103 protein-coding genes, 7 tRNA genes, 3 rRNA genes and 1 pseudogene (2 of these 114 only partly in view) are annotated in these 115343 nt (G+C 52.7%); 69 read left to right on the top strand and 45 right to left on the bottom strand.

Annotated elements, in window-relative coordinates; genetic code table 11:
- The 9 genes from yidC to ACO7SM_RS21920 form a co-directional block, all read left to right on the top strand.
- A protein-coding gene (yidC, locus tag ACO7SM_RS21960) for a membrane protein insertase YidC (protein ID WP_203359510.1) crosses the window boundary here: on the top strand, positions 1-376 show its 3' end. The gene continues 1271 nt to the left of window position 1, outside the view; 376 of the gene's 1647 nt are visible here — the last part of the coding sequence; the start codon falls outside the window, past its left edge; it ends in the stop codon at positions 374-376.
- A gap of 70 nt (positions 377-446) precedes the next feature.
- Positions 447-1811 carry a tRNA uridine-5-carboxymethylaminomethyl(34) synthesis GTPase MnmE gene (gene mnmE / locus ACO7SM_RS21955; protein ID WP_490469207.1) on the top strand — a complete coding sequence of 455 codons (1365 nt, stop codon included), beginning with the start codon at positions 447-449 and terminating at the stop codon, positions 1809-1811.
- 213 nt (positions 1812-2024) lie between these two features.
- Positions 2025-2099: a tryptophanase leader peptide gene (gene tnaC, locus ACO7SM_RS21950; protein ID WP_192614432.1), complete on the top strand. Its 75-nt coding sequence runs from the start codon at positions 2025-2027 to the stop codon at positions 2097-2099.
- Positions 2100-2361: 262 nt separating this feature from the next.
- Entirely contained in the window at positions 2362-3777 is a 1416-nt protein-coding gene (gene tnaA, locus ACO7SM_RS21945) for a tryptophanase (RefSeq protein WP_490469206.1), read from the top strand.
- A 69-nt stretch (positions 3778-3846) separates the two neighbouring features.
- A complete protein-coding gene (gene tnaB, locus ACO7SM_RS21940; RefSeq protein ID WP_490469205.1) occupies positions 3847-5097 on the top strand; it encodes a low affinity tryptophan permease TnaB in 1251 nt (416 codons plus the stop codon).
- Positions 5098-5266: 169 nt separating this feature from the next.
- Positions 5267-6448 carry an MFS transporter gene (locus ACO7SM_RS21935; RefSeq protein WP_490469204.1) on the top strand — a complete coding sequence of 394 codons (1182 nt, stop codon included), beginning with the start codon at positions 5267-5269 and terminating at the stop codon, positions 6446-6448.
- Complete coding sequence (yidZ, locus tag ACO7SM_RS21930) at positions 6417-7376, top strand: HTH-type transcriptional regulator YidZ (RefSeq protein ID WP_490469203.1); 960 nt, start codon at positions 6417-6419, stop codon at positions 7374-7376. The genes ACO7SM_RS21935 and yidZ overlap by 32 nt, the downstream gene beginning before the upstream one ends.
- A gap of 147 nt (positions 7377-7523) precedes the next feature.
- A complete protein-coding gene (locus ACO7SM_RS21925) occupies positions 7524-8273 on the top strand; it encodes a 4'-phosphopantetheinyl transferase family protein (RefSeq protein ID WP_490469202.1) in 750 nt (249 codons plus the stop codon).
- A 41-nt stretch (positions 8274-8314) separates the two neighbouring features.
- Positions 8315-8881 (top strand): NADPH-dependent FMN reductase, encoded by a 567-nt coding sequence (locus tag ACO7SM_RS21920; protein ID WP_490469201.1) that lies wholly within the window; start codon positions 8315-8317, stop codon positions 8879-8881.
- A 151-nt stretch (positions 8882-9032) separates the two neighbouring features.
- On the opposite strand, the gene adeP is transcribed toward ACO7SM_RS21920, so the two are convergent.
- Positions 9033-10370, bottom strand: coding sequence for an adenine permease AdeP (adeP, locus tag ACO7SM_RS21915; protein WP_203359504.1), 1338 nt, complete (start codon positions 10368-10370; stop codon positions 9033-9035).
- Positions 10371-10536: 166 nt separating this feature from the next.
- On the opposite strand from adeP, the gene yieH reads away from it, so the two are divergent.
- Positions 10537-11202 (top strand): 6-phosphogluconate phosphatase, encoded by a 666-nt coding sequence (yieH, locus tag ACO7SM_RS21910; protein ID WP_490469200.1) that lies wholly within the window; start codon positions 10537-10539, stop codon positions 11200-11202.
- Positions 11203-11291: 89 nt separating this feature from the next.
- Here yieH and phoU read toward each other — a convergent pair whose 3' ends face one another.
- From phoU to asnC, 20 genes are all read right to left on the bottom strand, one after another.
- Entirely contained in the window at positions 11292-12017 is a 726-nt protein-coding gene (gene phoU / locus ACO7SM_RS21905) for a phosphate signaling complex protein PhoU (protein WP_162382308.1), read from the bottom strand.
- A gap of 14 nt (positions 12018-12031) precedes the next feature.
- A complete protein-coding gene (gene pstB, locus ACO7SM_RS21900; RefSeq protein ID WP_490469199.1) occupies positions 12032-12805 on the bottom strand; it encodes a phosphate ABC transporter ATP-binding protein PstB in 774 nt (257 codons plus the stop codon).
- 97 nt (positions 12806-12902) lie between these two features.
- Positions 12903-13793 carry a phosphate ABC transporter permease PstA gene (gene pstA / locus ACO7SM_RS21895; protein ID WP_192614023.1) on the bottom strand — a complete coding sequence of 297 codons (891 nt, stop codon included), beginning with the start codon at positions 13791-13793 and terminating at the stop codon, positions 12903-12905.
- Positions 13793-14752 (bottom strand): phosphate ABC transporter permease PstC, encoded by a 960-nt coding sequence (gene pstC / locus ACO7SM_RS21890; protein WP_490469198.1) that lies wholly within the window; start codon positions 14750-14752, stop codon positions 13793-13795. The genes pstA and pstC overlap by 1 nt, the downstream gene beginning before the upstream one ends.
- Before the next feature lie 144 nt (positions 14753-14896).
- Positions 14897-15937, bottom strand: a complete 1041-nt coding sequence (pstS, locus tag ACO7SM_RS21885; RefSeq protein WP_490469197.1) for a phosphate ABC transporter substrate-binding protein PstS — start codon at positions 15935-15937, stop codon at positions 14897-14899.
- A gap of 312 nt (positions 15938-16249) precedes the next feature.
- Complete coding sequence (glmS, locus tag ACO7SM_RS21880) at positions 16250-18079, bottom strand: glutamine--fructose-6-phosphate transaminase (isomerizing) (RefSeq protein ID WP_490469196.1); 1830 nt, start codon at positions 18077-18079, stop codon at positions 16250-16252.
- Between the two features lie 199 nt (positions 18080-18278).
- Positions 18279-19649: a bifunctional UDP-N-acetylglucosamine diphosphorylase/glucosamine-1-phosphate N-acetyltransferase GlmU gene (gene glmU, locus ACO7SM_RS21875; RefSeq protein WP_490469195.1), complete on the bottom strand. Its 1371-nt coding sequence runs from the start codon at positions 19647-19649 to the stop codon at positions 18279-18281.
- A 325-nt stretch (positions 19650-19974) separates the two neighbouring features.
- On the bottom strand, positions 19975-20394 hold the full coding sequence (locus ACO7SM_RS21870) for a F0F1 ATP synthase subunit epsilon (protein WP_162382301.1): 420 nt from the start codon (positions 20392-20394) through the stop codon (positions 19975-19977).
- Between the two features lie 20 nt (positions 20395-20414).
- A complete protein-coding gene (gene atpD / locus ACO7SM_RS21865; protein ID WP_162382300.1) occupies positions 20415-21797 on the bottom strand; it encodes a F0F1 ATP synthase subunit beta in 1383 nt (460 codons plus the stop codon).
- A 26-nt stretch (positions 21798-21823) separates the two neighbouring features.
- Positions 21824-22687, bottom strand: coding sequence for a F0F1 ATP synthase subunit gamma (gene atpG / locus ACO7SM_RS21860; protein WP_490469194.1), 864 nt, complete (start codon positions 22685-22687; stop codon positions 21824-21826).
- Between the two features lie 50 nt (positions 22688-22737).
- Complete coding sequence (atpA, locus tag ACO7SM_RS21855) at positions 22738-24279, bottom strand: F0F1 ATP synthase subunit alpha (RefSeq protein ID WP_192614016.1); 1542 nt, start codon at positions 24277-24279, stop codon at positions 22738-22740.
- A 12-nt stretch (positions 24280-24291) separates the two neighbouring features.
- The gene (gene atpH / locus ACO7SM_RS21850) at positions 24292-24825 is read right to left on the bottom strand and encodes a F0F1 ATP synthase subunit delta (RefSeq protein WP_162382297.1); all 534 of its coding nucleotides are present in this window, start codon (positions 24823-24825) and stop codon (positions 24292-24294) included.
- Between the two features lie 14 nt (positions 24826-24839).
- On the bottom strand, positions 24840-25310 hold the full coding sequence (gene atpF, locus ACO7SM_RS21845; protein ID WP_073511767.1) for a F0F1 ATP synthase subunit B: 471 nt from the start codon (positions 25308-25310) through the stop codon (positions 24840-24842).
- A 59-nt stretch (positions 25311-25369) separates the two neighbouring features.
- The gene (gene atpE, locus ACO7SM_RS21840) at positions 25370-25609 is read right to left on the bottom strand and encodes a F0F1 ATP synthase subunit C (protein WP_003023794.1); all 240 of its coding nucleotides are present in this window, start codon (positions 25607-25609) and stop codon (positions 25370-25372) included.
- A 46-nt stretch (positions 25610-25655) separates the two neighbouring features.
- On the bottom strand, positions 25656-26471 hold the full coding sequence (gene atpB / locus ACO7SM_RS21835) for a F0F1 ATP synthase subunit A (RefSeq protein WP_490469193.1): 816 nt from the start codon (positions 26469-26471) through the stop codon (positions 25656-25658).
- 8 nt (positions 26472-26479) lie between these two features.
- Positions 26480-26860: a F0F1 ATP synthase subunit I gene (atpI, locus tag ACO7SM_RS21830; RefSeq protein ID WP_192614013.1), complete on the bottom strand. Its 381-nt coding sequence runs from the start codon at positions 26858-26860 to the stop codon at positions 26480-26482.
- 615 nt (positions 26861-27475) lie between these two features.
- Positions 27476-28099 carry a 16S rRNA (guanine(527)-N(7))-methyltransferase RsmG gene (gene rsmG / locus ACO7SM_RS21825; protein WP_490469192.1) on the bottom strand — a complete coding sequence of 208 codons (624 nt, stop codon included), beginning with the start codon at positions 28097-28099 and terminating at the stop codon, positions 27476-27478.
- A 96-nt stretch (positions 28100-28195) separates the two neighbouring features.
- A complete protein-coding gene (mnmG, locus tag ACO7SM_RS21820) occupies positions 28196-30085 on the bottom strand; it encodes a tRNA uridine-5-carboxymethylaminomethyl(34) synthesis enzyme MnmG (RefSeq protein ID WP_490469191.1) in 1890 nt (629 codons plus the stop codon).
- Positions 30086-30459: 374 nt separating this feature from the next.
- Positions 30460-30909, bottom strand: coding sequence for an FMN-binding protein MioC (gene mioC, locus ACO7SM_RS21815; RefSeq protein WP_490469190.1), 450 nt, complete (start codon positions 30907-30909; stop codon positions 30460-30462).
- A gap of 88 nt (positions 30910-30997) precedes the next feature.
- A complete protein-coding gene (gene asnC, locus ACO7SM_RS21810) occupies positions 30998-31456 on the bottom strand; it encodes a transcriptional regulator AsnC (protein ID WP_013368348.1) in 459 nt (152 codons plus the stop codon).
- 151 nt (positions 31457-31607) lie between these two features.
- Here asnC and asnA point away from each other — a divergent pair, with 151 nt between their 5' ends.
- Entirely contained in the window at positions 31608-32600 is a 993-nt protein-coding gene (gene asnA / locus ACO7SM_RS21805) for an aspartate--ammonia ligase (RefSeq protein ID WP_192614009.1), read from the top strand.
- Positions 32601-32604: 4 nt separating this feature from the next.
- Here asnA and viaA read toward each other — a convergent pair whose 3' ends face one another.
- Complete coding sequence (gene viaA, locus ACO7SM_RS21800; protein ID WP_490469189.1) at positions 32605-34056, bottom strand: ATPase RavA stimulator ViaA; 1452 nt, start codon at positions 34054-34056, stop codon at positions 32605-32607.
- On the bottom strand, positions 34050-35546 hold the full coding sequence (gene ravA, locus ACO7SM_RS21795) for an ATPase RavA (RefSeq protein WP_490469188.1): 1497 nt from the start codon (positions 35544-35546) through the stop codon (positions 34050-34052). Before ravA ends, viaA begins: the two co-directional genes overlap by 7 nt.
- A 221-nt stretch (positions 35547-35767) precedes the next feature.
- On the opposite strand from ravA, the gene kup reads away from it, so the two are divergent.
- The 7 genes from kup to rbsR all read left to right on the top strand — a co-directional run bounded on the left by kup (position 35768) and on the right by rbsR (position 43726).
- Complete coding sequence (gene kup / locus ACO7SM_RS21790) at positions 35768-37636, top strand: low affinity potassium transporter Kup (RefSeq protein WP_192614006.1); 1869 nt, start codon at positions 35768-35770, stop codon at positions 37634-37636.
- A gap of 192 nt (positions 37637-37828) precedes the next feature.
- A complete protein-coding gene (gene rbsD, locus ACO7SM_RS21785) occupies positions 37829-38248 on the top strand; it encodes a D-ribose pyranase (protein ID WP_192614005.1) in 420 nt (139 codons plus the stop codon).
- Positions 38249-38255: 7 nt separating this feature from the next.
- A complete protein-coding gene (gene rbsA, locus ACO7SM_RS21780) occupies positions 38256-39761 on the top strand; it encodes a ribose ABC transporter ATP-binding protein RbsA (RefSeq protein WP_490471002.1) in 1506 nt (501 codons plus the stop codon).
- 5 nt (positions 39762-39766) lie between these two features.
- Positions 39767-40732 (top strand): ribose ABC transporter permease, encoded by a 966-nt coding sequence (gene rbsC, locus ACO7SM_RS21775; RefSeq protein WP_192614003.1) that lies wholly within the window; start codon positions 39767-39769, stop codon positions 40730-40732.
- A 24-nt stretch (positions 40733-40756) separates the two neighbouring features.
- Positions 40757-41647, top strand: a complete 891-nt coding sequence (gene rbsB / locus ACO7SM_RS21770) for a ribose ABC transporter substrate-binding protein RbsB (RefSeq protein ID WP_192614002.1) — start codon at positions 40757-40759, stop codon at positions 41645-41647.
- A gap of 147 nt (positions 41648-41794) precedes the next feature.
- On the top strand, positions 41795-42724 hold the full coding sequence (gene rbsK, locus ACO7SM_RS21765) for a ribokinase (protein WP_490469187.1): 930 nt from the start codon (positions 41795-41797) through the stop codon (positions 42722-42724).
- Positions 42725-42727: 3 nt separating this feature from the next.
- Positions 42728-43726 (top strand): ribose operon transcriptional repressor RbsR, encoded by a 999-nt coding sequence (rbsR, locus tag ACO7SM_RS21760; RefSeq protein ID WP_490469186.1) that lies wholly within the window; start codon positions 42728-42730, stop codon positions 43724-43726.
- Here rbsR and mdtD read toward each other — a convergent pair.
- Together mdtD and ACO7SM_RS21750 are read right to left on the bottom strand one after the other, a co-directional pair.
- Positions 43692-45119 carry a multidrug transporter subunit MdtD gene (mdtD, locus tag ACO7SM_RS21755; protein ID WP_490469185.1) on the bottom strand — a complete coding sequence of 476 codons (1428 nt, stop codon included), beginning with the start codon at positions 45117-45119 and terminating at the stop codon, positions 43692-43694. The genes rbsR and mdtD overlap by 35 nt on opposite strands.
- 11 nt (positions 45120-45130) lie before the next feature.
- A complete protein-coding gene (locus ACO7SM_RS21750; protein WP_490469184.1) occupies positions 45131-45835 on the bottom strand; it encodes a FadR/GntR family transcriptional regulator in 705 nt (234 codons plus the stop codon).
- Positions 45836-46314: 479 nt separating this feature from the next.
- Between ACO7SM_RS21750 and ACO7SM_RS21745 the strand changes: the two genes are divergently transcribed.
- From ACO7SM_RS21745 to ACO7SM_RS21720, 6 genes are all read left to right on the top strand, one after another.
- Positions 46315-47856: ribosomal RNA gene (locus ACO7SM_RS21745) — 16S ribosomal RNA — on the top strand.
- 85 nt (positions 47857-47941) lie between these two features.
- Positions 47942-48017: transfer RNA gene (locus ACO7SM_RS21740), tRNA-Glu, on the top strand.
- Between the two features lie 216 nt (positions 48018-48233).
- A 23S ribosomal RNA gene (locus tag ACO7SM_RS21735) occupies positions 48234-51141 on the top strand.
- A gap of 96 nt (positions 51142-51237) precedes the next feature.
- Positions 51238-51353 (top strand): 5S ribosomal RNA (rrf, locus tag ACO7SM_RS21730).
- The 16S, 23S and 5S rRNA genes sit together here with 3 tRNA genes alongside, the layout of an rRNA operon.
- 50 nt (positions 51354-51403) lie before the next feature.
- Positions 51404-51480: transfer RNA gene (locus ACO7SM_RS21725), tRNA-Asp, on the top strand.
- A gap of 53 nt (positions 51481-51533) precedes the next feature.
- A tRNA-Trp gene (locus tag ACO7SM_RS21720) sits at positions 51534-51609 on the top strand.
- 116 nt (positions 51610-51725) lie between these two features.
- On the opposite strand, the gene hdfR is transcribed toward ACO7SM_RS21720, so the two are convergent.
- On the bottom strand, positions 51726-52571 hold the full coding sequence (gene hdfR, locus ACO7SM_RS21715) for an HTH-type transcriptional regulator HdfR (protein WP_490469183.1): 846 nt from the start codon (positions 52569-52571) through the stop codon (positions 51726-51728).
- Positions 52572-52677: 106 nt separating this feature from the next.
- Here hdfR and maoP point away from each other — a divergent pair, with 106 nt between their 5' ends.
- Positions 52678-53016, top strand: a complete 339-nt coding sequence (gene maoP, locus ACO7SM_RS21710; protein ID WP_042326051.1) for a macrodomain Ori organization protein MaoP — start codon at positions 52678-52680, stop codon at positions 53014-53016.
- A 25-nt stretch (positions 53017-53041) separates the two neighbouring features.
- On the opposite strand, the gene ACO7SM_RS21705 is transcribed toward maoP, so the two are convergent.
- Complete coding sequence (locus ACO7SM_RS21705; RefSeq protein WP_490469182.1) at positions 53042-54562, bottom strand: YifB family Mg chelatase-like AAA ATPase; 1521 nt, start codon at positions 54560-54562, stop codon at positions 53042-53044.
- Positions 54563-54912: 350 nt separating this feature from the next.
- Here ACO7SM_RS21705 and ilvL point away from each other — a divergent pair, with 350 nt between their 5' ends.
- The 8 genes and pseudogenes from ilvL to ACO7SM_RS21665 form a co-directional block, all read left to right on the top strand.
- The gene (gene ilvL, locus ACO7SM_RS21700) at positions 54913-55011 is read left to right on the top strand and encodes an ilv operon leader peptide (RefSeq protein WP_001311244.1); all 99 of its coding nucleotides are present in this window, start codon (positions 54913-54915) and stop codon (positions 55009-55011) included.
- Positions 55012-55097: 86 nt separating this feature from the next.
- Positions 55098-55148, top strand: a complete 51-nt coding sequence (ilvX, locus tag ACO7SM_RS21695; RefSeq protein WP_203361354.1) for a peptide IlvX — start codon at positions 55098-55100, stop codon at positions 55146-55148.
- Positions 55149-55150: 2 nt separating this feature from the next.
- On the top strand, positions 55151-56797 hold the full coding sequence (ilvG, locus tag ACO7SM_RS21690) for an acetolactate synthase 2 catalytic subunit (RefSeq protein ID WP_490469181.1): 1647 nt from the start codon (positions 55151-55153) through the stop codon (positions 56795-56797).
- On the top strand, positions 56794-57057 hold the full coding sequence (ilvM, locus tag ACO7SM_RS21685; RefSeq protein WP_192613994.1) for an acetolactate synthase 2 small subunit: 264 nt from the start codon (positions 56794-56796) through the stop codon (positions 57055-57057). The genes ilvG and ilvM overlap by 4 nt, the downstream gene beginning before the upstream one ends.
- A 17-nt stretch (positions 57058-57074) precedes the next feature.
- On the top strand, positions 57075-58004 hold the full coding sequence (locus ACO7SM_RS21680; RefSeq protein WP_490469180.1) for a branched-chain amino acid transaminase: 930 nt from the start codon (positions 57075-57077) through the stop codon (positions 58002-58004).
- A 60-nt stretch (positions 58005-58064) separates the two neighbouring features.
- Positions 58065-59915, top strand: a complete 1851-nt coding sequence (gene ilvD / locus ACO7SM_RS21675; protein ID WP_490469179.1) for a dihydroxy-acid dehydratase — start codon at positions 58065-58067, stop codon at positions 59913-59915.
- Between the two features lie 2 nt (positions 59916-59917).
- Positions 59918-61462, top strand: a complete 1545-nt coding sequence (ilvA, locus tag ACO7SM_RS21670) for a threonine ammonia-lyase, biosynthetic (protein ID WP_490471001.1) — start codon at positions 59918-59920, stop codon at positions 61460-61462.
- A gap of 9 nt (positions 61463-61471) precedes the next feature.
- A pseudogene (locus tag ACO7SM_RS21665) lies at positions 61472-61597 on the top strand (hypothetical protein); the annotation flags it as partial.
- A gap of 296 nt (positions 61598-61893) precedes the next feature.
- On the opposite strand, the gene ilvY reads toward ACO7SM_RS21665, so the two are convergent.
- A complete protein-coding gene (gene ilvY / locus ACO7SM_RS21660; RefSeq protein ID WP_192613991.1) occupies positions 61894-62784 on the bottom strand; it encodes an HTH-type transcriptional activator IlvY in 891 nt (296 codons plus the stop codon).
- Between the two features lie 155 nt (positions 62785-62939).
- Between ilvY and ilvC the strand changes: the two genes are divergently transcribed.
- Entirely contained in the window at positions 62940-64415 is a 1476-nt protein-coding gene (gene ilvC / locus ACO7SM_RS21655; RefSeq protein WP_192613990.1) for a ketol-acid reductoisomerase, read from the top strand.
- 138 nt (positions 64416-64553) lie between these two features.
- On the opposite strand, the gene ppiC (ACO7SM_RS21650) is transcribed toward ilvC, so the two are convergent.
- A complete protein-coding gene (gene ppiC / locus ACO7SM_RS21650) occupies positions 64554-64835 on the bottom strand; it encodes a peptidylprolyl isomerase PpiC (RefSeq protein WP_015960967.1) in 282 nt (93 codons plus the stop codon).
- A 49-nt stretch (positions 64836-64884) separates the two neighbouring features.
- The gene (gene ppiC / locus ACO7SM_RS21645; RefSeq protein ID WP_192613989.1) at positions 64885-65166 is read right to left on the bottom strand and encodes a peptidylprolyl isomerase PpiC; all 282 of its coding nucleotides are present in this window, start codon (positions 65164-65166) and stop codon (positions 64885-64887) included.
- 112 nt (positions 65167-65278) lie between these two features.
- Here ppiC (ACO7SM_RS21645) and rep point away from each other — a divergent pair, with 112 nt between their 5' ends.
- Complete coding sequence (gene rep, locus ACO7SM_RS21640) at positions 65279-67300, top strand: DNA helicase Rep (protein ID WP_490469178.1); 2022 nt, start codon at positions 65279-65281, stop codon at positions 67298-67300.
- 40 nt (positions 67301-67340) lie between these two features.
- Here rep and gppA read toward each other — a convergent pair whose 3' ends face one another.
- Both gppA and rhlB read right to left on the bottom strand, forming a co-directional pair.
- On the bottom strand, positions 67341-68828 hold the full coding sequence (gene gppA, locus ACO7SM_RS21635; RefSeq protein WP_490469177.1) for a guanosine-5'-triphosphate,3'-diphosphate diphosphatase: 1488 nt from the start codon (positions 68826-68828) through the stop codon (positions 67341-67343).
- A 6-nt stretch (positions 68829-68834) separates the two neighbouring features.
- On the bottom strand, positions 68835-70100 hold the full coding sequence (gene rhlB, locus ACO7SM_RS21630; protein ID WP_490469176.1) for an ATP-dependent RNA helicase RhlB: 1266 nt from the start codon (positions 70098-70100) through the stop codon (positions 68835-68837).
- 193 nt (positions 70101-70293) lie between these two features.
- On the opposite strand from rhlB, the gene trxA reads away from it, so the two are divergent.
- The 13 genes from trxA (at position 70294) to wecG (ending at position 83296) form a co-directional block, all read left to right on the top strand.
- Entirely contained in the window at positions 70294-70623 is a 330-nt protein-coding gene (trxA, locus tag ACO7SM_RS21625; RefSeq protein WP_001280776.1) for a thioredoxin TrxA, read from the top strand.
- Between the two features lie 130 nt (positions 70624-70753).
- Entirely contained in the window at positions 70754-70873 is a 120-nt protein-coding gene (locus ACO7SM_RS21620; RefSeq protein WP_162380372.1) for a rho operon leader peptide, read from the top strand.
- Between the two features lie 87 nt (positions 70874-70960).
- Positions 70961-72220 carry a transcription termination factor Rho gene (gene rho / locus ACO7SM_RS21615; protein ID WP_002437993.1) on the top strand — a complete coding sequence of 420 codons (1260 nt, stop codon included), beginning with the start codon at positions 70961-70963 and terminating at the stop codon, positions 72218-72220.
- Between the two features lie 239 nt (positions 72221-72459).
- Entirely contained in the window at positions 72460-73563 is a 1104-nt protein-coding gene (wecA, locus tag ACO7SM_RS21610; protein WP_490469175.1) for a UDP-N-acetylglucosamine--undecaprenyl-phosphate N-acetylglucosaminephosphotransferase, read from the top strand.
- Positions 73564-73575: 12 nt separating this feature from the next.
- The gene (wzzE, locus tag ACO7SM_RS21605; RefSeq protein ID WP_490469174.1) at positions 73576-74622 is read left to right on the top strand and encodes an ECA polysaccharide chain length modulation protein; all 1047 of its coding nucleotides are present in this window, start codon (positions 73576-73578) and stop codon (positions 74620-74622) included.
- 55 nt (positions 74623-74677) lie between these two features.
- The gene (wecB, locus tag ACO7SM_RS21600) at positions 74678-75808 is read left to right on the top strand and encodes a non-hydrolyzing UDP-N-acetylglucosamine 2-epimerase (RefSeq protein ID WP_490469173.1); all 1131 of its coding nucleotides are present in this window, start codon (positions 74678-74680) and stop codon (positions 75806-75808) included.
- Positions 75805-77067, top strand: coding sequence for a UDP-N-acetyl-D-mannosamine dehydrogenase (wecC, locus tag ACO7SM_RS21595; protein ID WP_490469172.1), 1263 nt, complete (start codon positions 75805-75807; stop codon positions 77065-77067). Before wecB ends, wecC begins: the two co-directional genes overlap by 4 nt.
- Entirely contained in the window at positions 77064-77741 is a 678-nt protein-coding gene (gene rffC, locus ACO7SM_RS21590) for a dTDP-4-amino-4,6-dideoxy-D-galactose acyltransferase (RefSeq protein WP_490469171.1), read from the top strand. Before wecC ends, rffC begins: the two co-directional genes overlap by 4 nt.
- A gap of 4 nt (positions 77742-77745) precedes the next feature.
- The gene (gene rffA, locus ACO7SM_RS21585) at positions 77746-78876 is read left to right on the top strand and encodes a dTDP-4-amino-4,6-dideoxygalactose transaminase (RefSeq protein ID WP_490469170.1); all 1131 of its coding nucleotides are present in this window, start codon (positions 77746-77748) and stop codon (positions 78874-78876) included.
- A 1-nt stretch (position 78877) separates the two neighbouring features.
- Positions 78878-80128 (top strand): lipid III flippase WzxE, encoded by a 1251-nt coding sequence (wzxE, locus tag ACO7SM_RS21580; RefSeq protein WP_490469169.1) that lies wholly within the window; start codon positions 78878-78880, stop codon positions 80126-80128.
- Entirely contained in the window at positions 80125-81204 is a 1080-nt protein-coding gene (locus ACO7SM_RS21575; protein ID WP_490469168.1) for a TDP-N-acetylfucosamine:lipid II N-acetylfucosaminyltransferase, read from the top strand. Before wzxE ends, ACO7SM_RS21575 begins: the two co-directional genes overlap by 4 nt.
- Positions 81201-82553, top strand: a complete 1353-nt coding sequence (gene wzyE / locus ACO7SM_RS21570) for an ECA oligosaccharide polymerase (protein ID WP_490469167.1) — start codon at positions 81201-81203, stop codon at positions 82551-82553. The genes ACO7SM_RS21575 and wzyE overlap by 4 nt, the downstream gene beginning before the upstream one ends.
- Before the next feature lie 2 nt (positions 82554-82555).
- Complete coding sequence (wecG, locus tag ACO7SM_RS21565; protein WP_490469166.1) at positions 82556-83296, top strand: lipopolysaccharide N-acetylmannosaminouronosyltransferase; 741 nt, start codon at positions 82556-82558, stop codon at positions 83294-83296.
- 86 nt (positions 83297-83382) lie between these two features.
- Here the strand turns inward: wecG and ACO7SM_RS21560 are convergent, their stop codons facing one another.
- Positions 83383-83523, bottom strand: coding sequence for a hypothetical protein (locus tag ACO7SM_RS21560; RefSeq protein ID WP_490469165.1), 141 nt, complete (start codon positions 83521-83523; stop codon positions 83383-83385).
- Between the two features lie 49 nt (positions 83524-83572).
- Here ACO7SM_RS21560 and thrP point away from each other — a divergent pair, with 49 nt between their 5' ends.
- From thrP to ACO7SM_RS21535, 5 genes are all read left to right on the top strand, one after another.
- Positions 83573-84958, top strand: coding sequence for a bifunctional threonine/serine APC transporter ThrP (thrP, locus tag ACO7SM_RS21555; protein WP_490469164.1), 1386 nt, complete (start codon positions 83573-83575; stop codon positions 84956-84958).
- Between the two features lie 102 nt (positions 84959-85060).
- Positions 85061-85137: transfer RNA gene (locus ACO7SM_RS21550), tRNA-Arg, on the top strand.
- A 56-nt stretch (positions 85138-85193) separates the two neighbouring features.
- Positions 85194-85269, top strand: a tRNA-His gene (locus ACO7SM_RS21545).
- Positions 85270-85291: 22 nt separating this feature from the next.
- Positions 85292-85378, top strand: a tRNA-Leu gene (locus ACO7SM_RS21540).
- A 42-nt stretch (positions 85379-85420) separates the two neighbouring features.
- A tRNA-Pro gene (locus tag ACO7SM_RS21535) sits at positions 85421-85497 on the top strand.
- 595 nt (positions 85498-86092) lie between these two features.
- Here ACO7SM_RS21535 and hemY read toward each other — a convergent pair.
- Genes hemY through hemC form a run of 4 tightly spaced genes read right to left on the bottom strand, consistent with a single transcriptional unit; the run spans position 86093 to position 90239 of the window.
- Positions 86093-87289, bottom strand: coding sequence for a protoheme IX biogenesis protein HemY (gene hemY / locus ACO7SM_RS21530; protein WP_490471000.1), 1197 nt, complete (start codon positions 87287-87289; stop codon positions 86093-86095).
- A 2-nt stretch (positions 87290-87291) separates the two neighbouring features.
- Complete coding sequence (gene hemX, locus ACO7SM_RS21525) at positions 87292-88539, bottom strand: uroporphyrinogen-III C-methyltransferase (RefSeq protein ID WP_490469163.1); 1248 nt, start codon at positions 88537-88539, stop codon at positions 87292-87294.
- 21 nt (positions 88540-88560) lie between these two features.
- The gene (gene hemD / locus ACO7SM_RS21520) at positions 88561-89301 is read right to left on the bottom strand and encodes a uroporphyrinogen-III synthase (protein ID WP_490469162.1); all 741 of its coding nucleotides are present in this window, start codon (positions 89299-89301) and stop codon (positions 88561-88563) included.
- A complete protein-coding gene (gene hemC / locus ACO7SM_RS21515; protein WP_490469161.1) occupies positions 89298-90239 on the bottom strand; it encodes a hydroxymethylbilane synthase in 942 nt (313 codons plus the stop codon). Before hemC ends, hemD begins: the two co-directional genes overlap by 4 nt.
- A 388-nt stretch (positions 90240-90627) precedes the next feature.
- Between hemC and cyaA the strand changes: the two genes are divergently transcribed.
- Positions 90628-93174 (top strand): class I adenylate cyclase, encoded by a 2547-nt coding sequence (cyaA, locus tag ACO7SM_RS21510; RefSeq protein WP_490469160.1) that lies wholly within the window; start codon positions 90628-90630, stop codon positions 93172-93174.
- 41 nt (positions 93175-93215) lie between these two features.
- Here the strand turns inward: cyaA and cyaY are convergent, their stop codons facing one another.
- Complete coding sequence (gene cyaY, locus ACO7SM_RS21505) at positions 93216-93536, bottom strand: iron donor protein CyaY (protein WP_192613967.1); 321 nt, start codon at positions 93534-93536, stop codon at positions 93216-93218.
- Positions 93537-93673: 137 nt separating this feature from the next.
- On the opposite strand from cyaY, the gene lptM reads away from it, so the two are divergent.
- From lptM to corA, 8 genes are all read left to right on the top strand, one after another.
- The gene (gene lptM, locus ACO7SM_RS21500) at positions 93674-93877 is read left to right on the top strand and encodes an LPS translocon maturation chaperone LptM (RefSeq protein ID WP_490469159.1); all 204 of its coding nucleotides are present in this window, start codon (positions 93674-93676) and stop codon (positions 93875-93877) included.
- Positions 93878-93913: 36 nt separating this feature from the next.
- On the top strand, positions 93914-94738 hold the full coding sequence (dapF, locus tag ACO7SM_RS21495) for a diaminopimelate epimerase (protein ID WP_490470999.1): 825 nt from the start codon (positions 93914-93916) through the stop codon (positions 94736-94738).
- The gene (locus tag ACO7SM_RS21490; protein WP_490469158.1) at positions 94735-95442 is read left to right on the top strand and encodes a DUF484 domain-containing protein; all 708 of its coding nucleotides are present in this window, start codon (positions 94735-94737) and stop codon (positions 95440-95442) included. Before dapF ends, ACO7SM_RS21490 begins: the two co-directional genes overlap by 4 nt.
- Complete coding sequence (gene xerC / locus ACO7SM_RS21485) at positions 95439-96341, top strand: tyrosine recombinase XerC (protein ID WP_490469157.1); 903 nt, start codon at positions 95439-95441, stop codon at positions 96339-96341. Before ACO7SM_RS21490 ends, xerC begins: the two co-directional genes overlap by 4 nt.
- Positions 96341-97057, top strand: coding sequence for a 5-amino-6-(5-phospho-D-ribitylamino)uracil phosphatase YigB (gene yigB, locus ACO7SM_RS21480; protein ID WP_490469156.1), 717 nt, complete (start codon positions 96341-96343; stop codon positions 97055-97057). Before xerC ends, yigB begins: the two co-directional genes overlap by 1 nt.
- Positions 97058-97206: 149 nt before the next feature.
- Complete coding sequence (gene uvrD, locus ACO7SM_RS21475) at positions 97207-99369, top strand: DNA helicase II (RefSeq protein WP_192613962.1); 2163 nt, start codon at positions 97207-97209, stop codon at positions 99367-99369.
- Between the two features lie 213 nt (positions 99370-99582).
- A complete protein-coding gene (gene ysgD, locus ACO7SM_RS21470; RefSeq protein WP_238340021.1) occupies positions 99583-99639 on the top strand; it encodes a YsgD/CorL family protein in 57 nt (18 codons plus the stop codon).
- Positions 99640-99792: 153 nt separating this feature from the next.
- Positions 99793-100743, top strand: a complete 951-nt coding sequence (gene corA, locus ACO7SM_RS21465; RefSeq protein WP_192613961.1) for a magnesium/cobalt transporter CorA — start codon at positions 99793-99795, stop codon at positions 100741-100743.
- A 32-nt stretch (positions 100744-100775) separates the two neighbouring features.
- Here the strand turns inward: corA and ACO7SM_RS21460 are convergent, their stop codons facing one another.
- The 3 genes from ACO7SM_RS21460 to yigI all read right to left on the bottom strand — a co-directional run bounded on the left by ACO7SM_RS21460 (position 100776) and on the right by yigI (position 102708).
- Complete coding sequence (locus ACO7SM_RS21460) at positions 100776-101156, bottom strand: DUF2628 domain-containing protein (protein ID WP_490469155.1); 381 nt, start codon at positions 101154-101156, stop codon at positions 100776-100778.
- A 139-nt stretch (positions 101157-101295) separates the two neighbouring features.
- The gene (gene rarD / locus ACO7SM_RS21455) at positions 101296-102189 is read right to left on the bottom strand and encodes an EamA family transporter RarD (protein WP_490469154.1); all 894 of its coding nucleotides are present in this window, start codon (positions 102187-102189) and stop codon (positions 101296-101298) included.
- Positions 102190-102240: 51 nt separating this feature from the next.
- Positions 102241-102708 carry an acyl-CoA thioesterase YigI gene (gene yigI / locus ACO7SM_RS21450; protein WP_490469153.1) on the bottom strand — a complete coding sequence of 156 codons (468 nt, stop codon included), beginning with the start codon at positions 102706-102708 and terminating at the stop codon, positions 102241-102243.
- 162 nt (positions 102709-102870) lie between these two features.
- Between yigI and pldA the strand changes: the two genes are divergently transcribed.
- From pldA to rhtC, 3 genes are all read left to right on the top strand, one after another.
- On the top strand, positions 102871-103740 hold the full coding sequence (gene pldA / locus ACO7SM_RS21445) for a phospholipase A (protein WP_490469152.1): 870 nt from the start codon (positions 102871-102873) through the stop codon (positions 103738-103740).
- A 77-nt stretch (positions 103741-103817) separates the two neighbouring features.
- Positions 103818-105647, top strand: a complete 1830-nt coding sequence (gene recQ, locus ACO7SM_RS21440) for an ATP-dependent DNA helicase RecQ (protein WP_490470998.1) — start codon at positions 103818-103820, stop codon at positions 105645-105647.
- Between the two features lie 64 nt (positions 105648-105711).
- Entirely contained in the window at positions 105712-106332 is a 621-nt protein-coding gene (gene rhtC / locus ACO7SM_RS21435) for a threonine export protein RhtC (RefSeq protein WP_490469151.1), read from the top strand.
- A 40-nt stretch (positions 106333-106372) separates the two neighbouring features.
- On the opposite strand, the gene rhtB is transcribed toward rhtC, so the two are convergent.
- Positions 106373-106993 (bottom strand): homoserine/homoserine lactone efflux protein, encoded by a 621-nt coding sequence (gene rhtB, locus ACO7SM_RS21430; protein ID WP_490469150.1) that lies wholly within the window; start codon positions 106991-106993, stop codon positions 106373-106375.
- 110 nt (positions 106994-107103) lie between these two features.
- Between rhtB and pldB the strand changes: the two genes are divergently transcribed.
- From pldB to ACO7SM_RS21415, 3 genes are all read left to right on the top strand, one after another.
- Positions 107104-108120 carry a lysophospholipase L2 gene (gene pldB / locus ACO7SM_RS21425; RefSeq protein WP_490469149.1) on the top strand — a complete coding sequence of 339 codons (1017 nt, stop codon included), beginning with the start codon at positions 107104-107106 and terminating at the stop codon, positions 108118-108120.
- Positions 108121-108135: 15 nt separating this feature from the next.
- Positions 108136-108936 carry a sugar/pyridoxal phosphate phosphatase YigL gene (gene yigL, locus ACO7SM_RS21420; RefSeq protein ID WP_490469148.1) on the top strand — a complete coding sequence of 267 codons (801 nt, stop codon included), beginning with the start codon at positions 108136-108138 and terminating at the stop codon, positions 108934-108936.
- Between the two features lie 80 nt (positions 108937-109016).
- Positions 109017-109916, top strand: coding sequence for a carboxylate/amino acid/amine transporter (locus tag ACO7SM_RS21415; protein WP_490470997.1), 900 nt, complete (start codon positions 109017-109019; stop codon positions 109914-109916).
- Here the strand turns inward: ACO7SM_RS21415 and metR are convergent.
- Complete coding sequence (gene metR / locus ACO7SM_RS21410) at positions 109804-110757, bottom strand: HTH-type transcriptional regulator MetR (RefSeq protein ID WP_490469147.1); 954 nt, start codon at positions 110755-110757, stop codon at positions 109804-109806. The genes ACO7SM_RS21415 and metR overlap by 113 nt on opposite strands.
- A 249-nt stretch (positions 110758-111006) precedes the next feature.
- Here metR and metE point away from each other — a divergent pair, with 249 nt between their 5' ends.
- A complete protein-coding gene (metE, locus tag ACO7SM_RS21405; RefSeq protein WP_490469146.1) occupies positions 111007-113268 on the top strand; it encodes a 5-methyltetrahydropteroyltriglutamate--homocysteine S-methyltransferase in 2262 nt (753 codons plus the stop codon).
- A 119-nt stretch (positions 113269-113387) separates the two neighbouring features.
- Here metE and ACO7SM_RS21400 read toward each other — a convergent pair whose 3' ends face one another.
- Together ACO7SM_RS21400 and ACO7SM_RS21395 are read right to left on the bottom strand one after the other, a co-directional pair.
- The gene (locus ACO7SM_RS21400; protein ID WP_490469145.1) at positions 113388-114293 is read right to left on the bottom strand and encodes a LysR substrate-binding domain-containing protein; all 906 of its coding nucleotides are present in this window, start codon (positions 114291-114293) and stop codon (positions 113388-113390) included.
- Between the two features lie 77 nt (positions 114294-114370).
- Positions 114371-115343, bottom strand: partial view of a cytosine permease gene (locus tag ACO7SM_RS21395; protein ID WP_490469144.1) — the 3' portion only. Its footprint extends 251 nt past the window's final position; 973 of the gene's 1224 nt are visible here — the last part of the coding sequence; its start codon lies off the right edge, out of view — the gene reads right to left on this strand; its stop codon occupies positions 114371-114373.

Raw genomic sequence — 115343 nt, 5'->3', positions numbered from 1 at the left:
CCCGCTGATCATCCAGATGCCAATCTTCCTTGCGCTGTACTACATGCTGATGGGCTCCATTGAACTGCGTCATGCGCCGTTCGCCCTGTGGATCCACGACTTGTCTGCACAAGACCCGTACTACATTCTGCCGATCCTGATGGGCGTGACGATGTTCTTCATCCAGAAGATGTCGCCGACCACGGTGACCGACCCGATGCAGCAGAAGATCATGACCTTTATGCCGGTCATCTTCACGGTGTTCTTCCTGTGGTTCCCGTCAGGTCTGGTGCTGTACTATATCGTCAGCAACCTGGTGACCATTATCCAGCAGCAACTGATTTACCGTGGTCTGGAGAAACGTGGCCTGCATAGCCGCGAGAAGAAAAGCTCCTGACAGTAAGTCATAGCTCTATGGAAGGCGGTCAAATGACCGCCTTTTTTATTTGTATTCAACGAGACATATCATGAGCCACAACGACACTATCGTCGCCCAGGCTACCCCACCGGGACGCGGTGGCGTCGGCATCCTGCGTATCTCCGGCCTCAAGGCGCGTGAGGTTGCCGAAGTTGTACTGGGCAAACTGCCAAAACCGCGTTATGCCGACTACCTGCCGTTTAAAGATGCCGATGGCACCGCACTCGACCAGGGGATCGCGCTGTGGTTCCCCGGCCCGAACTCGTTCACGGGCGAAGACGTACTGGAACTGCAAGGACACGGCGGCCCGGTGATTCTCGACCTGCTGTTAAAACGCATTTTGACGATCCCGGGTCTGCGCATTGCAAAACCCGGTGAATTCTCCGAGCGGGCGTTCCTCAACGATAAGCTCGATCTGGCCCAGGCAGAAGCGATTGCTGACCTGATTGACGCCAGTTCAGAGCAAGCGGCGCGTTCAGCGCTGAACTCGCTGCAAGGGGCGTTTTCCGCGCGCGTAAATCATCTTGTGGAAGCACTCACTCACCTGCGCATCTACGTGGAAGCGGCGATTGACTTCCCCGATGAGGAGATCGACTTCCTGTCGGACGGCAAAATTGAAGCGCAGCTAAATGGCGTTATCGCCGATCTCGACGCCGTGCGTGCTGAAGCGCGTCAGGGAAGCCTGCTGCGTGAAGGAATGAAGGTGGTCATTGCGGGTCGCCCCAACGCGGGTAAATCGAGCCTGTTGAATGCGCTGGCGGGGCGTGAAGCCGCGATAGTGACCGATATTGCCGGGACAACGCGCGACGTACTGCGCGAGCATATTCACATTGACGGTATGCCGTTGCACATCATCGACACCGCCGGTCTGCGCGATGCTAATGATGAGGTAGAACGTATCGGCATTGAGCGCGCGTGGCAGGAGATTGAACAAGCCGACCGCGTGCTGTTTATGGTGGACGGCACGACGACTGACGCGACCGACCCGGCAGAGATCTGGCCGGACTTTATCGCTCGTCTGCCTGCTAAGCTGCCGATCACTGTCGTGCGCAACAAAGCCGATATTACCGGCGAGACGCTGGGGATCAGCGAAGTGAACGATCACTCACTGGTTCGCCTCTCCGCCCGTACTGGCGAAGGTGTGGACGAGCTACGTGACCATCTTAAGCAAAGCATGGGCTTTGAAACCAATATGGAAGGCGGCTTCCTGGCGCGTCGTCGTCACTTGCAGGCGCTGGCAGAAGCCGCTGAGCATCTCCAGCAAGGGAAAGCACAACTGCTGGGTGCATGGGCTGGCGAACTGCTGGCAGAAGAACTGCGCCTGGCGCAGCAAAGCTTGAGCGAGATAACCGGGGAGTTTACCTCCGACGATCTGCTGGGGCGGATCTTCTCCAGTTTCTGTATCGGTAAGTAACCTCAAATAATAACCCTGCCTCTTCCGCATTAACGTTTTGTTAATGCGGAGCCTCCTTTAATTATTCGTGATTAATATCTCATATTAACAATTATGTTATATATTCTGGTTTTTAATTTACTGTGATTACAATCACAAGTGTTTAAGGTAACGGTAGACAAATAATTTTATTGCAATAATGTATCATGGTATCTAAATGAGGATAAGCATATCATGATTATCTTAAATTCATACATCACCTCAAAATGGTTTAACATCGATAATAAGATTGTCGATGACCGTCCTTAACGCATTTCATTTCTCTCTCTATATAATCAAAAATTAGATTCCGTATGATCTGATTTTTTGGTATGCCTTAAATAATTCAAGCTTCATGACTGACTGCAAAAGCAACCCGGTATTCTTGTGTCTATTCGGAATATGGGTAAATGAACGTCGCCTGTAGGCATGTAACCTGAAGCAGAACAGGTATACCGGTTAAACAAGAATGGCTGTTTTCAATAAACAGTCACAGGGAACGTTGTACCTAAATTAATTGAAGGGTTATATCATGGAAAATTTCAAACATTTACCCGAGCCATTTCGCATCAGAGTTATTGAACCCGTAAAACGTACGACCAGAGAACACCGTGAGAAAGCGATTATTGCCTCCGGAATGAACCCATTTCTTCTGGATAGTGAAGATGTCTTTATTGATTTACTGACAGACAGCGGCACCGGAGCTGTCACTCAGAATATGCAAGCAGCAATGTTGCGTGGCGATGAAGCCTATAGCGGTAGCCGTAGTTATTATGCTTTAGCCGATGCAGTAAAAAATATATTTGGTTATCAACACACAATCCCTACCCACCAGGGGCGCGGTGCAGAGCAAATTTATATCCCTGTATTAATAAAAAAACGCGAACAAGAAAAAGGGTTAGATAAAACCAGGATGGTCGCGTTCTCAAACTATTTCTTTGATACTACCCAGGGCCATAGCCAGATAAATGGCTGTACGGTTCGTAACGTCTATATCAAAGAAGCGTTTGATACCGGCGTGCGTTACGACTTCAAAGGCAATTTTGATCTGCAAGGGCTGAAAAGTGGTATTGAAGAGGTCGGCGCCAATAATGTGCCATACATTGTCGCAACCATTACCAGTAACTCAGCAGGTGGGCAGCCTGTCTCACTGGCAAACTTAAAAGCCATGTACCGCATTGCTAAAAAGTACGATATTCCCGTCGTTATGGACTCCGCACGCTTTGCTGAGAATGCCTATTTTATCAAGCAGCGCGAAGCTGAGTATAAAGACTGGAGTGTTGAAGAGATCACCCGCGAAACTTACAAATACGCAGATATGTTAGCCATGTCAGCGAAAAAAGATGCCATGGTTCCGATGGGGGGATTACTGTGTATCAAGGATGATACCTATTTCGATGTTTATACCGAGTGCCGTACCATTTGTGTCGTTCAGGAAGGTTTCCCCACCTATGGCGGCCTGGAAGGCGGTGCCATGGAGCGACTGGCGGTTGGCCTCTATGACGGTATGAACAATGACTGGCTGGCATACCGTATTGCGCAGGTTCAATACTTAGTTGATGGACTGGAAGAAATCGGCGTTGTGTGTCAGCAAGCGGGCGGCCACGCGGCGTTTGTTGATGCAGGTAAATTATTGCCGCACATTCCGGCAGAGCAGTTCCCGGCGCAGGCACTCGCATGTGAGTTATATAAAGTCGCGGGGATCAGAGCGGTTGAAATTGGTTCGTTTTTATTAGGTCGGGATCCAAAAACAGGCAAACAAATGCCTTGTCCTGCCGAGTTACTTCGGTTAACCATCCCTCGTGCAACCTACACCCAATCCCATATGGACTTTATTATTGAAGCATTTAAGCATGTTAAAGAAAATGCTGTAAACATAAAAGGATTAACATTCACATACGAACCTAAAGTGTTACGCCACTTTACGGCAAAACTCAAAGAAATCTAATAACATAATTAGAATGGCTATGGAAACATAGCCATTTCATTAATTGGCCTCCTGGTTTAAGGATGCATAATGGACGACAACTCAAACGCGAAACATTCTTCCTTTTGGGGAATAATGGTCATTGCAGGTACAGTAATTGGTGGAGGGATGTTTGCTTTACCTGTAGATCTCGCTGGCTCCTGGTTTTTCTGGGGGGCTTTTATATTAATAATCGCCTGGTTTTCAATGTTGCACTCCGGATTATTATTGTTAGAAGCTAACTTAAACTACCCAGTAGGTTCCAGTTTCAACACCATTACAAAAGATTTGATTGGCAATAAATGGAACATCGTAAGCGGTATCACGGTAGCATTTGTTCTCTATATTCTTACGTATGCTTACATCTCAGCAAATGGGGCAATAATAAGCGAAACCATTGCAATGAACTCAGGGCACCATGTTAACCCGCGTATCATTGGGATTAGTACCGCAGTTTTTGTGGCGTGTGTTTTATGGTTTAGTTCGTTAGCGGCCAGCAGGATCACATCATTATTCTTAGGTTTAAAAATAATTGCCTTCGTGGTTGTTTTTGGCTCTTTATTCTTCCAGGTTGATTACTCTATATTACGCGACATCAGTGTTACAACGAACAATGAGGTGTCGTATTACCCCTATGTATTAATGGCAATGCCTGTCTGTCTGGCTTCTTTTGGTTTTCATGGCAACATTCCCAGCCTTATCATTTGCTACGGAAAAAGAAAAGATAAGCTAATCAAAAGCATTGTTTTTGGTTCTCTGCTGGCCCTCTTTGTTTATCTGTTCTGGCTGTATTGCACGATGGGGAACATCCCACGCGAGAGCTTTAAAGAGATTATTTCGTCAGGTGGGAACGTTGACTCGCTGGTAAAATCCTTTCTCGGCACAAAACAGCATGGCGTCATTGAGTTTTGTCTTCTCGTTTTTTCGAACTTAGCCGTTGCCAGCTCTTTCTTCGGTGTCACCTTAGGGCTTTTTGATTATCTTGCCGATCTTTTTAAAATTGATAATTCACACTCAGGTCGTTTTAAAACGGTACTATTAACCTTTATACCTCCTGCGGTTCTGTACTTAATCTTTCCTAATGGGTTCATTTACGGGATTGGCGGCGCGGGGCTTTGTGCCACAATCTGGGCGGTTATCATTCCTGCCGTTCTGGCCATGAAATCCAGAAAGAAGTTTCCAAACCAAATGCTGACAGTCTGGGGTGGTCTCGCGATCCCTTCGGTCGTCATTATTTTTGGTGTCGTGGTTATTTTTTGCTGGTTTGGAAACGTATTTAATATCTTGCCCAAATTTGGTTGAGTACGTTTAGTTTGTCGTGAAGCATACGCTAACAGAGAGATCGAAAACGCTGTTGGCGTATGTTTTCCTTTTTCATTTTCCTTACAGGAAATCACTGTTGTCCAAATGGCAACTCGTCTCACAGAACACCTCCCCGTATGCTTAGCGCCACGCTTATCGTGAGGACGCTATGACCCGCTTTCTACTCTGCAGTTTTGCCCTTGTTTTACTCTATCCCGCCGGTATTGATATGTATCTGGTGGGTTTACCGCGAATTGCCGCCGATCTGAAGGCCAGTGAAGCGCAGTTGCATATTGCGTTCTCTGTCTATCTGGCCGGGATGGCAACCGCCATGTTATTCGCCGGAAAAGTGGCCGACCGCTCCGGGCGTAAACCTGTTGCCGTCGTCGGTGCGGTGATATTCATCTTTGCCTCTACGCTCTGTTCGCTCGCGCAGGACGGTTCGATGTTTTTAACCGGACGCTTTATTCAGGGCATTGGCGCGGGGTGCTGCTACGTGGTGGCCTTTGCCATCTTGCGCGATACGCTGGACGATCGCCGCCGGGCGAAAGTACTGTCACTGCTTAACGGAATAACCTGTATTGTCCCGGTGCTGGCGCCGGTTCTGGGGCATCTGATCATGCTTCGATTCCCGTGGCAAAGCCTGTTTTACACCATGATTGCGATGGGCATCGCAGTGTGCCTGCTGTCATTGTTCATCCTGCGGGAAACACGCCCAACCACCCCTTCATCGTCTTCATGCTCGCCACAAAGTGCAGAGTCGCTGATCAATCGTTTTTTCCTCAGCCGTCTGGCAATCACCACGCTGAGCGTCTCGGTTATCCTCACCTTTGTGAATACCTCACCGGTACTGCTGATGGAAGTGATGGGTTTTGATCGCGGTGAATATGCCACCACCATGGCACTGACCGCTGGCATCAGCATGGCCGTTTCGTTCTCTACGCCATTTGCGTTAGGCGTGTTTAAGCCACGTACATTAATGGTTACCTCACAGGGGCTGTTTCTGGCGGCAGGCGTGGTGCTCAGCCTCGCCACCAGCAACGCGGTGACACTGTTTGGCCTGACGCTTATCTGCGCGGGTTTCTCGGTCGGCTTTGGCGTGGCAATGAGTCAGGCGCTGGGTCCCTTTTCTTTGCGGGCTGGCGTCGCCAGTTCAGCGCTGGGGATTGCACAGGTTTGCGGTTCGTCGCTGTGGATTTGGCTGGCCGCCATTGTTGGCATCAACGCGCTGAATATGCTGATCGGGATTCTGATTGGTTGTAGCATAGTCAGCCTCTTGCTGATTATGCTCGTCGCACCCAACAGGTCTGCACCCGACCATGAAGAAATCCATCACCAGTCTCGATCTTAATTTGTTGTTATGCCTGCAGCTTCTGATGCAGGAGCGCAGCGTAACCAAAGCGGCGAAACGGATGAGCGTTACCCCTTCGGCAGTGAGCAAATCGCTGTCGAAGTTGCGGGCATGGTTCGACGACCCGCTGTTCGTGAATACGCCGCTCGGACTGACGCCAACGCCGCTGATGCTGAGTATGGAGCAGAATCTGGCGGACTGGATGCAGATGGGTAATCAACTGCTGGATAAGCCGCATAACGAGACGCCACGAGGGCTGAAGTTCGATCTGGTCGCCGAGACGCCGCTGATGATGATCATGTTCAATTCTCTGTCGCAACAGATCTATCAGCGCTATCCGCAGGCCTCCATTAAAGTCCGCAACTGGGATTACGACTCGCTGGACGCCATCACGCGTGGCGAGGTCGATATTGGTTTTACCGGCCGTGAGAGCCATCCACGTTCGCGAGAGTTGCTGAGCCTGCTGCCTTTATCGATCGATTTTGAAGTGCTGTTCACCGACTTACCGTGGGTATGGCTGCGGGAAGATCATCCGGCGCTGCGGGAAGAGTGGAATCTTGAAACCTTCCTGCGCTATCCGCATATCAGCATCTGCTGGGAGCAAAGCGATACCTGGGCGCTCGATGACGTGCTGCAGGAGATGGGGCGTAAACGCAACATCGCCTTAAGTCTACCTGGGTTTGAACAATCGCTGTTTATGGCGGCGCAACCCGATCACTCGCTTCTGGCGACCGCGCCGCTTTATTGTCAGCGTTATAACCAACTCCACCAACTCCCGTTAGTTGCGCGCCCCTTGCCTTTTGACGCCGCACAGCGGGAAAAGCTCATGGTGCCGTTCACCCTCCTCTGGCATAAACGCAACAGCCATAACCCGAAAATTGTCTGGTTAAGGGAGACACTTAAAGCCCTCTACAGCCCCCTTTCCTGACGCTGAATTAGCCATTTAGGTAAGGGAAATGTAAATGTCACGTAAGGTACCCTGATTCAGTCGAATTTTTGCGCGGTTAAGTCTGTCCATAATTCATGTAAATGTTACTCTCATAATAATCACGGACCATTAATCACGGAGCGAAAAATGGCGACACATTTTGCCAGAGGGATTCTGACGGAGGGACATTTAGTTTCAGTCCGGCTCCCTTCTCAATGCCATATTGAGGCCAATAATCTTCCCACTCATCGCCGCACGCGGTTCCTTGCCTCCCGGGCCTTACTCGCTGAACTGATGTTTATGCTTTATGGCATCAGCGAACTACCAGAGATAGCTGTCCAGGCGAAAGGCAAACCCACGTTTCGCGATCGCAACCTGCCCGATTTCTCCATCGCATACGCCGGAAATATGGTCGGCATTGCGCTGACAACCGAAGGCGAATGCGGTCTGGATATGGAGTTGCAACGTGCAACCCGTGGCTTTCACAGCCCACATTCAGCAGGAAACCCGGTGTTCTCCAGCAATGAAACCCTGTGGATCAACAATCAAAACGACCCTAATGAAGCACGTGCGCAGCTCATCACCTTGCGCCAGAGCGTACTGAAACTCACTGGCGATGTCCTCAACGATGACCCACGAGAGCTCCAGTTGATCCCCGTTGCTGGTCGTCTGAAGTGCGCTCATGTTGCACAAATCGAAGCCCTCTGCGATGCGGAAGATGTGCTGGTATGGTCGGTTGCCGTCTCGCCCGCCATTGAAAAGCTGAAGGTTTGGGAGTTTGATAGTCAACAGGGGTGGAAAAGCCTGCCCGATATCCAGACTCGCGCCAACGCATCCACCGGTCGCCTGATGCGATTCGCCCAATTATCCACCGTTAAATCGTGTACACATAACTGACCCGGCCACATCCCGGCCATCATGATGAAAAAGGAGTAATCATGTCTGAAACGTTGAAGGTTGTTACGTTACTGGGGAGCCTGCGCAAAGGCTCATTTAATGGGATGGTTGCCCGTACCCTGCCAAAAATTGCCCCGACAGGCATGGAAATCAACGCATTGCCGTCCATTGGCGACATCCCATTGTATGACGCCGATCTGCAACAAGAAGAGGGTTTTCCGCAGAGCGTAGAAGCGCTGGCGGATCAAATTCGTCAAGCGGATGGGGTGGTCATTGTGACGCCGGAATATAACTACTCCGTACCGGGTGGCCTGAAAAATGCCATCGACTGGCTGTCCCGCCTGCCCGACCAGCCACTGTCTGGAAAACCGGTGCTGATCCAGACCAGTTCAATGGGCGCTATCGGCGGCGCGCGCTGTCAGTATCATCTGCGTCAGATTCTGGTTTTCCTCGACGCCATGGTAATGAATAAGCCTGAATTTATGGGTGGCGTGATTCAAAACAAAGTGGATCCGCAAAATGGCGAAGTGATTGACCAAAGCACGCTGGATCATCTGACGGGTCAACTGACCGCGTTTGGCGAGTATATTCAGCGGGTTAAAGCATAAAAAAAGCCCGGCGACAGTGCCGGGCTTTGATTTGAAATGATTTATGTGGTTATGCCTGATGGCGCTTCGCTTATCAGGCCCACGAACCCACGTGGCCTTGTAGGTCGGGTAAGCGCAGCGCCACCCGACAAAAATACAGAGCTATCGCCAATCAGTGCGCGTCGATAAACACAATCTTCAGTATGAACAGCAACGCCACTACAACCACGCAAGGGCTGAGATCGCGCAAGCGACCGGTGCCGATTTTCATCACACAGTAAGAGATAAAGCCCAGCGCGATACCTTCAGTGATAGAGAAACTGAACGGCATCATCACGGCGGTGATAAAGGCCGGTACGGACTCGGTTAAATCGTCCCACTTCACGCGCGCAAGGCTGGAGGTCATCAGTACACCGACATAAATCAGCGCACCCGCGGCCGCATAACCCGGCACCATTCCCGCCAGTGGCGACAGGAAGATAACCAGCAGGAACAGCAAGCCCACGACAACCGCCGTCAGACCGGTACGTCCACCAACTGAAACACCGGAAGAGGATTCAATATACGCCGTCACGGAAGAGGTGCCGATAAACGAACCCGCCACCGAGGATACGCTGTCGACAAACAGCGCCTGTTTCATACGTGGGAACTTCCCTTTCTCATCGGCCAGACCCGCTTTGTCGGTCACGCCAATCAGCGTACCGGAGGAGTCAAACAGGTTAACCAACATGAAAGAGAAAATGACGCCAGCCAGACCCAGATTCAGTGAACCGGCCAGATCCACATGGCCAATCACAGTCGTGACGCTTGGCGGCGCAGAGACGATACCGTTGTAGTGCACATCACCCAACATCCAGCCCAGCAGCGTTGTGACCACGATAGACACCAGCACCGCCGCGTGAATGTTGCGCGATGCCAGAATAGCGATGATAAAGAAACCCAGCACGCCCAGCAGAACGCTGTGCGACGTCAGATTTCCAATCGCCACCAGCGTGTCTTTATTGGCGACAATGACACCGGCATTTTTCAGCCCCATCATGCCAATGAACAAGCCGATACCGCTGGTGATGCCTACGCGCAGACTGACCGGAATATTGGCAATCATCCAGTAACGTACGCGGAAGATGGTCAACAACAGCAGACCAACAGCGCCCCAGAAAATGGCGCCCATCCCGACCTGCCACGGCAGGCCCATTGCCTGAACCACAACAAACGCGAAAAAGGCGTTCAGACCCATTGCAGGTGCCAGCGCGACCGGCAGGTTGGCAAACAGGCCCATCAGGATGCTACCAAATGCAGCAATCAAACAGGTGGTGACGAAGACAGCGCTGGTATCCATGCCAGCAACGCCAAGAATTTGTGGGTTAACAAAAACGATATAGACCATCGTCAGGAAGGTCGTGAAACCGGCGATCACTTCGGTGCGTGCCGTCGTGCCGTGTTCGCGCAGTTTAAACACGCGTTCCAGCATACCCTGACCAGAAGCCTGGGTTGTGTGTTGTTGACTCATTATCAATTTCCGAACAAGGAGGGAAAATTCGTCGCTATCCTATACCAAAATGCGACAATAGGGGCGGTTGCGAGATACTTTTTTTCATTGATTTTGCTTATACGGCAACGATTGCGTCTCTCAATTCTGCATTACGTAAACGTTAAACTTGCAAAAAAGGAAAGGCATGTCCCAGATTGAAGCGGTATTTTTTGACTGCGACGGTACGCTGGTCGACAGCGAAGTGATCTGTTCCCGTGCGTATGTCGCCATGTTCCAGGAATTTGGCATAAAGCTCGATCTCGAAGAGGTGTTTAAACGCTTTAAGGGTGTAAAACTCTACGAGATTATCGACATCATCAACGAAGAGCATCATATTGCGTTGGCGAAAACTGAGCTGGAACGCGTCTTCCGCGCCGAGGTCGCACGCCTGTTCGACACGGAACTTGAAGTGATCGCGGGTGCAAACGCCTTGCTGGACAGCATGACGGTGCCAATCTGCGTCGTCTCTAACGGCCCGGTCAGTAAAATGCAGCATTCCCTGGGAAAACTGGGCATGTTGCACCACTTCCCGGAAAAACTGTTCAGCGGCTACGACATTCAACGCTGGAAGCCAGACCCGGCGCTGATGTTCCACGCAGCAAAAGCGATGAACGTCAATGTGGAGAACTGCATTTTGGTGGATGACTCTTCCGCTGGCGCACAGTCAGGAATTGATGCGGGTATGGAGGTGTTTTACTTCTGCGCCGATCCGCACAACAAACCGATCGATCATCCCAACGTAACGACCTTTACGGATTTGGCGCAGTTGCCGGAATTGTGGAAGGCGCGCGGGTGGGATATTACGCGTTAATAAAAAGCCGGATGGCGGCTGCGCTTATCCGGCCTACAGGATCTGTGGTTTTTTAGGGCGGGTTAGCGAAGCGCCACCCGCCAATAAAATCACTCTTTAGGGTCTTTTCCCGCCAGCAGTTTATCCAGCTCATCGCCGCCGACGTGACGGAAATCCTGCCCTTTCACGAAGTAGAAGATGTATTCACAAATGTTCTGGCAGCGGTCGCCGATTCGTTCAATCGAACGTGCGCAGAACAGCGCTGTCAGTACGCTCGGAATGGTTCGCGGATCTTCCATCATGTACGTCATCAACTGACGCACGATGCCTTCATATTCCTGGTCGACTTTTTTGTCTTCCCGGTAGATACGTACCGCTTCATCCAGATCCATGCGCGCAAACGCATCCAGAACGTCATGCAGCATCTGTACAGTGTGGCGACCCAACGATTCCAGACTCACCAACAGCGGCTGATGCTGAGAAGAGAACTTCTCCAGCGCGGTACGACAGATTTTATCGGCAACGTCGCCAATACGTTCCAGCTCCGCGATAGTTTTGATGATCGCCATCACCAGACGCAGGTCACTGGCCGTTGGCTGACGTTTGGCGATGATGCGCACGCAGGCTTCATCAATCGCAACTTCCATCATGTTGACCTGTTTGTCGCCTTCAATCACGCGCTTTGCCAGTTCACCGTCCTGGTTGTGCATGGCGGTAATGGCGTCAGACAGTTGCTGTTCCACCATCCCGCCCATGGTCATCACCTGAGTGCGAATGCTCTCCAGTTCAGCGTTGAACTGGCCGGAAATGTGTTTATTAAGATTGAGGTTATCCATGTTGCACTCCTGAATCAGCCGTAGCGACCGGTGATGTAGTCTTCTGTTTGCTTTTTAGCGGGCTTGGTGAACAGATCGTCCGTGTTACTGAACTCAATCAACTCGCCCAAATACATAAACGCCGTGTGGTCGGAACAACGCGCCGCCTGCTGCATGTTGTGCGTTACGATAACCACGGTGTAATCCTGCTTCAGCTCGGTGATCAGCTCTTCAATACGCCCTGTGGAAATGGGGTCCAGCGCTGAACATGGCTCATCCAGCAGCAACACTTCCGGACGAATAGCGATACCGCGCGCGATGCACAGACGCTGTTGCTGGCCACCGGAGAGAGAGTACCCGCTCTGGTGCAATTTATCTTTGGTTTCGTTCCACAATGCGGCCTTGGTCAAAGCCCACTGAACACGCTCATCCATGTCGGCGCGGGAGAGCTTCTCAAACAGACGCACGCCAAACGCGATATTGTCGTAAATGGACATCGGGAACGGTGTCGGCTTCTGAAACACCATGCCCACTTTAGCGCGCAGCAGCGCGATATCCTGGGTATTGGTGAGAATATTGTCGCCATCCAGCAGAATTTCGCCTTCCGCGCGTTGATCGGGGTAGAGCGAATACATTTTGTTAAAGGTGCGCAGCAACGTGGATTTACCACAGCCAGATGGGCCGATGAATGCCGTCACCTGGTTCTTCGCGATATCCAGGTTGATGTTCTTCAGGGCATGGAATTTGCCATAGTAGAAGTTCAAATCACGAACCTGAATCTTACCTTGGGCTGTCTCAACCATACTCATTTCAATCTCTTCCTCATTCGACGCCGCCTTCGCCGCGCCGCAAAATTGTGCCTGATGACGCTACGCTTATCAGGCCTACCAATATGTGCGTAAAAAATTAACCGTGTTTATTCTTGGCAAAAATGACGCGCGCGAGAATATTCAGCAGCAGAACGCACAGGGTGATAATCAACACACCAGCCCAGGCCAGTTGCTGCCATTCAGCAAACGGACTCATCGCAAATTTAAAGATGGTCACCGGCAAGTTGGCGATCGGCTGCATCATGTCGGTGCTCCAGAACTGGTTCGAGAGCGCGGTAAACAGCAGCGGGGCGGTTTCACCCGCGATACGCGCAATCGCCAGCAGAATACCGGTCATGATGCCGGAGACTGACGCCTTCAGGGTAATCGCAGAGATCATCTTCCACTTTGGCGTACCCAGCGCATAAGCCGCTTCACGCAGGCTATCCGGCACCAGTTTCAACATGTTCTCTGTGGTTCGAATGACGATAGGCACCTGCAGCAACGCCAGCGCAATCACACCTGCCCAGCCGGAGAATTGTTCCATCTGCGCGACCACAATGGTGTAGACGAACAGACCGACCACAATCGACGGAGCAGAAAGCAGAATGTCGTTGATGAAGCGAATGACTTCAGACAGCCAGGATTTGCGGCCATATTCCGCCAGATAAATCCCCGCCATAATGCCCAGTGGCGTACCCAATACGGTCGCCCACAGAATGAGTAAACCACTACCGGCCAGGGCGTTTGCCAGACCGCCGCCCGCCGTATTAGGCGGTGGCGTCATTTCGGTGAACAGCGCCAGCGACATGCCGTCGATACCGCGTACAACGGTAGAGAACAGGATCCAAATGAGCCAGAACAGCCCGAACGCCATAGTCGCCATGGAGAGCGTCAGCGCGATGCGGTTTTTCATGCGACGACGCGCCTGCATTTTGCGGCGGGATTCCGCCAGCGCGGCAGTAGATTGCATCTCGATCGTAGCCATTAGCGTGCCCCCTCGTTCTTAGCAAGGCGCATGATCATAAATTTAGACGCTGCCAGGACGATAAAGGTGATGACGAACAGGATCAGGCCCAGTTCCATCAGCGCGGCAACGTGCAGCCCCGATTCTGCTTCGGCAAACTCATTCGCCAGCGCAGAGGTAATACTGTTGCCCGGCATATACAGCGAGGCGCTGTCGAGCTGGTAGGTGTTACCGATGATAAAGGTTACCGCCATGGTTTCGCCAAGCGCACGACCTAACCCCAGCATAATGCCGCCAATCACCCCATTTTTGGTGTAAGGCAGAACAATACGCCAGATAACTTCCCAGGTGGTGCAGCCAATGCCGTAGGCCGACTCTTTCATCATCACCGGGGTCTGTTCGAATACATCACGCATTACCGCCGCAATGTAGGGGATTATCATGATAGCGAGGATCACACCAGCGGCTAAGATACCGATACCAAAAGCCGGGCCTGAGAACAGTGCGCCAACAAACGGAATGTTGGAAAGGACGTTCCCTACCGGCTCCTGGAACCAGGTCGCAAACAGCGGGGCGAAAATAAACAAGCCCCACATGCCGTACACGATACTCGGAATAGCGGCCAGCAGTTCAATCGCGATCCCCAGCGGACGTCTCAGCCAGTTTGGCGCCAGTTCCGTTAAAAATAAGGCAATGCCGAAACTCACCGGAACGGCGATCAGCAAGGCGATAAATGAGGTTACCAGCGTGCCATAAATGGGAACCAGCGCACCGTAGATATCGTTTGGCGCGTCCCACTCTTTGGTCCACAGGAACGAAAAGCCAAACTTCTGGATACTTGGCCAGGAGGAGATGATCAGAGAGACAATAATGCCGCCCAGCATCAATAGCACAAGCAGCGCAGCCAGTTTTACCAGCGCGCTGAATATCATGTCACCCTTTTTACCCGGTGGGTTAAAAGCAGGCTTAGTTGCAGCCATAAATTACTCTTTCCGTTGAACGCGTTTACGAAGTTGCCCAAGCCGGATGGCGCTACGCTTATCCGGCTTATCTATCGGGCCTACAGTCTGAACCGTAGGGCGGACAAGCGTAGCGCCATCCGCCAATTCGTCAAAGATATTCTGTTAATACAGCGCTTTACCGCTGCTGTCTTTCACGTTGGTTTTCCACGCAGCGCGAACCTGCTCAACCACGCTGTCTGGCAGGCTGGCATAATCCAGGTCGTTAGCCTGCTTGCCGCCATTTTTGTATGCCCAATCGAAGAATTTCAGCACTTCAGCGCCCTGCTCAGGTTTTTTCTGCACTTTGTGCACGAGGATGAAGGTCGTGGAGGTAATTGGCCACGCGTCTTCACCTTTCTGGTTCGTCAGATCCTGAGCGAATGATTTGCTCCAGTCAGCGCCTTTTGCCGCGTTGGCGAAGTTCTCTTCAGTCGGGCTTACCGGCTTACCATCGGCGGAGATCAGTTTGGTGTAGGCCAGGCTGTTCTGTTTGGCATACGCGTATTCAACGTAGCCAATGGAACCCGGCAGACGCTGTACGAACGCGGCGATACCGTCGTTACCTTTACCACCCAGACCGGTCGGCCAGTTTACTGTCGAGCCGGAACCGACTTTCGATTTCCACTCTTCGTTCACTTTCGCCAGATAGCTGGTAAAGACGAAGGAAGTACCGGAGCCATCAGCACGACGCACAACGGCAATATTCTGAGAAGGCAGTTTCAGACCAGGGTTCAGTTTGGTGATGGCTTCATCGTCCCACTTTTTGATTTTGCCGAGGTAGATGTCACCCAGTGTTTTACCGTCCAGCACCAGCTCACCAGACTTCAGACCTGGGATATTCACCGCCAGCACCACACCACCGATCACCGTCGGGAACTGGAACAGATCTTCCTGAGCCAGCTTTTCATCAGACAACGGGGCATCAGATGCGCCGAAATCAACCGTATTTGCAGTAATTTGTTTAACACCACCGGAGGAGCCGATACCCTGGTAATTGACTTTATTACCGGTCTCTTTCTGATAGGTATCTGCCCATTTGGCATACACTGGCGCAGGAAAAGTTGCACCTGCACCTGTCAGGCTTGCCGCTGCGTTTACAGCGAAAGCGCTCATGGATAAGGTCGCGGCGACAACAGTTGCGACAGTGGTACGCATAACTTTCATAATGTCTCCTGCAAGATTCGTAAATCATTGTTAAGTGGCTACGATAAGCAAAATAGGACAAACAGGTGACAGTTAAATGTACGAAATATGACAGTTTTATGACAACAAAAGAAGTGGTGCTCATTTTCTAAAAAACATCATAAAGAAACAATGCGTTACGTGTTTTTATGGCACTAATATTTCGCAGAAATTTTCTTTTTATGACACTGAAACAGTAGCTGAATATGACGCTTTGTGACATGAAAAAGAGGGGGGATGCTTCAAAAAAAACGGGGATAAAAAATGCCCCGCTTTCGCAGGGCATTTCACAGATTATTCAACCGTAACCGATTTTGCCAGGTTACGCGGCTGATCCACGTCGGTGCCTTTGATCAGCGCCACGTGATACGCCAGCAATTGCAGCGGTACCGTATAGAAGATCGGCGCAATGGCCTCTTCCACATGCGGCATTTCAATAATGTGCATATTATCGCTGCTGGTGAATCCGGCATCCTGATCGGCGAAGACATACAACTGACCGCCGCGCGCGCGAACTTCTTCAATGTTGGATTTCAGTTTTTCCAACAGTTCGTTGTTCGGAGCCACTACAATAACCGGCATGTCTGCATCAATCAGCGCCAGCGGGCCATGCTTCAGTTCACCTGCGGCATAGGCTTCTGCGTGAATATAAGAGATCTCTTTCAGTTTCAGTGCGCCTTCCAGCGCAATCGGATACTGATCGCCACGACCCAGGAACAGCGCGTGGTGTTTGTCAGAGAAATCTTCAGCCAGCGCTTCAATGCGTTTATCCTGAGACAGCATCTGCTCAATGCGGCTCGGCAGTGCCTGCAGGCCGTGAACGATGTCGTGCTCAATAGAGGCATCCAGGCCTTTCAGACGCGCCAGTTTCGCCACCAGCATCAGCAGAACGGTCAACTGAGTGGTAAATGCTTTCGTGGAGGCAACACCGATTTCGGTACCGGCATTGGTCATCATCGCCAGGTCAGATTCACGAACCAGGGAAGAGCCCGGAACGTTACAAATCGCCAGGGAACCCAGATAACCCAGCTCTTTCGATAAGCGCAGACCGGCCAGCGTATCGGCCGTTTCGCCAGACTGCGAAAGGGTGATCATCAGGCTATTGCGACGCACGGCGGATTTGCGATAGCGGAATTCAGACGCGATTTCCACGTCACACGGGATCCCTGCCAGAGATTCAAACCAATAGCGGGATACCATACCGGAGTTGTAGGAAGTCCCGCAGGCGATAATCTGAATGTGCTCGACCTGAGCCAACAGTTCGTTCGCCTTCGGCCCCAGCTCGCTCAAGTCCACTTCACCGTGAGTAATACGTCCGGTCAGGGTATTTTTGATAGCGTTAGGCTGTTCGTAGATCTCTTTCTGCATGTAGTGGCGATAAATACCTTTATCACCGGCGTCGTACTGCAGATTGGATTCGATATCCTGACGTTTCACTGCCGCGCCCGTTTTATCGAAAATAGAGACGGAACGACGGGTCACTTCCGCAATATCGCCTTCTTCCAGGAAGATGAAGCGACGGGTGACAGGCAGCAGCGCCAGCTGATCGGAAGCGATAAAGTTCTCACCCATACCCAGACCAATGACCAGCGGGCTACCAGAGCGAGCCGCCAGCAGCGTATCCGGTTTACGGGTATCCATGATAACAGTACCGTACGCGCCGCGCAGTTGCGGGATAGTACGCAGCACGGCTTCACGCAGAGTGCCGCCTTGTTCCAGTTCCCAATGCACCAGGTGAGCAATCACTTCGGTGTCAGTTTCAGAAACAAACGTATAACCACGCGCCTTCAGTTCTTCGCGCAGCGGTTCATGGTTTTCGATGATGCCGTTATGCACCACCACAATGTGCTCAGAAACATGCGGATGCGCATTCGCTTCTGAAGGTTCGCCGTGGGTTGCCCAACGGGTATGAGCAATACCTGTACCGCCGTGCAACGGGTGTTCTTCTGCGGCCTGTGCCAGCATCTGAACTTTACCGAGGCGACGCAGACGGGTCATGTGCCCTTCGTTGTCGACCACAGCCAGGCCCGCAGAGTCATAGCCGCGGTATTCCAGACGACGTAAACCTTCGAGAAGGATTTCTGCTACATCACGTTGCGCGATAGCGCCAACAATTCCACACATAGTTTTTAATTCCGATTTTGGCAGTATGCCAGTCGTTGTCGGTCAACCTGTATGCCCGTATTTTCGGGCGCCCCGAGCCTTGTAGAGAGTGGGGTTATTTTTATAAGTACTGCTTTTTGGGCGGGGGATTATGTTATCCCCTCAACCCTGTTTGCCGGAGGGCAGCGTAAACGCGTTGCCCGGCCTACAAAATTTGAATTTACTTCTTCTTCACCGGACGCTTCCAGCCCTGCTTATGGACTTGCGGTACACGGCTTATCACCAGTTCGTTATCAGCGACGTCACGAGTAACGGTAGTACCCGCCGCGATCGTCACCCCTTTGCCCACTTTTACTGGCGCTACCAGTTGGGTATCAGATCCGACAAACACATCATCGCCAATAATGGTTTTAAACTTGTTCGCGCCATCGTAGTTACAGGTGATCGTACCTGCACCAATGTTCACGTTATCGCCAATTTCAGCATCACCCAGGTAGCTCAGATGACCGGCTTTCGAGCCTTTACCCAGACGCGCTTTTTTCATCTCGACAAAGTTACCGACGTGCGCGCCTTCCAGCAGTTCAGCACCTGGGCGCAGACGCGCGAACGGGCCAATAGTACACGCCGTTGCCAGATGTGCATCTTCCACTACGCTGTATGGGCTGATTTCACAATCGTCGCCAATCACACTGTTTTTGATAACGCAGCCCGCGCCAATCTTCACGCGATGACCGAGCGTAACGTTGCCTTCGATGATAACGTTAGTATCAATTTCAACATCCCGCCCGTGCGATAACGTACCGCGCAGGTCAAAACGCGAAGGATCACGCAGCATAACGCCCGCCAGCAGCAGCTTTTCAGCCTGCTCAGACTGGTAAACGCGTTCCAGACGGGAGAGTTGCAGACGGTTGTTCACGCCTTCCACTTCGCTGAGTCTGTCAGGGTGAACGGCGGCGATTTCGCGGCCTTCCTGGTACGCCAGCGCAATAATGTCGGTGATGTAATACTCGCCCTGAGCATTGTTATTCGTCAGTTTTGACAACCAACGTTTCATATCTGCGCCGTTGGCAATCAGGATACCGGTATTAATTTCCTGGATCTGACGTTGCTCGTCGCTTGCATCTTTGTGCTCAACGATACCGGTGACCTTACCGTTTTCACGCGTAATACGGCCATAGCCGGTGGGATCATCCAGCTTCACCGTCAGCAAACCAATGCCGCCCTGCGGTTTTGCATCACGCAGGCGCTGCAATGTGTCGATTGAAATCAGCGGTACGTCGCCATAGAGCATTAAAATGTCTTCGTCGTCGCCAAAGAATGGCGCAGCCTGCTGCATCGCATGACCTGTACCCAACTGCTCGGCCTGCAAAACCCAATTCAGGTTGTCTTCTTTCAGTGTCTGCTTAAGCAGATCGCCACCGTGGCCATAGACCAGATGAACGTGAGATGCGCCAACTTCATTAGCTGCATCAATGACATGCTGAACCATCGCTTTTCCCGCGAGGGTATGGAGCACTTTAGGAAGATCGGAATACATGCGTGTGCCTTTACCTGCGGCAAGGATCACTACGCTCATAGCACTGTTCAACATACGCATCCTGACTGTGATAAGAGAACGAATTTATACCGTTTCACATTGAAAATACTACATTTTTTTCGCCGTGAAATGGGGTGTAGATAAAATGCTCATCAGGGGTCTTTCCCCACAAGATAATGAGACATTTTCGTCCATCGTCGCGCCTTTTGTCTTCTGAAAAGTAAGACATACCTCTCATTAAGTCCTTAGGCTAATGTTTTTGCTCTTTTTTTGATCCATGAATAAAGGATAAGAAAGGGCTTAAAAAGCGGGAAACCGAAGAAAAGGCAAAAAAAAACCAGCCTGAATTCAGACTGGTTTTTATGCTTTCAAGCCGGTGTTACATCGCTTTTTTGGTCAACTCGATAACGCGCAGTTTGGCGATCGCTTTGGCCAGTTCCGCAGATGCCTGAGCGTAATCCACGTCACCATGAGAGCTCTTAATGTGCTCTTCAGCCTTACGTTTCGCTTCCAGGGCTCTCGCTTCATCGAGATCCTGCCCGCGAATCGCGGTATCAGCCAGTACGGTCACGTTGCCAGGCTGCACTTCAAGAATGCCGCCGGACAGGTAGATAAACTCTTCATGACCGAACTGTTTAACGATGCGGATCATACCAGGCTTAATGGCGGTGAGCAGCGGGGCGTGGCCCGGGTAAATACCCAGTTCACCTTCACTACCCGTTACCTGGATTTTTTCGACCAGACCAGAGAACATTTGTTGCTCTGCGCTGACGACGTCCAGGTGGTAAGTCATTGCCATATCACCCTCCGATTAAGGCGTTAAAGTTTTTTGGCTTTCTCGACAGCTTCTTCGATGGTGCCAACCATATAGAACGCCTGCTCTGGCAGGTGATCGTATTCGCCATCCATGATGCCTTTAAAGCCACGGATAGTATCTTTCAGCGATACGAATTTACCTGGAGAACCGGTAAAGACTTCAGCAACGAAGAATGGCTGGGACAGGAAGCGCTGAATTTTACGCGCACGTGCTACCACCAGTTTGTCTTCTTCGGACAGTTCGTCCATACCCAGGATCGCGATGATGTCTTTCAGTTCCTGGTAACGCTGCAGGATGGACTGAACGCCACGCGCGGTGTCGTAGTGTTCCTGACCAACGACCAGCGGGTCCAACTGACGGCTGGTGGAGTCCAGCGGGTCAACGGCCGGGTAGATACCCAGAGAGGCTATCTGACGGCTCAGTACCACGGTTGCATCCAGGTGAGCAAAGGTGGTGGCTGGTGATGGGTCAGTCAAGTCATCCGCAGGTACGTATACCGCCTGAACGGAGGTGATAGAACCGGTTTTGGTAGAGGTGATACGTTCTTGCAGAACACCCATCTCTTCCGCCAGCGTCGGCTGATAACCTACCGCTGAAGGCATACGGCCCAGCAGTGCGGATACTTCAGTACCGGCCAGGGTATAACGATAGATGTTATCAACGAACAGCAGAACGTCACGACCTTCGTCACGGAACTTCTCAGCCATGGTCAGGCCGGTCAGCGCAACGCGCAGACGGTTTCCCGGTGGCTCGTTCATCTGGCCATAAACCAGGGATACTTTATCCAGAACGTTAGAGTCGGTCATTTCGTGGTAGAAGTCGTTACCCTCACGAGTACGTTCACCCACGCCTGCAAACACGGAATAACCGGAGTGCTCGATCGCGATGTTACGGATCAGCTCCATCATGTTTACGGTTTTACCTACACCCGCACCACCGAACAGACCGACTTTACCGCCTTTCGCAAACGGGCAGATCAGGTCCATTACTTTGATACCGGTTTCCAGCAATTCCTGAGAGCTGGACAGCTCTTCATAAGAAGGTGCTGCGCGGTGAATCGCCCAACGTTCTTCTTCGCCGATGTCGCCTTTCATGTCGATCGGCTGACCCAGGACGTTCATGATACGACCCAGAGTTGCTTTACCTACCGGGACTTCGATCGGGTGCTCGAGGTCTTTAACTTCCAGACCACGACGCAGACCGTCGGAAGAACCCATGGCGATAGTACGTACGATACCACCACCGAGCTGCTGCTGAACTTCCAGCACCAGGCTTTCATTACCATTCATAACCTCAAGAGCATCGTACACGCGCGGTACGGCATCCTGAGGGAATTCGACGTCAACCACGGCGCCGATTACCTGGACAATTTTTCCAGTAGCCATCTTGAATCCTCTACGAATTAACCTGGTTATACCGCGGATGCACCACCGACGATCTCGGTGAGTTCCTGAGTAATGCTGGCCTGACGAGCTTTGTTGTATACCAACTGCAGCTCTTTAATCAGGCTGCCGCCATTGTCGGTCGCGGCTTTCATCGCCACCATACGTGCGGCCTGCTCGCTGGCCAGGTTTTCTACCACACCCTGATAAACCTGAGATTCAACGTAACGACGCAGCAGGGTATCCAGCAGCGGTTTCGGGTCGGGTTCATACAGGTAATCCCAGGCTTTTTGTTTTAACTCTTCATCTTCCGATGCCGGTAATGGCAGCAGTTGAGTGAGAGTTGGCACCTGAGACATGGTGTTAATAAATTTGTTGCTGACAACGTACAGTCTGTCCAGACGGCCTTCATCATAGGCCTGCAGCATCACTTTAACCGGACCGATCAGTTCGGACAGGGAAGGGTTATCCCCCATACCGGTTACCTGAGCAACCACATTACCGCCAACGGAGCTAAAGAAAGACACGCCCTTAGAGCCGATCATTGCGAGTTCGCTCTGAACGCCTTTTTCGGACCATGCTTTCATATCTGCCAGCAGTTTTTTGAACAGGTTAGTGTTCAAGCCGCCACACAGACCACGATCGGTCGACACCACCAGGTAGCCCACGCGTTTAACGTCGCGTTCTTCCAGGTAAGGGTGCTTATATTCCAGATTACCATTCGCAAGGTGACCAATCACTTTGCGCATGGTCTCTGCATAAGGACGGCTGGCCGCCATGCGCTCCTGCGATTTACGCATTTTGGAAGCGGCGACCATCTCCATCGCTTTAGTGATCTTCTGCGTGTTCTGGACGCTTGCGATCTTACTACGTATCTCTTTTGCGCCGGCCATGAGCTTCTCCTCAATGCCTTGCGGTCTGCCCTAAGACAGACCGCCAGACGTTACCAGGACTGGGTTGCTTTGAAGGAATCGAGGATAGCTTTCAGCTTGCCTTCGATTTCATCGTTATAGCTACCGGACTGGTTAATCTCTTGCATCAGCGGAGCGTGGTCACGGTCGACATAAGCCAGCAGAGCAGCTTCGAAACTACCGATTTTCGCCAGTTCCACATCTTCGAGGTAACCGCGTTCAGCCGCAAACAGCACCACACCCTGTTGTGCAACAGACATTGGGGCATACTGTTTCTGCTTCAGCAGTTCAGTGACTTTCTGACCGTGGCTCAGCTGCTTACGCGTAGCGTCATCCAGGTCGGAAGCGAACTGAGAAAACGCGGCCAGTTCACGATACTGTGCCAGTGCGGTACGAATACCACCGGACAGTTTCTTGATGATCTTGGTCTGCGCTGCGCCACCTACACGAGATACGGAGATACCCGGGTTAACCGCCGGACGAATACCGGAGTTAAACAGGTTGGTTTCCAGGAAGATCTGACCATCGGTAATGGAAATTACGTTGGTCGGAACGAACGCAGAAACGTCACCCGCCTGGGTTTCGATAATCGGCAGAGCGGTCAGGGAGCCGGTTTTACCTTTAACTTCACCGTTGGTGAATTTCTCAACGTATTCCGCGTTAACGCGGGATGCGCGCTCCAGCAGACGGGAGTGGAGGTAAAATACGTCGCCCGGGAATGCTTCACGTCCTGGCGGACGACGGAGCAGCAGGGAAACCTGACGATAAGCAACAGCCTGTTTGGACAGGTCATCGTAAACGATCAGTGCATCTTCACCGCGGTCACGGAAGTATTCGCCCATTGCGCAACCGGCATATGGCGCCAGGTATTGCAGTGCAGCGGATTCAGACGCGGTCGCCACAACAACGATGGTGTTGGACAGAGCATTATGCTCTTCCAGTTTACGCACCACGTTAGAAATGGTGGACGCTTTCTGGCCGATAGCCACGTACACACATTTGATGCCGGAATCGCGCTGGTTGATGATCGCATCGACTGCCATTGCGGTTTTACCGGTCTGACGGTCACCGATGATCAATTCACGCTGACCACGACCGATTGGGATCATGGCATCAACGGATTTATAACCGGTCTGAACCGGCTGATCGACGGACTGACGTTCGATTACGCCCGGTGCGATAACTTCGATTGGCGAGAAGCCATCGTTATCAACCGGACCTTTACCGTCGATAGGGGAACCCAGAGTGTTCACCACACGCCCCAGCAGGCCACGGCCAACCGGAACTTCCAGAATACGACCAGTACACTTAACTTTCATGCCTTCGGCAAGGTCAGCATACGGCCCCATCACAACGGCACCTACGGAGTCGCGCTCCAGGTTCAGTGCGATAGCGTAACGGTTACCCGGTAGGGAAATCATCTCACCCTGCATACAGTCGGCAAGGCCGTGAATGCGGATAACACCGTCACTTACAGAAACAATAGTACCTTCGTTGTGAGCTTCGCTCACAACACTGAACTGAGCAATGCGCTGCTTGATCAGTTCGCTGATTTCGGTGGAATTCAGTTGCATGCTCCAGTCCCCTTAAGACTGCAAGACGTCTGCAAGGCGTTCAAGACGGCCGCGTACGCTACCGTCAATGACCATATCACCCGCTCGGATGATAACGCCTGCCATTACAGACTTATCGATTTTGCAATTCAGCTTAACTTTGCGTGACAGACGTTTTTCCATCGCAGCGCTGATCTTCGCAAGCTGTGCTTCACTCAGCGTGGTCGCAGACGTGACTTCTACCTCAGAGGTAGACTCACTGGCTGCACGCAGATGAATATACTGCTCCAGAACATCCGGGAGCGCGTTCAGACGATTATTTTCAGCCATCACCTTAATCAGGTTCTGGCCGTTTTCGTCCAACTGCTCACCGCAGACTGCGATAAACGACTCAGCGAGCGTTTCCGGCGCCAGTGCGCCAGAGAGAAGCTCTGCCATTTGTTCGTTCTTGGTTACCTCGGCTGCAAACGCCAGCATGTCCTGCCAACGTTCTACACTTTGGTGTTCGACGGCAAAGTCAAAAGCTGCTTTGGCGTAGGGGCGAGCTACCGTAATAAATTCAGACATCAGCCCCTCCCTCCTTACAGTTCAGCGACAAGTTTATCCACGATGTCGCTGTTAGCAGCTTCATCCACGGAACGTTCGATGATCTTCTCGGCGCCAGCAACAGCCAGGATAGCAACTTGCTTACGCAGCTCTTCACGGGCACGTTTACGCTCGGCTTCAATTTCCGCCTGCGCCTGCGCCACGATTTTAGTACGTTCCTGCTCTGCTTCAGTTTTGGCTTCGTCCAGGATCTGAGAGCGACGTTTGTTCGCCTGCTCAATGATAACCTGAGCTTCCGCCTTCGCTTTTTTCAGCTGGTCGGTCGCGCTGGCCTTTGCAAGGTCAAGGTCCTTATGTGCTCGTTCTGCGGAAGCAAGACCGTCAGCAATTTCTTTTTGACGTTTTTCGATGGCAGCCATTAACGGCGGCCATACGTACTTCATGCAGAACAGAACGAACAGGACAAACGCGATGGCCTGGCCGAGGATTGTTGCGTTAAGATTCACAGCACAATGCCTCTATCTAGTTAACGTTCTGATATTGCTCTTAATTCAAGCAACGCTTACTACGCGACAGCGAACATCACGTACAGACCCAGACCTACAGCGATCATCGGGATAGCATCCACCAGACCCATAACGATAAAGAACTGAGTACGCAGCAGAGGAATCAGATCAGGCTGACGCGCTGCGCCTTCCAGGAATTTACCCCCGAGGATGCCGATACCGATCGCAGCACCGATCGCCGCCAGACCCATCATCACAGCGGCAGCGATGTACAGCAGATCCATATTCAGGTTTTCCATGACAGTCTCCAGTTTGTTTCAGTTAAAACGTAGTAGTGTTGGTAAATTAATGCTCTTCAGACGCCATCGACAGATAGACAATCGTCAGAACCATGAAGATGAAGGCTTGCAACGTAATGATCAGTATGTGGAAAATGGCCCAGGGCACATTCAGAATCCACTGTGACCACCACGGCAACAGGCCAGCAATCAGAATGAAAATCAGCTCACCGGCATACATGTTGCCGAACAGTCGCAGACCGAGAGAAATCGGTTTGGACAGCAGGCTTACCCCTTCAAGGATTAAGTTGATAGGGATGAATGCCCAGTGATTGAACGGCTGCAGCGTCAACTCTTTCGCGAAGCCGCCGAGGCCTTTCATTTTGATGCTGTAGAACAGAATGAGGATAAATACGCCCAGAGCCATAGACAGGGTGATGTTCACGTCAGCAGACGGAACCACACGCAGTGCAGGCAAGCCGAGAACATGCTCACCGATGTACGGCAGCAGGTCGATAGGCAGTAAGTCCATCAGGTTCATCAGGAACACCCAGACGAAAATCGTCAGGGCCAGCGGTGCGATCAGCTTGCTTTTACCATGGTACATTTCTTTCACGCTACCATGCACAAAGCCGATCACCAGCTCAATCGCGGTCTGAAATTTACCTGGTACGCCGCTGGTTGCCTTTTTCGCAACGCTACGGAACATAAGCAGGAACAACAGACCCAGCACCACCGAGAAGAACATGGAGTCAATATTGAGCGTCCAGAAGGTGGCTGGGGGGTTATGCGGATCCACCAGCGAGAATGTACGCAGGTCCAACTGAAGGTTATTCAGATGGTGTCCTATGTAATCCTGCGGCGTCATATTTTCAGAAGCCATGATGCCTTTTACCCTTTGTTGTTAATTACAGCCGGCGCCAGTATCTGAACCACCAGCACCAAAACCCACGTAACGATCAGCGGTAAAAATACCGCCTTCAAAACCGCCAACGCCACCACCAGTAAAACCAGCATCGCTAACACCTTAAACGCTTCGCCGAAGGCGAACGACCAGGCCACTCGGCCTTTTGCTGGTATCTGCGCCTGGTGACGCCAGGCAAATATCATAAACAACATATTAGGCAGAAACACTGCCATCCCTCCACATATCGCGGAGATGCCCCAGAAGGGGTCTTTGAAGCTAAACAGCAATCCACTTGCCATTACAGCCAGTAGCTGAATGAACAGAAGCTTACGAGCAACGTTTCGACTCAAGAGCGACACAGACATCACGTTTTTACTCCTGCTACCATCGAGGTATGCCGCGTGTCGTATAAAACGTTCTTTAAGACCCGGAGTCAAGCATCAAAAAGCGGTCAAATTATACGGTGCGTCCCCGTGATTTCAAACAATAAGTAGCTAAAAGGTGAATAAATGTTTAAATATTTCTCTCTGCCCCGCATTTTTAACTTTTAGTCAAACTGTGAACGATCGTGCAAAACTGCAAACAGCGCGAAAACACTGGCGATAAAGCGTGCTTCAGATCACATATTGAGCATATTCGCCCTGGCAGTATTTATTTACTTGGCAAATGGTGCCTTTTCAACTTTTTGATATTTAAGAGTAAAGTCACTCACCATTTTAAAAACATCGAACTACAACATAAAAACAACCCATTGACATTCATAATAAATATTTAACATCAAAGAGTGATTTGCAAACCCTATTTTTAGCAGACTGATATTTTCAATGTTGACTACTTTTATCATTAACAAAAAAAGGGTCTTTGTCGAAATGAAAACAAATAGTGACGCTATCGTTAAGTGTAACCAGTTATAACGGCACGATACCCCACTATTTTTAACACCTGAGGTACCGTTTTTTTTCTATTTTTTTTGACAAATATTAAATTTTGTTTGCCTTAACGACGACCAGGTGACGTTCACCTTCCAGTTGTGGAACCCGCAGTTTAACGACCGATTCCACACTAAATTCAGCAGGCAACGAGGCGATTTCATCCTCTGGTAACACCCCTTTCAGCGCGTAAAAGCGACCGTTTTCGCCCGGCAGATGATGGCACCAACTGACCATATCATTGAGTGAAGCGAACGCACGGCTGATCACACCATCAAACGGCGGCTCGGAAGGAAACTCCTCAACCCGGCTCTGAACAGGCGTGATGTTATCCAGTTTAAGCTCATGTTGAACCTGGCGCAGAAAACGCACGCGTTTACCCAAACTGTCCAGCAGGGTGAAATGCGACTCAGGGCGTACAATCGACAAAGGAATTCCAGGCAGACCCGGGCCTGTACCAACATCGATAAAACGCTGCCCTTGCAGATGCGGTGCGACAACAATACTGTCCAGAATATGGCGAACCAGCATCTCACCGGGATCTCTGACAGAGGTCAGGTTATAGGCCTTGTTCCACTTATTCAGCATATCAACATACGCGACCAACTGATTTTTCTGGTGATCGGTGAGCGAAATACCTGCTTGATCCAGCAGACGAGAGAGTTTGTTGATCACGGTAGTTACCTGTATTCGGCGGGTGGCGCGATGCTTACCCGCCCTACGATGTACTGTAGGCCCGATAAGCAAGCGCTATCGGGCAATAAAAAATGATTACGCGCTACGGCGCAACATGCCTTGTTTTTTCAGCCAGACCAGCAGAATAGAAATTGCCGCAGGCGTAACGCCGGAGATGCGCGATGCCTGGCCAATGGAGACCGGTTTATGATCGTTCAACTTGGCGATAACTTCATTCGACAAACCAGAAACCTGACGGTAATCCAGCGTCGCGGGCAAAATGGTATTCTCGTTGCGCTGCTGTTTTTCGATCTCATCCTGTTGACGGGCGATGTACCCTTCGTACTTCACCTGAATCTCAACCTGCTCAGCAGCCTGAACATCGTCCAGAGACGGAGCAAACGGCGTCAGCGCGGTCAGTTGTTCATAGGTCATTTCAGGGCGGCGCAGCAGATCTTCACCACTCGCTTCACGCGAGAGCGGCGCGCTTAGGTGAGCATTCACTTCGCCCGCAGATTCGGAGGATGGAGCCACCCAGGTCGATTTCAGACGCTGACGTTCACGCTCAATGTTTTCCAGCTTCTCATTGAAGCGAGCCCAACGCTCATCATCCACCAGGCCCAGTTCACGGCCCATTTCGGTCAGGCGGAGATCGGCGTTATCTTCACGCAGCATCAAACGGTATTCCGCGCGGGAGGTAAACATGCGGTACGGTTCTTTGGTACCCAGGGTGCACAAATCGTCCACCAGTACCCCCAGATACGCCTGGGAACGCGCTGGCGCCCAGCCCTCTTTGTCCGCAGACAGACGGGCAGCATTCAGACCAGCCAGCAGACCCTGCGCAGCAGCTTCTTCGTAACCGGTCGTACCGTTGATTTGCCCGGCGAAGAACAGGCCGTGGATATATTTGCTTTCCAGCGTTGGTTTCAGGTCACGCGGATCGAAGAAGTCATACTCGATAGCATAACCCGGACGAACGATCTTCGCGTTTTCCATCCCTTGCATGGAGCGGACGATCTGCATCTGCACATCGAAGGGCAGGCTGGTGGAAATCCCGTTCGGGTAAATTTCGTTAGACGTCAGCCCTTCCGGTTCCAGGAAGATCTGGTGCTGGTTCCTGTCGGCAAAGCGCATCACTTTGTCTTCGATCGACGGGCAGTAACGTGGGCCGATCCCTTCGATCACACCGGCATACATCGGGCTACGATCGAGGTTATTACGGATCACGTCATGGGTTTTCTCGTTGGTGTGGGTGACGTAGCACGGCATCTGGCGTGGATGCTGAGACGCGTTGCCCAGGAACGAGAAGACCGGCAGCGGATTGTCGCTATTTTGCTGACCCAACACGCTGAAATCGATGGTGCGCGCATCGATACGTGGCGGTGTACCGGTTTTAAGACGGCTCACACGTAAAGGTAATTCACGCAGACGTCGGGAGAGCGGGATCGACGGCGGATCGCCAGCACGGCCACCGCTGTAGTTGTCCAGCCCAATATGAATTTTGCCATCCAGAAAGGTTCCGACGGTCAGTACGACGGCTTTCGCGCGGAATTTCAGACCCATTTGAGTCACTGCGCCAACAACACGATCGTTTTCGACAATCAGATCCTCAACCGCCTGTTGGAAGATCATCAGGTTCGGTTGGTTCTCCAGTGCGGTGCGTACCGCCTGGCGATAGAGCACGCGATCCGCTTGTGCCCGGGTTGCACGAACGGCAGGGCCTTTGCTTGCGTTTAGTATCCTAAACTGAATACCTGCATGGTCGATTGCTTTGGCCATCAGCCCACCGAGCGCATCCACCTCTTTTACCAGATGTCCCTTCCCAATACCGCCAATAGCGGGGTTGCAGCTCATTTGCCCCAACGTGTCGATATTGTGTGTCAAAAGCAGGGTTTGTTGACCCATACGCGCTGCGGCCATAGCGGCCTCAGTGCCTGCATGACCCCCGCCAATGATGATGACGTCAAAAGGATCCGGATAAAACATGGTAATTGCCTCGCATTACGGCGGTGTGAAAATGGATTGAAGCCCGGGCCGTGGATTCTACTCAACTTTGTCGGCTTGAGAAAGACCCCGGGATCCTGGGTATTAAAAAGAAGATCTATTTATTTAGAGATCTGTTTTATTGTGATCTCTTATTAGGATCGCCACTCTCTGTGGATAACAAGGATCCGGCTATTAAGATCAACGCGTTGCAGAGGATCATTAGCTGTGAATGATCGGTGATCCTGGCCCGTATAAGCTGGGATCAAAATGAAGGGTTATACACAACTCAAAATATGAACACGCGTTATTCTTTGGATAACTACCGGTTGATCCAAGCTTTTCACCAGAGTTACCCACAGTTGATCGCACGATCTTTACACAATTTTGAGTAAATTAATCCAGGATCCCAACCAAACCTCTGCCGGATCTTCCGGAATATCGTGTTCAAGGATGTTGATCTTGAGTGTCTCGCCTATCTGTTTTGCTCCAGAACGCTTCAGTTCTGCTTCTATTTTATCGATAGCACCACAGAAGGTGTCGTATTCACGACTACCGATGCCAATGGCGCCGAAACGCACCTGGGACAGATCGGTTTTTTGAGACTGGAGATCTTCATAGAAAGGAAGAAGGTTGTCTGGAATGTCTCCCGCACCGTGCGTAGAGCTTATTACCAGCCAGATCCCTGACGTGGAGAGATCCTCTACCAACGGCCCGTGTAGGGTTTCTGTTGAAAAACCCGCATCTTCCAGCTTTTCAGCCAGATGTTCTGCAACGTATTCGGCACCGCCAAGGGTGCTGCCGCTAATAAGAGTTATGTCCGCCATACGAGCCCATCCTGATGAAGATGGGCTATTGTACGCTGTGAGCGAGCTGGGATCTACCTGTGGAAAAGCAGGGGATTTAAAAAAATGATTATGGGCGGATAGTCCGCATGATCGGGTTCTGCAAAGAGATCAGCGTTTCAGTGGACTGAATTTCATCAATTGTTTGGATCTTGTTGATAAGTACCTGCTGCAGCGCGTCGATCGAGCGACACATGACCTTAATAAAGATACTGTAGTGGCCGGTGGTGTAATACGCCTCCGTCACTTCATCCAGACTTTCCAGTTTGGCTAAAGCCGACGGATAGTCTTTTGCACTTTTTAAAATAATGCCGATAAAACAGCAGACGTCGTATCCCAACTGTTTCGGGCTGACGTCAATACGTGCTCCGGTAATGATCCCTGCTTGTTTCATTTTCTCTACGCGAACGTGAATGGTGCCAGGGCTGACGCCAAATTGTTTGGCCAGTTCAGCGTATGCCGTACGCGCATTTGCCATTAATGCCTCAAGGATGCCGCGGTCCAGATTGTCGATCTGATAATTTTCCATTGGTTTTTCTTATGTAGATTAGAGATTCACTCTATTTTAGCCTCTAATATTAATGAATCAAAAGCTAAGCGGCCTTTTTGTTTGATGATTATTGAAAATCACCTGCATTCTGTTGCTTAATCATAACCAACAGGACGCAGGAGTATAAAAAATGAAAACCGCTTACATTGCCAAACAACGTCAAATTAGCTTCGTGAAATCTCACTTTTCTCGCCAACTGGAGGAGCGTCTGGGTCTGATTGAAGTTCAGGCACCGATCCTCAGCCGTGTTGGGGATGGCACGCAAGATAACTTGTCGGGCTGTGAAAAAGCGGTACAGGTGAAAGTGAAAGCATTGCCAGATGCCCAGTTTGAAGTGGTGCATTCTCTGGCAAAGTGGAAACGACAAACCCTGGGACAACACGACTTCAGCGCGGGCGAAGGGCTGTACACGCACATGAAAGCGCTTCGCCCCGATGAAGACCGTCTTTCTCCGCTTCATTCGGTCTACGTTGACCAGTGGGACTGGGAACGCGTAATGGGCGACGGTGAGCGTCAATTTTCTACCCTGAAAAGCACAGTAGAGGCGATCTGGGCAGGAATTAAAGCCACTGAAGCTGCAGTAAGCAAAGAATTTGGCCTGGCACCGTTCCTGCCGGATCAGATCCACTTTGTTCATAGCCAGGATCTGCTTTCCCGTTATCCTGAGCTGGATGCGAAAGGCCGTGAACGTGCAATCGCTAAAGAGTTGGGCGCTGTTTTCCTGGTGGGGATCGGCGGCAAGTTGAGCGATGGACACCGTCATGACGTTCGTGCGCCGGATTATGATGACTGGAGTTCCGCCTCCGAGCTGGGTTATGCCGGTCTGAACGGCGATATCCTGGTCTGGAACCCAGTACTGGAAGATGCGTTTGAACTTTCTTCAATGGGGATTCGTGTCGACGCCGATGCGCTGAAACACCAACTGGCGCTGACCGGTGACGAAGACCGATTGAGTCTGGAGTGGCATCAGGCATTGCTGCGTGGTGAGATGCCACAAACGATCGGCGGTGGTATCGGTCAGTCTCGCCTGACTATGCTACTGCTGCAACTGCCGCACATTGGTCAGGTACAATGCGGCGTATGGCCAGCGCAGGTGCGTGAAAGCGTCTCTTCTCTGCTCTAAGAATTTAACGCCGCCAGCGTCGCAGCAGGCGGCTACGCATCCCGGTATCAAAGCGCCAGATATGATCGAAAATGCGCATGATTCCGGGTTTGCCATGTTCTGACATCGCCACCGCATGAAAGCGATGTTGATGCACCCGTTGTAACTCTCCCACTTTATTCACCACATCGTCCGGCAGTCGCTGTGCGATAAAATCGGAAATCACCACCGCATCTGCGTCAAACCATTCCCTGCCTTGCATGCGTTCGATAATGGCGCGAAAACAACTGGCTATATCCGTACCGCCACGAAAACTCTGGCTCAAAAAACGAATAGCCTGCTCAATACCTTCCCGGCCAGACAACTCGTAGCGCACCACTTCGGTGGAAAACAACATGATGAAGCAGCGACGGTTATCGGCGAGCGCAATACGCATTAGCGCCAGACAGAATGCCTTGGCGCACTGTTCATTAAACCCGCCCATTGAACCGGAGGTATCCACACAGACGATAAACGGGCCGCGGGGTTGTTCGTCGAAATCCTGATGCACCACCGGACGTTCAGTGATTTTCTCGCGCCATGCTTCACCGTGCAGTCGATAGGTGAGCAACTGTTTTTCCACCAGCCGCCGGTAGAACTCATATTCCAGTTCGGTGATGCCGAGCGTTGCCAGCTCTGGCGGGAGTAAGCGCAGAATGTCGTCGCTTTGCTGAATGCCGTCTACCTGCTCTGGCACCGTGGCGGGTTCGCGAACCAGTGTGCGGAACGTTTCCATCGGCGCATCTTTGCGCGGCACGGATTTGGCCTCCCGTGAGCGGCCTAATTGTTCCGCCAGTTTTTTGAGCTCGGGCTGTTCGGTCAGAAAATCGCCATACTTAACAATTAACTGATAATCCCCACGTTTGAGCTGACCTGCGCTCATGTCCCACAGGCGACCCGCTGCGGTGTCGTTTTCCGCCAGTACCGGTTCCAGTTGTCCGCTCAGCGTCAAACGTTCCTGAACTTCACTCAGCAATTGTTCGCGTTCTTCCTCCAGCATCTGCTGATTTAGGGTGGTGGCCTGAACCACGAGACTCAAACGCCAGCGTTGCAGGAAAAGGGTGTGTAACGAAGGGGTAAAGACGCTATTACTGTCCACCAATTGTTGCGCCTGCCCGGCGTAGGGCGAGTGCAACCGGTGCAGCAGCGCTAATATTTGCGGGAGCTGTACAATAAATTGCGGTGTAGAGAGAAGCTGGCTTTGTTGATAGCTCATCACCTCTTCCGTCAATTCAGGGGGAACAAGCGTATCCTTGATTCGGCTGCGTAGCGCTTCACGCCAGCGCGGCAAATCATCGGTAATCGCATTTTTTAACCGGGGGTATCGTTCAAAAAATACCGCCAGTTTTGGCGATGCAAGCAGCGCGAGGATCATCTCTTCGATGATCCACTCTTCGCTGACAGCCAGCATGATATTCAGCATATCAAGGGTTAACATTGCAGTGCCTGACGAATTTGTGTGCCTACATCCTGCAGACTGGCTTCGATACGACCTAACCAGTCGCTATGGATAAAGAGGCATTTTTGTTGTTCGCTAAACAGGTTGTGCTGCTGATGCCAGTCATTGTCCAGCGCTTCCAGTTGTTGTTTGATTTCGCTGGGCATATTGTCTTCAGATGAGCCAGGAAGCGCCAGGCGAGTGCCCTGCAAGCTGACATCGCGAACAACCAAATGCTGGGCGCTGTCGACTTCCATATTCAGCGTTTGGGCAAAACCGATCCCATTCAGTTTGCCCCGGATCTCCCCGCCTTTCGATAGCCACAGCTCCAGGGCGCCACGATCAAACGTAATATGTATCACTTCCATATCGTGCAGCTTCAACGGTTTTTGCAGTAACAGTGTCAGGGTGGTGGCACTGACGTCTGGCGGCAAATCGTAATGCGGACGCCGACTGAACATACCCCCCAGACGCACAACGGTGAATGCGGTTTGGTCGCTTTTCTGCTGTTGAATCTGAATACGGCGTTGAGTGATGCCCCCCAGTCGCGTCAGCATCGCCTGCTGCTGCCAGGCGTGACTGGTCATCAATATTTCCAACTGTTGCTGCATCAGATTCAGGCTTTGTACGTCGTACCACAGGCAATCCTTCAGCAGAATCAGGTCGATAGGCGCGACGGCTTCGCGACCACTGAAGAAGGCGCTGGCTTGTAACAGGCGAATGGCTTTTTTCCAGCGTCGATCCGAGACATAGGGCGCATTTGGCAGCGCATCAAGCTGTTGGCGCAGGGTAAAAATCAGTTCAAATACGTGATCGGGCAACGAAATAGTGCCAATGGTTTTTTGCCATTGGTGATATTCGTCATCGGTGACCTGTAGCGAGGCCGGAACGGGATTTTCACTTTCATCCAGTTGGCTTATCAGCATTGAGCGGAAATTGGCTTTGTCCTGCACTTTATCCAGCCACAGGCGGATCAGCATACGGTCATACAGCGCTTCAAGACTGCTGTCTGCTTCCGGCAGTTCGTTTGATGCCGCCACCAGCAGACGCATAGGGATTTTTTCTTCGTAGGCGCCGTTGCGAAAATGACGTTCGTTGATGGCGGTCAGCAATGTATTGAGGATTGCCGGGCCGGCTTTCCATATTTCGTCCAGAAAGACGATTTCAGCTTCGGGCAGATATCCGGCGGTTAATCGCTCATAGCGCCCTTCATCTTTTAATGCCTGAATGGAAAGTGGGCCAAAGACTTCTTCAGGCGTGGAAAAACGGGTCATCAGATATTCAAAAGCTCTGGCGTGCTGAAAAGCATATTTGAGTCGACGGGCAATCAGGCTTTTGGCAATACCAGGGGGGCCGAGTAAAAAAACGCTCTCTCCGCTCAACGCGGCTAAAAGACACAAGCGTACGGCATGGCTGCGTTCATAAAGTCCCTTTTCCAAAGCACTGCTCAGACGGGAAATTCTTTCCGCTAATAAATGTGGGTGAGCCATAATAGAGTGGCGTCCTTTCATCAGTTGTACCATGTAAACAGCGAGTATAGACGTTTCGCTCCAGGGGTATTAATAGACTGAAGCGCTGTTTCATATTCTTTGCGCCAGATTAATCTGCCGCAATTTAGGGGTACGATTTTGCGATTAATCGTGCATACTTGCGCTTTTTTGTGGGCCAAGGGACTACGCACACATTTCATATATAAACGAAAGACTAGTCTATGAGCACTGATAATAAGCAATCATTGTCTGCGATTACTCTCGCGGCGATTGGGGTGGTCTACGGTGATATCGGCACCAGCCCGCTATATACGCTTCGCGAATGTTTGTCCGGTCAGTTCGGTTTTGGCGTTGAGCGCGACGCTGTGTTTGGTTTTCTGTCGCTGATTTTTTGGCTGTTGATTTTTGTTGTCTCCATCAAGTATTTGACGTTTGTCATGCGTGCAGATAACGCTGGTGAAGGCGGGATCCTGACACTCATGTCGCTAGCCGGGCGGAATACATCGGCAAGAACAACTTCCGCATTGGTCATTATCGGACTGATCGGGGGGAGCTTTTTCTATGGTGAAGTGGTGATCACCCCAGCAATCTCGGTTATGTCGGCGATTGAAGGTTTGGAAATCATTGCGCCGCAGCTCGATACCTGGATTGTCCCGCTTTCTATTATCGTCCTCACCCTGCTGTTTATGATTCAGAAGCATGGTACCGGGATGGTGGGTAAGCTGTTTGCACCAATCATGCTGATTTGGTTCCTGGTGCTTGCCGGGCTGGGTTTGCGCAGCATTATCGCCAATCCAGAAGTGTTACAAGCTTTAAACCCGCTGTGGGCTGTGCATTTCTTTCTGGAATTTAAAACCTTATCCTTTATCGCATTAGGCGCTGTGGTGCTGTCTATTACCGGTGTCGAAGCGCTGTACGCCGATATGGGCCATTTTGGTAAGCTCCCTATCCGCCTGGCATGGTTCTCTGTGGTATTGCCTTCGCTGGTGCTGAACTATTTCGGTCAGGGGGCGTTATTGCTCAAACACCCGGAAGCCATCAAAAACCCGTTCTTCCTGTTGGCGCCGGATTGGGCGTTGATTCCGCTGCTGATTCTCGCCGCCCTGGCGACGGTTATCGCTTCACAGGCCGTCATCTCTGGCGTTTTCTCACTGACGCGTCAGGCTGTACGCCTTGGCTATTTGTCGCCAATGCGCATTATCCATACTTCAGAGATGGAGTCGGGTCAGATCTACATTCCCTTTGTAAACTGGATGCTCTACGTCGCTGTGGTGATTGTGATTATCAGCTTCGAGCACTCCAGCAATCTGGCGGCGGCGTACGGTATTGCGGTGACGGGAACAATGGTATTGACGTCAATCCTTTCTACCACCGTCGCGCGTAAAAACTGGCACTGGAATAAGTACTTCGTCGCGCTGATCCTGGTGGCGTTCCTGTGCATTGACGTTCCGCTGTTCTCGGCAAACCTCGATAAACTGCTTTCAGGCGGTTGGTTGCCATTAAGTCTGGGTCTGGTGATGTTTACTATTATGACGACCTGGAAAAGCGAGCGCTTCCGTCTGCTGCGGCGCATGCATGAGCACGGCAACTCTCTGGAAGCGATGATCGCCTCACTGGAGAAATCACCGCCGGTTCGTGTGCCGGGCACCGCGGTGTATATGTCGCGCGCACTGAACGTTATCCCGTTTGCCTTGATGCATAACCTCAAGCATAACAAGGTGCTGCATGAGCGGGTTATTCTGCTGACGTTGCGCACGGAAGATGCGCCTTACGTACACAACGTGCGTCGTGTGCAGATTGAGCAACTGTCACCCACCTTCTGGCGCGTGGTGGCCAGTTACGGCTGGCGCGAAACGCCGAACGTTGAGGAAGTTTTCCATCGCTGCGGTCTGGAAGGGTTAAGCTGTCGAATGATGGAAACCTCTTTCTTTATGTCACACGAATCGTTAATCGTTGGAAAACGCCCGTGGTATCTCCGTTTGCGCGGCAAACTGTATCTGCTGTTGCAGCGTAATGCGCTGCGTGCGCCGGATCAGTTTGAGATCCCGCCTAACCGGGTTATTGAACTGGGTACCCAGGTCGAGATTTAAACCGAACAACGCCCTCTTTCATGATGAAAGGGGGCGTTTTGTATATCCCTTCTCAGATTTTATTCTTCACCATGACGCGGTTTGCGAAACGTTTCGATGCCGATCACATTTCAATAACCTCAGGGTGGTTATCTGCGCATTATTGCGACTAAACTTATCGTCAGCGAAACGTTTCGCTAGTGGAGTAAGAAAATGAAGAAAGGCACGGTACTCAATTCTGAAATTTCATCGGTGATTTCCCGATTGGGGCATACCGATACGCTGGTGGTGTGTGATGCGGGTTTACCCATTCCGGGCAGCACATCGCGTATTGATATGGCATTAACCCAGGGGGTGCCTTCATTTATGCAGGTACTGGATGTCGTCACCCGTGAAATGCAGGTCGAGTCGGCCATTCTCGCGACGGAAATCAAACAACATAATCCGCAGCTCCACGAAACGTTGCTCAAACACATTGAGCAACTGCAACAACACCAGGGAAACACCATAGAAATTCGTTACACCACGCACGAACAATTCAAAAAACAAACCGCAGACAGTCAGGCGGTCATTCGCAGCGGAGAGTGTTCTCCGTATGCGAATATTATTCTCTGTGCTGGCGTCACGTTCTGAGGCCATCATGGACGCATTACTGCAACTCAAAGGGATCGATAAAGCGTTCCCAGGCGTAAAAGCGCTATCCGGCGCCGCGTTGAATGTTTATCCAGGCCGCGTTATGGCGCTGGTGGGCGAGAACGGCGCGGGCAAATCCACCATGATGAAAGTGTTAACCGGCATCTACTCACGTGATGCGGGTTCTTTGTTGTGGTTGGGAAAAGAGACCACCTTTACCGGCCCTAAATCTTCTCAGGAAGCCGGTATCGGCATCATTCACCAGGAACTGAACCTGATCCCGCAACTCACCATCGCCGAGAACATTTTTCTGGGCCGTGAGTTTGTGAATCGCTTTGGCAAAATCGACTGGAAAAAGATGTATGCCGAAGCCGACGTCCTGCTCTCAAAGCTCAATCTGCGCTTTAAAAGCGACAGGCTGGTGGGCGAACTGTCGATTGGCGATCAGCAGATGGTGGAAATCGCCAAAGTGCTGAGCTTTGAATCCAGAGTCATCATTATGGATGAACCTACGGATGCGCTTACCGATACCGAAACGGAATCTCTGTTCCGCGTTATTCGCGAATTAAAGTCGCAGGGGCGCGGGATTGTCTATATTTCTCATCGTATGAAAGAGATCTTCGACATTTGCGATGACGTAACCGTTTTTCGTGACGGACAATTTATTGCCGAACGTGAAGTGGCCTCGCTGACCGAAGATTCACTCATTGAAATGATGGTCGGTCGTAAGCTTGAAGATCAATACCCGCGCCTGAATAACGCGCCGGGAGAGATCCGCCTGAAAGTGGATAATCTGTGTGGCCCCGGCGTTAATGATGTTTCCTTTACGCTGCGCAAGGGCGAGATCCTGGGGATTTCGGGCTTGATGGGCGCCGGGCGTACCGAACTGATGAAGGTGCTGTATGGCGCGCTGCCTCGCACCAGTGGCTATGTCACTCTCGACGGCCATGAAGTGGTGGCGCGTTCGCCGCAGGATGGCCTGGCGAACGGTATTGTCTACATTTCTGAAGACCGTAAGCGTGACGGCTTAGTGCTCGGCATGTCGGTGAAAGAGAACATGTCGTTGACCGCATTAGGTTACTTCAGTCGTACCGGCGGCAGCCTTAAACACAAAGATGAACAACAGGCGGTCAGTGATTTCATCCGCCTGTTCAACGTGAAAACGCCGTCAATGGAACAGGCGATTGGCTTACTCTCCGGAGGAAACCAGCAGAAGGTGGCGATTGCCCGCGGTTTAATGACGCGTCCAAAAGTGCTGATCCTCGATGAGCCGACCCGTGGCGTGGATGTGGGCGCTAAAAAAGAGATTTATCAGCTTATTAACCAGTTTAAGGCCGATGGCCTGAGCATCATTCTGGTCTCATCTGAGATGCCAGAAGTATTAGGCATGAGCGATCGCATCATCGTCATGCATGAAGGGCATCTCGGCGGTGAATTCACTCGCGAGCAGGCCACCCAGGAAGTATTAATGGCTGCCGCTGTGGGCAAGCTTAATCGCGTGAATCAGGAGTAAAAAAGATGACTACCCAGGCTGTTTCTGGTCGCCGTTATTTCACCAAAGCATGGCTTCTGGAGCAAAAGTCGCTCATAGCCCTGCTGGTGCTGATCGCGATTGTTTCCACGATGAGTCCTAACTTTTTTACCGTTAATAACCTGTTCAACATTCTTCAGCAAACCTCAGTCAACGCCATTATGGCGGTGGGGATGACGCTGGTCATTCTGACGTCGGGTATCGATTTATCTGTCGGTTCTCTGTTGGCGCTCACCGGTGCTGTTGCGGCGTCGATTGTCGGAATTGAAGTTAACGCGCTGGTGGCGGTTGCCGCTGCCCTGGCGTTAGGTGCCGCCATTGGCGCAGTGACCGGGGTGATTGTCGCAAAAGGCCGCGTTCAGGCGTTTATTGCCACGCTGGTGATGATGCTGCTGCTGCGCGGTGTCACGATGGTGTATACCAACGGTAGCCCGGTGAATACCGGATTTACGGATAATGCAGACCTGTTCGGCTGGTTTGGCATTGGTCGTCCGCTGGGCGTTCCAACGCCAGTCTGGATTATGGGAATCGTCTTCCTTGCAGCGTGGTATATGCTGCACCATACCCGTCTGGGACGCTACATCTACGCGTTGGGTGGCAACGAAGCCGCAACGCGCTTGTCCGGCATCAGCGTCAGCAAAGTCAAAATTATCGTCTATTCATTATGTGGGCTACTGGCATCACTGGCGGGCATTATCGAAGTGGCTCGTCTTTCATCGGCGCAACCCACGGCAGGTACGGGGTATGAGCTGGATGCCATCGCCGCAGTCGTTCTGGGCGGTACCAGCCTTGCTGGTGGTAAAGGACGTATTGTGGGGACATTGATCGGCGCACTGATCCTTGGCTTCCTCAATAATGGTTTGAATTTGTTAGGTGTTTCCTCCTATTACCAGATGATCGTCAAAGCGGTGGTGATTTTGCTGGCGGTACTGGTAGACAACAAAAAGCAGTAACAACGACTACAGGACATCTTAAATATGAACATGAAAAAACTGGCTACCCTGGTTTCTGCTGTTGCGCTTAGCGCCACCGTGAGCGCGAATGCGATGGCAAAAGATACCATTGCGTTGGTTATCTCCACGCTGAACAACCCGTTCTTTGTCACCCTGAAAGAGGGCGCTCAGAAAGAAGCCGATAAACTGGGCTATAACCTGGTGGTACTGGATTCGCAGAATAACCCGGCTAAAGAGCTGGCGAACGTGCAGGATTTAACGGTACGCGGCACCAAAATTCTGCTGATCAACCCAACCGATTCCGACGCGGTAGGTAACGCGGTGAAGATGGCTAACCAGGCCAAAATCCCGGTCATCACCCTGGACCGTGTAGCGTCTAAAGGCGAAGTGGTCAGCCATATCGCTTCAGATAACGTGCTGGGCGGTAAGATTGCGGGTGATTACATCGCGAAGAAAGCGGGTGAAGGCGCGAAAGTTATTGAACTGCAGGGGATTGCGGGGACATCCGCCGCGCGCGAGCGTGGTGAAGGTTTCCAGCAGGCCGTTGCGGCTCACAAATTCAATGTGCTTGCCAGCCAGCCTGCTGACTTTGACCGTACCAAAGGTCTGAACGTGATGCAGAACCTGCTGACCGCACACCCGGATGTACAGGCCGTATTTGCTCAGAACGACGAAATGGCGCTCGGTGCGCTGCGCGCTCTGCAAACCGCAGGTAAATCTGATGTGATGGTGGTTGGATTTGACGGCACGCCGGATGGCGAAAAAGCGGTAAATGATGGCAAACTGGCTGCGACCATTGCTCAGTTGCCGGATCAAATCGGTGCTAAAGGTGTTGAGACTGCTGATAAAGTGCTGAAAGGTGAGAAGGTTCAGGCTAAATATCCGGTTGACCTGAAGCTGGTCATCAAGCAGTAATAAGCGATTCAGGCAGTTTACTGCCTGATGGCGACATAAATACGCCATCCTCAGAAGGTACAAACATTCTGAAGATGAAAGCGTAAAAAGAAAAGCAGGGCACGCGCCACCCTAATACGGTGGCGCACTTTACTGGACATTCCGAACATGAAAACCGCAGGCAACCTCGTTGTTCTTGGCAGTATTAATGCCGATCACATCCTTAATCTAAAATCCTTTCCAACCCCAGGCGAAACCGTAACAGGTAACCACTATCAGGTGGCTTTTGGTGGAAAAGGCGCCAATCAGGCGGTTGCTGCGGGCCGTAGTGGTGCAAATATTGCGTTTATTGCCTGTACGGGCGATGACGACATTGGCGAAAGCGTTCGCAAACAGCTAGCCAGTGACAACATCGATATCGCGCCAATTCGCGTTATCAAGGGTGAAGCAACAGGCGTGGCGCTGATTTTCGTCAATAGCGAAGGTGAAAACGTCATCGCCATCCATGCGGGTGCAAATGCGGCGCTATCGCCTGAGCTGGTGGAAGCGCAACGCGAGCGAATTGCCCAGGCCTCTGCATTATTGATGCAACTGGAGTCACCCATTGAAAGCGTGTTGACGGCGGCCAAAATAGCCCATCAGAATAAAACCACGGTGGCGCTTAACCCGGCACCTGCCCGTGAACTTTCCGACGAACTGCTGGCGCTGGTGGACATTATTACGCCTAATGAAACGGAAGCTGAGAAGCTGACCGGTATTCGGGTGGAAAACGATGAAGATGCCGCGAAGGCTGCTCAGGCGTTGCATGCCAAAGGTATTCATACCGTATTGATAACATTGGGCAGCCGTGGCGTCTGGGCCAGTGTGGATGGCGAAGGTCAGCGGGTTCCTGGTTTTAAAGTCGACGCAGTCGACACGATTGCAGCCGGAGATACCTTCAACGGCGCACTGATTACCGCGTTACTGGAAGAGACTCCTTTGCCTGAAGCGATTCGCTTTGCGCATGCCGCTGCCGCCATTGCGGTAACGCGTAAAGGTGCGCAGCCCTCTGTTCCGTGGCGCGAAGAGATTGAGGCGTTTTTGGGTCAGCAGAGGTAACGCTTGGCTACAATGAAGGATGTTGCCCGTCTGGCGGGCGTTTCTACTTCGACAGTCTCTCACGTAATTAATAAGGATCGCTTTGTTAGCGAGACTATTACCGGGAAAGTCGAAGCAGCAATTAAAGAATTAAACTACGCGCCTTCCGCCCTGGCGCGTAGCCTGAAGATAAATCAGACCCGCACGATAGGTATGCTGATCACCGCCAGTACCAACCCTTTTTATTCAGAACTTGTTCGCGGCGTGGAGCGTAGCTGCTTTGAGCGGGGCTATAGCCTGGTGTTATGCAATACCGAAGGCGATGAGCAACGTATGAACCGTAATCTGGAAACGCTGATGCAAAAGCGGGTTGATGGTTTACTGCTGCTTTGTACCGAAACACATCAGCCTTCCAGGGAGATCATGCAGCGCTACCCTTCCATTCCGACAGTCATGATGGACTGGTCTCCCTTTGATGGTGAAGGTGAAAGCGATCTGATTCAGGATAACTCGCTGTTAGGCGGGGATTTAGCGACGCAGTACCTGATCGATAAAGGCTTTACACGTATTGCGTGTATTACCGGGCCGCTGGATAAAACACCGGCGCGTTTGCGACTGGAAGGCTACCGGGCGGCGATGAACCGTGCCGGACTGATTGTCCCGGAAGGTTACGAGATAACCGGTGATTTTGAGTTTGGCGGTGGGTTTGAAGCGATGCAAACACTACTGTCACATCAGGAACGGCCGCAAGCGGTCTTCACGGGTAACGATGCAATGGCCGTTGGTGCTTATCAGGCGCTATATCAGGCAGGATTGCGTATACCACAGGATATGGCGGTGATTGGTTATGACGACATTGAACTGGCGCGCTATATGACGCCACCGCTCACCACGATTCATCAAGCCAAAGATGAGTTGGGCGAACTGGCCATCGATGTGTTAATTCATCGTATGGCTCAGCCCGAATTACACCAGCAGCGCTTGCAGCTTACTCCGGTTTTGATGGCGCGGGGGTCGGTGTAGACGTATGCCGCTCTTTGATCAGATTGCGACCGTCTTTGGTTTTTAGCAGTATGAACATGAGTGCGGATACCACGGTAATCGCGCCCATCGTCATAAAGGTATAATGGAACTGCTCAACCGTGTTGGTGCCTTCCATTCCTTCATAAATGCGCAGCACGGCGGCGCTGATGGCGACCCCTAAACTGATAGAAAGTTGTTGTGTGACAGCCAGTACGCTATTCCCGCTACTGGCATTGTCATCGGTCAGGTCGGCAAGCGTGATAGTGTTCATGGCGGTAAACTGGGTAGACATCGCCATCCCCAGCACAAACAGCGGCAGAATCAGCATCCACACTGGCATCGCGGGAGATTGCAGGGAAAACTGAGCAATCATCAGGCCGATAAATACGGTAATCCCCACCAGTGTTTTCCGGTATCCAAGGCGACGTAGCACCTGCGTAACGGTCGATTTAGCCAGAATGGAACCCAACGCCGTCGGCGCCATCATACAACCGGCAATCAGCGCCGGATAACCGAACCCCACCTGTAGCATGAGCGGCATTAAGAAAGGAACACAGCCTGTACCCAGGCGCGTCGCGAGATTTCCTGCAATACCGACAGAAAAGGTTCGCGTTTTGAAAATAGGCAGGGCGATTAACGGTGTTGGATGGCGACGAGCATGACGAATATACGTCAGTAGCAACACAACACTGAAAGCAATAATGCTCAGCGCTATCCAGCTTGCGACAATCTTCTCGCCAAATAACTCCATTCCGCTGGAAAACAACACCAGGCTCAAGCCAAAAAGAAAGAAGCCGGTCATATCGAAGCTGCGACGTGGCGTCGTAAAGTTAGGCATGTACTTGCGTGCATACACAATACCGGCCACGCCAATAGGAATATTAATCAGGAAGATCCAGTGCCAGCTTGCCCAGGTGACCAGCACGCCTCCCAGTACGGGGCCGAGGATTGGGCCGACCAGGCCGGGCATCGTAACAAAGTTGAGCACAGGGAGCAGTTCACTGCGGGGATATGCCCGCAATAATGCCAGACGGGCGACCGGCATCATCATTGCGCCGCCGATCCCTTGTATTACGCGAAAAATGACCAGTTGGGTTAACGACCCCGAAAGTGCACATGCCAGAGAGCCAAACGTAAATAAACCAACGGCAATCATAAAAATGCGGCGAGTGCCAAAACGGTCTGCCAGCCACCCACTCACCGGAATCAACATGGCGACCGTTAGGGTGTAGCTGATAATGGCAGACTGCATCGCCAGAGGGGAACGGTTAAGGCTCTGCGCAATGGCGGGGAGGGCTGTATTAAGGATCGTGGCGTCCAGGGCCTGCATAAAAAAGGCCATGGCCGCTATCCACGGCAACCCGGCCATACTGCGCGCTTTTTTTTCTGACATTCAGTCTCTCGTTATTTGTCTGGTAGCTCGTTTGGCGCAATGAGTAATGCCTGACAAGCTTTGAAGGCGAGATCGCCATCGCTTTCTTCTATTGCATCCACAATGGCCTGGTGCAAATCAAGCTTCACCACGTCGTTATAAGTAATAGAGGTAAAGTAGGTGTGGTAGACCGAATGGAATAAGGTCGCAAAAGAGATAAGAAAGGGATTCGCACTCATCTCGTAGATATGCTCATGCCAGGCCATATCGACTTCAACCCAGCGCTCACGCTTAAAGTTCTTTTTCAGCGCGACCATCTCTTCCATTAATGCGTTCAGATATGCCTTCTGCTCAGCAGTACCTATTGTTGCTGCCAACAAACACGCCTGAGGTTCCAGGCTAATGCGCATCACCAGAAAATGTTCAATGACCTGATGGACGTTTTCTTCTGTCATCCACCAGGTGAGCAACTCCTGATCGAGAAAATTCCAGTTTGCCTGTGGCATCACCCGCGTACCAATGCGCGGGCGTGGTAAAACCATACCTTTGGCGGTTAATGTTTTCACGGCTTCACGCACTGCGGTACGACTTACGCCAAATTGTGAACCTAACTCTATTTCACCGGGCAGAATGGTGCCTGGGGCGTATTCACCTTTTAATATCCGCTGCGCCAGCTTTTCGGCCAGAACATAGGAAAGATTTTTCTGTGCGGCTAACTGTTGTGCGCTTAAAGACATGAATGGTCTTCCTTTCTCGAATTCTCACTCTTTAGTATGCCACCTGGAAGTGTGATTGCGGCTGCAAAAACGACAATTTGCTTATTTTGTGGCATCTTAATGGCTGTTTTGGTGAAAAAAGAGACAGTCAGAAAGTTATTTTAAATTTCCACTTGTCAGCCTGAAATAACTCCCTATAATGCGCCTCCACTGACACGGAACAACGGCACGCAAGCCGCCGGGTCAGCGGGGTTCCACTGAGAACTCCGGCAGAGAAAGCAAAAATAAATGCTTGACTCTGCAGCGGGATGGCGTAATATGCACACCCCGCGCCGCTGAGAAAAAGCGAAGCGGCACTGCTCTTTAACAATTTATCAGACAATCTGTGTGGGCACTCGAAGATACGGATTCTTAACGTCGCAAGACGAAAAATGAATACCAAGTCTCAAGAGTGAACATACGTAATTCATTACGAAGTTTAATTCACGAGCATCAAACTTAAATTGAAGAGTTTGATCATGGCTCAGATTGAACGCTGGCGGCAGGCCTAACACATGCAAGTCGAACGGTAGCACAGAGGAGCTTGCTCCTTGGGTGACGAGTGGCGGACGGGTGAGTAATGTCTGGGAAACTGCCCGATGGAGGGGGATAACTACTGGAAACGGTAGCTAATACCGCATAACGTCGCAAGACCAAAGAGGGGGACCTTCGGGCCTCTTGCCATCGGATGTGCCCAGATGGGATTAGCTAGTAGGTGGGGTAACGGCTCACCTAGGCGACGATCCCTAGCTGGTCTGAGAGGATGACCAGCCACACTGGAACTGAGACACGGTCCAGACTCCTACGGGAGGCAGCAGTGGGGAATATTGCACAATGGGCGCAAGCCTGATGCAGCCATGCCGCGTGTATGAAGAAGGCCTTCGGGTTGTAAAGTACTTTCAGCGAGGAGGAAGGCAATACGGTTAATAACCGTGTTGATTGACGTTACTCGCAGAAGAAGCACCGGCTAACTCCGTGCCAGCAGCCGCGGTAATACGGAGGGTGCAAGCGTTAATCGGAATTACTGGGCGTAAAGCGCACGCAGGCGGTCTGTCAAGTCGGATGTGAAATCCCCGGGCTCAACCTGGGAACTGCATCCGAAACTGGCAGGCTAGAGTCTTGTAGAGGGGGGTAGAATTCCAGGTGTAGCGGTGAAATGCGTAGAGATCTGGAGGAATACCGGTGGCGAAGGCGGCCCCCTGGACAAAGACTGACGCTCAGGTGCGAAAGCGTGGGGAGCAAACAGGATTAGATACCCTGGTAGTCCACGCCGTAAACGATGTCGACTTGGAGGTTGTTCCCTTGAGGAGTGGCTTCCGGAGCTAACGCGTTAAGTCGACCGCCTGGGGAGTACGGCCGCAAGGTTAAAACTCAAATGAATTGACGGGGGCCCGCACAAGCGGTGGAGCATGTGGTTTAATTCGATGCAACGCGAAGAACCTTACCTACTCTTGACATCCACGGAATTTAGCAGAGATGCTTTAGTGCCTTCGGGAACCGTGAGACAGGTGCTGCATGGCTGTCGTCAGCTCGTGTTGTGAAATGTTGGGTTAAGTCCCGCAACGAGCGCAACCCTTATCCTTTGTTGCCAGCGGTTCGGCCGGGAACTCAAAGGAGACTGCCAGTGATAAACTGGAGGAAGGTGGGGATGACGTCAAGTCATCATGGCCCTTACGAGTAGGGCTACACACGTGCTACAATGGCATATACAAAGAGAAGCGACCTCGCGAGAGCAAGCGGACCTCATAAAGTATGTCGTAGTCCGGATCGGAGTCTGCAACTCGACTCCGTGAAGTCGGAATCGCTAGTAATCGTGGATCAGAATGCCACGGTGAATACGTTCCCGGGCCTTGTACACACCGCCCGTCACACCATGGGAGTGGGTTGCAAAAGAAGTAGGTAGCTTAACCTTCGGGAGGGCGCTTACCACTTTGTGATTCATGACTGGGGTGAAGTCGTAACAAGGTAACCGTAGGGGAACCTGCGGTTGGATCACCTCCTTACCTTAAAGAACCTGCCTTTGTAGTGCTCACACAGATTGTCTGATGAAAAGTAAATAGCAAGGCGTCTTGCGATTGAGACTTCAGTGTCCCCTTCGTCTAGAGGCCCAGGACACCGCCCTTTCACGGCGGTAACAGGGGTTCGAATCCCCTAGGGGACGCCACTTGCTGGTTCGTGAGTGAAAGTCACCTGCCGTAATATCTCAAAACTGACTTACGAGTCATGTTTGAGATATTTGCTCTTTAAAAATCTGGATCAAGCTGAAAATTGAAACGACACACTGTGTCTGTTCTCCGTAATAAGAACAGGCAAGCGGTGTGTTCGAGTCTCTCAAATTTTCGCAACACGATGTGTTTTACGAAACACCTTCGGGTTGTGAGGTTAAGCGACTAAGCGTACACGGTGGATGCCCTGGCAGTCAGAGGCGATGAAGGACGTGCTAATCTGCGATAAGCGTCGGTAAGGTGATATGAACCGTTATAACCGGCGATTTCCGAATGGGGAAACCCAGTGTGATTCGTCACACTATCATTACGTGAATACATAGCGTAATGAAGCGAACCGGGGGAACTGAAACATCTAAGTACCCCGAGGAAAAGAAATCAACCGAGATTCCCCCAGTAGCGGCGAGCGAACGGGGAGCAGCCCAGAGTCTGAATCAGCATGTGTGGTAGTGGAACGGTCTGGAAAGTCCGGCGATACAGGGTGATAGCCCCGTACACAAAATCGCATGTGTTGTGAACTCGAAGAGTAGGGCGGGACACGTGGTATCCTGTCTGAATATGGGGGGACCATCCTCCAAGGCTAAATACTCCTGACTGACCGATAGTGAACCAGTACCGTGAGGGAAAGGCGAAAAGAACCCCGGCGAGGGGAGTGAAAAAGAACCTGAAACCGTGTACGTACAAGCAGTGGGAGCCTCTTTAATGGGGTGACTGCGTACCTTTTGTATAATGGGTCAGCGACTTATATTCTGTAGCAAGGTTAACCGAATAGGGGAGCCGAAGGGAAACCGAGTCTTAACTGGGCGTTAAGTTGCAGGGTATAGACCCGAAACCCGGTGATCTAGCCATGGGCAGGTTGAAGGTTGGGTAACACTAACTGGAGGACCGAACCGACTAATGTTGAAAAATTAGCGGATGACTTGTGGCTGGGGGTGAAAGGCCAATCAAACCGGGAGATAGCTGGTTCTCCCCGAAAGCTATTTAGGTAGCGCCTCGTGAACTCATCTTCGGGGGTAGAGCACTGTTTCGGCTAGGGGGTCATCCCGACTTACCAACCCGATGCAAACTGCGAATACCGAAGAATGTTATCACGGGAGACACACGGCGGGTGCTAACGTCCGTCGTGAAGAGGGAAACAACCCAGACCGCCAGCTAAGGTCCCAAAGTCACAGTTAAGTGGGAAACGATGTGGGAAGGCACAGACAGCCAGGATGTTGGCTTAGAAGCAGCCATCATTTAAAGAAAGCGTAATAGCTCACTGGTCGAGTCGGCCTGCGCGGAAGATGTAACGGGGCTAAACTGTGCACCGAAGCTGCGGCAGCGACACTATGTGTTGTTGGGTAGGGGAGCGTTCTGTAAGCCGTTGAAGGTGGCCTGTGAGGGTTGCTGGAGGTATCAGAAGTGCGAATGCTGACATAAGTAACGATAATGCGGGTGAAAAGCCCGCACGCCGGAAGACCAAGGGTTCCTGTCCAACGTTAATCGGGGCAGGGTGAGTCGACCCCTAAGGCGAGGCCGAAAGGCGTAGTCGATGGGAAACAGGTTAATATTCCTGTACTTGGTGTTACTGCGAAGGGGGGACGGAGAAGGCTATGTTGGCCGGGCGACGGTTGTCCCGGTTTAAGCATGTAGGCGGAGCGTTTAGGTAAATCCGGACGCTTATTAACGCTGAGGTGTGATGACGAGGCACTACGGTGCTGAAGTAACAAATGCCCTGCTTCCAGGAAAAGCCTCTAAGCATCAGGTAACACAAAATCGTACCCCAAACCGACACAGGTGGTCAGGTAGAGAATACCAAGGCGCTTGAGAGAACTCGGGTGAAGGAACTAGGCAAAATGGTGCCGTAACTTCGGGAGAAGGCACGCTGATATGTAGGTGAAGCGACTTGCTCGTGGAGCTGAAATCAGTCGAAGATACCAGCTGGCTGCAACTGTTTATTAAAAACACAGCACTGTGCAAACACGAAAGTGGACGTATACGGTGTGACGCCTGCCCGGTGCCGGAAGGTTAATTGATGGGGTTATCCTTAGGGAGAAGCTCTTGATCGAAGCCCCGGTAAACGGCGGCCGTAACTATAACGGTCCTAAGGTAGCGAAATTCCTTGTCGGGTAAGTTCCGACCTGCACGAATGGCGTAATGATGGCCAGGCTGTCTCCACCCGAGACTCAGTGAAATTGAACTCGCTGTGAAGATGCAGTGTACCCGCGGCAAGACGGAAAGACCCCGTGAACCTTTACTATAGCTTGACACTGAACACTGGTCCTTGATGTGTAGGATAGGTGGGAGGCTTTGAAGTGTGGACGCCAGTCTGCATGGAGCCAACCTTGAAATACCACCCTTTAATGGCTGGTGTTCTAACGTAGACCCGTGATCCGGGTTGCGGACAGTGTCTGGTGGGTAGTTTGACTGGGGCGGTCTCCTCCTAAAGAGTAACGGAGGAGCACGAAGGTTAGCTAATCCTGGTCGGACATCAGGAGGTTAGTGCAAAGGCATAAGCTAGCTTGACTGCGAGAGTGACGGCTCGAGCAGGTGCGAAAGCAGGTCTTAGTGATCCGGTGGTTCTGAATGGAAGGGCCATCGCTCAACGGATAAAAGGTACTCCGGGGATAACAGGCTGATACCGCCCAAGAGTTCATATCGACGGCGGTGTTTGGCACCTCGATGTCGGCTCATCACATCCTGGGGCTGAAGTAGGTCCCAAGGGTATGGCTGTTCGCCATTTAAAGTGGTACGCGAGCTGGGTTTAGAACGTCGTGAGACAGTTCGGTCCCTATCTGCCGTGGGCGCTGGAGAATTGAGGGGGGCTGCTCCTAGTACGAGAGGACCGGAGTGGACGCATCACTGGTGTTCGGGTTGTCATGCCAATGGCATTGCCCGGTAGCTAAATGCGGAAGAGATAAGTGCTGAAAGCATCTAAGCACGAAACTTGCCCCGAGATGAGTTCTCCCTGAGACAATAAGTCTCCTGAAGGAACGTTGAAGACTACGACGTTGATAGGTCGGGTGTGTAAGTGTAGCGATACATTGAGCTAACCGATACTAATGAACCGTGAGGCTTAACCTTACAACGCCAAAGGTGTTTTGGTGAAAGAAAGACATCAATATCAGCTTGATACAGATTAAATTAACGCGCAGAGAAGCGAGTTAATAACAGAATTTGCCTGGCGGCTGTAGCGCGGTGGTCCCACCTGACCCCATGCCGAACTCAGAAGTGAAACGCCGTAGCGCCGATGGTAGTGTGGGGTCTCCCCATGCGAGAGTAGGGAACTGCCAGGCATCAAATTAAGCAGTAACCGGAGTTTCCGGTAGTTGTAGAAAAATTCGGTGGAGCGGTAGTTCAGTTGGTTAGAATACCTGCCTGTCACGCAGGGGGTCGCGGGTTCGAGTCCCGTCCGTTCCGCCACTTATTAGAAAATTAGGCCTGCTATTTTAGCAGGCTTAATGATAAGAAAATTTAGGGGCGTAGCTCAGTTGGTAGAGCACCGGTCTCCAAAACCGGGTGTCGCGAGTTCGAGTCTCTCCGCCCCTGCCAGAAATAATCCTTAGCATTTTTGCTAAGGATTTTTTTTGCCTGAAATTTGCCTGGACGTAGTGTCCACATTACCTGTCATTGTATTTCACCCGGCATCCTTGCCAGATCCAACGACCTTAATCTTCCAGTACGTTTGTTTTTAGAAGATCGCGAATTAACGCATTTTTATCGCTATTTTGTAACCATATTGCATATAACGGTCGTGAAAGCGTTGAGCTATCGGTAACCGTGTGGAGTCCACCTTTCTCTTTGGCCCAGGTCACCGGTAGCCAACTGCAACCGTTGAGGGGAGAAAGTTGCTGCCGTGCGAGTTCTGCTGAACTGGTTGTGAGTACGGGGACTTCATCACTCGCAATCAATCCGGTTTCATGTTGTTGAAAGTCTGGGCCCCATTCAAGACGCAAGTAATTCAACTCGTCTTTTGTTCGTGATGGCGCGGTGCAGTAAAGCGCTAGTGTGAAGTGGCCAAGAAGCTGGCTACTAAATTCGTCCATTTTGGGCGCTTCAGTGGTAATCAGCAGATCCAGTTGTCGCTCATGGAGTTGCTTAACTAACGACTGTCTCTGAGCGATTCTGGCCTCAAATTGTAGACTGGTTTGCGGGTCCTGAGACTGGTACAAACGCCCCAGCCAGTCATTTAGCATGCACTCCCAAAGAGAGGCACTGGCACCGATAGAAAATTCATTATGCCGTGACGTATGTGCGACCTCTTTGCGTGCGGCCTGCCACGTGTTCATCAGTGTTTCTGCATAAGGCAGAAGCTTCTCTCCGGCCGCAGTTAAACGGATATTGTTTCTGTGGCGAGTGAACAGGTTCACACCAAGCTGATTTTCCAGTTGTCTAATACGAAAACTTACTGCTGATTGAGTCAGATAGAGTGCTTCAGCTGCACGACCAAAGTGGCGTGTCCGACTCACTTCCAGGAAAGTTTTCAACAATTCCGTATCCACAATGCGCTCCACAAAATTATTTGTCGTTATGATTTAAATCTTTTGTTTTACACTCTGTCAAGCGTAACTAATACTCCGCGCCATAAATAGCTCGGCCAAAGAATTAGGAGCGTGCAGGATGGCGGAAAGCTTTACGACGACTAATCGATATTTCGACAATAAGTATTATCCTCGTGGATTCTCTCGTCATGGTGATTTCACCATCAAAGAGGCACAACTGCTTGAACGTCATGGTTATGCCTTTAATGAGCTGGATCTGGGTAAACGAGAGCCAGTCACAGAAGAAGAAAAACTGTTTGTCGCGGTATGTCGTGGCGAACGTGAACCTGTTACAGAGGCTGAACGCGTTTGGTCTAAATACATGACGCGTATCAAGCGTCCCAAGCGTTTCCACACGCTGTCTGGTGGTAAGCCGCAGATGGAAGGTGCTGAAGATTACACCGAATCTGACGATTAATAAAAAAGGGCATTTTGCCCTTTTTTTATGCCAGCAATTTCTGCAGGTGAATGAGCAGTCTGTCTATCGCCCGGTAGCCGACAGCTTCTTGTAAGTGCTGTCGTTTAATACTGTCTGAGTGCTCTATATCGGCAATGGTACGTGCCACTTTCAGCAATCGTTGCCAGGCGCGTACAGATAACCCCAACTGCATCAGCGTTTCCTCAAGCCAGTGTGCATCATCACTGAGCAAATGGCAGTACTTCCGAATTTCCTGAGTATTCATTTGCGCGTTTAATTTCCCCTGTCGTTTGTACTGACGTTCCTGGGCCGCGATAACACGTTGTTTAACCGTAAAACTATCCTCTCCTTTGGCTATCGACTGGCTGAGAATGCCAGGTGGCGGGAGTGGGATCTCAAGAGAAAGATCAAAGCGATCGAGAAAAGGGCCGGATAGACGGTTGAGATAGCGCAGTGTCTGCTCAGGCGAACAGCGATTATGGTTTCCCTGATAGTGACCTGTGGGACTAGGATTCATGGCAGCAATCAACTGAAAACGCGCTGGATAGGTAATTTTCGCTCGCGTGCGGGAAAGATGAATTTTCCCGGACTCAATAGGTTCCCGCAGCGCGTCCAGCGTACGTCGCTCAAATTCAGGCAGTTCATCGAGAAACAGAATGCCATTGTGTGCCAGCGAGATTTCTCCTGGGGCGGGTATTGAGCCACCACCGACCATGGCGGCTAATGATGCACTGTGGTGAGGTGAGCGAAACGGGCGCTGCTTCCAGTGCTTTTGCACGGTGTCAGAATTGACCAGACTGAGAATCGCTGCGCTTTCCAGTGCTTCTTCGTTGCTGAGCGGCGGAAGCAGCCCATTTAAGCGGCTGGCAAGCATGGTTTTTCCTGTTCCTGGGGGGCCTATCAGCAGCAAGTTATGGCCACCTACTGCAGTAATTTCCAGTCCTCGCTTACCTTGTTCCTGGCCGATGACATCACTGAGGTCATCCGACGATGCACCGGAAGTCAAATCTTCTGTTACAGGCCTTTCAAGGTCATGCTTACCCTCCAGAAATGCGCATACAGATTGTAAATGATCGGCTATCAGGCACCCCTCGCCACTGATTAAGCCAACTTCAGCGGCATTTTCACTGGCGACAATAATCCTTCTGCCAGCACGAATCGCTTCTGTTGCGCTCGAAATCGCTCCCGGAACGCCACGTAACGCCCCTGTAAGCGCCAATTCACCTACCAATTCATATTCGCTAAGTTTATGCGTTGCAAGCTGTTCTGATGCGGTCAGAAGCGCGACAGCAATCGGTAAATCATATCTCCCTCCTTCTTTGGGGAGATCGGCCGGGGCGAGGTTTATCGTGATTTTCTTCGCCGGAAATTCATACCCACTATTGATAATGGCGCTGCGCACCCGATCCCGGGCCTCTTTTACGGTGGTTTCCGGTAATCCCACCATGGTTAAACCGGGAAGACCATTGCTGATATGGACTTCGATAGTGATAGGGGGGGCATTAACGCCAAGGGCGGCGCGAGTGTGAACAATTGAAAGTGACATAACTCCTCCTGATACAGCCATTATGTCGAAGTTAATGACGACAATATTTTGCTAAATAGCGTTTTTTAGCGACTGATTCATGAGATTTTGTGCAACTTTGCAAAGGCAGGCTGATGTTCGGAATACCGTTCGCAAAAGGGAACATACGCGAGATTTCAGGGGAAAATGGCTGTTCAGTGGGAAAGAATATGAAATATTTTCACTTTTTATTTTTCTTATACAAAACAATATGTTTTTGCTAAACCGTTAGCTGTGTCAGAAAAAAGAGAATAAAAATATCTTGTGCTATTTGTGAAATCTATGGTAACTCTTTAGGCATTCCTTCGAACAAGATGCAAGAATATACGAAAATGACAGCCCTTCTACGAGTGATTAGCCTGGTCGTGATTAGCGTGGTGGTGATTATTATCCCACCGTGCGGGGCTGCACTTGGACGAGGAAAGGCTTAAGAATCAAGCCTTAACGAACTAAGACCCCCGCACCGAAAGGTCCGGGGGTTTTTTTTGACCTTAAAAACATAACCGAGGAGCAGAAAATGAATAACAGCATAAAATTCTGTTTCTCCAAATTTATGGCGGGGAAGTAACTATGAATGGGGCGCAATGGGTAGTACATGCTTTGCGAGCACAGGGTGTTAAAACCGTTTTTGGTTATCCCGGTGGCGCAATTATGCCGGTTTACGATGCGTTGTATGACGGCGGCGTGGAACACCTGTTGTGCCGACACGAGCAGGGGGCTGTTATGGCAGCTATCGGGTATGCGCGTTCGACCGGTAAAACCGGCGTCTGTATCGCAACCTCCGGACCAGGAGCGACCAATCTGATCACCGGTCTTGCGGATGCGCTGTTAGATTCCGTTCCCGTTGTCGCCATTACTGGCCAGGTTTCTGCGCCTTTCATTGGCACCGATGCTTTTCAGGAAGTGGACGTGTTAGGGCTGTCCCTGGCCTGCACCAAACACAGCTTCCTGGTGCCGTCGCTGGAAGAGTTGCCCCGTATCATGTCCGACGCCTTCAGGATCGCGAATTCTGGACGGCCAGGCCCCGTTCTGGTTGATATCCCTAAAGATATCCAACTGGCCAACGGTTCTCTTGAGCCCTATTTTTCCACTGTGAAAAATGATGTTACGTTTCCGCACGCTGATGTTGAACAGGCGTGTCGAATGATAGCGCAAGCGCAAAAGCCGATGCTGTACGTCGGGGGCGGAGTGGGGATGGCGCAGGCGGTACCCGCGTTGCGTGAATTTCTCGATGCGACCCGTATGCCAGTCACCTGCACGTTGAAAGGGCTTGGCGCTGTCGATGCAGACTATCCGTATTATCTTGGCATGCTGGGGATGCATGGCACGAAAGCGGCAAACTTTGCGGTGCAGGAATGCGATCTGCTGGTGGCTGTCGGTGCGCGTTTTGATGACCGGGTGACCGGCAAGCTGAATACCTTCGCGCCCAATGCCTGCGTGATTCACATGGATATCGACCCCGCAGAAATGAACAAGCTGCGTCAGGCGCACGTCGCCCTTCAGGGCGATCTGAATACCCTGCTGCCAGCTCTGCAGCAGTCGTTGAATATTGAGGACTGGCGTCAGCATTGCGCTCAACTGCGCACCGAGCATAGCTGGCGCTATGATCACCCTGGTGACGCAATCTATGCCCCGCTGTTGTTGAAGCAGTTGTCAGATCGTAAACCGGCAGACAGCGTCGTGACGACGGATGTGGGTCAACATCAGATGTGGTCGGCGCAGCATATGACCTATACCCGCCCGGAAAACTTTATCACCTCCAGCGGCCTGGGAACGATGGGTTTCGGCCTGCCAGCGGCGGTGGGCGCACAAGTGGCGCGACCGGATGACACCGTTATCTGTATCTCCGGTGACGGTTCCTTCATGATGAATGTGCAGGAACTGGGCACCGTAAAACGCAAGCAGTTACCGTTGAAAATCGTCTTACTCGATAATCAGCGTTTAGGGATGGTACGACAATGGCAGCAACTGTTTTTTCAGGAACGCTATAGCGAAACCACCCTTACCGATAATCCCGATTTCCTCATGTTAGCCAGCGCCTTCGGCATTCCTGGCCAACACATCACCCGTAAAGACCAGGTTGAAGCGGCACTCGACACCATGCTGAACAGCGAGGGGCCTTACCTGCTTCATGTCTCAATCGACGAGCTTGAGAATGTCTGGCCCCTGGTGCCGCCCGGTGCCAGTAACTCAGAAATGCTGGAGAAATTATCATGATGCAACATCAGGTTAATGTGGCGGCGCGTTTCAGCCCGGAAACGTTAGAGCGTGTTTTACGTGTGGTACGTCATCGCGGTTTTCAGGTGTGCGCTATGAATATGGAAACAGCCAGCGATGCGCAGAATATAAATATCGAATTGACCGTTGCCAGCCCCCGGTCGGTCGACTTACTGTTTAGTCAGTTAAGTAAACTGGTAGACGTTGCACATGTTGCCATTTGCCAGAGCACAACCACATCACAACAGATCCGCGCCTGAGCGCAAAAGGAAGAAAAATGACGACGAAAAAAGCTGATTACATTTGGTCCAATGGCGAGATGATTCGTTGGGAAGATGCGAAAGTTCACGTAATGTCCCACGCGTTGCACTACGGTACGTCAGTGTTTGAAGGGATCCGTTGCTACGACTCTCACAAAGGCCCCGTGGTATTCCGCCATCGTGAACATATGCAGCGCCTTCGCGACTCAGCAAAAATTTATCGTTTCCCGGTGACTCAGAGCGTTGATGAGTTAATGGAAGCCTGCCGCGCCGTTATCCGCAAAAACAATCTGACCAGCGCGTATATCCGCCCGCTGGTCTTTGTGGGCGATGTGGGGATGGGCGTTAACCCGCCAGCAGGATACACCACTGATGTGATCATCGCCGCGTTCCCGTGGGGCGCCTATCTGGGCGCTGAAGCGCTGGAGCAGGGGATCGATGCGATGGTTTCTTCCTGGAACCGCGTTGCGCCAAACACCATTCCGACCGCCGCAAAAGCGGGCGGTAACTATCTTTCTTCTCTGCTGGTGGGTAGCGAAGCGCGTCGCCACGGTTATCAGGAAGGGATTGCGCTGGATGTGAACGGCTACATTTCTGAAGGTGCAGGCGAGAACCTGTTTGAAGTGAAAGATGGCATTCTGTTCACCCCGCCGTTCACCTCGTCCGCGCTGCCGGGCATTACGCGTGATGCGATCATCAAGCTGGCAAAAGAGCTGGATATCGAAGTGCGTGAGCAAGTGCTGTCCCGTGAATCTCTGTATCTGGCGGATGAAGTGTTCATGTCCGGAACCGCAGCAGAAATCACCCCTGTGCGCAGCGTAGACGGCATCCAGGTCGGTGAAGGTCGCTGTGGCCCGGTCACCAAACGCATCCAGCAAGCATTCTTTGGCCTCTTCACCGGTGAAACGGAAGATAAATGGGGCTGGTTGGATCAAGTTAATTCATAAGCATAATTTTGGGACGGCACGCACCGTCCCGCTAAATAGTCAGACGGGAGTAAATAGAGCATGCCTAAGTATCGTTCCGCTACCACCACCCATGGCCGTAATATGGCGGGTGCCCGCGCACTGTGGCGCGCAACCGGGATGACCGACGCCGATTTCGGCAAGCCGATTATTGCGGTTGTAAACTCGTTTACCCAGTTTGTGCCGGGCCATGTGCACCTGCGCGATCTTGGCAAACTGGTTGCTGAACAGATTGAAGCGGCAGGCGGTGTTGCCAAAGAGTTCAACACGATTGCGGTGGATGACGGTATCGCCATGGGCCACGGGGGCATGCTTTATTCACTGCCGTCTCGCGAGCTGATCGCCGACTCTGTTGAGTATATGGTCAACGCCCACTGCGCTGACGCGATGGTCTGCATCTCCAACTGCGACAAAATCACCCCGGGGATGCTGATGGCCTCCCTGCGCCTGAACATTCCGGTGATCTTTGTTTCCGGCGGCCCGATGGAAGCCGGTAAAACCAAACTCTCCGATCAAATCATCAAACTCGATCTGGTCGATGCGATGATCCAGGGCGCTGACCCAAAAGTGTCCGACGAACAAAGCGATCAGGTTGAACGCTCCGCGTGCCCGACCTGCGGCTCTTGCTCCGGGATGTTCACCGCCAACTCAATGAACTGCCTGACCGAAGCGCTGGGCCTGTCGCAGCCGGGTAACGGCTCGCTGCTGGCGACCCACGCCGACCGTAAACAGTTGTTCCTCAATGCCGGTACGCGCATTGTTGAACTGACCAAACGTTATTACGAGCAAGACGACGAGAGCGCGCTGCCGCGCAACATTGCCAATAAAGCAGCGTTCGAAAATGCCATGACGCTGGACATCGCCATGGGCGGCTCTACCAACACCGTTCTTCACCTGCTGGCGGCGGCGCAGGAAGCGGAAATCGACTTCACCATGAGTGATATCGACAAACTCTCCCGCAAAGTCCCTCAGCTGTGTAAAGTCGCGCCGAGTACGCAGAAATACCATATGGAAGACGTACACCGCGCGGGCGGCGTACTGGGGATTCTGGGCGAACTGGACAGAGCTAAACTGCTTAACCGCGACGTGAAAAACGTGCTCGGTCTGACACTGCCGCAAACCCTGGAGCAATACGACGTTGTCGTGACCCAGGACGACGCGGTGAAAACCATGTTCCGCGCAGGGCCTGCGGGTATCCGCACCACCCAGGCATTCTCTCAGGATTGCCGCTGGGATACGCTGGATGATGATCGCGCGAATGGCTGTATCCGCTCGCTGGAGCACGCTTACAGCAAAGACGGCGGCCTGGCCGTGCTTTACGGCAACTTCGCGGAAAACGGCTGCATCGTCAAAACCGCAGGCGTCGACGACAGCATCCTCAAATTCACCGGCCCGGCCAAAGTCTACGAAAGCCAGGACGATGCAGTAGACGCTATCCTCGGTGGCAAAGTGGTCGCTGGCGATGTGGTTGTCATCCGCTACGAAGGTCCGAAAGGCGGCCCGGGGATGCAGGAGATGCTTTATCCCACCACATTCCTGAAATCGATGGGCCTCGGCAAAGCCTGTGCGTTGGTGACTGACGGTCGTTTCTCCGGTGGTACTTCCGGTCTTTCTATCGGCCACGTTTCCCCGGAAGCGGCGAGCGGCGGCAATATTGCGATCATCGAAGATGGCGATTTGATCGAAATTGATATCCCGAATCGTGGCATCCAACTGCAACTGAGCGAGCAGGAAATCGCGGCGCGTCGTGAGGCGCAGGAAGCCCGTGGCGATAAAGCCTGGACGCCGAAAAACCGTGAACGTCAGGTCTCCTTTGCCCTGCGTGCCTACGCTAGCCTGGCGACCAGTGCCGACAAAGGTGCGGTGCGCGATAAATCGAAGCTGGGGGGTTAATGATGGCTGACTCGCAACCCCTGTCTGGCACCCCTGAGGGTGCCGAATATCTCAGAGCGGTGCTACGCGCACCGGTCTACGAAGCAGCGCAGGTCACGCCGCTGCAAAAAATGGAAAAACTATCGTCGCGCCTCGATAACGTTATTTTGGTGAAACGCGAAGACCGCCAGCCGGTGCACAGCTTCAAGCTGCGTGGGGCTTACGCCATGATGGCGGGGCTGACGGAAGAACAAAAAGCGCAGGGTGTGATCACCGCATCCGCAGGTAATCATGCGCAAGGCGTGGCGTTCTCCTCTGCACGTTTAGGTGTAAAGGCGCTGATTGTCATGCCAACCGCCACCGCAGACATCAAAGTCGATGCCGTACGCGGTTTCGGTGGCGAAGTATTGCTGCACGGCGCCAATTTTGATGAAGCGAAAGCCAAAGCGATTGAGCTGTCGCAGCAGCAGGGCTTTACCTGGGTGCCGCCGTTCGATCATCCGATGGTGATTGCAGGCCAGGGCACGCTGGCGCTGGAACTGCTGCAACAAGATGCTCACCTTGACCGCGTGTTTGTGCCGGTCGGCGGTGGCGGACTGGCGGCGGGTGTGGCGGTGCTTATCAAGCAACTGATGCCGCAAATTAAAGTGATTGCCGTAGAAGCGGAAGACTCTGCCTGCCTGAAAGCGGCGCTGGAAGCGGGTCATCCGGTCGACCTGCCACGCGTAGGTTTGTTTGCTGAAGGCGTGGCGGTTAAACGCATCGGCGATGAAACCTTCCGTCTGTGCCAGGAGTATCTCGACGACATCATCACGGTCGACAGCGACGCTATCTGTGCGGCGATGAAAGATCTGTTCGAAGATGTGCGTGCGGTGGCGGAACCGTCAGGTGCGCTGGCGCTGGCGGGGATGAAAAAGTACATCGCTCAGCACAATATCCGTGGCGAGCGACTGGCGCATGTGCTTTCCGGGGCTAACGTTAACTTCCACGGTCTGCGCTACGTTTCCGAACGCTGCGAACTGGGCGAACAGCGCGAAGCCCTGCTGGCAGTCACCATCCCGGAAGAAAAGGGCAGTTTCCTGAAGTTCTGCCAGTTGCTTGGCGGGCGTTCGGTCACTGAGTTTAACTACCGCTTTGCCGATGCTAAAGATGCCTGCATTTTCGTGGGGGTGCGTCTGAGCCGCGGTCTGGAAGAGCGTAAAGAGATTCTGCAACTGCTCAATGACGGCGGTTACAGCGTGGTGGATCTCTCCGACGATGAAATGGCGAAACTGCACGTGCGCTATATGGTTGGCGGACGCCCATCGAAACCGCTCAAGGAACGCCTCTACAGTTTCGAATTTCCGGAATCACCGGGGGCGTTGCTGCGCTTTCTCAACACGCTGGGCACACACTGGAACATCTCTTTGTTTCACTATCGTAGCCACGGTACTGACTACGGGCGCGTACTGGCGGCGTTCGAGTTGGGCGAGCATGAACCTGATTTTGAAACCCGCCTCAATGAGCTGGGCTACGACTGCCACGATGAGACGCAAAACCCGGCATTCAGGTTCTTTTTAGCGGGTTAGTGTTAGAGATTGCCTGATGGCGCTGCGCTTATCAGGCCTACAATGGGTCGTAGGCTGGATAAGGCGCTTGCGCCGCCATCCGGCAAAACCCCGCCCGATGGCGCTACGCTTATCAGGCCTACAATGTGGTCGTAGGCTGGATAAGGCGCTTGCGCCGCCATCCGGCAAATTCCCGCCCGATGGCGCTGCGCTTATCAGGCCTACAATGTTGTCGTAGGCTGGATAAGGCGCTTGCGCCGCCATCCGGCAAAACCCCGCCCGATGGCGCTGCGCTTATCAGGCCTACAATGTGGTCGTAGGCTGGATAAGGCGCTTGCGCCGCCATCCGGCAAAACCCCGCCCGATGGCACTGCGCTTATCAGGCCTACAATGTGGTCGTAGGCTGGATAAGGCGCTTGCGCCGCCATCCGGCAAAATCCCATCCGATGGGGTTAATGGTTCGGCAAAATCGCCCAGAACGCATCAATCAGCGGCTCATGCAGCCGCTTTTTTTGTGCGCAGACGCCAAGTTCGAACGGCGTTTTTTCATCGCTGCGCTCCAGAATCATCACGCGATTGCGCACCGGTTCAGGGCTGTTTTCCAGCACCACTTCCGGCAGCAGCGCCACACCGCAGCCGAGTGCGACCATTGAGACCATCGCTTCATGGCCTCCCACCGTGGCGTAAATCAACGGATTGCTGATCTTGTTGCGCCGGAACCACAGCTCAATACGGCGGCGTACCGGCCCCTGGTCGGCCATGATGAATGGAATTGTCGACCAGTCCGGGATATCCACCGAGACTTGATTACGCACCGGGCAGGGCAATGCGGGGGCGATCAACACCACCGCCAGATTCTCCAGCATCGAAAAGGCGACTGCACCGGGCAGCGTTTCCGGTTTCCCGGCAATTGCCAGATCCGCTTCGCCTGTTACCACTTTTTCCATCGCATCGGCGGCATCACCGGTCGTGAGCTTAATTTCGACGGACGGATGTTCCGCGCGGAAGCGATCGAGAATCGGCGGCAGATGGCTGTAGGCGGCGGTCACCGAGCAGAAGATATGCAGCTCGCCAGAAAGCGACGGCCCTTGCTGGTCGATGGTGTGGCGCAGTTGCTGATACTGCAGCAACGTTTGCTGGGCAAAAACGCGTAACTCCTCACCTGCTTCGGTCAGCGTTACGGTGCGGTTATCGCGCACAAACAGCGGTTGGCCGAGATCTTCCTCCAGGCGCTGAATCTGCCGGGAAAGCGTGGAAGGGCTGACGTGCATCGCCCGTGCGCTGCGGCCAAAATGGCGGCTCTCCGCCAGATGCAGAAAGGTTTTCAGATCGCGTAAATCCACAGATCGCACTCCACGCTTTTACGTTGCAGAAATTGCAACGTGACGTTGTGAATATATCAATTTCCGCAATAAATTTCCTGTTGTAATGTGGTTCCATTCTCGCAATACGCGAACCGAACAATAAAGCACGACAACACAACATCACGGAGTTCACCATGGCTAACTACTTCAACACACTGAACCTGCGCCAGCAGCTGGCACAGTTGGGCAAATGTCGCTTTATGGGTCGCGACGAATTCGCCGATGGCGCGAGCTACCTTCAGGGTAAAAAAGTGGTCATCGTTGGCTGCGGTGCTCAGGGTTTGAACCAGGGTCTGAACATGCGTGATTCCGGCCTGGATATCTCCTACGCGCTGCGTAAAGAGGCGATTGCTGAGAAACGCGCCTCCTGGCGCAAAGCGACCGAAAACGGCTTTAAATGCGGTACTTACGAAGAGCTGATCCCGCAGGCGGATCTGGTCGTTAACCTGACGCCGGACAAACAGCACTCCGACGTGGTGCGTTCCGTACAGCCGCTGATGAAAGACGGCGCGGCGCTGGGTTACTCTCACGGTTTCAACATCGTCGAAGTCGGTGAGCAGATCCGTAAAGACATCACCGTTGTTATGGTCGCGCCGAAGTGCCCGGGTACCGAAGTACGTGAAGAGTACAAGCGTGGTTTCGGTGTACCGACGCTTATCGCCGTTCACCCGGAAAACGATCCGAAAGGCGAAGGTATGGCGATTGCCAAAGCCTGGGCTGCGGCCACCGGTGGTCACCGTGCGGGCGTGCTGGAATCGTCCTTCGTGGCAGAAGTGAAATCTGACCTGATGGGTGAGCAGACCATTCTGTGCGGTATGTTGCAGGCGGGTTCTCTGCTGTGCTTCGACAAGCTGGTGGAAGAAGGCACCGATCCGGCCTATGCCGAAAAACTGATTCAGTTTGGTTGGGAAACCATCACCGAAGCCCTGAAACAGGGCGGCATTACCCTGATGATGGATCGTCTGTCTAACCCGGCGAAACTGCGTGCTTATGCGCTCTCTGAACAACTGAAAGAGATCATGGCGCCGCTGTTCCAGAAGCACATGGACGACATCATCTCCGGCGAATTCTCCTCCGGCATGATGGCTGACTGGGCTAACGATGATAAGAAACTGCTGACCTGGCGTGAAGAGACTGGCAAAACCGCGTTTGAAACCGCGCCGCAGTTTGAAGGCAAAATCGGCGAGCAGGAGTACTTCGATAAAGGTGTGCTGATGATCGCGATGGTGAAAGCGGGCGTTGAGCTGGCATTCGAAACCATGGTGGATTCCGGCATCATCGAAGAGTCGGCTTACTACGAATCCCTGCACGAACTGCCGCTGATCGCGAACACCATCGCCCGTAAGCGTCTGTATGAAATGAACGTGGTTATCTCTGATACCGCTGAATACGGCAACTACCTGTTCTCATACGCTTGCGTACCACTGCTGAAATCATTCATGACTGAGATTCAGCCGGGCGACCTGGGTAAAGCCATTGCCGAAGGCGCAGTTGATAACGCGCAGTTGCGTGATGTGAATGAAGCGATTCGCGGTCATGCGATTGAGAAAGTGGGTCAGAAACTGCGTGGCTATATGACGGATATGAAACGTATTGCTGTTGCGGGATAAGGCATAGCACGAATTGCCGGATGGCGACGTAAACGCCTTATCCGGCCTACAAAAAAATGACCGTTTCGTAGGCCGGATAAGCGTAGCGCCATCTGGCAATAAAAGCCCGGTGAATTTGCTCACCGGGCTTTTTGCTACTTAGTTACGGTACAGCACCTTAATGATGTGGTAACCGAACTGGGTGTGCAGCGGGCCGGTTGGCTCCAGCACTGGGCAGGAGAAAACCACTTTATCGAACGCCGGAACCATTTGACCCTGACGGAATTCACCCAAGTGACCGCCTTTTTTGCCTGACGGGCAGGTAGAGTGTTTCTTCGCCAGCTTCTCGAAGTCTGCGCCGTTTTTAATTTGTTCCAGAAGATCCAGAGCCAGTTTCTCTTCTTTAACAAGGATATGCAGTGCTGCTGCTGTTTTTGCCATGATATGCGCCTTCAAAAGGGGTCAATAAGGCTGGCGATTTTAGCATGCGTTATCGGCGATATAACACCTTGATGATGTGATAGCCAAATTTGGTTTTCACCGGCCCATAGGGTTTCAACAACGGGCAACTGAAGACCGCAGCATCAAACGGCCCCACCATCATACCCTGCTTAAATTCGCCCAAATCGCCACCGTTGCGACCAGACGGGCAGCGCGAATAGCGCTTTGCCAGATGATCAAAACTGATGCCGCGTTCCAGTTTGGCGAGGATCTCAAGGGCAAGTTTTTCGGTTTTTACCAGGATATGCAGGGCGGCGGCGCTCTTTGCCATGGTGATTTTCTCATCGTGTTTGTGCTGCCAACACTTTACCATTCGGCGGGTAAATCTCAGCGCAACTTTCTGCTACAATCCTCCCCCCGTTCGAAGATTGAGCAATACTCCTATGCGTTTAAACCCCGGCCAACAACATGCTGTCGAATTCGTCACCGGACCCTGCCTGGTGCTGGCGGGGGCGGGTTCTGGTAAAACACGCGTTATCACGAACAAGATTGCCCACCTCATTCGCGGCTGCGGGTATCAGGCACGGCACATTGCTGCTGTAACCTTTACCAACAAAGCGGCGCGTGAGATGAAAGAACGTGTCGGGCAGACGCTGGGGCGCAAAGAAGCGCGCGGCCTGATGATTTCCACTTTCCATACGCTGGGGCTGGACATTATCAAGCGGGAGTATGCCGCGCTGGGGATGAAGTCCAACTTCTCGCTGTTCGACGACACCGATCAGGTAGCGTTGTTGAAGGATCTGACCGAAGGGTTGATCGAAGACGATAAAGTGATGCTGCAACAGCTGATCTCGACGATCTCCAACTGGAAAAATGATCTGAAAACGCCTGTGCAGGCGGCGGCCAGCGCGAAGGGCGAGCGGGATCGCATTTTTGCTCACTGTTATGGCCTGTACGATGCGCATATGAAGGCGTGTAACGTGCTGGATTTTGATGACCTGATCCTGCTGCCCACGCTGCTGCTGCAACGTAATGAAGAGGTGCGCGAACGTTGGCAGAATAAGATTCGCTATCTGCTGGTGGATGAATATCAGGACACCAACACCAGCCAGTACGAGCTGGTGAAGTTGTTGGTGGGCCAACGCGCACGCTTTACGGTGGTAGGGGATGACGATCAGTCAATCTACTCCTGGCGCGGTGCCCGCCCGCAAAACCTGGTGCTGCTGAGTCAGGATTTTCCGGCTTTGCAGGTGATCAAACTCGAGCAGAACTACCGTTCCTCCGGGCGCATCCTGAAGGCGGCGAATATCCTCATTGCCAACAATCCGCACGTCTTTGAAAAACGACTCTTTTCCGAGCTGGGTTATGGTGCCGAGCTTAAAGTGTTGAGTGCGAATAATGAAGAGCATGAGGCCGAGCGCGTCACGGGCGAACTTATCGCCCACCACTTTGTGAATAAAACCGAATACAAGGATTACGCCATCCTGTACCGCGGGAATCACCAGTCGCGGGTGTTTGAAAAATTCCTCATGCAGAACCGGATCCCGTACAAAATTTCCGGCGGCACGTCGTTCTTCTCCCGCCCGGAGATTAAAGATCTGCTCGCCTACCTGCGCGTTTTAACCAATCCGGACGATGACAGCGCATTTTTGCGCATTGTGAACACCCCAAAACGCGAAATCGGTTCGGCCACGCTGCAAAAACTGGGCGAATGGGCGATGACCCGCAACAAGAGTCTGTTTACCGCCAGCTTTGATATGGGGCTTAGCCAGACATTGACCGGGCGCGGGTATGATTCGCTAACCCGCTTTACGCAGTGGCTGGGCGAAATTCAGCGCCTGGCGGAGCGTGAACCGATTGCGGCAGTACGCGACCTCATCCACGGCATCGACTATGAGTCCTGGCTGTATGAAACCTCGCCAAGTCAAAAAGCGGCGGAGATGCGCATGAAAAACGTCAACCAGTTGTTTAGCTGGATGACGGAGATGCTGGAAGGCAGTGAAATTGATGAACCGATGACGCTTACCCAGGTGGTGACCCGTTTCACCCTGCGCGACATGATGGAGCGTGGGGAAAGTGAAGAGGAGTTAGATCAGGTTCAACTGATGACGCTGCATGCTTCAAAAGGCCTCGAATTCCCGTATGTCTTTATGGTGGGGATGGAAGAGGGCTTCCTGCCGCATCAGAGCAGTATTGATGAAGATAATATCGATGAAGAACGCCGTCTGGCCTATGTTGGGATCACGCGCGCACAGAAAGAACTCATCTTCACATTGTGCAAAGAACGCCGTCAGTACGGTGAGCTGGTACGGCCTGAACCGAGTCGTTTTCTGTTGGAACTGCCGCAGGACGATCTCATTTGGGAGCAGGAACGTAAGGTCGTGACGGCCGAAGAGCGAATGCAGAAAGGGCAGAACCATCTGGCAAATTTGAAAGCGATGATGGCGGCAAAGAGAGCGAAATAGTTGGCCGGATAAGCGCTGAAGCCCTCCGGCAAAAAGCGTCTTACAACACGTCCAGCGGCCAGTGGACATAGCTTTGCCACTGGCTTTCTTGATCAATAAGCTCTTTACCCAGCGGATGACGCGCGAACCAGCCTTCGGGGAGAATTAACGTCAGATTTTCATTCTGCGCTTGCAACACAATATCAGGCACCAGATCGTCACGTCGCCGACTGGCAAAAATAATTGCCAGACGCAGTAAACGACAAAGATGTTCTGCCACGCGCGGCGGCACCGCATTTTGCTGGTGGAGCGACGAGAGATCGACAGGGTTGGTCTGATTTAATAATAACGTTGCCAGTAATTTCTTTTGCGCAGGTGTAAAACCCGGTAAATCAAGATTTCGCACCAGGTAGGCCGCATGCTGCGGCGCTTGCCTGAAATCGACGCTTAACCCAATCTCATGCAACTGGCAGGCGCTGATCAATATTTCGCGGCTGATCGGTTCAATATGCCACTCATTTTCCACCTGATCGAGGAAAGCGGCGGCGAGATTTGCGACGCGGTTTGCCTGTTCGGTATCAACCATAAATCGCCGCTGAACGTTACGCAGCGTGCGGCTGCGAATATCCTGTTCGACGGCCAGATGCAGCATACCGTAGACCAGACCTTCACGCAGCGCACCGCCGGCAAGGGTCATACACTGAATGTTCAGTTCGGTGAAAATGGCGATAAGAATAGCGAGACCGCTGGGGAAGACTAATGCGCGCTCAAGCGTTAATCCTTCAATTTCCAGCTCTTCCAGACGACCACAATGAATGGCACGCTGCTTTAACTGTTGGAGCTTCGCCAGCGTAATCCGCTCATCCATGCCCTGCGCCATCATGATTTCTTGTAGCGCTTGCACTGTGCCAGAGGCACCCACACACACTTTCCAGCCATGATAGCGCAACTCATCAGCAACGGGACGCAGTACTTCGCGTGCGGCTTTTTCCGCCTCATCAAAGTTTTCCTGTCCCAGGTTGCGATCGGTAAAGTAACGCTCAAGCCAGGTAACGCAACCCATCGACAAACTAAACAGGGAGGTGGTTTGCGCCCCGGTACCGGTGACCATTTCAGTACTGGCACCGCCGATATCGACCACCAGACGCTGGTCTGCGCCGCCAGTGGTATGGGCGACACCCTGATAAATCAGACGGGCTTCTTCTTCACCGCTAATGACCTGAATGGGACAACCGAGGATATCTTGTGCTTTGGCAATAAACTCGCCTGCATTGACGGCAAGGCGTAATGTTGCCGTTGCGACCACGCGGATTTGCGGTTGGGGAATATCCTGCAGACGTTCAGCAAACAGACGCAGGCACTGCCAGCCGCGCTCCATTGCCTCTGCAGAAAGGGCATTATCACTGTTCAGCCCAGCAGCCAGACGCACCTTGCGCTTGATGCGGGTAAGCGTCTGGATGCTTCCAGCCACCTCGCGTACAACCAGCATATGAAAACTATTGGATCCGAGATCGATAGCTGCATAAAGCGACGAGGTGGAGCTGAGCATATTTTCTTAACCTGAACGACGACGGTTACGAGGTGCGCCAGTGCGGCGTGGTCCGTTGCCAGGGCGTGAACGCGTCAGACGCAATGGCTTAGGCAAATCGGTCATCAGCGCGTCCGGATTGTATTTGCTCACCGGAATAGAGTGACCAATGTAGGTCTCAATGGCGGGTAGATTCAATGCGTACTCTTCGCAGGCCAGACTGATGGAATGCCCGCTTGCGCCGGCACGACCCGTACGGCCGATACGGTGGACGTAATCTTCACAGTCATCCGGCAGGTCGTAGTTAAAGACGTGCGTCACTGCAGGAATGTGCAGACCGCGCGCCGCAACGTCAGTCGCCACCAGAATATCGAGGTCACCACGGGTAAACTCCTCGAGAATGCGCAGACGTTTTTTCTGTGCCACGTCGCCGGTCAACAGACCTACGCGATGGCCGTCGGCAGCAAGGCTACCCCAGATATCTTCGCAACGATGTTTGGTGTTCGCGAAAACTATGGCGCGATCTGGCCACTCTTCTTCGATCAGCGTTTGCAGTAAACGCATCTTTTCTTCATTAGAAGGGTAGAACAGCTCTTCTTTAATGCGATGACCCGTTTTTTGTTCCGGCTCAACTTCAACGTATTCGGCGTTGTTCATCTGCTCAAACGCCAGTTCGCGTACGCGGTAAGACAGGGTGGCGGAGAACAACATGTTCAGGCGCTGAGTGACTGGCGGCATACGGCGGAACAGCCAACGGATATCTTTAATAAAGCCCAGATCGTACATGCGATCGGCTTCATCAAGCACGACGACCTGAATGGCGCCAAGGTTGATATGGTTCTGTTTCGCGTAGTCGATCAGACGACCCGTGGTGCCGATCAGAATATCGACGCCGCTTTCCAGCACTTTAAGCTGTTTGTCGTAACCGTCACCGCCGTAAGCCAGACCTAACTTCAGGCCTGTTGTTTGCGCCAGCGGCTCCGCATCAGCGTGGATCTGCACGGCTAATTCGCGCGTCGGCGCCATAATTAGCGCGCGCGGCTGGTTCACCTTGCGATCGGCAATGGCGGGATGAGAGAGAAGATAATGAAACGTCGACGTCAGAAACGCCATCGTTTTCCCGGTACCGGTTTGCGCCTGCCCTGCAACATCACGACCTGCCAGCGTTAGCGGGAGGGCCAGTGCCTGAATGGGCGTGCAATTATGAAACCCTTTATTTTCAAGGGCTTCTATCACCTTAGGGTGCAGGGCGAAGTCGGAAAACTTCTGTTCTGTTAAATGTGTTTTGCTCATAGTGTGGTAGAATATCAGCTTACTATTGCTTTACGAAAGCGTATCCGGTGAAATAAAGTCAACCTTTAGTTGGTTTTGAAGGCTGCGTCCCCCAATTGTTAGTAGCGTCAACGGTTAGTGACGTCGACACTCACGAACAATTGAACGACACAGCCTGAACCAACACGCCAGGCTTATTCCTGTGGAGTTATATATGAGCGATAAAATTATTCACCTGACTGACGACAGTTTTGACACGGATGTACTCAAAGCGGACGGGGCGATCCTCGTTGATTTCTGGGCAGAGTGGTGCGGACCGTGCAAAATGATCGCCCCGATTCTGGATGAAATCGCTGACGAATATCAGGGCAAATTGACGGTTGCTAAACTGAACATCGACCAGAACCCAGGCACTGCGCCGAAGTATGGTATCCGTGGCATCCCGACCCTGCTGCTGTTTAAGAACGGTGAAGTGGCTGCAACCAAAGTGGGCGCTCTGTCCAAAGGTCAGCTGAAAGAGTTCCTCGACGCCAACCTGGCGTAAGGAAATATCATGTTCGGGCGACCAGCATCCTAAATTATGCGGATGACTGGACGCCCGGCTTGAGTCATGCTAAGTTAGTGTTGACTTCGTATTAAACATACCTTATTAAGTTTGAATCTAGTTTTAGCCAATACTTCCCGTTTTATCTCACGCGAGAAGTGGACAGATTCCTGGCTTGTCACTCAATCCGTCTTGTCGTTTCAGTTCTGTGTACTTTCCTGTGACCAGACAGCGAACAGACATGAGTTGATGGCCGTAAACAGGCATGGATGATCCTGCCATACCATTCACAACATTAAGTTCGAGATTTACCCCAAGTTTAAGAACTCACACCATTATGAATCTTACCGAATTAAAGAATACGCCGGTTTCTGAGCTGATCACTCTCGGCGAAAATATGGGGCTGGAAAACCTGGCTCGTATGCGCAAGCAGGACATTATTTTTGCCATCCTGAAGCAGCACGCAAAGAGTGGCGAAGATATCTTTGGTGACGGTGTGCTGGAGATATTGCAGGATGGATTTGGTTTCCTCCGCTCTGCAGACAGCTCCTACCTCGCCGGTCCTGATGACATCTACGTTTCCCCCAGCCAAATCCGTCGTTTCAACCTCCGCACTGGTGATACCATTTCGGGTAAGATTCGTCCGCCGAAAGAAGGCGAACGCTACTTTGCGCTGTTGAAAGTTAACGAAGTTAACTATGACAAACCGGAGAACGCCCGTAATAAAATCCTGTTTGAGAACTTAACCCCGCTGCACGCAAACTCACGTCTGCGTATGGAACGTGGTAATGGTTCAACAGAAGATTTGACTGCTCGCGTACTGGATCTGGCTTCACCAATTGGTCGTGGTCAGCGTGGTCTGATTGTGGCGCCGCCGAAAGCCGGTAAAACAATGCTGCTGCAGAACATCGCCCAGAGTATTGCGTACAATCACCCGGACTGCGTGCTGATGGTCCTGCTGATCGACGAACGTCCGGAAGAAGTGACCGAGATGCAGCGTCTGGTGAAAGGTGAAGTGGTTGCTTCCACCTTTGACGAACCGGCATCTCGCCACGTTCAGGTAGCGGAAATGGTGATTGAGAAGGCGAAACGCCTGGTTGAGCACAAGAAAGACGTTATCATCCTGCTTGACTCCATCACCCGTCTGGCGCGTGCTTACAACACCGTGGTGCCGGCTTCCGGTAAAGTGCTGACTGGTGGTGTGGATGCCAACGCCCTGCACCGTCCGAAACGCTTCTTCGGTGCCGCGCGTAACGTGGAAGAGGGCGGTAGCCTGACCATCATCGCCACGGCGCTGATTGATACCGGCTCCAAAATGGACGAAGTTATCTACGAAGAGTTTAAAGGTACAGGTAACATGGAACTGCACCTTTCTCGTAAGATCGCTGAAAAACGCGTCTTCCCGGCAATCGACTACAACCGTTCCGGTACCCGTAAAGAAGAACTGCTCACCACTCAGGAAGAGCTGCAGAAGATGTGGATCCTGCGCAAAATCATTCACCCAATGGGCGAAATCGATGCAATGGAATTCCTCATCAATAAACTGGCGATGACTAAAACCAACGACGACTTCTTCGATATGATGAAACGTTCGTAAGCCAGTTTTTACCCGAAAACGCCACGTTTTTACGTGGCGTTTTTCATTTATATCTGTAATCTTAACGACACATTTACAAAAGTACGGTATCACATGCCGTTACTTTGCGTTTCATTCGTAATTTGTACCGTGTGGTTGATAATTATACAAAAGCACCTGATTCAGCACAGGGTTTCCCTTCTGAATAAAGGTCTTCATGGTTATACTTCTGCTATTAATTTTCTTTGAGAGCATGCATTGTGAATTTACTTACAGTGAGTACTGATCTCATCAGTATTTTTTTATTCACGACACTGTTCCTGTTTTTTGCGCGTAAGGTGGCAAAAAAGGTCGGTTTAGTGGATAAACCCAACTTCCGCAAACGTCACCAGGGACTGATACCGTTAGTTGGTGGGATTTCGGTTTACGCAGGCATTTGCTTCACTTTCGGAATCGTTGAGTATTACATTCCACATGCTTCTCTTTATCTGGCGTGTGCTGGCGTACTGGTCTTTATTGGTGCACTTGACGATCGCTTTGATATCAGCGTAAAAATTCGCGCCACGATTCAGGCCGCTATCGGCATTATCATGATGGTCGCCGGCCAACTCTATTTACGCAGTCTGGGGTACATCTTTGGACCCTGGGAGATGGTGCTCGGTCCTTTCGGTTATTTTCTCACGCTGTTTGCCGTATGGGCGGCCATTAATGCCTTTAACATGGTTGATGGCATTGACGGATTGCTCGGCGGGCTTTCCAGCGTCTCGTTCGGGGCAATGGGGCTTATCCTGTGGTTTGACGGACAGACGAGCCTGGCAATTTGGTGTTTTGCGATGATTGCCGCCATCCTGCCTTACATTATGCTGAACCTGGGGATTCTGGGGCGTCGCTACAAAGTCTTTATGGGCGATGCGGGCAGTACGCTGATTGGTTTCACCGTCATTTGGGTCTTGCTGGAAACCACACAGGGTAAGACACACCCGATAAGCCCGGTTACCGCGCTATGGATTATTGCCATTCCATTGATGGATATGGTGGCGATCATGTACCGCCGCTTGCGTAAAGGGATGAGTCCCTTCTCTCCCGATCGCCAACACATTCATCATTTGATCATGCGCGCAGGGTTTACTTCCCGACAGGCTTTTGTGCTGATTACGCTGGCGGCGGCGATTCTGGCGTCCATCGGCGTTGCGGCAGAATATTCTCATTTTGTTCCCGAATGGGTCATGCTGGTGCTCTTTTTGCTAGCATTCTTCCTCTACGGTTACTGTATTAAACGTGCCTGGAAGGTGGCAAGATTTATCAAGCGTGTGAAGCGCAGACTCCGTAGGAACCGTGATAACAAGCCAAACTTAACCAAGTAAATTGAGGATACGATGACACAACCATTACCGGGGGCACACACTGTGAGCGCTGAAAATGAACTGGATATTCGTGGGTTGTTTCGTACCTTATGGGCTGGAAAACTATGGATTGTTGGCGGGGCGCTGCTCTTTGCGCTGGTTGCGTTAGCCTACACTTTTTTTGCGCGTCAGGAATGGAGCGCAACTGCTATCTCAGATCGTCCAACCGTCAATATGCTGGGAGGATATTATTCCCAGCAACAGTTCTTACGTAATCTGGACGTCAAGGCGAGCGTTGCGCCCCTCGACCAACCTTCAGTTATGGATGAAGCGTATAAAGAGTTCGTGATGCAACTGGCTTCCTGGGATACGCGTCGCGATTTCTGGCTACAGACGGATTACTACAAGCAGCGCATGGTCGGAAACAGCAAAGCCGACGCGGCAATGCTGGATGAGATGATCAACAATATTCTGTTTACCCCAGGCGATGTTGCCCGCAATACCAATGACAGTGTAAAGCTGGTGGCGGAAACCGCTCCTGATGCAAACAATTTGCTGCGACAGTATGTTGCCTTTGCCAGCCAGCGGGCGGCAAGCCACCTCAACGATGAGTTAAAAGGGGCATGGGCGGCGCGTACAGTACAAATGAAAGCGCAGGTGAAACGCCAGGAAGAGGTCGCTAAAGCAATTTTCTCTCGTCGTGCTCACAGCATTGAACAAGCGCTTAAAATCGCAGAACAACATAATATTTCTCGCACTTCTACCGATATTCCTGCCGATGAATTGCCCGATTCTGAGCTATTTTTGCTTGGACGTCCGATGTTGCAGGCTCGACTTGAAAACCTGCAGGCCGTCGGTCCCGCGTTCGATCTGGATTACTTCCAAAACCGGGCAATGTTGAACACACTGAATGTAGGTCCAACTCTGGACCCACGTTTTCAGACCTATCGTTATTTGCGTACGCCGGAAGAACCGGTAAAACGTGATAGCCCACGCCGTGCTTTCCTGATGATTATGTGGGGCATAGTGGGAGGGCTGATCGGTGCTGGTGTCGCACTAACCCGTCGCCGCACGATTTAGCAATAGCGTTGCAGTGAGGGGCTGGGCCCTCACTGCCAATCCGAAGAGAATCGATGTGAAAGTACTGACTGTATTTGGCACGCGACCGGAGGCGATTAAAATGGCGCCTCTGGTTCATGCGCTGGCAAAAGACCCTTATTTTGAGGCCAAAGTTTGCGTCACTGCGCAGCATCGGGAGATGCTGGATCAAGTGTTAAACCTCTTTTCCATCGAACCTGACTACGATCTCAATATAATGCAACCGGGTCAGGGACTAACGGAAATAACCTGTCGGATTCTGGAAGGCTTAAAGCCTATCCTTGCTGACTTCAAGCCAGATGTGGTGCTGGTTCATGGCGATACGACAACGACGATTGCCACCAGCCTTGCCGCCTTTTATCAACGTATTCCGGTTGGGCATATCGAGGCCGGATTGCGCACCGGCGATTTGTACTCCCCCTGGCCAGAAGAGGCTAACCGCACGTTGACCGGGCATCTGGCGATGTATCATTTTGCGCCGACCGAAAATTCTCGCCAGAATTTGCTGCGGGAAAATATTCCTGATAATCGCGTTTTTGTCACCGGTAACACCGTCATAGACGCGCTGATTTGGGTTCGCGACCGTGTTCTGGCGAGCGATACCTTACGGGCAGAACTGGCGGTGCAGTACCCTTTCCTCAACAACAATAAAAAAATGATCCTGGTAACAGGCCATCGCCGCGAAAGTTTTGGCAAGGGCTTTGAGCATATCTGTCATGCGTTGGCAGAGATTGCCGCCGCGAATCAGGATGTGCAGATTGTCTATCCGGTGCACCTGAATCCGAATGTCAGCGAACCGGTCAACCGCATTCTTGGCCACGTTGAAAATGTGGTTCTGATTGAGCCGCAGGACTATTTGCCGTTCGTTTGGTTGATGAACCACGCCTGGCTGATCCTGACCGATTCCGGCGGTATTCAGGAAGAAGCACCATCCTTAGGTAAGCCGGTGCTGGTGATGCGTGAAACAACGGAACGGCCGGAAGCTATTACGGCAGGTACGGTGCGTTTGGTGGGTACAGATCAGCAGCGTATTGTGGAAGAGGTCACGCGCTTGCTGCACGACGAAAATGAATATCAAACCATGAGCCGCGCCCATAATCCTTATGGTGACGGTCAGGCATGTGGCCGGATTTTAGACGCGTTAAAAAATAATCGGGTATCGCTATGAGTTTTACGACCATTTCTGTTGTTGGGCTGGGATACATTGGACTGCCAACGGCAGCCGCCTTTGCTTCCCGCCAAAAGCATGTCATTGGCGTGGATGTTAACCAGCACGCGGTGGACACCATCAATCGCGGTGAGATCCATATCGTTGAACCGGACCTGGGCAGCGTCGTGAAAACGGCTGTTGAAGGGGGATATCTGAGTGCCACAACGACGCCTGTTGAAGCCGATGCATATCTGATCGCGGTACCGACACCCTTCAAAGGCGATCATGACCCCGACATGGCGTATGTCGAGGCTGCGGCTAAGTCTATTGCGCCCGTGCTGAAGAAAGGCGCGCTGGTGATCCTCGAGTCGACCTCTCCGGTCGGGGCGACGGAGCAGATGTCGGCGTGGCTGGCAGAGATGCGCCCTGATTTGACGTTCCCACAGCAGGCGGGCGAGCAGGCAGAGGTGAATATTGCGTACTGTCCAGAACGCGTGCTGCCGGGACAGGTGATGGTAGAACTGATTAAGAATGACCGCGTAATTGGCGGTATGACGCCTGTTTGCTCAGCACGCGCCAGCGAACTCTACAACATCTTCCTTGAAGGTGAATGTGTGGTCACGAACTCCCGCACGGCAGAGATGTGTAAGCTGACCGAAAACAGCTTTCGTGATGTCAACATTGCATTTGCCAACGAACTGTCGCTCATTTGCGCCGATCAGGGGATCAACGTCTGGGAACTGATTCGTCTGGCGAACCGCCATCCGCGCGTGAATATTCTCCAGCCCGGCCCTGGCGTCGGAGGGCACTGCATTGCCGTCGATCCGTGGTTTATCGTGGCGCAGAACCCACAGCAGGCGCGTCTTATCCGTACCGCCCGCGAAGTGAACGATGGTAAACCGCATTGGGTGGTCGAAAAGGTAAAAGCGGCCGTGGCGGATTGTCTGGCCGCAACGAACAAACGTGCCAGCGAAGTGAAAATTGCCTGCTTTGGCCTGGCATTTAAACCCAACATTGATGACCTGCGTGAAAGCCCGGCGATGGGCATTGCGCTGAACATTGCCCAGTGGCACGCCGGTGAAACACTGGTGGTTGAGCCGAACATTCACCAGTTACCCAAAAAACTGGATGGTCATTGTACTTTAGCCACGCTGGAAAGCGCGCTGGCTGACGCCGATGTGCTGGTGATGTTGGTTGATCATAACGATTTTAAAGCGATTAAAGGTGATGCGGTTCATCAGCAATATGTGGTGGATACCAAAGGAGTCTGGCGGTGATACTCCGCGCCAGTATTGAACCGCTGAGCTGGGAAAATACGTTCTTTGGCGTGAACAGCGCCATTGTGCGTATCAGTCCAGACGCGCCTGCGTTGACATCTGATGCTTTACAACCCTGGTCGCGTGTACAGGCAAAAATTTCAGCGTCGTGCGTGGATGAACTTGATGCCTTACAAGCACTGGGGTTCTCGCTGGTCGAGGGTGAAGTCAATTTAGCACTGTCGGTCGCAAACGTCAGCGATGGCGGCGATGCGGAAGTGGCGCAACGAGGCGATATTCCGGCGTTACGCCAGTTAGCCAGCGAAGCGTTCTCGCAAAGCCGTTTTCGCGCGCCGTGGTATGCGCCGGATGCCAGCGCCCGCTTCTACGCACAATGGATTGAGAACGCTGTGCTGGGCACGTTTGACCACCAGTGTCTGGTTCTCCGGGCGGCGGGAGGCGAGATTCGTGGTTATGTTTCGCTGCGTGAACTGAATGACGCCGATGCGCGAATTGGCCTGTTGGCCGGGCGCGGCGCGGGCGCTGAATTAATGCAGGCTGCGCTCAACTGGGCGCAATCTCGCGGAAAGACAACATTGCGGGTGGCGACCCAGATGGGCAACACCGCCGCGCTTAAACGTTACATACAGAGTGGTGCCAACATAGAAAGCACCGCGTACTGGTTATACAGGTGACAAAATGATTCCATTTAACGCACCGCCGGTGGTGGGAACCGAACTCGAATACATGCAATCGGCCATGGGCAGCGGCAAACTTTGTGGCGACGGCGGCTTTACACGCCGCTGTCAGCAGTGGCTGGAGCAACGCTTTGGCAGTGCAAAAGTGCTGCTGACGCCGTCCTGCACCGCCTCGCTTGAGATGGCGGCGCTGTTGCTGGACATTCAGCCGGGCGATGAAGTCATCATGCCGAGCTACACCTTTGTGTCGACAGCGAATGCTTTCGTATTGCGCGGGGCAAAAATCGTCTTTGTCGATATCCGCCCGGATACCATGAACATTGATGAGACGCTCATCGAAGCTGCTATTTCTGAAAAGACACGCGCCATTGTTCCGGTTCATTACGCAGGCGTTGCCTGTGAGATGGATGTCATCATGGCGCTGGCGGCAAAGTACAACCTGTTTGTGGTCGAAGATGCCGCACAGGGCGTCATGTCCACCTATAAAGGTCGCGCGTTAGGTACTATTGGGCATATTGGCTGCTTCAGCTTCCATGAAACCAAAAACTACACTGCCGGTGGTGAAGGCGGCGCGACGCTGATTAATGACCGATCGTTAATCGAGCGCGCGGAAATTATCCGCGAAAAAGGCACTAACCGTAGCCAGTTCTTCCGTGGTCAGGTGGACAAATATACCTGGCGGGATATTGGTTCCAGCTATCTGATGTCCGATCTTCAGGCGGCGTATCTGTGGGCGCAACTGGAGTCGGCAGACCGCATCAATCAACAGCGTCTGATGCTGTGGCAGACATATTATGACGCCCTGGCTCCGCTGGCGCGCGCCGGACGCATTACCTTACCTTCAATTCCTGATGATTGTGCGCAAAACGCCCATATGTTCTACATCAAATTGCGGGATATTGATGATCGTAGCGCGTTGATTAACTTTATGAAAGAAGCCGAAATTATGGCGGTCTTCCACTACATCCCGTTGCATGGTTGCCCGGCGGGCGACAAATTTGGTGAGTTTATCGGCGAAGATCGCTACACCACCAAAGAGAGCGAGCGTTTACTGCGCCTGCCGCTGTTTTACAATCTGTCACCCGCCAATCAGCGTACGGTGATCACGACCTTGCTCAACTACTTCTCCTGAAATGTCGCTCGCAAAAGCGTCCCTGTGGACGGCTGCCAGCACGCTGGTAAAAATTGGCGCGGGGCTACTGGTAGTGAAACTGCTGGCCGTGGCGTTTGGGCCCGCAGGCGTCGGCCAGGCGGGTAACTTTCGCCAGATGGTGACCGTGCTGGGCGTTTTGGCTGGCGCTGGCATCTTTAACGGCGTCACCAAATACGTTGCCCAGAATCACGACAATCCGGCGCAATTGCGCAATGTCGTCGGCACCTCCTCGGCGATGGTTTTAGGGTTCTCGACCCTGCTGGCGCTGATCTTTTTGCTGGCGGCGGCCCCCATCAGCCAGGGACTGTTTGGACATACTCACTATCAGGGGTTGGTGCGTCTGGTTGCACTGGTGCAAATGGGGATTGCCTGGGCGAATCTGCTGTTGGCGCTGATGAAAGGGTTTCGTGACGCGGCGGGTAATGCACTGTCGCTGATCGTGGGTAGCGTGTTGGGCGTGGTGGCCTGGTATATCTGCTACCGCGTCGGTGGTTACGAAGGGGCTTTGCTGGGTATGGCGTTGGTGCCTGCGCTGGTGGTTGTGCCGGCTGCGGTGCTGTTGCTTAAGCGTGGAACACTCCCTCTGCGTTATCTAAAACCGTCCTGGAATAGCGTCCTTGCCGGGCAACTGTGTAAATTTACACTGATGGCGCTGATTACCTCCATCACGATACCGGTGGCGTACGTGATGATGCGAAACCTGCTGGCGGCGCACTACAGTTGGGATGATGTGGGGATCTGGCAAGGTGTCAGCAGTATTTCAGATGCGTATCTGCAATTTATTACCGCCTCGTTTAGCGTTTATCTGCTGCCGACATTGTCGCGTCTGACGGAAAAGCGCGATATTACGCGGGAAGTCGTGAAGTCGCTCAGGTTTGTTTTACCGACGGTTGCGGTCGCGAGTTTTACCGTCTGGTTGCTGCGCGATTTTGCCATCTGGCTGCTGTTTTCCGCCAAATTCACGGCGATGCGCGATTTATTCGCCTGGCAACTCGTCGGTGATGTATTGAAGGTTGGCGCCTATGTTTTTGGCTATCTGGTGATCGCCAAAGCGTCGTTGCGGTTTTATATTCTGGCTGAAATCAGCCAGTTCATTTTGTTGACGGCGTTTGCCCACTGGCTGATCCCCGCGCATGGCGCGTTGGGCGCTGCACAGGCGTATATGGCAACCTATATCGTCTATTTTTCCCTTTGTTGTGGCGTATTTTTACTCTGGCGTAGGCGAGTATGACTGTACTGATTCACGTACTGGGATCGGATATCCCTCACCATAATCAAACCGTATTGCGGTTTTTCAATGATGCGCTGGCCGCCACAAGCGAGCATGCGCGCGTCTTTATGGTTGCAGGTAAGGATGCGGGATACAGTGAAAGCTGCCCGGCGCTCTCGCTGAGTTTCTACGCCGGTAAAAAAACGCTGGCAGATGCGGTGATTGCCCTTGCGAAAGCCAATCGCCAACAGCGTTTCTTCTTCCACGGTCAGTTCAATCCCCGCCTGTGGCTGGCGCTGTTGAGTGGCGGAATCAAGCCGCAACAGTTTTACTGGCACATTTGGGGGGCAGATCTGTATGAAGTCTCCCGTGGGCTGAAATTCAAACTGTTTTATCCCATTCGCCGTATGGCGCAGGGGCGTGTGGGCTGTGTGTTTGCGACTCGCGGCGATCTGAGCTATTTCGCTCAGCGGCACCCGCGTGTGCGTGGGGAATTGCTCTATTTCCCGACGCGCATGGACTCTTCGCTGAATAACATGGCAAACGAACGCCAGCGCGAAGGGAAAATGACGATTCTGGTAGGAAATTCTGGCGATCGGAGCAACGAACACATTGCTGCGTTACGCGCGGTACACCAGCAGTTCGGCGATACGGTAAATGTGATCGTCCCGATGGGATATCCGGCGAATAACGAAGCCTATATCGACGAGGTTCGTCAGGCGGGGCTGGCGTTGTTTAGCGCTGAAAATTTACAGATCCTCAGCGAAAAGCTGGCGTTTGATGCCTATCTTGCACTACTTCGTCAGTGTGATTTGGGCTACTTTATTTTTGCCCGCCAGCAGGGGATTGGCACGTTGTGCCTTCTGATTCAGGCTGGCGTTCCGTGCGTACTTAACCGCGAGAACCCGTTCTGGCAGGATATGGCGGAGCAGCATCTTCCGGTGCTGTTCACGACAGACTCTCTCAATGAACCCGTCGTTCGTGAAGCGCAGCGTCAACTGGCGTCCGTCGATAAGAACGGCATAACGTTCTTTAGCCCGAACTATCTACAGCCCTGGCATAACGCGTTACAGATTGCCGCAGGAGACGTTGTATGAGTTTGATGCAATTCAGCGGTCTGCTGGTGGTCTGGCTGCTCTCCACTCTGTTTATCGGCACGCTGGCCTGGTTTGAATTCCGTCGCGTCCGTTTTAACTTCAATGTGTTTTTCACCTTGTTGTTTTTGCTGACGTTCTTTTTTGGATTCCCGTTGACCAGCGTTCTGGTGTTTCGTTTTGACGTTGGCGTTGCGCCGCCGGAAATTCTGCTGCAGGCGCTGTTGTCTGCAACCTGTTTCTACGCGGTGTATTACGTCACGTATAAGACCCGCTTGCGTAAGCGGGTTTCCGATACTCCGCGTAAGCCGCTGTTTACCATGAACCGGGTCGAGACGCATCTTACCTGGGTCTTGCTGATGGGGATTGCGTTGGTGAGCGTGGGCATCTTCTTCATGCACAACGGATTTCTGCTGTTCAGGCTCAATTCATACAGTCAGATATTCTCCAGTGAAGTCTCCGGCGTGGCATTGAAACGCTTCTTCTACTTCTTTATTCCGGCGATGCTGGTGATTTATTTTTTACGCCAGGACAGCAAAGCGTGGCTGTTCTTTTTGGTCAGCACGGTCGCGTTCGGTTTGCTTACCTACATGATTGTCGGCGGTACGCGTGCGAATATCATCATCGCGTTTGCCATCTTCCTGTTCATTGGCATCATTCGCGGCTGGATTTCACTGTGGATGCTGGCAGCGGCGGGGGTGCTGGGGATCGTCGGCATGTTCTGGCTGGCGCTGAAGCGCTACGGGATGAACGTCAGCGGCGATGAAGCGTTTTACACGTTCTTGTATCTGACTCGTGACACCTTCTCCCCGTGGGAGAACCTGGCACTGTTATTGCAAAATTATAACAATATTGAATTCCAGGGTCTGGCGCCGATCGTCCGTGATTTTTACGTCTTTATCCCGTCCTGGCTGTGGCCTGGACGGCCAGGTATTGTGCTCAACTCCGCGAATTATTTTACCTGGGAAGTGCTCAACAACCATTCGGGCCTTGCCATCTCACCGACCCTAATCGGTTCGCTGGTGGTGATGGGAGGGGCGTTGTTTATTCCGCTCGGGGCTATTGTGGTTGGCTTGATTATCAAGTGGTTCGACTGGTTGTATGAACTGGGTAATCGGGAGACCAATCGTTATAAGACGGCGATTCTGCACAGTTTTTGCTTTGGCGCCATCTTCAATATGATTGTCCTGGCGCGAGAAGGTCTGGATTCGTTTGTCTCACGGGTGGTTTTTTTCCTCGTGATTTTTGGTGTTTGTCTGTTGGTGGCGAAACTGTTGTTCTGGCTTTTTGACTCTGCCGGGCTCATTCATAAACGAAAATCCTCGCTGCCGCAGACACAGGTTGAAGGGTAAAGATGACAGATAACACGACTGCACCTGTCTACGCGCTGCGTGGATTACAGTTGATTGGATGGCGTGATATGCAGCATGCGCTCAATTACCTGTTTGCAGAAGGCCAGATTAGGCAAGGAACGCTGGTCGCGATTAACGCTGAGAAGATGCTGACGGCGGAAGATAACCCCGACGTCCGGGCGTTGATTAACGCCGCGGAGTTCAAATATGCGGACGGGATTAGCGTTGTGCGCTCGGTGCGCAAAAAATTCCCTCAGGCTCACATTTCGCGCGTGGCCGGTGCAGACCTCTGGGAAGCATTGATGGAACGGGCTGGAAAGGAAGGCACGCCTGTTTTTCTGGTTGGCGGCAAGCCGGAGGTACTGGCGCAAACACAGGCAAAATTACGCGCGCAATGGAATGTGAATATCGTCGGTAGCCAGGATGGATATTTTAAGCCTGAAGAACGTCAGGCGCTGTTTGATCGTATTCATGCCAGCGGCGCGAAGATTGTGACGGTTGCGATGGGGTCGCCAAAACAGGAAATCCTGATGCGTGATTGTCGTCTTATTCATCCACATGCCTTATACATGGGCGTGGGCGGCACGTATGACGTTTTTACCGGACACGTTAAGCGCGCGCCTAAAATATGGCAAAAACTGGGGCTGGAATGGCTGTACCGTTTATTATCACAGCCAAGCCGTATTACCCGACAGCTACGTTTACTGCGTTACCTCCGCTGGCACTATACCGGCGACCTCTGAATCTCCCTCTTGATCCTTTCGGGTAGTGCATTCTGCGTAATGCACTGCCCTGTCGCATAACAATTGCTGCTTTATTGCTCAAAGCATTAATTTTTTAAATGCTTTGTTTGCCATTTTGGAAAATTTAAGAAACCATTTGCTCCCATCATTGCAGTGCCGTGGTGCGTATTGCGCCAGCCGTTAATCGCCGGCGCCGCATGGGCTGTTATGGCAAAAGACGTACTCATAACAATAACCGGTCATACCGGGAAAAAAGCAAACACGACAAGAGGATTTATGGCAGAGAAGAAACCGGAGCTACAGCGTGGGCTGGAAGCTCGTCATATCGAATTGATTGCTCTCGGGGGCACGATTGGCGTCGGCCTGTTTATGGGCGCCGCCAGTACGCTGAAATGGGCCGGGCCGTCAGTCCTGCTGGCGTACATTGTCGCCGGGCTATTTGTTTTTTTCATCATGCGTTCAATGGGCGAAATGCTGTTCCTTGAACCCGTCGCCGGTTCATTTGCCGTCTACGCTCACCGCTACATGAGTCCTTTCTTCGGGTATCTCACGGCGTGGTCTTACTGGTTCATGTGGATGGCGGTGGGGATCTCGGAGATCACCGCTATTGGGGTCTATGTGCAATTCTGGTTTCCAGAAATGGCGCAATGGATACCCGCATTGATCGCCGTAGCATTGGTCGCACTCGCGAATCTTGCCGCCGTTCGCCTGTATGGCGAAATCGAGTTCTGGTTTGCGATGATCAAAGTCACCACCATTATTGTGATGATCGTGGTCGGTCTGGGGGTGATTTTCTTCGGCTTTGGTAACGGCGGTCAGGCCATTGGTTTTGGCAACCTGACGCAGCACGGCGGCTTCTTCGCCGGTGGCTGGAAAGGCTTTCTCACGGCATTGTGTATTGTGGTGGCGTCCTATCAGGGCGTTGAGCTGATCGGTATTACCGCCGGTGAAGCGAAAAACCCGCAGGTTACGCTGCGTAGCGCGGTAGGCAAAGTGTTGTGGCGTATCCTGATTTTCTACGTGGGCGCGATTTTCGTTATTGTGACTATCTTCCCGTGGAATGAAATTGGCAGCAACGGTAGCCCATTTGTTCTGACCTTTGCCAAAATCGGGATTACCGCAGCGGCGGGTATTATTAACTTTGTGGTACTGACGGCGGCGCTTTCCGGCTGTAACAGTGGGATGTATAGCTGTGGGCGCATGTTGTACGCGCTGGCGAAGAACCGCCAGCTTCCGGCAGCGATGGCCAGAGTGTCCCGTCACGGCGTACCGGTTGCTGGTGTGGCGCTCTCTATTGTGATTTTGCTGATTGGCTCTTGCCTCAACTACATCATCCCAAATCCTCAGCGCGTCTTTGTTTATGTCTACAGTGCGAGCGTATTGCCGGGCATGGTGCCGTGGTTTGTGATCCTGATTAGCCAACTGCGCTTCCGTCAGGCGCATAAAGAGGCGATCGCCAGCCATCCTTTCCGCTCGATTATGTTCCCCTGGGCGAATTATTTGACGATGGCATTCCTGGTTTGCGTTTTAATTGGCATGTACTTTAATGATGATACGCGTATGTCGCTGTTTGTCGGCATCCTCTTTCTGCTTGTCGTTACCCTCGCCTACAAGGTCTTTGGCCTGAATCGGGGTGTTGATATCCAGAAAGTGGAGAAATAAGCGACAAAACGCACAAACCCTGAGCAAACGATAATTTTCTTTAAAAAGGCACTAGACAGCGGGGTGGGAAGTCCGTATTATCCGACCCCGCAACGGCGCTAAGCGCCCGTAGCTCAGCTGGATAGAGCGCTGCCCTCCGGAGGCAGAGGTCTCAGGTTCGAATCCTGTCGGGCGCACCATTTACCCGGTGCTGGAGCTGCGGTGGTTTTAAAGACCGCGTAAAAGATTTGCAGTGGTGGCTATAGCTCAGTTGGTAGAGCCCTGGATTGTGATTCCAGTTGTCGTGGGTTCGAATCCCATTAGCCACCCCATTATTTGATAAGTTGTGACAATGCGAAGGTGGCGGAATTGGTAGACGCGCTAGCTTCAGGTGTTAGTGTTCTTACGGACGTGGGGGTTCAAGTCCCCCCCCTCGCACCACGACTTAAAGAATTGAACTAAAAATTCAAAAAAGCAGTACATCGGCGAGTAGCGCAGCTTGGTAGCGCAACTGGTTTGGGACCAGTGGGTCGGAGGTTCGAATCCTCTCTCGCCGACCAATTTTGAACCCCGCTTCGGCGGGGTTTTTTGTTTTCTGTCGTTCCCTTCTTTTGTTTTATCCCCGAATACATCCACATACGGTATGTCACTGCCTGGCGACGCCATCGCGTAAGATTGTCGCTGTCGGGCGACAAGTAATTTTATGTTTTTACACTGTTTCTTTATATTCGCGCAGAGTTGTCGTTATACAGAGACAAATGACGCCTGAGGGTGAAGAAGGGGATGGGAGTCAGCCGTCGCAAACCCGCTCAGGGCGCGGTTTCGCGAATCGTCTGAATCATTACTTTTTGCAGTTCAATCATGGCACACATTGTGCAATAATATACGGGTAGATGCTCATTCCATCTCTTATGTTCGCCTTAGTGCCTCATAAACTCAGGAATGACGCAGAGCCGTTTACGGTGCTTATCGTCCACAGACAGATGTCGCTTTCGCCTCATCAAACACCATGGGCATAACGTTGAGTGAAGCACCCATTTATGTTGTCATACAGACCTGTTTTAACGCCTGCTCCTGATGGAGTGGGCGTTTTTTTATGGGCGTTACCGTAGAGTGGCATGCCCGGTAAGCTGCTCGCCACCGGGCATGAGGGTGTTATTGCGGGGGATTATTCTGCAACGTCAACATCAGGCCATCGCGACGCATCGCCGCAGCGTCTTCTGGCTGATGGAGTCTGTCCAGCACATCGGCAAGCCAGGCGTAGTCATAGGCATCCGGGCGTTGTTTGAGCGCAGCACGGAAGGCCAGGGCAGCTTCTTGCCATTCACCATGTTTCATCAGCGACTGACCCAGCGTGCTCCACAGTAGCGGACGATCGCCAACATTTTTAATCTGTTGACGGAGGACTTTCTCCACCAGCTCAGGATTGTTGCTTTTCAGACGCGGGATCGGCAATACCAGACGATCGTCATACTGGCGTTTCAGGCCATCAATGATGATCTGTTGCGCAGTGTCGTGATCGTCACATTCGATCAGATGTTCTGCCATAGCAACCTGCAGGGCAACCTGATGACGGGTTTTACGGCTTTGGTTTTTCCACCAGTCACGTAACCCTTCACTGCCCTGATCGGCGCGCGCCTGATCCATCAGACCAATCCACGCCTTCTGTTCCAGCAGGGCGCGGTGCTCTTCATCACCGACTTTGGCTTTTGCCATCGACGGGATAACCTCCAGCAACGAACTCCATGCGCCGGTACGGATATAGGCTTGCTCTGCCAGGCGTAATACTTCCGGATGGCGTGGCGTCACTTCCAGCAGTTTGTCTACGCCATGGCGCGCTGCGTGGTTCTCATTACGCGCCAGTTGCAGACGTACGCGGGCGATTTCCACCGGGATGGTATCGTTACCGGCAATTTCGGCAGCGCGCTCAAGGTGTTGATTCGCACGCGCTTCATCGCCACGCTGTTGCGCCGCTTCGGCGGCCAGAAGGTAATTCACCACCGGCTGTTCAGCATGATCGGCATTTTTCGACATCAGCTTCTCAACCTGCTGATAATCTCCTTCTGCCAGTTTGAGGAGCGCCTGCTCCGTTTGCTTGCGTGCACGGCGGCGTTTACGACCCACAAACCAACCGCGTGTGTGTGCGCCTGTGCGGAAAATGCGGCGTAGCAGCCATTCGATCGCAAACAGCGCAACCAGCATGACGATCAGAATAATGACCAGGCCAGTGACGCTGGTTTCAATATTGTAATTGTCGGTCTGGATCAACACATATCCCTGATGACCCGCGAGCATCGGGCCCACCACGATACCGGCGATCAACAATACAAAGAGCAATAATACTTTTAGCATCATTATTCTCCTTGCGGCGCAGCAGACGGAGTGTCAGCTTGTGGTGCAGGTGCAGGTGCAGGTGCAGGTGCAGGTGCAGGTGCAGGTGCAGGTGCAGGTGCAGGTGCAGGTGCAGGTGCAGGTGCAGGTGCAGGTGTAGACGATGTTGATTGCGCCAACAAGTTACGCACGCGAGTTTGCATCAGCTTCTCAAGAATTTCCTGGCTTTTCAGCGTATCCGGCACATCCATGGTGATGCTCTGCTGGCTCAGTTTGTCCACGTCATCAAGGAACGCTTTGGTCGTCGCATCTTCGGTGTCGTAGTACGCGCGAACCCAGGTGGAAACGTTATCCAGCGCCTGGCGGTAGGTTTCTTCCTGATGGCGCGGAACGGCTTGCGCCGCGACTAACAGGCGTGAACGGATATTTTCACGCAGGTAAACATCCTGATTTGGCGCCAGCAGCGGCACGGCAGTCTCATCGCGACGACGAATGGTGATGAAGCTGTCCATAAAATTCTGCCAGCTTTTTTGCAGGTTAACGCGCCATTCGCTGATGGAGCTAGACAGTTCGCTGCTGTCGGAATCCATCGGTGAATCATCGTTGTCGTTGTCAGCCAGACGCAGATTATCGATCTGGTTAGAGAGTTGATTGACCTTGAGGATAATACCGTCGTAGTCCACCTGCGAGACAGATGACAGGCTGGCAATATCATCGGTAATGGCACGGCGTGCGGTGATGAGACTCGGATCGTTCATATCCGCAAGGCTGGCGTCCGCGCTCTTTAACAGCGCTGCGGCGGTGGTGACATCCTGATCGCTCCACAGCTTACGTCCGGCAAGCTTCACCAGAAAATCAGCCTGTGCCAGCAGCCAGGTTTTGGCATCGCTCCCGGAGATGGTGGCGACTTTCTGCTGCACATCGGCGAGTTGTTTCGCCAGTGTCGTTTGCTGACGGTTCGCCTCATCCAACAGTGTTGCCTGTTTTTTAATAATGCTTTCGAATTCTGTTTTTTGGGCTTCCTGCGCTTTTTGCAACGCTGTCAGTTGATTAGCTAACGCATCGTTGGTGGCTGTCTGTGTCGTCGCCTGCTGTTTCCCCCAGCCATAAAGTCCAGCACCTGCCGCAAGGGCAATGGCGATAGCTACCGCGCTCAGGATAAGCGAAGTGCTATTTTTGCTCTTTTTCTCAGTGTTGACTGGCTGTGATGTGGTTTCCACGGCCTCCCTGGTTTCTTCAACCGCGGCGGAGGATTTTTCTTGTTCCGTCATTATGGCATCCCATTATGAGAGTTATTGTAATGCGCGCAGTAGCGCATCGTTGTCGGCGTTATCAGCGACCTTAATATCTTGCCAGCCCAATTCCCGGGCGAGGTGCGCCAGACGCTCGCTGACGACCAGCAGCCGACAGCGTAGTAACCAGTGTTCCCGATACCATTGTGGTGTCATTGACCAGAGCTGTTGCAACATCTCGCCACTGGTGACAACCACTGTTGTAACACCACGAGAGTGCCAGCGCATGGCCTCTTGCGCACCGTCGTAATGTTTTGCACTGCGTTGATAACATTCACAAAAAATGACATCAGCCCCGCGTTCTATTAGGGTGTCTCCTAACAGTTCACGTCCGCCATTGCCACGTAAAATAAGTGCCTGCTTACCTGCAATATTTTGTAATTCAGGTAATTGTAGCAAGACTTCGCTAATTTCCCGATCCAGAGGATAACGAATATTGCACCCGCTCACCGTATGCAGCGCCAGCGCCGTGGTGCGGCCAATAGCAAAATACTGCGGGTGCGATGGCCAGTTTTGCCCAAGTTGCTGAAGTTGAGCATGGGCGAAAGTGACAGCATGTTGGGAAAGGGTGAAAACGAGATCGTTCTGAGTCAGCGTGGCCAGGCGATCGGCAAGGGTATTGAGCTCACGACCCGGCGTGAACTCAATGAGCGGAAAGCTCCAGGCCACCTGCCCAAGTGTGCGCAGACGGCTCACTAACTCTTCCCCTGAGGGAGACGGGCGGGTGACCAGAATACTCATGCAGGGGCTTCTCCGTTATAAATCTCAGTCAGAATGGCGCGGGCCCCGTTCTCCAGCAGTTCTTCTGCCAGGGAGATGCCCATCTGTTCGGCATCCTGAGGCGAGCCGCGTCGTTCGCCGCGAATCATCTGCGAACCATCTGGGGCGCCTACTAACGCACGTAGCCAGATTTCACCGTCGATGATTTCAGCATAGCTGCCAATAGGCACCTGACAGCCACCTTCCAGGCGGGTGTTCATGGCGCGCTCCGCTTTAACACGCACGGCGGTGTCATCATGATTCAGCGGAGCCAGCAGTTCACGGGTACGGGTATCATCCAGTCGACACTCAATGCCAACTGCGCCTTGCCCGACCGCGGGAAGCGAAATTTCTGGCGGCATGGCGGTGCGAATACGTGACTCCAGTCCCAGGCGTTTTAACCCGGCTACGGCCAGAATAATGGCGTCATAGTCACCGTTATCCAGTTTGCTGAGGCGCGTTCCGACATTGCCGCGCAATGAGCGGATAATAAGATCCGGGCGGCGTTCGGCCAACTGGCACTGGCGACGCAGGCTGGAGGTGCCTACGATGCTGCCTGCTGGCAGTTCATCCAGATGATGATAGGTATTTGAGACAAACGCATCGCGCGGGTCTTCGCGTTCGCAAATGGTGACCAGTCCGAGGCCTTGCGGGAATTCAACCGGTACATCCTTCATGGAATGCACGGCGATGTCCGCGCGTTGTTCCAACAGCGCGACTTCCAGCTCTTTGACGAACAAGCCTTTTCCACCCACTTTCGCCAAAGGGGTATCAAGAATTACGTCGCCACGTGTCACCATTGGCACCAGTTCAACAACCAGTCCAGGATGATTCGCCATCAAGGCGTCTTTGACAAAATGTGCCTGCCAGAGCGCAAGGGGGCTTTGGCGTGTGGCAATTCTTAAAACTTTGTCTAACATGCTTGTTACCGTCATTTTCGTCCGTGAACCATCCTAACATCCTTACAAGTGGGATGTCAGTGTTACGGTCAAAGGTGAGTGAGAGAGTCGGCGTTGTGTCGTCAATGGTCGTGAAGCGTGACGAGAAAGCGCCTTGCCCTATACAGAATTTACACGAAGCGAACGGTGCTACACTGGTAAGTAGTGCAACTTTCTTTACGGTCAATGAGCAAGGTGTTAAATTGATCACGTTTTAGACCATTTTTTCGTCTGTGCCTCAAAGAGGAGACCGAAAAAAGGTAACGGCTATTTTTGACATACGGTATATCCCGAATGATGACGTTTGCGAAACCATGTAACGGTGGCGACAAACAGAAACATGACGGGTAGCAACATCAGGCGATACGTCTTGTACCTCTATATTGAGACTTTGAAACAGAGACTGGATGCCATTAATCAACTGCGTGTGGACCGCGCGCTTGCTGCCATGGGCCCTGCTTTCCAGCAGGTATACAGTCTGCTGCCGACATTATTGCATTATCACCATCCGCTGATGCCGGGTTACCTGGATGGTAACGTTCCCAAAGGCATTTGTTTCTACTCGCCTGATGAAACCCAACGCCACTATCTGAATGAACTGGAACTGCACCGTGGTATGTCTGTGCAGAATCCCCCGAAAGGTGAATTGCCGATTACCGGCGTTTACTCAATGGGCAGTACGTCTTCAGTCGGGCAAAGCTGTTCTTCTGACCTGGACATCTGGGTCTGCCACCAATCCTGGCTCGACAGTGAAGAGCGCCAGTTGCTGCAACGTAAATGCAGTCTTCTGGAAAGCTGGGCCGCCTCGCTGGGCGTTGAAGTCAGCTTCTTCCTGATCGACGAAAACCGTTTCCGCCACAATGAAAGCGGCAGTCTGGGTGGTGAAGACTGTGGCTCCACGCAGCATATCCTGCTGCTCGACGAATTTTATCGCACCGCTGTGCGTCTGGCCGGTAAACGTATTCTGTGGAATATGGTGCCGTGCGACGAAGAAGAGCATTACGACGATTACGTGATGACCCTCTACGCACAGGGGGTGTTGACGCCAAACGAATGGCTGGATCTGGGCGGACTGAGCTCACTCTCAGCGGAAGAGTACTTTGGCGCCAGCCTTTGGCAGCTCTACAAAAGCATTGATTCACCGTACAAAGCGGTGCTGAAAACGCTGCTGCTGGAAGCGTATTCCTGGGAATACCCGGACCCGCGCCTGTTGGCGAAAGACATCAAACAGCGTCTGCACGATGGCGAGATCGTTTCCTTTGGTCTTGATCCCTACTGCATGATGCTGGAACGCGTGACTGAATATCTCACGGCGATTGAAGATCCCACGCGCCTGGATCTGGTGCGTCGATGTTTCTACCTGAAAGTCTGCGAGAAACTGAGTCGTGAACGCGCCTGTGTTGGCTGGCGCCGTGAAGTCTTAAGCCAGTTAGTCAAAGAGTGGGGTTGGGACGAAGCGCGTCTGACCATGCTCGACAACCGCGCTAACTGGAAGATCGATCAAGTCCGCGAAGCACACAACGAACTTCTCGATGCCATGATGCAGAGCTATCGTAACCTGATCCGCTTTGCGCGCCGTAACAACCTCAGCGTTAGCGCCAGTCCACAGGATATCGGGGTATTGACCCGTAAACTGTATGCCGCATTTGAGGCGTTGCCGGGTAAAGTGACGCTGGTGAACCCGCAGATTTCGCCGGATCTCTCCGAGCCGAATCTGACGTTTATCCATGTGCCGCCGGGTCGTGCCAACCGTTCAGGCTGGTATCTCTACAACCGCGCGCCGAACATGGATTCCATCGTCAGCCATCAACCGCTGGAATATAACCGTTACCTGAACAAGCTGGTCGCCTGGGCGTGGTTTAATGGTCTGTTGACCTCACGTACGCACCTGTTTATTAAAGGCAACGGCATTGTTGATCTGCCGAAGTTGCAGGAGATGGTGGCTGACGTGTCGCACCATTTCCCTCTGCGTTTGCCCGCGCCAACGCCAAAAGCGCTCTACAGTCCGTGTGAAATTCGCCACCTGGCGATTATCGTCAACCTTGAATATGACCCGACTGCGGCGTTCCGTAATCAGGTCGTGCATTTTGATTTCCGCAAGCTGGATATCTTCAGCTTTGGCGAAGAACAAAATTGCCTGGTGGGCAGCGTTGACCTGCTGTATCGCAACTCATGGAACGAAGTGCGTACTCTGCATTTCAATGGCGAACAGGCGATGATTGAAGCGCTGAAAACGATTCTGGGCAAAATGCATCAGGATGCCGCCCCGCCGGACAGCGTGGAAGTGTTCTGCTACAGCCAGCATTTGCGTGGACTGATTCGCACCCGCGTACAGCAACTGGTTTCTGAGTGTATTGAACTGCGACTCTCCAGCACGCGGCAGGAAACGGGGCGCTTCAAAGCGCTACGCGTTGCGGGCCAGACCTGGGGACTGTTCTTTGAACGCCTGAACGTTTCAGTGCAGAAGCTGGAAAACGCCATCGAGTTCTACGGCGCCATTTCACATAACAAGCTGCATGGGCTTTCTGTGCAGGTTGAGACAAACCATGTGAAATTACCGTCGGTGGTGGATGGTTTCGCCAGTGAAGGGATTATTCAGTTCTTCTTCGAAGAAACCGGCGATGATAAAGGCTTTAATATCTACATTCTGGACGAAAGTAACCGGGCGGAAGTGTACCATCACTGCGAAGGTAGCAAAGAGGAGCTGGTGCGCGACGTTAGCCGCTTCTATTCGTCTTCCCACGATCGCTTTACGTATGGCTCCAGTTTCATCAACTTTAACTTGCCACAGTTCTACCAGATCGTGAATACCGAGGGTCGTGCGCAGGTGATCCCGTTCCGCACACAGTCGATTGGTACGGTGCCCCCGGCCAGTCAGGACAATGACACACCGTTGTTACAACAGTATTTCTCTTAATGTGTGTGCCGGATGGCGCTGACGCCCATCCGGCAAAAATCTTAACGGAAGCTAACCGCCTCACCCGCTTGCTGCGTTGCTGCTTGCTCAAGCAGCGCCCAGAAGGTTTCGCCGCTGCGGTCGCAGATCCATTCGTCGCCTTTCAGATCAAAATGGTAGCCGCCCTGTTTAGTCGCCAGCCACACCTGGTGCAACGGCTCCTGGCGGTTGATGATAATTTTACTGCCGTTTTCAAAGGTAATGGTCAGCACGCCACCGTTGATTTCGCAGTCGATATCGCTGTCGCCGTCCCAGTCGTCCAGACGCTCTTCAATGGTCATCCACAGGGTGTCCGCAAGGCGATGAAATTCACTGTCGTTCATTTTTTTATCCCATTTTTCGTGATGTTCGCAGTATAACGCGAAACAAAACACGTTGCAGTTTGCAGGCAAACTCTTGCTTTTACGTCTTCTCCTGCGATGATAGAAAACAGAAAGCATGAACTTACAGGCAACCCATAATGAAAAACGTGTTTCAGGCACTCGCTGTACTTCTTACTCTGTTCAGCCTGACGGGCTGCGGACTTAAAGGCCCGCTCTATTTTCCGCCAGAGGACAAAAATGCACCGCCTCCGACGCAAAAGGTTGAACCGCAAACGCAATCCACCCTGCCAGAACGAAATGATCGTGCAACAGGCGACGGCCCAACTCAGGTGAATTACTGACGGTAACTCTCTGTACCCGCGTGAATGGAGCGAATGATGCAATTCTCTAAAATGCATGGCCTTGGCAACGATTTTATGGTCGTCGACGCGGTAACGCAGAATGTTTTTTTCTCGCCGGAATTGATCCGCCGTCTGTCGGACAGACATCTGGGGGTCGGGTTTGATCAACTGTTGGTGGTCGAACCACCTTACGATCCCGAGCTGGATTTTCATTACCGCATCTTTAATGCAGATGGGAGTGAAGTCTCGCAGTGCGGTAACGGTGCACGCTGTTTTGCCCGGTTTGTTCGCCTGAAAGGGCTGACGAACAAGCGTGATATTTGCGTCAGCACGGCCAATGGCCGCATGGTTCTGAGCGTCACCGACGACGAACTGGTGCGGGTCAACATGGGCGAACCCAACTTTGAACCGGCGCAGGTGCCTTTTCGCGCCAACAAAGCGGAAAAGACCTATATTATGCGAGCCGCTGAACAAACAGTATTGTGCGGCGTCGTTTCGATGGGGAACCCGCATTGCGTGATTCAGGTTGATGATGTTGATACGGCCGCCGTAGAAACGTTGGGGCCGGTTCTGGAAAATCACGAACGTTTTCCTGAGCGCGCCAATATCGGGTTTATGCAAGTGGTCAAACGCGAGCATATCCGGTTACGCGTTTATGAGCGTGGGGCAGGAGAAACCCAGGCCTGCGGCAGTGGTGCGTGCGCTGCCGTGGCAGTCGGCATTCAGCAAGGTTTGCTGGCAGAAGAAGTACGCGTGGAATTACCCGGCGGTCGCCTTGATATCGCCTGGAAAGGTCCGGGCCATCCGTTATATATGACTGGCCCGGCGGCACATGTCTACGACGGATTTATTCATCTATGAAGCAACCAGGGGAAGAACTACAGGACACACTCATGGAACTGGATGACCGTGTGGTCGTCGAGTATTTACAGCGTCACCCTGAGTTTTTTATCCGCAATGCGCGCGCTGTCGAAGCGATGCGTGTCCCGCACCCGGTGCGTGGAACCATCTCTTTAGTGGAATGGCATATGGCGCGCGCGCGCAACCATATCAATGTGCTCGAAGAGAACATGACGCTACTGATGGAGCAGGCTAACGTCAACGAAAGCCTGTTTAATCAGTTGTTGCATCTCCAGGGGCGACTGGCGTCAGCCAGCAGCCTGGATGAGATGCTGATACGTTTTCATCGCTGGGCGCGCGATCTGGGGCTCGCTGGGGCAACAATCCGCTTATTCCCCGATCGCTGGCGACTCGGCGCGCCGTCGAGTTTCACGCATCTGGCATTAAGTCGTCAGGCCTTCGAACCGTTGCGCATTCAACGTCTGGGGCACGAACAGCACTATCTTGGCCCGCTCAACGGCCCGGAACTGCTGGTGGTGCTGCCGGAAGCCAAAGCGATAGGCTCGGTAGCGATATCAATGCTGGGGCGCGAGGGCGATCTCGGCGTCATGCTGTTTAGCAGTCGTGATGCGCACCACTATCAGCAGGGGCAAGGGACGCAACTGCTGCAAGAATTAGCGCTGATGTTGCCGGAGTTGCTTGAGCGTTGGATTGAACGCATATGACAGATTTGCCGCTTTCTCAGGATGTTGCCCGCTTTTTGCGTTATCTGGGCGTGGAGCGGCAGCTTAGCCCAATAACGCTCCTGAATTATCAGCGTCAGCTTGATGCCATTATCGCATTAGCCGGGGAAACCGGAATGCAGAACTGGCAGCAATGTGATGCTGCGAGAGTACGCAGTTTTGCGGTGCGCAGTCGTCGCAAAGGGCTTGGCCCCGCCAGTCTGGCGTTGCGCCTCTCTGCATTGCGCAGTTTCTTCGACTGGCTGGTGAGTCAGGGCGAGTTGTCGGCTAACCCGGCGAAAGGGATCTCCGCACCCAAAGCGCCGCGCCATCTGCCGAAAAATATCGACGTTGACGATGTGAATCGCCTGCTGGATATCGACCTCAATGATCCGCTTGCCGTACGCGATCGGGCAATGCTGGAGGTGATGTACGGCGCAGGACTGCGTTTGTCAGAATTGGTTGGGCTGGATATCAAACATCTCGATCTCGACACGGGAGAAGTGTGGGTGATGGGGAAAGGCAGCAAAGAGCGACGTCTGCCCATCGGACGTAATGCGGTGGCGTGGATTGAACACTGGCTGGATCTGCGTGGCCTGTTTGGCGGTGACGACGATGCGCTGTTTCTCTCCAAACTGGGAAAACGGATTTCGGCGCGTAACGTGCAAAAACGGTTTGCCGAGTGGGGCATTAAGCAGGGGCTGAATAGCCATGTAAATCCGCACAAACTGCGCCACTCGTTTGCCACCCATATGCTGGAGTCGAGCGGTGATTTGCGCGGGGTACAAGAGTTACTGGGGCACGCCAATCTTTCGACCACTCAAATCTATACTCATCTTGATTTTCAACACCTGGCCTCGGTGTACGATGCGGCGCATCCGCGCGCCAAACGGGGGAAATAATGCGTTTTTACCGGCCGTTGGGGCGCATCTCTGCGCTCACCTTTGACCTGGATGACACCCTTTATGATAACCGTCAGGTTATTCTGCGCACCGAGCAGGAAGCGCTCGCCTTTGTGCAAAACTATCACCCTGCGCTGCGCACATTACAAAACGCCGACCTGCAACGGTTACGTCAGGCAGTGCGTGAAGCGGAACCCGAGATTTACCATGATGTTACCGAATGGCGCTATCGCGCCGTAGAACGCGCCATGTTGAATGCGGGATTATCAGCCGAAGAGGCGACAGCAGGCGCCAACGCCGCGATGATGAATTTCGCAAAGTGGCGCAGCCGGATTGACGTCCCGCAGGAGACACACGACACGCTGGCGACACTGGCTGAAAAGTGGCCGCTGGTGGCGATTACCAACGGCAATGCGCAGCCGGAGTTATTTGGGCTGGGCGACTATTTTGAGTTTGTTCTGCGGGCGGGGCCGGACGGTCGTTCTAAGCCGTTTAGCGACATGTATACCTTAGCTGCTGAGAAGCTCAACGTCCCGATCGGCGAGATCCTGCATGTGGGTGACGATCTTACCACCGACGTCGCTGGCGCCATTCGCTGCGGTATGCAGGCTTGCTGGATCAAGCCGGAGAATGCCGACCTGATGCAGACCAATGACAGCCGTTTGTTACCTCATCTGGAAATTTCCCGGTTGGCATCGCTGACCTCGCTGATATAATCCTCAATAGTTCTGTATAAAATTCCAGGGTTTTGGCGGATGGCGCTACGCTTATCCGCCCTACGCTGACTGCGATCACGTAGGCCCGATAAGCGAAGCGCCATCGGGCATTTCGCAGTTTATCTATTCCTAACGCGGCGGTGCCATCAATGGACGTTTCTTACCTGCTCGACAGCCTTAATGACAAACAGCGCGAAGCCGTCGCTGCTTCGCGCACCAACATGCTGGTGCTGGCGGGGGCGGGCAGTGGTAAGACGCGCGTGTTGGTTCACCGTATCGCCTGGTTGATGAGCGTGGAAAACTGCTCGCCGTACTCCATTATGGCGGTGACCTTTACCAACAAAGCGGCGGCGGAGATGCGCCATCGTATCGGGCAACTGATGGGGACGACGCAGGGCGGGATGTGGGTCGGCACCTTCCACGGGCTGGCGCACCGTCTGCTGCGTGCGCACCATTTAGATGCCAATTTGCCGCAGGATTTCCAGATCCTCGATAGCGAAGACCAGTTGCGTCTGCTGAAGCGCCTGATCAAAGCCATGAATCTTGACGAGAAGCAGTGGCCGCCGCGTCAGGCGATGTGGTACATCAACAGCCAGAAAGACGAAGGGCTGCGCCCGCACCATATTCAAAGCTACGGCAACCCGGTTGAGCAGACCTGGCAGAAGGTGTATCAGGCTTATCAGGAAGCGTGCGACCGCGCAGGGCTGGTCGATTTCGCCGAACTGCTGCTGCGCGCTCACGAACTGTGGCTCAATAAACCGCATATTCTTCAGCACTACCGCGAACGCTTCACCAATATCCTGGTCGACGAATTCCAGGATACCAACAACATTCAGTACGCGTGGATCCGCCTGCTGGCGGGCGATACCGGCAAAGTGATGATCGTGGGCGACGATGACCAGTCAATCTACGGCTGGCGCGGCGCACAGGTTGAAAACATCCAGCGCTTCCTCAACGATTTCCCCGGTGCGGAGACCATCCGCCTGGAGCAAAACTACCGTTCGACCAGCAATATTTTGAGCGCGGCGAACGCCCTGATTGAGAACAACAACGGTCGTCTCGGTAAGAAGCTGTGGACGGACGGCGCGGACGGCGAACCTATCTCGCTTTACTGCGCCTTTAACGAACTCGACGAAGCGCGCTTTGTGGTCAACCGCATCAAAACCTGGCAGGACAACGGCGGCGCGCTGGATCAGTGTGCGATTCTCTATCGCAGCAACGCCCAGTCACGTGTGCTGGAAGAGGCGTTACTTCAGGCGAGCATGCCGTACCGCATTTATGGCGGGATGCGCTTCTTCGAACGTCAGGAAATCAAAGACGCGCTCTCTTACCTGCGCCTGATCGCCAACCGTAATGACGACGCCGCGTTTGAGCGTGTGGTGAATACGCCTACGCGCGGTATTGGCGATCGCACCCTGGACGTAGTGCGCCAGACCTCGCGTGACCGTCAACTGACGCTATGGCAAGCCTGCCGCGAGCTGTTGCAGGAAAAAGCGCTGGCGGGTCGCGCTGCGAGCGCGTTACAGCGCTTTATGGAACTGATTGATGCGCTGGCACAAGAAACGGCGGATATGCCGTTACATGTGCAAACAGACCGCGTGGTGAAAGACTCTGGCCTGCGCATGATGTATGAGCAGGAAAAGGGCGAGAAGGGCCAGACGCGTATCGAAAACTTAGACGAACTGGTGACGGCAACGCGGCAGTTCAGCTATAACGAAGAAGACGAAGATTTAATGCCGTTACAGGCGTTCCTTTCCCATGCCGCGCTGGAAGCGGGCGAAGGGCAGGCGGATACCTGGCAGGATGCGGTACAGTTGATGACCCTGCACTCGGCGAAAGGGCTGGAGTTCCCGCAGGTGTTTATTGTCGGGATGGAAGAGGGGATGTTCCCGAGCCAGATGTCGCTCGACGAGGGCGGGCGTCTGGAAGAAGAACGTCGTCTGGCCTACGTCGGCGTTACCCGTGCGATGCAAAAACTGACCCTGACCTATGCCGAAACGCGTCGTCTGTACGGCAAAGAGGTTTACCATCGCCCGTCGCGCTTTATCGGTGAACTACCGGAAAACTGCGTGGAAGAAGTCCGCCTGCGTGCGACGGTGAGCCGCCCGGTCAGTCATCAGCGGATGGGCACGCCGATGGCGGAGAACGACACTGGCTACAAACTCGGCCAGCGCGTGCGCCACGCCAAGTTCGGCGAGGGTACGATTGTGAATCTGGAAGGCAGCGGCGAACACAGTCGCTTGCAGGTGGCGTTCCAGGGACAGGGAATCAAATGGTTAGTGGCGGCGTACGCCAGACTGGAAACGGTCTAATATCACTAACTTTATGATTCGTAGGCCGGAGAGGGCGAATCCGCCATCCGGCAATCTGCCGCTTAATGTTCTGAAAACATAGATAAATCATCCCTCTCTGCTAACCTTAAAGCATTAGGGGGAATTATTACTTTTTCGCGTTCCGTTGCGAGTTGACGTCAAATTTATGCTGGCGTAACATGCGCGCACGATTACGCTAAGAGGACATTCGCCTTGGACACACCCAGTAGATGCTGGCTCATTATCCTGTCATCCAGGATCAACTCCTAAGGCTATCCCTTTTTGCTGATAGCCTTCGCGGTTGTCAGCGACTTTCTCTCTTTTCCCGTCGCGTTGAGTCAGGCTGTTTAATGGTCTGAAACCCAATTTGTTTCTGTGTGCCCACCGAGCGTCCGATATTTTTATGCATTGGGAGTCCCGGTCATGCTGAGCGCATTTCAACTGGAAAAAAACCGACTGACCCGGCTGGAAGTCGAAGAGTCACAAACCCTGATTGATGCTGTCTGGATCGATTTGGTCGAACCGGACGACGACGAACGCTTACGCGTACAATCTGAATTGGGTCAGAGCCTGGCAACACGCCCTGAACTGGAAGACATCGAAGCATCCGCCCGTTTCTTCGAAGATGAAGACGGTTTGCACATCCACTCCTTTTTCTTCTTTGAAGATGCGGAAGACCACGCCGGTAACTCCACGGTGGCATTTACCATCCGTGATGGCCGTCTGTTCACCCTGCGTGAACGTGAACTGCCCGCGTTCCGTCTCTATCGTATGCGCGCCCGTAGCCAGGCGATGGTGGACGGTAATGCGTATGAGCTGCTGTTGGATCTGTTTGAAACCAAAATCGAACAACTGGCGGATGAAATTGAAAACATCTACAGCGACCTGGAAAAACTCAGCCGTGTGATCATGGAAGGGCATCAGGGCGATGAGTATGACGAAGCGCTTTCCACGCTGGCGGAACTGGAAGATATCGGCTGGAAGGTTCGCCTGTGTCTGATGGATACCCAGCGCGCCCTCAACTTCCTGGTACGTAAAGCGCGTTTACCGGGCGGGCAACTGGAGCAGGCGCGTGAGATCCTGCGCGATATCGAATCCCTGCTGCCGCATAACGAATCCCTGTTCCAGAAAGTGAACTTCCTGATGCAGGCGGCAATGGGTTTTATCAACATCGAGCAGAACCGCATCATCAAGATCTTCTCGGTGGTTTCCGTGGTGTTCCTGCCGCCGACGCTGGTGGCCTCCAGTTACGGGATGAACTTTGAGTTTATGCCGGAGCTGAAGTGGAGTTTTGGCTATCCTGGGGCAATTATCTTTATGCTTCTCGCCGGACTGGCGCCATATCTGTACTTTAAGCGCAAGAACTGGCTGTAATATCCCGCCCGGTGGCGCTACGCGTACCGGGCCTACAGACCCCAGGTTTGCTCATTCTTAACCTTCAGCAGATAGAACCAGATATTCGCTTTGAAACCGACTAATGCGGATATGGCGTATCCAATGATACTGATGTCATAGGCCATGGAGATAGCACCTACCGCCAGAAAAAGGACTAACACGGTAATGCCTTTCTTCCACAGGCCTAAATAAAACAGGTAAACGAAAGAAAAGACTAACGCCCAAACATTTAGCCCCATACTCATTTTCTGGCTGAACGAGAGGGTTTTGTATCCTGAGGCGTAAAGCGGGGGTGTTTTCCAGAAACCAGGAAGACCGTACTGGTCATAGAATGCAAATCTGGCCTGCCACTTTTCGCTCAGTTCTCCGATCTTATCTTCGTTCTTTTCCATAACATTCCCTTCTCCATGACATGATAAACATGCTAAGCATCAGCCAGTGAGAAAAAGAACTAAACAAGATTATAGGGAAGTGGCGTTATTTCAGAATTTATAAAGATTTTCCCGGCAGAGGAATGCTGCCGGGAGAGTATTACTGGCGAGGTTTTCTGCGCTGGGTATAAATTGCATCCATCACGAAAATCGCCAGCGCCGCCCAGATAAAGGCGAACGTCACCATTTTATCGGCACCCGGCGTTTCGCCGTAAAACACGACCGCCAGAATAAACATCAAGGTTGGGCCGATATACTGGAAGAATCCCAGGGTGGAGAGGCGCAGACGCGTTGCCGCGGCGGTAAAACAGAGCAGCGGTATCGTGGTAACAATCCCTGCGGCTATCAGCAACAGGTTTAGCGACATGGGGTTTTTATCCATATGGCTGGTGACGCTGTCGGCAATGCCAAACAGATAAATCGCGGCGACCGGCAAAAGCCACAGCGTTTCAATCAGCATGCCGGTTTGCGCTTCCACCGCAATCTTTTTACGCACCAGACCGTAAAAGGCGAAACTAAACGCCAGCCCCAGCGCGATAATCGGCAGCGAGCCGAACGTCCAGAGTTGCACCAGTACGCCGCAAGCCGCCATCGCGACAGCCAGCCACTGCATTCGACGGAAACGCTCGCCGAGGAAAATCATCCCCAGCACGATGTTCACCAGCGGGTTGATAAAGTAGCCCAGGCTGGCTTCCAGCATGTGGTGGTTATTCACCGCCCAGATAAAGAGCAGCCAGTTTCCGCCGATCAGAACCGCCGACAACGCCAGCAGGAAGATTTTCTTCGGCGTTTGCAGCAGCGTTTTTAAATACGACGACTGACGACTGACGCTGATCAGCGCCACCATAAAAAAGAATGACCAAATTACGCGGTGCGTCAGGATTTCGTCCGCTGGAACGTAAGAGATCAGCTTGAAGTACGCGGGTGCGATACCCCAAATAAAATAAGCAGCAAGAGCGAGTAATACGCCCTGCCGCGTTTGCTTAGCATCCATCGGGAAAACTCATATCAGAAATAGAACGGCAGTTTACCTTTTTTCACGTACTTACCCCACCATATAAGTGGCGGTCGCGCTGGCGATATAAAGATTATCCTCGTTATGTAACTCCACGCGTGCCACGGCGACCTTATTGCCCGCCCTGAGTAAGCTGCTGGTGGCGGTAAAACGGTTACCACGCCCCGGGCGTAAGTAATCGACGCGGAGATCGATGGTGCCCATGCGTGACATCCGCTGGCGCAGTTCATCTTCACTGATGGTTTCGTGACGGGTCAGGGTACTCCCCACGCAAACCAGCCCGGCAGCAACATCTAATGCAGAGGCAATCACCCCGCCATGCAAAATGCTCTGTGACCAGTTCCCAACCATCATTGGCTGATTACTGAAGGCTAATTGGGCAAACTCTTTTTCATAGCGCTCCAGTTCCAGCCCCAATGCCCGGTTAAACGGCATATGGTAGACAAACATTTCCCCTACTAATTGCAGGGCTTCTTCAGCAGTAAGTACAGCAGACATACGATTGGACACTCCATGGTTAATGAAATGTTGATATTATGCTTCTTGTTTGTTGTTTTCTACTTTAGGAGAGGATAACTAAACAGGAATTGAGTAAGTATGTAGAATGCTTGAAAGATAATTTTACAAATCATAAAAATTTAGTTCAGGAGACAAGTACCGATGCGGGCGATTCTGGGGTGGTTATTACCAGCAGCAATGCTGCCGTTGGCCGCGTATGCGCAGGACGCGACAGAGAAAGATATTCAGGGTGCACCATTGGTGCGAGGCAGTATTATTGCCAACATGCTGCAAGAGCATGACAATCCGTTCACGCTGTACCCCTACGACACCAACTATCTGATTTACACCAGTACCAGTGACCTGAATAAAGAAGCTATCAGTAGCTATAACTGGTCGGATAATGCTCGCAAAGATGAAGTGAAGTTTCAGCTAAGTCTGGCTTTCCCGCTCTGGCGTGGCATTCTGGGGGCGAATTCGGTGCTGGGGGCGTCCTACACCCAGAAATCCTGGTGGCAACTGTCGAATAGCGAAGAGTCCTCGCCTTTCCGTGAAACGAACTACGAACCGCAGCTATTTCTTGGATTTGCCACCGATTATCAGTTTGCGGGCTGGACTTTGCGCGATGTCGAAATGGGGTATAACCACGATTCTAATGGCCGTTCAGATCCGACATCGCGTAGCTGGAACCGTCTTTACACCCGTCTGATGGCTGATAACGGCAACTGGCTGGTGGAAGTGAAGCCGTGGTATGTCGTGGGCAGTACCGATGATAACCCTGATATCACCAAATATATGGGGTATTACCAGCTTAAAATCGGCTATCACCTCGGTGATGCGGTGTTAAGTGCAAAAGGGCAGTACAACTGGAACACCGGATACGGCGGCGCAGAAATTGGGCTCAGCTATCCAATGACGAAGCATGTGCGTCTCTATACCCAGGTTTACAGCGGATATGGCGAATCTCTGATCGACTATAACTTTAATCAGACGCGTGTCGGTGTGGGTGTGATGCTGAACGATATCTTCTGATAAGCAGTTAAACATTGCAGTTTCTCTCTCAGGCGCTGAAAATAGCGCCTGTTTTTATACTGGTGAATGGGGTTAATGTGGCGCAGGCGGAAGTGTTGAATCTGGAGTCGGGAGCTAAACAGGTTTTGCAGGAAACCTTTGGCTACCAACAGTTTCGCCCAGGTCAGGAAGAGATTATCGACACCGTTCTTTCCGGTCGCGACTGTCTGGTTGTGATGCCAACCGGTGGCGGAAAATCCCTGTGCTATCAAATCCCGGCGCTGCTTCTGAACGGGTTAACCGTGGTGGTTTCGCCGCTCATCTCGCTGATGAAAGACCAGGTTGATCAACTGCTGGCCAACGGCGTGGCGGCGGCGTGTCTGAACTCAACCCAGAGCCGTGAACAACAGCTTGAGGTGATGACGGGTTGCCGTACCGGGCAAATCCGCCTGCTGTATATCGCACCTGAACGCCTGATGCTGGATAACTTTCTTGAACATCTGACCCACTGGAACCCGGTGTTGTTAGCCGTTGACGAGGCCCACTGTATTTCACAGTGGGGACACGATTTCCGCCCGGAATACGCCACACTGGGTCAGCTTCGCCAGCGTTTCCCCGCCCTGCCATTTATGGCGCTCACCGCAACGGCCGACGACACGACCCGACTGGACATTGTTCGTCTGCTGGGTCTTAACGATCCGTTAATTCAGATAAGCAGTTTTGACCGCCCGAATATTCGCTACATGTTGATGGAGAAGTTTAAGCCGCTCGATCAGCTCATGCGTTACGTTCAGGAGCAGCGCGGTAAGTCGGGCATTATTTACTGTAATAGCCGGGCGAAGGTAGAAGACACTGCCGCGCGTTTGCAAAGTCGCGGCATCAGTGCGGCGGCGTATCATGCGGGTCTGGAAAACGACGTTCGCGCCGATGTGCAGGAAAAATTCCAGCGTGACGATCTGCAAATCGTGGTGGCGACCGTGGCGTTCGGCATGGGGATTAACAAACCCAATGTGCGCTTCGTGGTGCACTTCGACATTCCGCGTAATATTGAATCCTACTATCAGGAAACAGGCCGTGCCGGTCGCGACGGTCTGCCAGCAGAAGCGATGCTGTTCTACGATCCGGCGGATATGGCGTGGCTCAGGCGCTGTCTTGAAGAAAAACCGGCCGGGCAGTTGCAGGATATTGAACGCCACAAGCTGAATGCGATGGGAGCGTTTGCGGAGGCACAAACCTGTCGTCGTCTGGTGTTGCTCAACTATTTTGGCGAAGGGCGTCAGGAAGCGTGCGGCAACTGCGATATCTGCCTCGACCCGCCAAAGCAGTACGACGGATTAATGGATGCGCGCAAAGCGCTGTCGACGATCTACCGTGTTAACCAGCGCTTTGGTATGGGGTATGTCGTGGAGGTGCTTCGTGGCGCGAATAACCAACGCATTCGCGAATTCGCCCATGACAAACTGCCGGTCTACGGCATTGGCCGTGAACAGAGCCACGAGCATTGGGTAAGCGTCATTCGCCAATTGATTCATCTTGGGCTGGTGACGCAAAACATCGCCCACCACTCGGCGCTCCAGTTAACCGAAGCGGCGCGTCCGGTATTGCGCGGCGATGTGGCGCTTCAGCTTGCCGTGCCGCGTATTGTCGCGTTGAAGCCGCGCGTGATGCAGAAATCCTTCGGCGGTAACTACGATCGTAAGCTGTTCGCTAAATTGCGCAAATTGCGTAAAGCGATTGCCGATGAAGAGAATATCCCGCCCTATGTGGTTTTCAACGATGCAACGCTTATCGAAATGGCGGAACAGATGCCGGTGTCGCCGAGTGAAATGCTCAGCGTTAACGGTGTCGGCATGCGAAAACTGGAGCGTTTTGGCAAAGAGTTTATGGCGCTGATCCGCGCGCATGTCGATGGCGACGACGAAGAGTAGTCAGCCAGGAAAAAAAGTGCCAGGATGGTGACTCTCTGAACTCTTTCCCCGCGAGTCATTTTTTATGTTGATGCTATTCCTCACCGTAGCCATGGTGCACATTGTCGCGCTGATGAGCCCTGGCCCCGACTTTTTCTTTGTCTCCCAAACGGCTGTCAGTCGTTCACGTAAAGAAGCGATGATGGGCGTGTTGGGCATTACCTGTGGCGTGATGGTCTGGGCGAGCGTGGCGCTGCTTGGGCTGAATCTGATCATTGAGAAAATGGCCTGGTTGCACACCATTATCATGGTGGGCGGCGGTCTGTACCTGTGCTGGATGGGGGCTCAAATGCTCCGCGGCGCGTTAAAAAAGCAGGAAACGACAGCTCCCGCGCCGCAGGTGGAGTTGGCTCAGGGTGGGCGTAGCTTCCTGAAAGGCTTGCTGACTAACCTGGCGAACCCGAAAGCGATTATTTACTTCGGCTCAGTGTTCTCACTGTTTGTCGGTGATAATGTCGGCACGACTGAGCGCTGGGGTATTTTTGCGCTGATTATCGTGGAGACGCTGGCGTGGTTTACGATTGTTGCCAGTCTGTTTGCCCTGCCGAAAATGCGTCGCGGGTATCAGCGCATGGCGAAATGGATCGACGGTTTTGCCGGTGCGTTATTCGCAGGTTTTGGCATTCATCTGATTATTTCGCGCTAAGTGACAGGCCGGAAAAGCGCTCGCGCTTTCCGGCAACATTTCAGGCATGTCTTGCTGAGGCTAACAGTGCGCCGACCAGCATGAACAACGAACCGAACACTTTGTTCAGCGCCTTCATTTGTTTTGGCCCCTTAATCCACACCGCGATGCGTTGCGCCAGCGTCGCATAACCGATCATCACAATAACATCGACCACAATGGTGGTGACGCCGAGGATGACGTACTGCATCAGTTGCGGTTCCTGCGGCAGGATAAATTGCGGAAACAGGGCGGCCAGAAAAACAATGCTTTTTGGGTTGGTCAGATTGACAAAGACGGCGCGTTTGAACAATCGGCCACGAGATTGTGTGTTTGCCATTGTGTTCAGAACAATCGCACCCGCGGCGCGCCATTGCTGGATACCCAGCCAGATAAGATAAGCGGCTCCCGCCCATTTCAGAACCTCAAAGGCGATGACCGAGCGTGAAAATAGCGTCCCCAGACCGATCCCCACCAGAACGATGTGAATACCAAGCCCGGTTTGCAGACCCGCAATGGACGCCGCTGCGCCACGATAGCCGTGGTTGATTGACGTGGTCATGGTATTGATGGCGCCGGAACCTGGCGAAAGACTCAAAATAATGGATGTCAGCAGGTAGGCGAACCACCATTCAAAGCTCATGAGAAACTCCCTGATTGTCTATTTTTATGCCACAATACGCTACTGTTGCTGTGTTGTGTCAGACATGACAAAAAAAACGATTTTACGTGGTTAACGAGGCTGGATACCCGATGTTTCAGCAGCAAAAAAACTGGGAAACAAGAGAAAACGCGTTTGCCGCTTTTTCCATGGGGCCACTGACAGATTTCTGGCGTCAGCGGGAAGAAGCGGAGTTCACGGGCGTGGACAGTGTTCCGGTACGCTTTGTCCGTTTTCGCGCAGAAAAAAATGATCGTGTGGTCGTGATTTGTCCCGGCCGCATTGAAAGCTATGTAAAGTACGCCGAGCTGGCGTATGACCTGTTTCAGACGGGTTTTGACGTGCTCATTATCGACCATCGTGGGCAAGGGCGTTCCGGGCGGTTATTGTCGGACACGCACCGTGGGCATGTGGTGAGTTTTAATGATTATGTCGATGATTTAACCGACTTTTGGCGGCAAGAAGTTCAACCGGGGCCGTGGCGAAAACGCTACATTCTCGCGCATTCCATGGGCGGTGCGATTGCCACCCTGTTTCTGCAACGCCACCCCGCGCATTGCGATGCCATCGCGCTTTGTGCGCCGATGTTTGGTATTGTGATGCGTCTGCCCTCGTTTATGGTGCGCCATATTCTCGACTGGGCCGAAGGGCATCAACGCATCCGTGAAGGGTACGCGATTGGCACGGGTCGCTGGCGGGCGCTACCGTTTAGCATGAACGCGTTAACCCACAGCCGGCAACGCTACCGTCGCAACTTACGTTTTTATGCCGACGAACCGCAACTGCGGGTGGGTGGGCCTACATATCACTGGGTACGTGAAGGTATTCAGGCTGGCGAACAGGTGCTGGCTGGGGCGGGCGATGATGCGACGCCTACGCTGCTCATCCAGGCAGAAGAAGAGCGTGTGGTGGATAACCGCATGCATGACCGTTTTTGTGAAATCCGCGCCGCAGCGGGCCATCCTGTAGAAGGAGGTCAGCCGCTTGTCATCAAAGGCGCGTACCACGAGATCCTTTTTGAAAAGGACGCAATGCGCTCAGTCGCGCTCAACGCTATTGTTGAATTTTTCAACAGGCATAATTCACCCAGCGAAAATCGCTTTGCATAGAGGTTTAATTTTCTTATGTATCAGGTTGTTGCGTCTGATTTAGATGGTACGCTACTCTCTCCCGACCACACGTTATCCCCGTACGCTAAAGAGACGCTGAAACTGTTGAATGCCCATGGCGTCAATTTCGTTTTTGCGACCGGGCGTCACCATGTCGACGTAGGGCAAATCCGCGATAACCTCGAGATCCAGTCTTACATGATCACCTCCAACGGGGCGCGAGTGCACGATCCCGATGGAAACCTGGTGTTTACGCATAACCTGGATCGCGACATTGCCAGCGATTTGTTTGGCGTGGTGAACTCGAATCCCGATATCGTCACCAACGTTTATCGCGACGACGAATGGTTTATGAATCGCCATCGTCCGGATGAGATGCGTTTTTTCAAAGAGGCGGTTTTCAATTACTCGCTGTTTGAACCCGGTTTGCTGGAACCTGAAGGCATCAGCAAAGTGTTCTTCACCAGCGATTCTCATGAAAAACTGCTGCCGCTGGAGCAGGCGATAAACGCGCGTTGGGGCGATCGTGTCAACGTGAGTTTCTCTACGCTGACGTGTCTGGAAGTGATGGCCGGTGGCGTTTCGAAGGGACATGCGCTGGAAGCCGTCGCCAAAGCAATGGGCTACAGCCTGAAGGATTGCATCGCCTTTGGCGATGGCATGAACGACGCTGAAATGCTCTCTATGGCGGGTAAAGGCGGCATTATGGGCAACGCGCATCAGCGCCTGAAAGACCTGCATCCGGGACTGGACGTGATTGGCACCAACGCTGACGACGCTGTGCCGCATTACCTGCGTGAGCTATTTTTATCCTGATGTAACTGTTCTTTAGTTGACCAGTTGTCAACTGAACTCTCCGCTACAATGGATGCTCCTTGTTCAAAGAGACATCCATTGTGGCGCTACTCATCATTACCACGATCCTGTGGGCCTTTTCGTTTAGCTTAATTGGCGAGTATCTTGCCGGGCATGTCGACAGCTATTTTTCCGTGCTGATGCGTGTGGGGCTGGCGGCGCTGGTCTTCCTGCCATTTCTGCGCACGCGCGGGCAGTCGCCGCGGACGATTGTGCTCTACATGCTGGTCGGCGCAATGCAGCTAGGCATCATGTATCTGCTCAGTTTCCGCGCTTACCTGTACCTGACCGTCTCTGAATTTTTACTGTTTACCGTCCTTACACCGCTTTATATCACGCTGATCTACGATCTGTTGAGTAAGCGCAGGCTGCGCTGGGGCTATGTGTTGAGCGCACTGTTGGCAGTGATTGGGGCGGCAATCATTCGCTATGACAAAGTCAGCGACCACTTCTGGACGGGTTTATTGCTGGTACAACTGGCGAACATCAGTTTTGCCATTGGTATGGTGGGTTACAAGCGGTTGATGGAGATCCATCCGATGCCGCAGCACAACGCGTTTGCCTGGTTCTACATGGGGGCATTTCTGGTGGCTGTCGCCGCCTGGTTTATGCTGGGAAATCCTGACAAGCTCCCGACGACCCCATTACAATGGGGCATTCTGGTCTGGTTGGGCGTAGTGGCGTCTGGGCTGGGGTACTTTATGTGGAACTACGGCGCGACGCAGGTGGATGCAGGTACGCTGGGCATCATGAATAACGTGCATGTACCTGCGGGACTGCTGGTCAACCTTGCTATCTGGCAAGAACAGCCCCACTGGCCAAGCTTTATCATTGGGGCGACGGTGATCCTGGCCTCACTGTGGGTACATCGCTATTGGGTCGCTCCGCGCTCCGTACGAACGGTAGATGATCGCAAGCGTGGTTCCGCGCTGAACGAATAAAGGCTTCCGTGACCGCCTGCCGTTGTTCGCCATCGCGGACGGCGGCGTAGAGGCGACTCCACAATCCATCACCCAGGGTTTTGGTCACTACCAGGCCCTGGCGTTCAAAACTCTCCACCACCCAGTGCGGCAGGGCGGCAATCCCCATTCTGGCGGCGACCATCTGAATTAACAGCAACGTGTTATCGACGCTTTTCAGCGACGGGCTGACGCCCGCAGGTTGCAGGAAGTGGCGCCACACGTCGAGGCGGCTGCGCTGCACCGGGTAGATCAGCAGCGTTTCGCTGGCGAGATCTTCCGGTGTAATCAGCGTTTTGCTGGCCAGTGGATGATCCGGGGCCAACACCAGACGCACCTCAAAATCAAACATGGGTGAATAGTGCAGTCCGCTGCGCGGCAGGATATCGGAGGTCATCACCAGATCCAGCTCGTCCTGCTGCAACGCGGGTTGTGGGTCAAACGTCACGCCGGATTTGAAATCCATCTCCACCTGCGGCCATTTCGCGTGGAAATTTTCCAGCGCCGGGGTCAGCCACTGAATACAGCTATGACATTCAATCGCAATACGTAGCCGGGTCTGTTGCGGCTCGTTGCATGCCTGAAGCGCCCGGCTGATCTGCGGCAGCACCTGGTTCGCCAACTGCAGGAGAATCTCTCCCTGCGGTGTAAAACGCAGCGGCTGGCTTTTACGCACAAAGAGCCGGAAGCCGAGGCGTTGTTCCAGATCGCTGAACTGGTGAGACAGGGCGGATTGGGTCTGATGCAACGTTGCCGCGGCGGCGGCCAGCGAACCACTATTCCGCAACGCCTGTAGCGTTTTCAGGTGTTTAATTTCGATCATGAAAGTCCTTCACTTCGGCATGAACAAATTGCGCTTGAGGAATACACATTACATTTACATTATGGATGTGTAAACATCTGGACGTCCAAAACTCGTCATATTTCGACTTGCAGGTGCGTTGGTTTCCTCGCTTACCCCGGTCACTTGCTTCAGTAAGCTCCCGGGAATGCGCTGTGTCACCGCCTTCCTGCCAGCCGAGCTATTTAGAGTTTTGCTTTCAGATTCAATAAAATAATGAGAGGAAGAAAAATGACAATATTGAATCACACCCTCGGTTTTCCTCGCGTTGGCCTGCGTCGCGAGCTGAAAAAAGCACAAGAGAGCTACTGGGCGGGCACGACGTCTCGTGAAGCGTTACTGGCTGTAGGGCGCGAGTTGCGCGCTCGCCACTGGGATCAACAGAAGCAAGCCGGTATCGACCTGCTGCCGGTCGGCGATTTTGCCTGGTACGACCATGTTCTGACCACCAGCCTGCTGCTGGGTAATGTTCCGGCTCGTCATCAGAACAGCGATGGAAAGGTGGATATCGACACCCTGTTCCGCATTGGTCGCGGTCGTGCGCCAACCGGCGAACCGGCAGCGGCGGCGGAAATGACCAAATGGTTTAACACCAACTACCACTACATGGTGCCGGAGTTTGTGAAAGGCCAGCAATTCAAACTGACCTGGACACAGTTGTTGGATGAAGTGGACGAAGCACTGGCGCTGGGTCACAAGGTAAAACCTGTGCTGCTGGGGCCAGTCACCTACCTGTGGCTGGGCAAAGTGAAAGGCGAACAATTTGACCGCCTGAGTCTGCTCAACGATATTCTGCCGGTGTACCAGCAGGTGCTGGCGGAACTGGCAAAACGTGGCGTTGAGTGGGTACAAATTGATGAGCCAGCACTGGTGCTGGAGCTACCGCAGGAGTGGCTCGAGGCTTACAAACCGGCTTACGATGCGCTCGCGGGTCAGGTGAAACTGCTGCTGACCACCTATTTTGAAGGCGTGACGCCGAACCTCGACACCATCACCGCGCTGGCGGTACAGGGGTTGCACGTTGACCTGGTTCATGGGAAAGATGACGTGGCAGAACTGCACAAGCGTCTGCCGTCTGACTGGCTGCTGTCTGCCGGTCTGGTGAACGGTCGTAACGTCTGGCGTGCCGATCTGACCGAGAAATACGCGCAGATTAAAGACATTGTCGGCAAACGATCTCTGTGGGTCGCCTCTTCCTGTTCGTTACTGCATAGCCCGATCGATCTCAGCGTGGAAACGCGTCTGGATGCCGAGGTGAAAAGCTGGTTCTCCTTCGCTCTGCAAAAATGCGGCGAACTGGCGCTGCTGCGTGATGCGCTGAACAGCGGCGATACCGAAAAACTGGCGGAATGGAGCGCCCCGATTCAGGCGCGTCGTCATTCCACGCGCGTTCACAATGCGGCAGTGGAAAAGCGTCTGGCGGCGATCACCGCCAAAGACAGCCAGCGTGAAAACGCCTATGAAGTCCGTGCTGAAGCCCAGCGTGCGCGCTTCAATCTGCCGGCGTGGCCGACCACCACCATCGGTTCATTCCCGCAGACCACAGAAATCCGCGGTCTGCGTCTGGATTTCAAAAAGGGAAATCTCGACGCCAACAACTACCGCACTGGCATCGCAGAACACATCAAACAGGCGATTGTTGAGCAGGAACGTCTGGGGCTTGATGTGTTGGTTCACGGTGAAGCCGAACGTAACGACATGGTGGAATACTTTGGCGAGCACCTCGACGGTTTTGTCTTTACCCAAAACGGTTGGGTGCAGAGCTACGGTTCCCGCTGCGTGAAGCCGCCGGTGGTGATTGGCGACGTCAGCCGCCCGGAAGCGATCACCGTCGAATGGGCGAAATACGCACAGTCTCTGACCGACAAACCGGTGAAAGGCATGCTGACCGGCCCGGTGACCATTCTTTGCTGGTCTTTCCCGCGTGAAGACGTAACCCGTGAAACTATCGCCAAACAAATTGCCCTGGCGCTGCGTGACGAAGTGGCGGATCTGGAAGCCTCAGGGATTGGTATCATCCAGATTGACGAACCGGCGCTGCGCGAAGGTTTACCGCTACGTCGCAGCGACTGGGCTGCGTATCTGGAGTGGGGCGTGGAAGCGTTTCGCATCAACGCCGCCGTGGCGAAGGATGACACCCAGATCCACACCCACATGTGTTACTGCGAGTTCAACGACATCATGGATTCGATTGCGGCGCTGGACGCTGACGTTATCACCATCGAAACCTCGCGTTCCGACATGGAGCTGCTGGAGTCCTTCGAAGAGTTTGATTATCCGAACGAAATCGGGCCGGGCGTGTATGACATTCACTCGCCGAACGTACCGAGCGTGGAGTGGATCGAAGCACTGCTGAAGAAAGCCGAGCAGCGTATCCCGGCGGAGCGTCTGTGGGTGAACCCGGACTGCGGCCTGAAAACCCGTGGCTGGCCGGAAACCCGCGCCGCGCTGGCAAACATGGTGAAAGCGGCGCAGAACTTGCGTCAGGCGTAATGCCCGGCGGCGCTGCGCTTGCACGGGCCTACAAAACCAGGTCGTACCTGTAGGCCGGGTAAGGCGAAGCCACCACCCGGCAACAAACGGAAACCTCTCCCATCTCGGGGGAGGTTTTTTTAACCCCCGCTTAAACGCGCGCTGATGGTCGGCTGCTGGAAATAATCCATACACCACTGACAGACTTTCCCCATACCATCAGAGCGTGCAGCCAGAAATAATTTCGTGGCGTGTTTGTGTTCCTGCATCGGTTTTTTGAGCAGTTTTCCACTGTTCAGCAACGGGAGTGCCAGATGGTGCGGGATATAGCCAATGCCCGCATTCTGCTCAATAAGCGCAATGGCAGTGGCAAAGTCAGGAACAAACACGGGTTTTTGTCCTTCCAGCAGCCATGCCTGTAATGGCGGGAAATTCACTGACGTATCACGGATACACACCGCCGGATACTGACGTAATTCACTATTTTCCAGTGGGTGGCGTTTCGCCGCGAGCGGGTGCTGCGGGCTCACGACAAAGTCCCACTCCATTTGTCCGACAGGTTCGCTGATAATCCCTTCAGAGCTGGGAACGGCGTGTGGCGCCCCATAGACCAAATCTGCCCGTTTGCTGTATAGCGCATCCCAGCAACCGTTGTAAACTTCGAGATCAATGGTCAGGGTGGTCGACGTGAATTGGTGTTCGAAGTCGCGGATAAAGTCCACCAGCAAGGCACCCGGAATAATATTGTTAACCGCAATTGTCAGTTCGCGCTCAATGCCGTCATGGATCAGCACTGTATTGCGTTTTAATGCTTCCATATCGCCGAGAATGGTTTTGCTGTGTTCAGTAAAATACCGGCCCGCCGGGGTCAGCTCAATGTAGCGACCTCTGCGTGTAAACAGGATGACGCCCAGACTCTCTTCCGCTTTTTTTATCGTATAGCTGACGGAGGATGGCACCTTATTCAGTTGTTCTGCGGCGATAGTAATGCTCTGGTGTCGGGCGGCCAGGTGAATAACGCGGAGGGTTTCGTCTGAGATGAACATAAGGCTTCCTGGTCGACGGTGAACGGCTGAACCGTTGTGGGTTCAGCCGTAAGAGTGACATCCATTATATCCAGGAACTAACGGCGCTGACCCAATCGACTTAACAACGCATAAGAGACGCAGGCCACAACGATGGAATCAACAGACGGGATGGTCGTCAGGGTAAAAAAACCTTTGACCGTCATCAAACCAACTACAGCGCCGAGGATCCAGGCCACAAACGTTAGCGCTTTAATCTGCGGTTCCTGAGTCAGGCAGGACTCTTGATACCCCTCCCGGCGATACAGAATAAAGTCTGCAATATAAATGCCAGCCACCGGCGGGGTTGCTATCCCGAGGAACAGCAAAAATGGGATAAACCACGCCATGATGTCCAGACTACCCACAATGGCGGAAAGCACGCCCAGCGCGACGGTGATCTGCCATTTTGGGAAACGTGACAGTAGCGTGGAAACCACCAGCGTCCCCTGGAACATATTTCCTGCGTTTCCCGTGACACAGGCGAAAACTAACAACAGCGCGGCGGGGAGTACGGCACCGAAAACAGCCATTGCCCCCAGCAGAGAACCCTGACCGCTGATCGCACTGGGTGTCGCCCCAGCCCAGTACAGCAGTGGATAAGCGATGAGAAAGGTCACGCCTGCGGCGATCAGCGCATGTTTACGGTTATGCACAAAGCTGCCGAAGTCGGGTAGCGTGGCGACCAAAACAATAATGGTGCCGACGACGGTGGAAACGGCAACACCCGTATTCATGCTCGCCACGCTTGCCGGGGCTGCAATCTCGCTGTGTGTTGCGGTGTAGAGGATGTAACACAGAACCAGAGTGATAATTGGCACCGCGATCTGCGCTACCTTACCCAATACGGTAAAGCCAAATGCCGTCGATGCGATAAAAATAACACAGCCTGCAGCGACCAGCAGTGGCAACGGGAGTTCAAGTCCGTGCTGTTCCAGGAGGTCATGTACTGAGTGACCAAACATGTTAGCGGTAACCGCAATCCAACCAAACAAGCTGATCGCCATCAGAATGTTGATAGCGACAGCCCCT

This window comes from Citrobacter sp. LJND-P06 (assembly GCF_058188415.1).
Note: the sequence above shows the minus strand (reverse complement) of the source record. Positions and strands in the feature narration are given on the sequence as shown.

Bases quoted from the DNA above. Each gene is read 5' to 3' on its own strand.
- mnmE (WP_490469207.1), top strand. From the start codon at position 447: ATGAGCCACAACGACACTATCGTCGCCCAGGCTACCCCACCGGGACGC.
- tnaA (WP_490469206.1), top strand. From the start codon at position 2,362: ATGGAAAATTTCAAACATTTACCCGAGCCATTTCGCATCAGAGTTATT.
- tnaB (WP_490469205.1), top strand. From the start codon at position 3,847: ATGGACGACAACTCAAACGCGAAACATTCTTCCTTTTGGGGAATAATG.
- ACO7SM_RS21935 (WP_490469204.1), top strand. From the start codon at position 5,267: ATGACCCGCTTTCTACTCTGCAGTTTTGCCCTTGTTTTACTCTATCCC.
- yidZ (WP_490469203.1), top strand. From the start codon at position 6,417: ATGAAGAAATCCATCACCAGTCTCGATCTTAATTTGTTGTTATGCCTG.
- ACO7SM_RS21925 (WP_490469202.1), top strand. From the start codon at position 7,524: ATGGCGACACATTTTGCCAGAGGGATTCTGACGGAGGGACATTTAGTT.
- ACO7SM_RS21920 (WP_490469201.1), top strand. From the start codon at position 8,315: ATGTCTGAAACGTTGAAGGTTGTTACGTTACTGGGGAGCCTGCGCAAA.
- adeP (WP_203359504.1), bottom strand. From the start codon at position 10,370: ATGAGTCAACAACACACAACCCAGGCTTCTGGTCAGGGTATGCTGGAA.
- yieH (WP_490469200.1), top strand. From the start codon at position 10,537: ATGTCCCAGATTGAAGCGGTATTTTTTGACTGCGACGGTACGCTGGTC.
- phoU (WP_162382308.1), bottom strand. From the start codon at position 12,017: ATGGATAACCTCAATCTTAATAAACACATTTCCGGCCAGTTCAACGCT.
- pstB (WP_490469199.1), bottom strand. From the start codon at position 12,805: ATGAGTATGGTTGAGACAGCCCAAGGTAAGATTCAGGTTCGTGATTTG.
- pstA (WP_192614023.1), bottom strand. From the start codon at position 13,793: ATGGCTACGATCGAGATGCAATCTACTGCCGCGCTGGCGGAATCCCGC.
- pstC (WP_490469198.1), bottom strand. From the start codon at position 14,752: ATGGCTGCAACTAAGCCTGCTTTTAACCCACCGGGTAAAAAGGGTGAC.
- pstS (WP_490469197.1), bottom strand. From the start codon at position 15,937: ATGAAAGTTATGCGTACCACTGTCGCAACTGTTGTCGCCGCGACCTTA.
- glmS (WP_490469196.1), bottom strand. From the start codon at position 18,079: ATGTGTGGAATTGTTGGCGCTATCGCGCAACGTGATGTAGCAGAAATC.
- glmU (WP_490469195.1), bottom strand. From the start codon at position 19,649: ATGTTGAACAGTGCTATGAGCGTAGTGATCCTTGCCGCAGGTAAAGGC.
- ACO7SM_RS21870 (WP_162382301.1), bottom strand. From the start codon at position 20,394: ATGGCAATGACTTACCACCTGGACGTCGTCAGCGCAGAGCAACAAATG.
- atpD (WP_162382300.1), bottom strand. From the start codon at position 21,797: ATGGCTACTGGAAAAATTGTCCAGGTAATCGGCGCCGTGGTTGACGTC.
- atpG (WP_490469194.1), bottom strand. From the start codon at position 22,687: ATGGCCGGCGCAAAAGAGATACGTAGTAAGATCGCAAGCGTCCAGAAC.
- atpA (WP_192614016.1), bottom strand. From the start codon at position 24,279: ATGCAACTGAATTCCACCGAAATCAGCGAACTGATCAAGCAGCGCATT.
- atpH (WP_162382297.1), bottom strand. From the start codon at position 24,825: ATGTCTGAATTTATTACGGTAGCTCGCCCCTACGCCAAAGCAGCTTTT.
- atpE (WP_003023794.1), bottom strand. From the start codon at position 25,609: ATGGAAAACCTGAATATGGATCTGCTGTACATCGCTGCCGCTGTGATG.
- atpB (WP_490469193.1), bottom strand. From the start codon at position 26,471: ATGGCTTCTGAAAATATGACGCCGCAGGATTACATAGGACACCATCTG.
- atpI (WP_192614013.1), bottom strand. From the start codon at position 26,860: ATGTCTGTGTCGCTCTTGAGTCGAAACGTTGCTCGTAAGCTTCTGTTC.
- mnmG (WP_490469191.1), bottom strand. From the start codon at position 30,085: ATGTTTTATCCGGATCCTTTTGACGTCATCATCATTGGCGGGGGTCAT.
- mioC (WP_490469190.1), bottom strand. From the start codon at position 30,909: ATGGCGGACATAACTCTTATTAGCGGCAGCACCCTTGGCGGTGCCGAA.
- asnC (WP_013368348.1), bottom strand. From the start codon at position 31,456: ATGGAAAATTATCAGATCGACAATCTGGACCGCGGCATCCTTGAGGCA.
- asnA (WP_192614009.1), top strand. From the start codon at position 31,608: ATGAAAACCGCTTACATTGCCAAACAACGTCAAATTAGCTTCGTGAAA.
- viaA (WP_490469189.1), bottom strand. From the start codon at position 34,056: ATGTTAACCCTTGATATGCTGAATATCATGCTGGCTGTCAGCGAAGAG.
- ravA (WP_490469188.1), bottom strand. From the start codon at position 35,546: ATGGCTCACCCACATTTATTAGCGGAAAGAATTTCCCGTCTGAGCAGT.
- kup (WP_192614006.1), top strand. From the start codon at position 35,768: ATGAGCACTGATAATAAGCAATCATTGTCTGCGATTACTCTCGCGGCG.
- rbsD (WP_192614005.1), top strand. From the start codon at position 37,829: ATGAAGAAAGGCACGGTACTCAATTCTGAAATTTCATCGGTGATTTCC.
- rbsA (WP_490471002.1), top strand. From the start codon at position 38,256: ATGGACGCATTACTGCAACTCAAAGGGATCGATAAAGCGTTCCCAGGC.
- rbsC (WP_192614003.1), top strand. From the start codon at position 39,767: ATGACTACCCAGGCTGTTTCTGGTCGCCGTTATTTCACCAAAGCATGG.
- rbsB (WP_192614002.1), top strand. From the start codon at position 40,757: ATGAACATGAAAAAACTGGCTACCCTGGTTTCTGCTGTTGCGCTTAGC.
- rbsK (WP_490469187.1), top strand. From the start codon at position 41,795: ATGAAAACCGCAGGCAACCTCGTTGTTCTTGGCAGTATTAATGCCGAT.
- mdtD (WP_490469185.1), bottom strand. From the start codon at position 45,119: ATGTCAGAAAAAAAAGCGCGCAGTATGGCCGGGTTGCCGTGGATAGCG.
- ACO7SM_RS21750 (WP_490469184.1), bottom strand. From the start codon at position 45,835: ATGTCTTTAAGCGCACAACAGTTAGCCGCACAGAAAAATCTTTCCTAT.
- maoP (WP_042326051.1), top strand. From the start codon at position 52,678: ATGGCGGAAAGCTTTACGACGACTAATCGATATTTCGACAATAAGTAT.
- ACO7SM_RS21705 (WP_490469182.1), bottom strand. From the start codon at position 54,562: ATGTCACTTTCAATTGTTCACACTCGCGCCGCCCTTGGCGTTAATGCC.
- ilvL (WP_001311244.1), top strand. From the start codon at position 54,913: ATGACAGCCCTTCTACGAGTGATTAGCCTGGTCGTGATTAGCGTGGTG.
- ilvG (WP_490469181.1), top strand. From the start codon at position 55,151: ATGAATGGGGCGCAATGGGTAGTACATGCTTTGCGAGCACAGGGTGTT.
- ilvM (WP_192613994.1), top strand. From the start codon at position 56,794: ATGATGCAACATCAGGTTAATGTGGCGGCGCGTTTCAGCCCGGAAACG.
- ACO7SM_RS21680 (WP_490469180.1), top strand. From the start codon at position 57,075: ATGACGACGAAAAAAGCTGATTACATTTGGTCCAATGGCGAGATGATT.
- ilvD (WP_490469179.1), top strand. From the start codon at position 58,065: ATGCCTAAGTATCGTTCCGCTACCACCACCCATGGCCGTAATATGGCG.
- ilvA (WP_490471001.1), top strand. From the start codon at position 59,918: ATGGCTGACTCGCAACCCCTGTCTGGCACCCCTGAGGGTGCCGAATAT.
- ilvC (WP_192613990.1), top strand. From the start codon at position 62,940: ATGGCTAACTACTTCAACACACTGAACCTGCGCCAGCAGCTGGCACAG.
- ppiC (WP_015960967.1), bottom strand. From the start codon at position 64,835: ATGGCAAAAACAGCAGCAGCACTGCATATCCTTGTTAAAGAAGAGAAA.
- ppiC (WP_192613989.1), bottom strand. From the start codon at position 65,166: ATGGCAAAGAGCGCCGCCGCCCTGCATATCCTGGTAAAAACCGAAAAA.
- rep (WP_490469178.1), top strand. From the start codon at position 65,279: ATGCGTTTAAACCCCGGCCAACAACATGCTGTCGAATTCGTCACCGGA.
- gppA (WP_490469177.1), bottom strand. From the start codon at position 68,828: ATGCTCAGCTCCACCTCGTCGCTTTATGCAGCTATCGATCTCGGATCC.
- rhlB (WP_490469176.1), bottom strand. From the start codon at position 70,100: ATGAGCAAAACACATTTAACAGAACAGAAGTTTTCCGACTTCGCCCTG.
- trxA (WP_001280776.1), top strand. From the start codon at position 70,294: ATGAGCGATAAAATTATTCACCTGACTGACGACAGTTTTGACACGGAT.
- rho (WP_002437993.1), top strand. From the start codon at position 70,961: ATGAATCTTACCGAATTAAAGAATACGCCGGTTTCTGAGCTGATCACT.
- wzzE (WP_490469174.1), top strand. From the start codon at position 73,576: ATGACACAACCATTACCGGGGGCACACACTGTGAGCGCTGAAAATGAA.
- wecC (WP_490469172.1), top strand. From the start codon at position 75,805: ATGAGTTTTACGACCATTTCTGTTGTTGGGCTGGGATACATTGGACTG.
- rffA (WP_490469170.1), top strand. From the start codon at position 77,746: ATGATTCCATTTAACGCACCGCCGGTGGTGGGAACCGAACTCGAATAC.
- wzxE (WP_490469169.1), top strand. From the start codon at position 78,878: ATGTCGCTCGCAAAAGCGTCCCTGTGGACGGCTGCCAGCACGCTGGTA.
- ACO7SM_RS21575 (WP_490469168.1), top strand. From the start codon at position 80,125: ATGACTGTACTGATTCACGTACTGGGATCGGATATCCCTCACCATAAT.
- wzyE (WP_490469167.1), top strand. From the start codon at position 81,201: ATGAGTTTGATGCAATTCAGCGGTCTGCTGGTGGTCTGGCTGCTCTCC.
- wecG (WP_490469166.1), top strand. From the start codon at position 82,556: ATGACAGATAACACGACTGCACCTGTCTACGCGCTGCGTGGATTACAG.
- ACO7SM_RS21560 (WP_490469165.1), bottom strand. From the start codon at position 83,523: ATGAGTACGTCTTTTGCCATAACAGCCCATGCGGCGCCGGCGATTAAC.
- thrP (WP_490469164.1), top strand. From the start codon at position 83,573: ATGGCAGAGAAGAAACCGGAGCTACAGCGTGGGCTGGAAGCTCGTCAT.
- hemY (WP_490471000.1), bottom strand. From the start codon at position 87,289: ATGCTAAAAGTATTATTGCTCTTTGTATTGTTGATCGCCGGTATCGTG.
- hemX (WP_490469163.1), bottom strand. From the start codon at position 88,539: ATGACGGAACAAGAAAAATCCTCCGCCGCGGTTGAAGAAACCAGGGAG.
- hemD (WP_490469162.1), bottom strand. From the start codon at position 89,301: ATGAGTATTCTGGTCACCCGCCCGTCTCCCTCAGGGGAAGAGTTAGTG.
- hemC (WP_490469161.1), bottom strand. From the start codon at position 90,239: ATGTTAGACAAAGTTTTAAGAATTGCCACACGCCAAAGCCCCCTTGCG.
- cyaY (WP_192613967.1), bottom strand. From the start codon at position 93,536: ATGAACGACAGTGAATTTCATCGCCTTGCGGACACCCTGTGGATGACC.
- lptM (WP_490469159.1), top strand. From the start codon at position 93,674: ATGAAAAACGTGTTTCAGGCACTCGCTGTACTTCTTACTCTGTTCAGC.
- dapF (WP_490470999.1), top strand. From the start codon at position 93,914: ATGCAATTCTCTAAAATGCATGGCCTTGGCAACGATTTTATGGTCGTC.
- ACO7SM_RS21490 (WP_490469158.1), top strand. From the start codon at position 94,735: ATGAAGCAACCAGGGGAAGAACTACAGGACACACTCATGGAACTGGAT.
- xerC (WP_490469157.1), top strand. From the start codon at position 95,439: ATGACAGATTTGCCGCTTTCTCAGGATGTTGCCCGCTTTTTGCGTTAT.
- yigB (WP_490469156.1), top strand. From the start codon at position 96,341: ATGCGTTTTTACCGGCCGTTGGGGCGCATCTCTGCGCTCACCTTTGAC.
- uvrD (WP_192613962.1), top strand. From the start codon at position 97,207: ATGGACGTTTCTTACCTGCTCGACAGCCTTAATGACAAACAGCGCGAA.
- corA (WP_192613961.1), top strand. From the start codon at position 99,793: ATGCTGAGCGCATTTCAACTGGAAAAAAACCGACTGACCCGGCTGGAA.
- ACO7SM_RS21460 (WP_490469155.1), bottom strand. From the start codon at position 101,156: ATGGAAAAGAACGAAGATAAGATCGGAGAACTGAGCGAAAAGTGGCAG.
- rarD (WP_490469154.1), bottom strand. From the start codon at position 102,189: ATGGATGCTAAGCAAACGCGGCAGGGCGTATTACTCGCTCTTGCTGCT.
- yigI (WP_490469153.1), bottom strand. From the start codon at position 102,708: ATGTCTGCTGTACTTACTGCTGAAGAAGCCCTGCAATTAGTAGGGGAA.
- pldA (WP_490469152.1), top strand. From the start codon at position 102,871: ATGCGGGCGATTCTGGGGTGGTTATTACCAGCAGCAATGCTGCCGTTG.
- rhtC (WP_490469151.1), top strand. From the start codon at position 105,712: ATGTTGATGCTATTCCTCACCGTAGCCATGGTGCACATTGTCGCGCTG.
- rhtB (WP_490469150.1), bottom strand. From the start codon at position 106,993: ATGAGCTTTGAATGGTGGTTCGCCTACCTGCTGACATCCATTATTTTG.
- pldB (WP_490469149.1), top strand. From the start codon at position 107,104: ATGTTTCAGCAGCAAAAAAACTGGGAAACAAGAGAAAACGCGTTTGCC.
- yigL (WP_490469148.1), top strand. From the start codon at position 108,136: ATGTATCAGGTTGTTGCGTCTGATTTAGATGGTACGCTACTCTCTCCC.
- metR (WP_490469147.1), bottom strand. From the start codon at position 110,757: ATGATCGAAATTAAACACCTGAAAACGCTACAGGCGTTGCGGAATAGT.
- metE (WP_490469146.1), top strand. From the start codon at position 111,007: ATGACAATATTGAATCACACCCTCGGTTTTCCTCGCGTTGGCCTGCGT.
- ACO7SM_RS21400 (WP_490469145.1), bottom strand. From the start codon at position 114,293: ATGTTCATCTCAGACGAAACCCTCCGCGTTATTCACCTGGCCGCCCGA.